Source organism: Tessaracoccus aquimaris, from assembly GCF_001997345.1.
GTDB classification, from domain to species: Bacteria; Actinomycetota; Actinomycetes; order Propionibacteriales; family Propionibacteriaceae; genus Arachnia; species Arachnia aquimaris.
The window spans coordinates 2,443,354-2,558,696 of sequence record NZ_CP019606.1 but is presented as its reverse complement, the minus strand read 5'-3'; the positions used below and the strand labels follow the sequence as shown (position 1 = coordinate 2,558,696).

The following is a 115,343-nucleotide window of genomic DNA, read 5'->3' as shown; positions in this document are numbered from 1 at the left end:
ACACCGTCCTGGTCGACAACCGTGGCCTCGGCCGCAGGATGGCCAACCTGGCCGTCTCCCGGGGACACCGCAGGGTGGGCATCCTGCTCGGCAGCGAGTCGATCTACACCCACCGGGAGCGGTACCTCGGCATCACGGAGGCACTCAGCGACGCGGGAGTGGCCATCGACCCCGATCTGGTGGTTCGCGACGTCTCCGAGCCGCACGGCGCGGAGGGCGGCTCCCGCCGGGTCCTCTCGCTGCCCGACCCTCCAACGGCGCTGCTGTGCACCAACAACCGCCTGATGCTCGGCGCCGTCACAGCGCTGTGCCACACCCGTCAGACGGCGGACATCATCGCCTTCGACGACCCGGAGTACTCCGAGGTGCTCCCGATGCCGGTGACGCTGATCGCTCAGAACCCGGTTGAACTCGGACGCGTCGCTGCGGAGCGGCTGTTCGCGCGACTGGAGGGCGATGAGTCCGTTGCCCGTACCTTCGTGCTGCCCACCCAGTTGGTCGTCCGGGGCGGGCTCTGGCGGCCCGGAGCATGAAGCAGTAGCCCCGTCGGGCCGAGACCCCTTTTTTCCGAGAAACCTGGAATCCTCCTGAAACCGGGCATAGCATGGGCTGCAACCTGACCCCAACCCTTGGAGGCAACCTATGGGCATCGATGACAAGTTCCAGGAATCTGTCGGCAAGGCCAAGGAAGGCGTCGGCGACGCTCTTGATAACGAAGAGCTCCGTCGCGATGGACAGAAGGACCGCCTCGAAGCCAACGCAAAGGAGTTTGGCGACAAACTCCAGGAGAAGGTCGGTGACATCACCGGCAAGATCGCGGACAAGGCTGAGGAAATCAAGGATAAGTTCACCGGCGAAGACAAGTGAGTCGAAGCCGAACTTGGCATGAGTTAGAACGTCGAGGCCGCCCCCATTGATGGGGGCGGCCTCTTCGCGTGTCTGGACCCATCGCCTTCGGGCGTGATGCCGCACCGGTTCGCCGTGCCGAGATGGACACCGAACCGACACAGGCCGACTCGTGGCGGCTCGAGCGACGCGGAGGGATGGAAAGGGTGCCGTTCGGCCGCCCGGGCGCGAGGTGCCCGTGCGGCCGAACGCGGCCTCAGCCGAGGCGCCGTGCCCTGGCGACCTGTTGGCTGATCTCGCCGTCCCAGTTGCGCGGGGTCCAACTCTGTTCCGCCGTCCACTCCGAGCGGCAGGCGCCACACTCGAAGACCTGACGGCCATCGATCTCTTCGTCGGTCGGCTGCCAGGCGCACTTGCCCTGGCATTCATTGGCGGCGAGCGCACGTCCCATCATCAAGCTCCTTTGCTCGGTCAGGGTCCAAGACTACCGATACCGACGATTGGCCCCGATGCGGGGTCCGCTTGGTGTCGTCCCTAGTGGCGCCCCCAAAAGGAGCCCGAAAGGGCCCGGATAGATGGCGCATGACGCGGCCCGATCTGCCGCCCTTTCAGCAGAGGACTCCACCCGAAAGGGTCCATAGGGAAGGTTGGGTTTTGGTTCGCCGCGGAACGGCGCCTGCGACACGCCGATGAGCAACGCGAGCAGACTCTGGCCGTTGACCACTGTGGACGCGTGCCGCGAACCGAGCCAGGCTTCCGCGCTCCGATCACCTCCGGCGTCGACGCTGGTCGCGCTCCCCTTCGTCGTCTCAAGCCCTTGTCGGGGCGGGATTCGCTGCCCGGGTGGCCCTCGACGGCGTCAATGCCCGCATCTCTAGCGAGAATTGCTATCCAATATCCGCCGTGCTTAATGGGGGGTCAATGCAGGGGCAATTTTGGGCAGAGTAATGTGGCTCATCCGATTTGAGGGTGTAGGCGGGGTCTGAATCCGCCGGCTTCGAGGAGGCAGCGGGCGATGTAGTGGGTCAGGTTGCGGAACCCGAGAGCGGAGCCGCGGAGGTGTTCGAGGCGGCCGTTGAGGGCTTCTGTGGGACCATTGCTGGTGCCGGGCCGGTCGAAGAAGTTCAACACATCGATCGCGCGGCGTTTCAGGGTGTGACCCAGGCGGACCAGTTCAGTCAGCTCAGCGGGGACGCCGGTGGCGATCGCATCGATCACGCTGGCCATGAGGTGGCGGCCGAGTGTGCGGTCTTTGCAGCGGTAGGCCTGGACGAGGCGCTGGTAGATGCCCCACGTGGCTTCGACCTCGACGTGGTTCTGGTCGCCGAACAGGTCTTCGAGCCGTGTGACTTGTTTGTCGGTGAGTAGATCGGCGCCGGTGAGTAGGGTGCGGCGGGCTTGATAGAGCGGGTCCCCGCGGCGGCCTCGATGCCCCATGGTGGCTTGTTGGACGCGTTGGCGGCATTTGTCGACAGCCTCCCCGGCCAGGCGCACGACGTGGAACGGGTCCATCACCGCAGCTGCGTCGGGGAGTTCCTCGGCGGCGGCGGTTTTGAAGCCGGTGAACCCGTCCATCGCCACGACTTCCACGCCGGCCCGCCAGGCGGCTGGACGGGCAGCGAGCCAGCGTTTGAACACCTGTTTCGAGCGGCCCTCGACCATGTCGAGCAGCCGTGCCGGGCCAGTCCCAGCCGCTACCGGGGTCAGGTCGATGATCACGGTGACGAACTTGTCCCCGGCACGGGTGTGACGCCAGCAATGCTCATCGACCCCGAGCACGGTGACCTGGTCGAACCGGGACGGATCATCGATCAACACCCGACGACCCTCGGCGATGATCGCATCGTTGGCGGTGTCCCACGCCACCGCCAGCCCTTCGGCGACCCTCGCCACGGTGAGGTGCTGACACACGATAGCTTCGAGCGCCCACCGCACCCCACGCCGCGACAGCCGAGCCCTCGGTTCAGCGGCCCGGTCCATGCTCTGGCGCCACACATGACCGCATTCGACACACCGGTACCTGCGCAGCCGCACCCGCAGCACAGTGGGTCTCCAACCGAAGGGCTCGTGAGCCAGGCCTCGGATTACCGTGTCACGCACCAAACCGCGCCCGCCACAGTTGTGGCACCAGTCATCAGCATCCGTGACGCGGCACTCCAGCACCGCCCGGCGCGCGGTCACGTGTTGGCCAGTCACCTCCAACCCGAGCTCGTCGAGGCGGCAGAAGGTCGTCAGATCAGGCGCGGTGAAGGTAGCGTTGAACACGTCGAGGTCTTCCAGATGGACAGCTTAGGAACTTCCATCTTCGGGAGGCCTCGACCCCTCTATCCAGCCGCCACGCCGGAACCCCTACCTACACCCTCAATTGGGAAGAGCCAGTAATGTCTGCGGTCGTGACAGAAAGCGTCCCTGACATTATGGTTGGAACGACTCGCTAACGTCATAAACACCGGATCGGGTGGTGCGGGGTGAGAGCCCTTGCGACTCGAGAAGGCGACCCAGAATTTCCCGGTCGCGAGCGGCATAGTCCGCCGAGGCCGGGGTTAGAGCCTCAGTCCCCCCCTGAGGAGCGAGCGGGCGGATCTCGGCACAGCTTCGAGATCCGCCCGCTGCGTGTCCTGCGCCGTCCGGGCGATTTGGCCGATCGCGTCCCACCCTACCCGAATAGGTCAGACCAGTTGATCGGGGGGTGCCTCGGATACGCCCCAAGGGACGTGATTGGATGTACTCATGACTGCGCGAAAGATCGGCGTGACGGAGCTTGTCCTCCGGGACGCACATCAGAGTTTGATGGCGACCCGCATGGCCATGGAAGACATGGTTGATGCGTGTGAAGATATCGACAAGGCTGGCTTCTGGTCTGTCGAATGCTGGGGCGGCGCGACGTTCGACGCGTGCATCCGCTTCCTCAATGAAGACCCCTGGAAACGCCTGCGGACGTTCCGTGAGTTGATGCCCAACTCGCGCCTGCAGATGCTGCTGCGCGGCCAGAACCTCCTCGGCTACCGGCACTACGAGGACATGGTCGTCGAGAAGTTCGTGGAGAAGTCCGCCGAGAACGGCATGGATGTCTTCCGCGTGTTCGACGCCCTCAACGACCCCCGCAACATGGCGAAGGCCATGGCCGCGGTGAAGTCCGTCGGGAAGCACGCCCAGGGCACCATCTGCTACACCGTCTCTCCGGTGCACACCGTCGACGGCTACATCAAGCTGGCGGGGCAACTCCTGGACATGGGCGCTGAGTCCATCGCCCTGAAGGACATGGCGGCGCTCCTGCAGCCGCAGCCCGCCTACGACATCGTCAAGGGCATCAAGGACACCTACGGTGACGTGCAGATCAACGTGCATTGCCACTCGACAACCGGCGTCACGCTCGTTGCGCTGATGAAGGCCATCGAGGCAGGCGCAGACGTCGTCGACACCGCGATCTCGTCGATGTCGCTCGGCCCCGGTCACAACCCGACCGAGTCGCTTGTCGCGATGCTCGAGGGCACCGGGTACTACACCGACCTCGACATGGAGCGTCTGCTCCGCATCCGCGACCACTTCGCCAACATCCGGCCGAAGTACAAGGAGTTCGAGTCGGCGACGCTGGTCGACACCGACATCTTCTCCTCGCAGATCCCCGGCGGCATGCTCTCCAACATGGAGTCGCAGCTCAAGGCCCAGGGTGCGGGCGACCGCATCCGCGAGGTCATGGAGGAGGTGCCTCGGGTGAAGGCCGACGCCGGTTACCCGCCGCTGGTCACCCCGTCGTCGCAGATCGTCGGCACCCAGGCCGTGTTCAACGTGCTGATGGGCCGCTACAAGGTGATGACAGGCGAGTTCGCCGACCTGATGCTCGGCTACTACGGTGAGGCGCTCGGGGAGCGAAACCCCGAGGTCGTCGACCTGGCCAAGGCTCAGGCGAAGAAGGAGACGATCGACGTCCGTCCGGCCGACCTGCTCAAGCCCGAGTGGGCCGAGTTGGGCGCCGGTGCCGCGAAGCTCGAGGGCTTCGACGGCTCCGAGGAGGATGTGCTCACCAACGCCATGTTCCCGGGCGTCGCGCCGAAGTTCTTCCAGAGCCGCCACGAGGGCCCGAAGTCCGTCGCCAAGACCCCGGCGCAGCTCGCGGCCGAGAAGTCGGGCGTTGGCGCGGCTCCGCAGCAGGGCATCAACGGCCCTATCAAGTACAACGTCACCATCGCCGGTCGCCAGCACAGCGTCGCGGTCGAACCGGCCTAAGGAGATACAGATGGCTACCCAGCACACGATGGCAGACCGCCTCGCGCAGCTCGACGAGCGTCGCGCGACGGTTGAGGCCGGCGGCGGTGAGTTGCGCATCGAGAAGCAGCACGCCCAGGGCAAGCTGAGCGCCCGCGAGCGGATCTCAGCGCTGCTCGACGACGGCTCGTTCCAGGAGGACGGCGCCTTCCGTCGCAACCGCACCACCACCTTCGGGATGGACAAGGCCGACATGCCCGCCGACGGCGTGGTGACCGGTTCCGGTTCCGTCCTTGGGCGCCCCGTCCACGTCGCCTCCCAGGACTTCACCGTCATGGGTGGCTCGGCGGGCGAGGCCCACTCGATCAAGGTCACCGAGGCGCTCAAGGCCTCGCTGATGACGGGCACCCCGTTCGTCTTCATCAACGACTCGGGCGGCGCCCGGGTTCAGGAGGGCATCGACTCGCTCTCCGGCTACGGCAAGGTGTTCTACGCCAACGTGCTCCTCTCGGGTGCGGTGCCACAGATCTCGATCATCGCCGGCCCGTGCGCCGGCGGCGCGGCCTACTCGCCTGCACTGACCGACTTCATCATCCAGACCCGCAAGGCCCACATGTTCATCACGGGTCCGAGCGTGATCAAGCAGGTCACGGGCGAAGAGGTCTCGCAGGACGACCTGGGTGGCGCCGACGCGCACATGGGCCGCTCCGGCGTCGTCCACTTCGTCGCCGACGATGACGAGCAGGCGATCCTGATCGCGAAGAAGCTGCTCAGCTTCCTGCCGCAGAACAACACCGAGGACGCCCCCATCGTCGATCCCGACTATGTGGTGGAGCCCAACGAGAAGCTGCGCGACATCCTGCCCGTCGAGGGCAACAAGGGCTACGACGTCCGCGACATCATCCGCGAGATCGTCGACCACGCCGACTTCCTCGAGGTGCAGGCCGGTTGGGCGGCGAACATCGTCGTCGGCTTCGGTCGCATCGTGGGCCGCACCGTCGGCATCATCGCGAACCAGCCGAGCGTCATGTCGGGAGTGCTCGACATCGACTCCTCCGACAAGGCGAGCAAGTTCGTCCGGTTCTGCAACGCATTCAACATCCCCGTGGTGAACCTGGTCGACGTGCCCGGCTTCCTGCCGGGCGTCGCGCAGGAGCACAACGGCATCATCCGCCACGGCGCGAAGATGCTCTACGCCTACTCCGCGGCGACCGTCCCGAAGATCACCGTCGTGCTGCGCAAGGCATACGGCGGCGCGTACCTGGCCATGTGTTCCAAGGACCTCGGCGCGGACAAGGTGTTCGCCTGGCCGACCGCCGAGATCGCCGTGATGGGCGCCGAGGGCGCGGCCAACGTCGTGTTCCGCAAGGAGATCGAAGCGGCCGAGGACAAGGACGCCAAGCGCTCCGAGCTCGTCGAGGAGTACCGCGAGACCTTCTCCACGCCGTACATGGCCGCCAGCCGGGGCCTGGTCGACGACATCATCGATCCGGCGGACACCCGCCGCCAGATCGCGATGGCGCTCGAACTGCTCGTCGGCAAGCGTGAGCTGCGTCCGGCCAAAAAGCACGGCCTCGGCCCGGCCTGATCGGATCAGCGATGGAAGACAACACGTTGCAGGAGCTCCGCGACGCCGTCGTGGCGCTCACGGAACAGGTATCTCGTCTCGAGTCAAAGGTCGCCAAGCTGGAGGAACAGCAGGCGATCCCCGAAGCGGACCTCATCGCCATCGGCGCGGCGGTCGCAGCGTACTTCGGCCACAAGGCCAAGGTCCGCGCGATCCGTTACGGTTCGCAGAACCGCTGGGCCGCGGCCTCGCGCAACCGCATCCATGACCGCTCCGTCCCGCACGTTCGCTAAGGAGAAATGATGAAGCTGAAGGTGACCGTCAACCAGACGGAGTACGAGATCGACGTCGATGTCGAGGAGGAGCAGCCCCAGGGGCTCGGCCCGATCGTGATCGGCGTCAACGGTGGCTCCAACCCCATCCCGACGAAGGCCTCCATGACGGCGGCCAGCTCGAACGCGGTGCTCGCGCCGCTGGCTGGCTCTGTCGCACGGATCCTCGTCCAGGAGGGCGAGGAGATCGAGGCCGACCAGGTCCTTCTCATCCTCGAGGCGATGAAGATGGAGACCGAGATCAAGGCCCCCGCGGCAGGCAAGGTGTCGGCCGTGCTGGTCGCGCCCGGCGATGCCGTGCAGGGCGGTCAGGCTCTCATCGAGCTCTGAGCAGTACACCGCGAGCGGCCCCAGGGATGTCCCTGGGGCCGTTTCGCATCCGGCAACACCGTGGTCGCACGCGCCGCGGCGTCTGTCGCGAGTAGGGTGGTCGGACGACGATCGTGGGAGGGTCTCTTGAGCGACGAGCGCGAACCGCTTGCGGAGGAGCCGAAGGCCGAGGAACGGCCGGAGGGGCTGACCGACAGCGAGTTGGAGGCCCTTCCCACCTACGACCCGGACAACCCGGTCGACAGGGCCGACGTCATCGGCGAGGCGGGCAAGTGGGCCGCCTCCTGGTCGGGGCGGTTCCTGCTGATCGTGGCGGCGCTTGTGGTGATCGGCATCGGCCTGAAGTACATCTCCGGCGCCATCATGCCGGTGTTGCTCGGCCTGCTGCTCGCCTCGGTGCTGTACCCGGTGACGGCCCAGTTGCGGCGGTGGGGTGCCCCGTACGCGCTGGGTGCGATCGCTGCGCTGCTGTTGGGCGTCGGGGTCATCGCGGGGCTGATCGGGCTGATCGCGCCGTCCGTGGTGAACCAGTGGGACGCGCTGCGGACCCAGAGCCTCGACGGCATCCGCCGCATCCAGGCCTGGCTCGCCGGGCCGCCACTGAACATCAACGACGACCAGATCAACGACTACATCTCGCAGGCGGTCGCTTGGCTACAGGATCGAAGCGGCGACATCGCGACCTCGCTCGTCAACATCGGTGGCAGCGTCGGCAGCGCCGTCGTCACCTTGCTCACGACGTTGATCGTCACGTTCTTCATGCTCAAGGACGGCCACCAGTTCGTCGGCTGGATCCGCCGGATCGTCGGCCGCAGGGCGGGCTTCCACGCGTCGGAGTTGCTCACCCGGATGTGGAACACCCTGTCGGGCTACATCCGAACCCAGGCGATCGTCAGCTTCGTCGATGCCTTCTTCATCGGCATCGGGGCCTTCTTCCTTGGCGTTCCGCTTGCGTTCCCCATCGCCGTCCTCACCTTCATGGCCGGGTTCATCCCCATCGTGGGTGCGGTGACCGCCGGGACCGTCGCCGTCCTGGTTGCCCTGGTGTCGAACGGGTTGACGACCGCGCTGTTGGTGCTTGCGGTCGTGCTGGGCGTCCAGCAGTTGGAGGGGCACATCCTGCAGCCGCTGCTGCAGTCGCGCGTGATGCAGCTGCACCCGGTGATCGTGCTGCTCGCGGTGCTGCTCGGCGGAACCTGGGCCGGCATCGTCGGCGCCTTCCTCGCGGTGCCCGTCGCGGCCGTTGGCGCCGTCCTGCTGCGCTACCTCGGCGATCTGACCGACCTGCGCACCGGAGACAGAACCGCGGCCGAGATCAACTGGGCAACCGACGACGGCGAGGCCGTCGGCACCGAATCAGAGAGGTCGGCTGCGTTCTTCCGCACGCTGGTGCGCGGCCGTGGAACCCGCAGGACAGAACAGCAGGTCCCCGGCGACGAGGTTCTGGACCAGCAATCGGCATGGCGCCGCCTGTTCCGCGTCCGTGGCAATGACGCGCCCGAAGACGACCCGGACCGCAAGGACGGCTGAGGCGCGCCGTCAGCCCCGATGGACCTTGTACTGCGCGGCCTGGGCCCGCGGCCGGATCGTCATCCGGTCGATGTTGACGTGTGAGGGGCGGGTCGCCATCCACACGATGGCCTCGCCCACGTCGCCAGCGGTGAGGGGTTCCGCGACGCCCTGGTAGACGGCGTCGGCCCGCGCCTTGTCGCCGCCGAAACGGGTCAGGGCGAACTCGTCGGTGCGGACCATGCCGGGGCAGATCTCGGTGACGCGAACCGGCTTGTCGACCAGTTCCAGGCGCAGGGCCTCGACGACGGAGCGCTCGCCCGCCTTCGCGGCGCAGTACCCGGCGCCGCCCTCGTAGCCCCAGTCGGCGGCGGTGGAGGTGACGAACACCAGCACCCCTTCGGCGGCGATCAGCGCGGGAAGCAGCGCCTTCGTGACGCGTGTGGTTCCGAACACGTTCGTCTGGAGCATGGTCTCCCAAGCGTCCAGGTCGGCGCTGGCGACAGGCTCGAGCCCGAGGGCGCCTCCCGCGTTGTTGACGAGGACATCGAGGTTGTCCCCGACGGCGGCGGCCAGCGACTCGACGTCCTGCTGTGAGGTGACGTCGCACCGGATCGCGACGCCGTCGATCTCGCGGGCGAGCTCCTCGATCCGTTCGACCCGCCGGGCCGCGCAGATCACGCGGAACCCCTCGGCCGCCAGCAACCGCGCGGTCGCCTCCCCGATGCCGGAACTTGCCCCTGTCACCACCGCTGTCTTCATGTCAGCCAGCCTATCCGTCCGTGTGGGGTGCCAAGGGGCACCCTCAGCCGGCCTGTAGGACAAGTTCGGTTGACCGGTCTGCCAGGTGTGACGAAATATTGGCAAGTGTCACCGAAACACTGAAGTTTCGACCGATTGTGAGAAGAACATGTCAGACAAGTTGGCTCCGGATGGGCTGGTCATGCGATTGGCGGCGCACCTTCGGGTACGTGCTGCTCGTGACGGTGATCTGCTGCCTAGCGAAGCGAAACTGATGGCCGACCTTGGCGTTGGGCGTCAGCAGTTGCGCGAAGCGCTACGCGTGTTGGAGGCGTTCGGCGCGGTTGACTCGCGCCAGGGCGCCCGTCGCCGGTGGCGGGGCGTCAACCTGGGCGGGCTTGTGGCATCGTTCGCTCAACTGACGGGGTCGCCCCAGGAGACGACGGCCGAGCTACTGGGCGTCCGGCAGGCGCTTGAGACATCGATGCTCGCGAAGGTCATGCCGATGCACACCCCCGCGAGCCTGGTGGCGCTGCGAGACCTGGCTCTTGGGATGGAGGAGCGGGCGGCCCGGGGCGTGAGCTTCATCGACCTGGACGAAGAGTTCCATCTCACACTGTTCGCGCCTCTGCGTAACTCGACCCTGGAGGGCATCCTCGGCGCGTTCTGGACACTGCTATCCGTCGTCGAGGGGCCAACCCAGCAGGGCGTCGCGGATCCGGATGTGGCCGCCATGCACACGGCAATCATCGACGCCATGCAGGCCGGGGACTTCAACCTGGCCAGATATGAACTCGACACTCACTTCTACGGGGTCCGGCTGCGAGTGCTTCCCAGCCGGCTCGACCTCAAGTCCCGTCGCACGACGAAGCAGTCGTTGCGACATCTCACCCACTCATAAGGAGAACCACCATGAAGCGACGCAGTTTTCTCATTGGGAGCCTCGGTGCAGGCGCGGTAGTCGGCCTGAGCGCTTGTGGAGGCGGCGAACCCGGTCAAGGCGGCACCGGGGGAGGCGGCACCACCGACATCACCTACTGGCTTTGGCAGGACGATGCGACGGACCAGACCTGGACCCAGCTCGCGGAGAAGTTCAACGGGGAGCAGACGGACGTCAAGGTGACGTTGGAGACGATTCCACTCGACCAGTACCAGAACAAGCTCACGACAGCTGCGATGAACAAGACCGGACCAGACGCGGCCCGCTGCAAGGACTGGTGGCTGGGGCAGTTCGCACCCGAAGGAGCGACCGCCGACCTGACCACTTTCGTCGATGCCTGGGGCGGTAAGGGCGACGTTGTCGAGGGGCTCTGGAAGACGGGGCAACTGCCCGGCAGCAAGGAAGTCTTCATGCTTCCGCACCAGTACGTCACCTTGTACATGTACTACCGCAAGGACTACTTCAGCGAGGTTGGTCTCGAGGCCCCGAGGACGCAGGACGAGTTCTTGGCGGCCGCAGGGAAGCTCGCCACCGGAGATCGGTACGCCATGGACGTTCGAGGCGGAGCTGGAGGGCAGGACCAGTGGCTCGGCTGGATGTACGCCGGCGGCGCCCGCGTCGTCAATGACGGCGGGGAGATCGTCCTCAACGACGCTACCGCTTCCCAGGTCAACCAGCGCTACCTCGACATCGTGACCGAGCTCAACGCCGCCCCACCTGGTTCCATCACCGCAGCGTTTGCTGACGTGAAGAAGAACTTCGCAAGCGGGCTGACGAGCATGATGATCCACCATCCCGGGTCGCTGAAGGAGATGACCGAGGTGTTCGGAGACAAACTCGGTGTCATTCCCATCCCGGGCAACGGATCCGCCCCCTCTCACACGCTCGGCAGCATGTCAGGCAACGTCATCATGGCCGGGTCCAAGAAGCAGGAAGCCGCTTGGAAGTGGATCTCCTGGCTCACGGAAGAGGCCCAAATGGCCACCATGTCCACCTCACCCCAGGGCCAGTTGCCTGTCCTCACGTCGGTCATGGAGTCTGAAGCGTTCACCAGCGATGCGAACCTCAAGGTCGCTGTCGATGCGATTCCGGATGCGCTCACCTGGCCCGCGTTGAAGGGCGTTGCGACCTTGGCGGGGAAGGAATGGAACCCGACTATCCAGCGCGCATTCCAGAAGGAACTGACCAGCCAGGCAGCCCTTGATGCCATGGCCGATGTGTTGAAGGCTAACTGATCGTGACAGTGCGCGGTGTGACGCCTGAACGTCGGCGACGTCGACACCAGATCGAGCCGTACATCCTGATGGCCCCGGCCGTCATCCTGATCGGCGTCTTCGCCGGATACCCCCTCATCCGCTCGATCTACATGGCATTCACGAAGGTCTCCCCATTCACCGGGACGATGGACTTCGTCGGGTTTACCAACTTCCAGAAGGTCTTCACCGATCCGGACTTCTCCGGCTATCTCGGGCGAACCGCCTTCTGGGTGCTCGGTTGCGTGGCCCTGCAGCTGGTAGGAGGTTTGATCTTGGCGCTCTTGGTCAACACCCGGTTCCCGCTGCGGGGTGTCTACCGCGGGCTCATGATGGTGCCCTGGGCAACGCCCAGCGTCCTGGTCGCGTTGATGTGGAAGTGGCTGCTCGATCCCAACGACGGCATCGTGAACAAACTGCTGCTCGCTGGTGGCCTTGTCGACCGTCCAGTCGAGTTCCTGTCGAACCCGTCTACGGCGCTGCCGACGCTCATCGTGGTAGACGTCTGGCAAGGTATCCCGCTGTTCGCGGTCATGATCCTCGCCGCGCTCCAGTCAGTGTCAGGCGATCTCAAAGAGGCTGCTGCCACGGATGGTTGCGGACCAGTCGGCGTCTTCAGGCACGTGGTGCTGCCAGCGATCCTTCCGACGATCCTCATCACCGCGCTCTTGCGCATCATCTGGACGGCCAACTATGTCGACCTCATCTTCATCCTGACCGGCGGCGGCCCGGGAGTGTCCTCCACGACGCTGGCGTTGCAGTCCTATCTCACGGCATACAAGTCGACGGACTTCGGCCAGGGCGCGGCCTACTCGGTCCTGCAGGCGGCCCTGCTGGTCGTCTTCGTGGTCATGTATCTAGTGCTGACGTCCAAGAACGAGGAGAAGAAATGAGCCGCCCTGTCAACGCCAAGAGGGTAGCAGGGGGCGTGGCGCGATATGTGGGCCTGCTATTGATCCTCACGGGCGTGCTCGCCCCATACGTTGTGATGCTGATCACGTCGCTCACGCCAAAGGCAGAACTGGCTGCGGCCGGAGCGAGTCTCCTGCCCAAGACGGTGACGCTTGAGGCATACGTCGAGTTGGTGACCACCACGCACTTCCTGGAGTACCTGCGCAACAGCCTCCTCGTGGCGCTCATGTCAGTCCCCATCACCCTCGTTTGCGCCACCGGCGCGGCGATAGCACTCTCACGCTTTGAGTTCGTCGGCAGGCGTCAGACGATGACCATCCTGATTCTGGCGCAGATGTTGCCGGCGGTGCTGCTTGTGTTGTCGCTCCAGCAGCAGCTCAACGTGTTCGGGTTGCTGGACTCCAAGATCGGACTCGCCCTCGTGCATTCTGCTTTCGCAACCCCCTTCGCGACGTGGCTGTTGAAGGGATTCCTCGACGGGATTCCTCGAGAGTTGGAGGAGTCAGGTCAGATCGACGGCGCATCGGCTTGGCAGATCATTCGCCTGCTGATCCTGCCCCTTCTGCTCCCTGGACTCGTCGCAGCAGGAACCTACGCCTTCATCCTCACCTGGAACGAGTTCCTGTACGCGCTGACGTTCACCTCATCTCCCGCCACGAGGACGCTCCCGGTTGGTCTGCAACTGTTCATCGGCGAATACCAGATCCGCTGGGATCTTCTCACCGCCGGAGGGGTCCTTTCGGTTCTGCCTGTGGTCGTCGGCTTCCTGCTCGTGCAGAAGCGACTGGTCGCTGGCCTCGCCGCAGGCGCCGTCAAGGGCTGACCAAGACAACCAAACACACACATCGGAGAACAATGAGAATCGCTGACATCCAGTTCCAACTTTCCCGCATCCCGCTGCCTGGTGGCACATGGGGAGACCAGATCCACACGGTCACCCATATCGAGATCATCACGGCCGACGTGACGGCCGACGACGGCAGCACCGGCACGGGATTCACCCACACATCCGGGGTGGGGGGTCGCACCATCCTCGCCATGCTGGAGGAACTGAGGCCAACGCTCATCGGCGGAAACGCCCATCCCCGATCGGTGTGGCATGGAGCGTGGCACTACCTCCGTGACAACGGGCCCGGAGGTGTCACGACGCTGGCTCTTGCAGCGGTGGACATTGCTCTGTGGGATCTACTGGGCCGGTCGCTGAACCTTCCACTGGCCGACCTGCTGGGGAGGGTCCGGGACAGGGTTCCGCTGTACGGCAGCGGGATTAACCTTCACCTCTCCGCGGAGGAAGTCGCCGATCAGGTCGAAGGCTGGAAGCGCGACGGGTACGGCGCCGCGAAGGTCAAGGTTGGCAAGCCTGATGTCGAGGAGGATGTCGAGCGGCTCACAAAGATCCGTGAACGCGTGGGCGCCTTTCCTCTGGCCGTAGATGCGAACCAAGGGTGGAGCTTTCCACAGGCCGCCATCGCGGCGGAACGCTATGCGCCCCTGGACCTACTGTGGGTCGAGGAACCCTTGCGTGTGGATGACGTCGAGGGGCATCGGCGCCTGCGGGAGCGGTCGCGCATCCCGCTTGGTCTCGGAGAGAACCTCTACACGCTCCAACAGTTCAACCAGTACTTCATCAACGACGCCTGCGACTTCGTCCAGACCGACGTTGGCCGCATCGGTGGCATCACGCCGTACATGGCCGTGGCGGACACGGCCCGAGCGTTCGGGCTCCCGATGACACCACACTTCATCATGGAACTCAGCGCACATGTGCTGTGCGCCGTGCCGAACATCTCCTGGGCCGAGATGACGGAGGGTGGGACGCTGACCGAGTTGGGCGTTATCGAGGCGCAGCCGATCCAGAACGGCTGGTTTGCGCCCCGCGATGTGCCAGGCAACGGACTGGAGTTCGACCGGGGGCTTCTCAAGCGGTACGCCGTGAGCGGCGGTGACGTCTCATGAGCGCCGACCCACTCTTCGACGTCGCTGGCCGCAGGGTGCTCGTCACCGGCGGGTTGGGCCAGATCGGCACCGAGTTCGTCAGAGCCTTTCAAGAGCGAGGAGCCACCGTCTTTGTCGCCTCACGCTCCGTAACCCAGCAGGCCTTGGAGGAACGATTCGGTGACACCACGAACCTCGTGCCCATGCAACTGGATATCACGGCTCCGGAGGATGTCAGGGCGAGACTCAGCGAGGTTGCTCGCGACGGCGGACCGATCACCATCGTCGTCAACAATGCAGGTCTCGACACCCAACCCAGCGCCCCGCCCGAGGTATCAGGACCGTTCGAGGACTTCCCCGTGGAGATATTCAGGGAGGTGATCGAGGTGAACCTGACCGGAACCTTCATCGTCACGCAGGCGGCGGGAGCAGTGATGCGGGATCACGGCGTCGGCGGATCCATCATCAACGTTGGGTCCATCTACGGCATGCTCTCGCCCATCCAGGACATCTATGCCTATCGCGCCGAGCAGGGGCAGCCATTCACCAAGCCGGTCGCATACTCCGCGGCGAAGTCCGGCATCTACAACCTCACGCGCTATGCGGCCACCTACTGGGGTAGACACGGCATTCGCGTGAACACCCTCACCCCTTCCGGCGTTCGGCGCGACACGCAGGACGCCACATTTCAGGCGAACTACACCGCACGAATGCCGATCGGGCGGATGGCCGAGGCAGACGAGTTCAACGGGGCCGTGATCTTCCTTGCATCCGATGCTTCGAGATACGTCACGGGATCCAACCTGGTGGTCGACGGAGGGTGGACGGCGTGGTGACCCCAGACCTTGGCCGCCTGTTCAGTGCGATCGCCTCACCTGTCGACACCGAAGGGAGTCTGCCCGCAGGCGTGACCGCGCAGCTCGTGCAGGCTCACGTCGATCGAGGCGTTGAGGGGATCTACTGCTGCGGGTCGTCTGGTGAAGGGCTTCTTCTTCGCCCGGACGAGCGGATGCGCCTGGTCGAGGAGGTGAGCATGGCCGTCGGAGATTCCGTACCAGTGATCGCCCACGTCGGCACCGCCAGCACTCGCGACTCCATCCAGCTGGCCCAGCATGCCGAGCGGGTGGGAGCCGTCGCCGTCTCGATGATCCCGCCGATCTACTACCACTACTCGACTGACGAGATCATGGCCCACTACCGCAGGGTGATGGACGCTGTCAGCATCCCGATGATCGTCTACAACATCCCGCAGTTCACGGGTCAGGAGTTCGGCGCCGAACATCCACTTCTCGCGGAAGATCGGGTTGTCGGGGTGAAGCACACCGCGCACAGCATGTATCAGTTGGAACGAATGTCGGCCAAGAGGCCCGATCTGCAGTTGATCAACGGGTTCGACGAGACCTATCTGTCCGCGACGGTCGCGGGTGCAAGCGGTGCCATCGGCACGACCATCAGCCTCCAAACCGATTGCTTCAAGGCAATCCGTAGCCTGCTTGGTCGAGGGGATGTTGCGAGGGCCCAGCAATTCCAAGCGAGGGTGAACCACGTGATCGAAGATTTGGTCGCTGTCGGTGTGTTCCCGGCGGCGAAGTATGTCGAGTCGAGGCTCACCGGCATCGATCTGGGGCCCTGCCGTGAACCGTTCGCGCCAGTCTCGCCAGAGGGCGTCAAGCGACTGGATGCGCTTGTGGAACAGATGACCGACGATGCCATGGCAGCGCGCGCGGTGCTGGCGGAGTCCTGATCAGCTGCGTGAGGGCCGACCGGTTGCCCGGTCGGCCCTCACGTCACTGGCTGGAAGGGGTTACTTCTTGCCCTGGTTCTTCACGGCCTCGATCGATGCCTTGGCGGCCTCGGGGTCGAGGTAGCGGCCGCCGGGGGTGACCGGCTTCAGGTCCTCGTCGAGTTCGTAGTAGAGCGGGATGCCCGTGGGGATGTTCAGGCCCGCGATGTCGTCGTCGGAGATGCCGTCGAGGTGCTTGACCAAGGCGCGCAGCGAGTTGCCGTGCGCCGTCACGAGGACGGTCTTGCCCGCCTCCAGGTCCGGGACGATGTGCGCCTCCCAGTAGGGGAGCATCCGGTTGACGACGTCCTTGAGGCACTCGGTCAGCGGGCGCTCGTCGGCGGGGAGGTCGGCGTAGCGGGCGTCGTTGTACTGGGAGAACTCGTTGTCGGGGTCGATCGGCGGCGGCGGCACGTCGTAGCTACGACGCCACTGCATGAACTGCTCCTCGCCGAACTGGTCGCGGATCTCGGTCTTGTTCAGCCCCTGCAGTTTGCCGTAGTGGCGCTCGTTGAGGCGCCAGTTGCGCTTGACGGGGATCCAGTGCCTGTCGCAGCCGTCGAGAGCCAGGTTCGCGGTGTGAATGGCGCGGCGCAGCAGCGAGGTGTGCAGCACGTCGGGAAGCAGGTCCTCCGACTGCAGCAGCTTGGCCGCGTTCTTCGCCTCCTCGACACCCTTCTCGTTGATGTCGACGTCCACCCAGCCGGTGAAAAGGTTCTTTGCGTTCCATTCGCTCTCGCCATGGCGGAGCAGGATCAACTTCGAGGTCATGGGATCACCCTACAGTCCGGCGCGCCTTGGCTGAGGATCGGGTGGGCCGCAAATCACGCGGGGCCGTCAGGGGATGCGATGAGCATGTTTGGCGGCTCGTTGCCCCGATCGACGCGTTTGAACGATCAGATCGGAAACGAGCAACCAGACATGCTCAAGGGGCGGGCAGCCCAGCGTCAGGAGAGGACGCCGAACTTGTAGCCGGCCTCCTTGTAGGCGGCGATGATGTCGGGGACCGACTCGGCCGTCAGGTGCTTGTCCGGGGTGTCGTGGCCGAGGATGACGGCGACGTGGTAGCCGCTGCTGATCGGCATGGTGGCGTTGGCGACCAGTTGCGAAACAGTCGTGGGGCGCGAACTCTTCGGGGCGCTGTCGGCCGTGTCCGCGTTCCAGTCGACCCACGACACGCCCTGCTTCAGCAGGAAGGCGTCGGAGGCGGCCATGTTCTTCCACGACATGTGGCCGCCCGGGTAGCGCCACGACTCGGTGTTGAAGTCAGGGCCGAGGATCTCGCGGATCTTTGCGAGTGTCTGCTTGTACTCGTCGGCGACCCGGTCGGCGTTGGCCTTGCGGCCGGGATACAGCTTCTTGTAGTTGTGCGACCAACTGTGCAGCGCCACCGAGTTGCCCTCCGCGATCTCCCGCTTCAGCAGGTCGGGGGCGTCGTCGAGCATGGAGCCGACCACGAAGAACGTCGCGTGGACGTCCGCCTCCTCCAAGGCCTTCAGGATGATGGGGGTGGTGGTGTGGTTGGGCCCGTCGTCGAAGGTCAGGAAGACGATCTTCTCCGTCGGCTTGACCTCACCCTCCAGCCACTGCTGCACGAGCTTGGCCGGGTAGACGTACTCCTGAGCCGCACCGATGTGGTTCTTGCCCGGGATGAGAGCCGTCGGGTCACCCGTATACGTCGCCTTCGGGGTCGGCGTGGGCGTCGGGGTTGGGGTCGGTGTCGGAGTCGGGGTGGGCGTCGGGGTCGGCGTCGGATCGGCCGTCTCGGTGCTCACCACGATCGGGGTCGAGGAGTCCTCAGGTGAAGGCGCCGACGAGGGCGCGCCGGGCGACGGACTCGAGGCCTGGATCCCTGTCGGGGCGCATGCGCTGGCGGCAAGCGCAAACGCCGCCAAAGAGCCGATGACGAGGTGTCGAAGGGAAAGTGAGCGCATCAACGGTGGCCTTCCTGAGGGATCGACTCGACTCTACGCGCCCGATGGTGCAGATCCGAAACCACTCCTGACTAGTGGTCGACGGCCTCAGGCGTTCGGCCAGTCCTCACCCTCCGGCACCTCGCCGGTGATGATGTAGATGACGCGGCGGCCGACGGCGACGGCGTGGTCGGCGAAACGCTCGAAGTAGCGGCCCAGCAGCGCGACATCGACGGCTCCCTCGATGCTGATGGTCGAGTCGTCCGCGAGCATCCGCGTGAACTGATCGCGGCGCAGGTCGTCCATCCGCGAGTCGATCTCGGCGAGCCGCTCGGCGCCCTTGGCGTCGCGCTCCTGCAAGGAGACCCGGGCCTGGTCGATGATCTGGATCGCGATGTCGGCCATCTCGCGGAAGCTGGGCTCAAACTCGGAGGGGACCGCGTGCGCCGGGTACCTCAACCGGGCGATCTTGGCGACGTGCGCCGCGAGGTCGCCCATCCGGGCCAGTTCGAAGACGACGCGGATCGCGGAGACGATGGTGCGGAGCTCGCCCGCCACGGGCGCCTGCAGCGCCAGGATGGAGAGGCACTTGTACTCCATCTCCTCATGCATCTGGTCGAGCTCTGCATCGTTGGTGATGACGGCCTCGGCCCGGCCAAGATCGGCGGTCAGCAGCGACTCGGAACCTTCACGGATCGCCACCTCGACGAGTTCGGCCATGTGGACGAGGCTGTCGAGGATCGAGGCCAGTTCCTCGTGGTAGCTGGTGCGCATCGCTGCTCCTTCATCGGATTCGGGTTGAGTCTAGCTGCGCTCAACATCCCCCAAGAGGCTAGGGCACCGAGGTACACCCACGTTGACTCCGTGTTAACCGCCGGTGAACGAGCGGTGAAGCCTTGGGGCACCCGTTCGGGGGAGGCCTGAGGGGAGGCGTGGGCCCGCTGCGGCAACCTATGATGGCGGCATGCACCCAGCCCTTGCCGGATTGATCGGCGCCGGAGTGGCGCTCCTGGGATGCCTGTTCTTCTACCTCATGCACCGCGGGCGCGAAGGCTGGCGCCAACTCGAGGCGCGCCGCAACTCGGAGGCGATGTCGCGCGAGCTGCGCGACGTGCTCGCACTGATCCCCTCCGGCGCAGTGATGGTGGGCCCCGACGACGAGATCCTCAGCTCGAACGAGCAGGCCGCCGTGCTGAACCTGGCGCGCGGCAATCGGCTCGGGTTCCCGGAGCTGCTGGAACGCGTGCGTGAGGTCAGGGCAACCGGTGACGGCTACCGCGGGCCCATCCTGCGGGAGCAACTGCCCGGCAACAAGGCCATCGAACTCCAGGTCCGGCTTGCTCCGTTCGACGGTGAGCGCGTGCTCGTCCTTGCCGAGGACGAGTCCTCCCAGCGACGCGTCGACGCCGTGCGCCGCGACTTCGTCGCCAACATCTCCCACGAACTGAAGACGCCCATCGGGGCGGTCAGCGTGCTCGCCGAGGCCGTCGAGGCCGCCCACGACGACCCGGAGGCAGTTCGGCGGTTCGCGACAAAGCTTCAGATCGAGACGGCGCGCCTTGCCGAGCTGATCAACCAGATCATCGACCTGTCCCGGCTGCAGTCCGAAGACCCGATGCTCGCGAGCGAGATCGCCGACGTCAACGACATCGTCACCGAGGCCGTCTCCCGGTCCAGGGAGCGCGCGACACAGCGGGAGGTCAGCCTGATCCTCGCACGCACATCGGAGGCGTTCGTGCTCGGCGACCGGTGGCAGCTCACCGACGCCGTGACCAACCTGGTGCAGAACGCCATCAACTACTCGGACGAGCGCGCCCGCGTCACCATCTCGGTCGCGTCGGTCGACAGGGACGCCGACAAGCACGTCGAGATCCGCGTCTCCGACAACGGGATCGGGATCAAGCCGGAGGAGCAGGAACGCATCTTCGAGCGCTTCTACCGCGTCGACTACGGCCGCTCCCGCGCAAGCGGAGGCACCGGACTCGGCCTGTCGATCGTCCGGCACATCGCGGTCGCGCATGGGGGACGATCCGAGTGTGGTCGCGTCCCGGCCAAGGATCGACGTTCACCCTCAGCCTGCCGACCTACCTCGGGCCAGCCCCGCAAGAAGAAGACGAAGGAGACATCGCATGACCCGCATCCTGATCATCGAGGACGAGGAGTCGTACCGCGATGCCACCAGCTTCATGCTGGCGAAGGAGGGCTTCGAGGTGCTGACCGCAGCCGACGGCACCGAAGGCCTCGCGATCTACGACAAACAGGGCGCGGATCTGGTGCTGCTCGACCTCATGATGCCCGGAATCCCTGGCGTCGAGGTCTGCAAGCAGTTGCGGGCGCGCGGCAACGTGGCGATCGTGATGGTCACCGCGCGCGACTCCGAGGTGGACAAGGTCGTCGGGCTCGAGCTCGGCGCGGACGACTACGTCACCAAGCCGTTCAGTCACCGCGAACTGGTGGCCAGGATCCGGGCGGTGCTGCGGCGCGGCCAGGACCAGGTGCTGCTTCCCGACGTCATCGAGGTCTCCGGCGTGCGGCTCGACGTCGAGCGCCACCAGCTCTACGTGGACGGCGCTGAGGTTCGGCTGGCCCTGCGCGAGTTCGAGCTCCTCGAACTCCTGCTGCGCAACTCCGGCCGTGTGATGACCCGCGGGCAGTTGATCGACCGGATCTGGGGCAGCAACTACGTCGGCGACACCAAGACGCTCGACGTGCACGTCAAGCGGCTCCGCTCGAAGATCGAGCGTGATCCGTCAAACCCCGAACGGTTGATCACCGTCCGGGGCCTTGGGTACAAGTTCGAGGGTTAGCTCAGGACGTCGCCTCGGCGAAGGCCTTAGCGAAGTCGGGGTGCTCCGACGACATCACGGGGACCTCGAGCGAGACGGTCTGGCCGGTCGAGAAGTTGACGGTGACGTCGGCCAGGTGCCCCAGTTCGAGGCCCGGGTCGTTGAACTTCGTGGTGTCGCCCAGCAGGTAGATGGTGGCGCCCTTGTGGATGTCGTCGCTCAGCGCGATCTGCTGCGGCTGCCCGAACGAGCCGTCCTTGGCCTCGGCAGCGACGGTGACCCCGGTCACCTTGGTGGCCTCGTCGCGCGAGGCGATGCCGCCGAGCAGGATGCCTTCGCCCTCGGCGTCGGCAACCACCAGGAAGTTGCGCAGCTTGATGCCGCCATCGTCGACCTGGACGCCTGCGGCCGGCGGCGAGTCGTAGACCCAGTGTCCCTGGGTGCAGGCGCTCATCGTGACGGTCAGCGCAAGGGTCGCGACGACGGCCGCGACGCGACGCATGGGCTTGCTCATTTATCCTCCGGGGACGCGTAGGTCATCACATCCTAACCAGTTACCGACCCCCGATGCGGCGATTGACGCGCGAGGTGGACCGACCCCGTGGAATCGACTCTGGGCCGTCCGCGGCGCGCCTGCTAGAATTGGGCGAGGAAAGGGGTCTGAAAGTATGACATTTTCGATCGGTGAGACGGTGGTTTACCCCAATCATGGGACTGCTGTCATCGAGGACATCGAAAACCGGACCATCAAGGGGGAAGACAAGCTCTTCCTCGTTTTGCGGGTCATTGGGCAAAACGATCTGGTGATCAAGGTACCGGCCTGCAACCTGGATCTCGTCGGAGTGCGTGACGTTGTCGACGCCGACGGTCTGGAGAAGGTCTTCTCGGTTCTCCGTGCGGAGCACACGGAGGAGCCGGCGAACTGGTCGCGCCGGTTCAAGGCAAACATGGAGAAGCTGCACTCCGGAAATGTGATCAAGGTCTCCGAGGTCGTCCGCGACCTGTGGCGCCGCGATCGCGACAAGGGCCTGTCCGCGGGCGAGAAGCGCATGCTTGCCAAGGCGCGCTCCATCCTGGTCGCCGAGCTTGCGCTCGCCGAGCAGGTCGAAGAGGACAAGGCAGAGATCATGCTCGACGAGGTGCTGGCCTCCTGAGCAACGCATGACACTCAGCAACAAGGAACCGGTCGTCGCCGTAGTGGTGGCGGCCGGTTCTGGTTCCCGGCTCGGGGCTGACCTCCCCAAGGCGCTCGTGCCCCTCGAGGGCGTGGCGCTGGTCAGGCGCGCCGTCGACGCGCTTCTCGCGGCGGGAGTCGGCCAGGTCGTCGTGACCATCCCGCCCGACCACGAGTCGGGCTTCGCGGCCGCACTGAACGGGACGGGCGCGAGGCTGGTGCCCGGCGGCGCGGACCGTCAGGACTCCGTCCGCCTCGGCCTCCTTGGCCTCGACGCCCCAGACGACGCGGTGGCGCTCGTGCATGACGCCGCCAGGGCACTTGTACCTACTGACGTCGTGCGAAGGGTCGCCGACGCGGTCCTCGGCGGCGCGGAGGTCGTCATCCCGGTGGTGCCCGTCGTCGACTCGATCCGCCGCGTGGACCCCGACGGCTCCGCGATCGTCGATCGCTCGCTGCTGCGCGCCGTCCAGACGCCCCAGGCCGCCCGGCTCGGCGCGCTGCGCTCCGCACACGAAAGGGTGCTCGCCGACGGCGTGGAGGTCACCGACGATGCGGCCGTGTGCGAACACGTCGGCATGCGCGTGAGCCTCGTCGACGGTCACCGGGACGCCATGAAGGTGACCGAACCGGTCGACCTGATCCTCGCGAAGGCCCTGCTGGCCGAAAGGAGCCCCGCTGATGCGCGTCGGCATCGGGACTGACGTCCACACCCTCAGCCCCGGCGTGCCCATGTGGGTCGCCGGTGTGCACTTCCCCGACGAGGCCGCTGGCCTCGCCGGCCACTCCGACGGCGACGTCGCGGCCCACGCGCTGTGCGACGCGCTGTTCTCCGCAGCGGGCCTCGGCGACCTCGGCTCCAACTACGGCACCGCGGAACCCGAATGGGCGGGCGCGAGCGGCGTCGCCTTCGTGCGAGAGACGGCGCGCCGCGTCCGCGCAGCAGGGCTCGAGATCGACAACGTCTCGGTCCAGGTGATCGGCAACCGGCCCAAGCTCGCGCCGCGCCGCGATGAGGCGCAGAGGCTCCTGAGCGAGACCCTCGGCGCGCCCGTCACCCTGAGCGCAACCACCACCGACGGCCTCGGCCTCACGGGGCGCGGCGAGGGCGTGGCTGCCATCGCCGTCGCGCTGGTGCACTAGCCCGTTAGGCTGACGTCCGAGGAGGACCCATGTCGCTACGAGTCCGCTGTCTGCTGATCCTGTCGGTGCTGCTGCTGGTCGTCGGCGCGCCCACCGCGCGGGCCGACGTAGTTGCCGACCAGGTCGACGTCACCATCTCCGTGCGACCCGACGGCTCCCTCGACGTCAAGGAACGGCTCAGCTTCGGCGCGGCCCCCGGCGAGCTGCGTCGCACCATCCCGCTGCGCTGGGCCGTCGACTCCGGCTCGTACTGGCGCTTCCAGGTCGACGGCCTGGCCACCTCGGCGGCGGGAACCGACCGGATCGAGGAGAGCGGCGACGAGGTCACGCTGATCACCGATCTCGACGCCCCCGGGGAGGTCGAGATCGGCTACCGGGTGGTCGGCGCCACGTCGACGGGAACGGGACAAGACGGCGCGCTCTCGGTCGTCACCTGGCCCGCGCTGTACGGGCTGAACGTCGGAGCCACCAAGGTGGTCGTCACCGTGACAGGCGCCGCCGCCCAGACCATGGACTGCGTCGCGGGACCCGTCGACAGCATCGGCCAGTGTGCCGCCGTCACCGGAGGCACCTACGACACACCTGATCCCGTCTTCCAGGACGGCCCGCGCGACGCAGGCGACGAGGTCGTCGTCACCGTCGGCTACGACCCCGCGGACGTGCGGCCCGACGCGGACCTCCACCACGAGTGGAGCCTCGACCGGGCCTTCGAGGTGTCGCTGCCCGCGGTCGGCTGGGCGCTGCTCGGCGCCCTGCTCGGGGCCGCGTTGCTCTACGCGCTGTTCCGCCGCACCGGCCGCGACCTGAGCGGCGCGGCGGGCCCGACCCCGATCGCGACGTTCGCCCCGGTAGGCGACGGCGAGAGCGCGTTCGTGGTGCGCGACGCCATCCGCCCAGGCCACGTCGGCACCGTCGCCGACGAGCGCGTCGACCCCCTCGACATCACCGCAACGCTGCTCGATCTCGCCGTCCGCGGCCACCTGTTGATCACCGAACTGCCGCGCACCCAGCACGGGCTGCTCGACTGGCGCCTCACGCGCCGCGAGGGTGCCGACGACCTGGCCACCTTCGAGCGGGAACTGCTCGACGTCGTCGCGCCGAGCGGCGAACCGCGACTCGTCTCCGAGTTGCCAGTGGCGCTCGCGGCAGGAGTCGACCGGGTCCAGGATGCCCTCTACGACGACGTCGTCACCCGGGGCTGGTTCGAGTCGCGGCCTGATTCGACGCGCTCGTCGTGGCGCGTCAAGGGCTGGCTGGCGCTCGGAGCGGCGCTCGTGGCGGCGGTGCTGCTGGTGGCGTTCACGAACCTCGGCCTCCTCGCCCTGGTGCTGCTCGCCGTGGGGGCGGGCATGGTGTGGATCTCCGACCGGATGCCGAGGCGCACCGTCGCGGGCTCCGAACTGCTCGGCGGGCTCCAGGCGCTTGCGTCGATCCTCGCGGTCCAGCCGACCGACCAGTTGCCGAAGGGGCGCGAACTGGTGGAGGCGTCGAAGGTGCTCGGCTACACCGTGGTGCTCGGCAGCAAGGAGCGCTGGATCGAGGCGCTTGTCGCGGCCGACCAGGACGAGCGGCCCGACCCTGACGCCTTGCACTGGTACCACGCGCCCGACACCTGGCACCTCCAGGACCTGCCCGCTTCGCTGACGCAGTTCGTGCATACCGTGCAGGGAGAACTGTTCGGCCGCTAGGCGTTGAGCAGTAATCGCAGCTCAGGCGCCAAGCGCAGGCGTGTCGCCGGTTGGGTTGGCAACGAACCCGCAATGCTGCTCAACGCTCAACCCGACCACACGCAGGTCAAACCGACCACAAACGAAAGAGGGGCGGCCAACCGGCCGCCCCCTCATTTCACCTCAGAATCAGAGCTCGAGGCCCGGGTACAGCGGGTGCAGGTCGAGCAGGCGCTTGGCCTCGGCCTGCGACGCGTCGCGGGCATCGTCGGTGAGGTCGTACTTGGCCTTGCCTGGCTTGCCAGCGGCCGTCGTCGCCGGCGTGGTCGACTTGAGCACCGAAACGATCATGTCGGCGACCGCGTCCATGTCCGAGGCGGTGAAGCCGCGGCTTGTCAGCGCGGGGTGCCGAGCCGAACGCCGGTGGTGTACCAGGCGCCGTTGGGATCGTTGGGCACCGCGTTGCGGTTGGTGACGATGCCCGCGTCGAGCAGGGCCGACTCGGCCTGCCGTCCGGTGAGGCCGAAGTTGCGGACGTCGAGCAGCACCAGGTGGTTGTCGGTGCCGCCGGTGACGAGCGTCGCGTCGCGGTTCAGGAGGCCCTCTGCGAGCGCCTTGGCGTTTTCGGCGACGTTCTGCGCGTAGGTCTGGAAGGCCGCGGTGCGGGCCTCGGCCAGGGCGACCGCCTTGGCGGCCATCACGTTGGCGAGCGGGCCCCCGAGCACGAGCGGGCAGCCACGGTCGACGGAGGGCGCGTACTCGCCGGTCGCCAGGATCATGCCGCCGCGCGGGCCGCGCAGCGACTTGTGCGTCGTGGTGGTGACGACGTCGGCGTGCGGCACCGGGTCCTCGTCGCCGGTGAACACCTTGCCTGCGACGAGGCCAGCGAAGTGCGCCATGTCGACCATCAGCACCGCGCCCACCTCGTCGGCGATCTCGCGCATCTTGGCGAAGTTCACGCGACGTGGGTAGGCGGAGTAGCCGGCGACGATGACAAGCGGCTTGAACTCGCGCGCCTGCTCGGCGAGCGCGTCGTAGTCGAGGAGTTGCGTCTCCGGGTTGGTGCCGTAGGAGCGCTGGTGGAACATCTTGCCCGACACGTTCGGGCGGAAGCCGTGCGTCAGGTGGCCGCCCGCATCCAGCGACATGCCGAGGAGGCGCTGCTCACCGAAGCGGCGACGCAGATTCTCCCAGTCGGCCTCGCTCAGTTCCGCGACGCCCTTGACGCCGAACTCGGCGAGCGCGGGCGACTCGATCTTGTGCGCGAGGATCGCCCAGTAGGCGGTCAGGTTCGCGTCGATGCCGGAGTGGGGCTGAACGTAGGCGTACTCGGCGCCGAACAGTTCGCGGGCGTGCTCGGCGGCGACCGACTCGACGGTGTCGACGTTCTGGCACCCGGCGTAGAAGCGGTGCCCGACGGTGCCCTCGGCGTACTTGTCGCTCATCCAGGTGCCCATGGTGGCCAGCACAGGAAGGCTCGCGTAGTTCTCCGACGCGATCAGCTTCAGCGAGTTGCGCTGGTCGGTGAGTTCCTGCCGGGTGGCCGCGGCGACCCGCGGTTCGACGGCCTCAATCATGCTGAACAAGGTCTGATACGCAGACGAGATCGACTCGAGATCGCTCACAGTTCTCCTCAGATAGGACGGGATGTAGACACCTTATCCCGGAGCGCCCTTGGCGCCCGCCTCTGTCGTGGGCCGTGGGCAGCCGATGAACTACCCTGACTGCGTGCCACTGACCAGACGTTCCGCCCTCGCGCTGCTTGCCGTGTCCGGACTGACCGGTTGCTCGTTCAGCCCGATCGTCTGGGAGTCGACGGAGGCGAACCCGGACGGCGAGGAGTCGGGCGCCGCGGGCAAGGAGGTCAGGCCGGACTACTTTGCGCAGTCGCCCGACTCCGACGCCAGGACCCTCGACGAGGGCGCCATGTCGTCGCAGTGGGTCTCGACCCCCCACTTCGACGCCAGGCTCGACCGGACGTTCGTCGGCGCAGAACTCGGGGCAAAGACCAGCCGCCAGGTGCGTGAACCCACCCCCATCCGGGCGCCGGAGGGTCACGAACTGGTGGCCTTCACCATGGAGGCGGGCAGCCCCGTCTTCGGGGATGGAGGCAAGGACGGCGGGGAGCACGTCGCGCAGGTCGCCATCGAGGTCAACGAGGCGATCAAGCTGCCGCTCACCGCCCCCTTCGGCGTGTTCAGCCCCGCGGAGGGCTACGCGCGGCCGTGGGCGCTGGTGATCCTGTGTGTCCGTCAGGGCGAGAGCGTCAAGCTCGCCGTCAGGGACGAGGGGAAGACGGTGCGCGTCGACCTGCGGACCGGCGCTCCCGAGGTCGACGCGGACTGGGCAGCGACCCGTGGCTTCCGCGAGCGGGTCACGATCGGCGTCAGCGAAACCTCGGCGGTGCTTCGCCGAGACATCCAGACTGACAAGGTCAACGACCAGGTGCAGCGCTCGAACTTCCGGCTCGGCCTCAAGCCCGACGCCGGGGGAGGGCTGGTGCCGTGGCTGACCACCGAGGGCTGGGCCCCGGACGGATCGCAGTGGCTCTACGTGAAGATGAACGCCCTCGTGACGTTCACCCCTGCCACGCCCGCCATCATCCTGACGCTCGACGTGCCGCGGTCCTTCGTCTACCAGGCGGGCACCTCAACGCCCATCGAGGCGCAGCCCCTCGAGGGCGGCATCACCACGGAACAGATCCAGCGGGAGTCGAAGACGCTCGACGTCACGTGGAGCATCCCGGACGGCGACACGGAGGCGAGGCTCACCTGCAATCCCGTCGGCCGGATGGTGGCGCGCTACACCGACCATCCCGACGTCGCCGCGCAGTTTATCGGCGCCCCTCAGCAGGTGATGTTCCGGCTGAAGTTCACTCCGATGGAACGTTAGCGCGCTGCTGCGCGACCTCGTACAGCGTGATCGCCGCGGCCACCGAGGCGTTGAGCGACTCCACACCGCTGGCGATGGGGATCGAGATCAGGGCGTCGCAGTGCTCCCGAACCAGGCGCGCAAGGCCCTCGTCCTCCGAGCCGACCACGATCACCAGTGGGCCGTCGATGCCTGGGGCGCCCGCGACGGGGACCTCTCCCTCGCCCGCGAGCCCCACGATGGTGAAGCCCATCTTCGACGCCTGCTCGAGCGCCCGGTTCAGGTTGGTGGCCATCGCGATCGGCAGCCGGGCGGCCGCCCCCGCGGAGGTCTTCCACGCGGCGGCGGTCATCGACGCGGAACGGCGCGACGGGATGACGATGCCGGTCGCACCGAACGCGGCGGCCGAGCGGATGATCGCGCCGAGGTTGCGCGGGTCGGTGATCCCGTCCAGCGCGACGACGATGCCGTCGCCATCCAGCGCGTCGGCGAGCACGTCCTCGACATCGGCGTACTCATAGGCGGGCAGTTGCAGCGCGACGCCCTGGTGCACCAGGCCCCCGGTGACGCGGTCCAGTTCGGCGCGGGTCACCTGGAGCAGCGGGACGGAGTTCTCCGCGGCGAACTTCAGGATGTCGCGGAGCCGGTCGTCACGCTCGGCGCCCTCTGCCACGTACGCCTGCTTGACGGGAAGCCCCGCCATCATGGCCTCGAAGACGGGGTTGCGCCCGACGACCCAGTCGGCGCCCACCGGCCCGCGGGCGGGCTTGCGCGGCGTCGACTGGTGCTTCTGCGCGGCCTTCTTGGCTTTGTAGGCCTTGTGGTAGACGCGGTCCTCCGCCCTCGGTGTGGGGCCGCGGCCCTCGAGGGACTTGCGGATCCGGCCGCCGGAACCGGCCGCCTTTCCCTTGCCCTTGCTTGTTGCGCCTCGGCGCGATGAATTGCCGGCCATTACTTCTCCAGGCTCCATGTGGCACCGTCAGGGGTGTCGGTGATCTTCAGGCCGGTTGCGGCCAGGGTGTCGCGGATGGCGTCGGCGGCGGCCCAGTCCTTCGCGGCCCGGGCGGCGGCCCGCTGCTCGAGGAGGGCGCCGACGAGGCCGTCGACGACGGGGGTGAGGTCGCTGCCTGCGTCACGGTCGGCCCACTCGCGCGCGCCGGGGTTGAGGCCGAGGACGTCGAGCATCGAGGCGACGGCCAGTACCTCGTCGAGGACCGCCTTCTTGTCGGCGTTCGCGATCGCCTGATTGCCGGTCCGGATGGCCTCGAACAGCGCCGCGACGGCGGCGGGTGTGCCGAGGTCGTCGTCCATCGCCTTGGCGAAGGCGGCGAACCGCGGGTTGTCCATCGGGGCATAGGCGACGAAGTCGTTGGGGCGGCGAGTTCGAGCCCTCGCTTCAGGAACGAGTCGATGCGCTCGATCGCCTTCTCTGCCTCGGAGAGGGAACCCCGGGTGCCCTCGTCGGCGGGGGAGAACTCGATGGTCGAGCGGTAGTGGGGGCTGAGCAGGAAGAAGCGGACGGCGCGCGGGTTGTAGGCCTTCGTGACCTCGGAGACGAGCGCGGTGTTGCCGAGCGACTTGCTCATCTTCTCGCCTGCCATGGTCACCCAGGCGTTGTGCATCCAGTAGCGCGCGAAGCCGCGCCCGGCCGCCGCGGACTGGGCCAGTTCGTTCTCGTGGTGGGGGAACCGCAGGTCGATGCCGCCGCCGTGGATGTCGAAGGTGTCGCCCAGATACTTGCCCGCCATCGCCGAGCACTCGAGGTGCCAGCCGGGGCGACCGCGTCCCCAGGGGGACGGCCAGGACGCCGTCTCCGGTTCGCCCTGCTTGTGGCCCTTCCACAGGGCGAAGTCGCGGGGGTCGCGCTTGCCGCGCGGGTCGGCGTCGGCGGCGGGCTCCATCTCGTCGACCTTCATGCCGCTCAGCTCGCCGTAGCGCGGCCAGCTCATCACGTCGAAGTACACGTCGCCGGAGCCGTCGGGTGCGACGTAGGCGTGGCCCGCGTCGATCAGTTCCTGGGTGAGTTCGAGCATCTCGGGTACGTGGCCGGTCGCGCGGGGCTCGTAGGTCGGCGGGATGCAGCCGAGCGATGCGTAGGCGTCGTGGAGTTCACGCTCGAACCGGTAGGCCAGCGCGAACCAGTCCTCGCCGTTCTCCGCCGACTTGGTGAGGATCTTGTCGTCGATGTCGGTGACGTTGGCCACCACCTTGACCCGGAGGCCCTTGTACTGGAGCCAGCGGCGCAGGACGTCGAAGACGACCTCCTTGCGGATGTGACCGAGGTGCGGGGACGCCTGGACGGTGAGGCCGCAGTGGTAGATCGACACCTCGTCCTCGCGCAGGGGGACGAACTCGCGCACTGAGCGAGTCGCGGTGTCATAGAGCTTGAGCGTCACGGTCGGCAAGTTTACCGTGACCTGCTGGTCCAGCCAGCCGCGACGACACGGCGGGCTGCTGGTTGGGCCAGCCGCGGCGACACAGTCGCCCGCCGGTGCGTGATAACCTCTCGCGCCCGGTGTGTTCGCTGGTTGAGCCAGCCGCGGCGACGCAGTCGCCCGCTGCTGTGTCGAAACCCCTGGCGCCCGGTGGTTTCGCTGGTTGAGCCAGCCCGCGGCGATGTAGTCGCCTGCTGCTGTGTCGAAACCTCTGGCGCCCGGTGCAGGCTCTGGAATCGGTTGGGCGGTGTCGTCGCGTTGATTTCGACCGATGAAGTCCGCTGCGCGTCCTTCATGGCTCAATCGGCGGTGACCGTTCAAGTCCGCTGCGCGTCCTTCAAGGCTCAGTCGGCGGGTGTCGGGCGCGCCATATCGTCACGACCGTGATGGTCGAAGCTGCACCGTGCCTCAGTCGGTCCGGAACCGTGAAGACAGTCAGTCGGCGGGCTTCTCGGCCACCAGAAGGACGTTGGTCCACGACCAGTCATCGGGGATGAGCGCCCCGTCGGCGTCCTGCACGAAGACGCTCACGGCGGGCGCGAAGCGGTTCTCGATCAGCCAGGGGTTCTGGATTCCGCGGGTGTCGCGCGTCATCACGAAGCCGTTGGCCTCAAGCAGCGCGACCCACTCAGAGGGGGAGAAGAAGCAGAACGCCTCGTGGGCCTCCGAGAACCAGGAGTCCACGTAGTCCTTCTTGGCGAGGAACTCGTACAGCGCGCCCCTGGTCAGCCGGACAAGGCTCCTGCCGTCCACCTCTACCGGCTCGTAGCTGATGCCATCGCCCTCCTCCCGGCGGAAGTCGTGGACGAACCGCTCGAACCGTGCCCGCGTCGACAGGTCCTTCAGGTCGCCCTCGGCGGCGCCGTCGTCGTCGGTGAGTTCGGCGAGCACCAGGTCCTCGCGACCGTCCGGCCCGACGACGTCGTAGTTGATCCAGACGCCCCCGGGGCGGAGCATCGAATACACCCGCGAGCAGAACTCGAGCAGCTCGTCGCGGCCGAGGTAGGACTCGATCTCATGCGTCAACGCCATCGAGATCACGGTGTCGAGCGAGTCGTCATCGAACAGTTGCGTCTGCATGATGTTGCGTTGGTGGAAGAAGACGTTGGCGTCTCCGAACTCGCCGTTGGAGCGGCGCTGCTCGCAGATCTCGTACAGCGGCCGGGCGACCTCGACGCCGTAGAAGTCGGACTCGAACAGCTCGGGAAGTTCGCTCAGCAGCTTGATCGTCTGGCCTGTCGCGCAGCCGACGTCGACGATCCGACCGGGGCGGACGGCGTCGGAGAATTCGGTGACCTTCCGCCACGCGTTGTTCTCGAAGGCGGCCCGGTACGTGGCGTAGTCGCGGGTGACGGTGATGTCGCCGTCGTCGGAGTCGATCAGCGGGTCGGCGTAGATCGACTGGATGGCGGCGGCCAGCCCGTAGCGGCGGTAGTAGTCGACGGCTCCCGGCGCCATGGTCGACGCGACCCGGTCCGCCCAGCCGTCGCCCGCGTCGATGAGGGCCTCGACCACCTGCCAGGGCCGTGTCTCGTCGGTGCCAAGCTCGACGGGGTCGATGGCGTAGCCGAGCGCCCGGTAGCCGTCGGCCACCTCGGGCGTCGAGCAGGCGACGAGGGTGTTCTCGGGCGACATCGCGACCCGGCCGCCGGTCTGGGTGCGGATCTCCTCGATGACGTAGTGCGCGAAGTCGGGCTTCGGGCGCCGGTTGCCGATCAGGAAGGTGAGCGACGGGAGGTCCGCGCCCGCGGTGACCGCCTCGACGAGCCCTAGCCTGCGCTCGCCCTGGATCGGGTTGCGCTGGGTGCCGCCGTGATCGGCGCTGGTGATCGCCCAGACCACCTCAGCGCCGTCGTTGGTGGCCACCAGGGCGGCGAGGTGGCGGAGTTGGAAGGCCGTGATCAGGTGGTGCCGGCCGGGAAACAGGATGTAGCGCACGGGCTGATTCTTCCACCAGCCCGGTCCTTGGTAGTTCATGGTTCAATCAAGGTGTGAGCATCGACATTCAGATCTGGTCCGACATCGCCTGCCCCTGGTGCTTCATCGGCAAGCGCCGCTTTGAGAGGGCGCTGGAGGAGTTTCCCCAGCGCGACCAGGTCAAGGTGACCTGGCGCAGCTTCCAACTCGACCCGACGCTGCCCGAGCACTCGGATCGCGACGAGATCGCCTACCTCGTCGAGACGAAGGGGATGCCGCGCGAAGCGGTCGAGCAGATGGTGGAGCAGGTGCGGCTGAACGCTGAGGGCGAAGGGCTGCACTACGACTTCCCGAGCCTCGTGGTCGCGAACTCGCGCCGTGCGCACCGCGTCCTGCAGGCGGCCAAGCGGGCCGACGCGCTCGACTCGGGCTCTCGGACCGACGCCCTGAAGGAGTCGCTGCTCTCCGCGCACTTCGAGAAGGGCCTCGATACCGGCGACCGTGACGTCCTCGTCCGGCTCGCGACCGAGGCAGGCCTGGACGAGGTCGCCGCGCGCGATGCCCTCGACTCCGAGGAACTTGACCGCGCAGTCGAGGACGACATCCGCACCGCGGCCCAACTCGGCGTGCGCGGCGTGCCGTTCTTCGTCGTCGACGAGAAGTACGGCGTCTCCGGCGCCCAGCCGACCGAACTGTTCCTGCAGGTGCTCAACACCGCGCTTGCCGAGCAGAAGCCAGGGCTGATCACCGTCGACGGCGAATCCGGCGACGCCTGCGGCCCCGAGGGCTGCGCTTAGCCTCACCCCTCGATCGCCCCCGCGACCCGTGGTGCGCGGGGCGATCGGCGTGCCCGGAGCGTGGGCGTGCGCGGCAGTGGTCAGGGGGTGGCTCCTTGTCGCGGACGTCGCATTGGGCGCCCATCTGCCAGGGAACCCTCCTTGCCAACTGTGGAAGCCTGTGCAACGATACGGGAAAGCGTTTACCCATCGTTGTGAAACCAAAGGAACAGGCGTGGCATCTACGACAGCGAGCCCCCGCGAGATCGGCATCATCATGAACGGCGTCTCCGGCCGGATGGGCTACCGGCAGCACCTGCTGCGTTCGATCCTGGCGATCCGCGACGAGGGAGGCATCGAGCTGTCCGACGGCTCCCGCATCACGGTGAGGCCGTTGCTGGTGGGGCGCAGCGAGGCCAAGCTGGCCGAGATCGCGCAGCGCCACGGGATCGCCGACTACACCACCGACCTGGACGCCGCCCTCGCCGACCCCCAGTGGGAGATCTACGCCGACTTCCTCGTCACCAAGGCCCGCGCCACAGCGTTGCGCAAGGCCATTGCGGCGGGCAAGACCATCTACACCGAGAAGCCGACCGCCGAGTCCGTCGACGAGGCGCTCGAGTTGGCGCGGCTCGCGTCCGAGGCGGGAGTCAAGACCGGCGTGGTGCACGACAAGCTGTACCTGCCCGGCCTGCAGAAGCTGCGCCGCCTGATCGAGTCCGGCTTCTTCGGCCGGATCCTCTCGGTTCGGGGCGAGTTCGGCTACTGGGTGTTCGAGGGCGATTGGCAGCCGGCGCAGCGCCCGAGCTGGAACTACCGCACCGAGGACGGCGGCGGCATCATCGTCGACATGTTCCCGCACTGGAACTACATCCTCGAGAACCTCTTCGGCCCCGTCCGGTCGGTCTACGCGCAGGCCTCCACCCACATCCCGGACCGCTGGGACGAGAACGGCACGCCCTACAGGGCCACCGCAGAGGACGCCGCTTACGGCATCTTCGAGCTCGACGGCGACATCGTGGCCCAGATCAACTCGAGCTGGACCGTCCGCGTCAACCGCGACGAGCTCGTCGAGTTCCACGTCGACGGCACGCACGGCTCCGCGGTCGTCGGCCTGTTCGGCGCCAAGCTGCAGGGCCGCAACCTCACACCCAAGCCAGTCTGGAACCTCGACCTGGCCGACGAGCACGACTACGCGGCCGACTGGGCCGAGGTGCCGACCAACGACGTGTTCCGCAACGGCTTCCGCCAGCAGTGGCACGAGTTCCTGGAGTCCTACGTGCTGGGCACCGACTACCCCTTCGACCTGCTCGCGGGCGCCCGGGGCGTCCAACTCGCCGAGGCCGGGCTCGAGTCGGCTCGCGAGGGCCGCAAGGTCGAGCTGGCCGAGTTGGGGCTGTGATGGGCTCTTTCACCCTGCTCGACGGCGACGGCGCGACCCGCAGCGTCGCCATTGCGCCGGCGCCCCAGATCCGGCGACCCGACGGGCCCTTGGTCACCCGAACCGCCTACGCCGCCGCGCATGTGGTGCCGCTCTCATGGGCGGACAACACGCCCGGTCGACCGGCCGAGATCGACTGGGATGCGACGCTCGCGTTCCGCAGGCACGTCTACTCCTGGGGGCTCGGGGTCGCCGACGCGATGGACACCGCGCAGCGCAACATGGGGCTCGACGCCGCGGCGACCCGCGAGTTGATCGCCCGGTCGGCGCAGACGGCGCGCGAGGAGGGCGCGGACGTCGTCGTCGGCGTCAACACCGACCACATTGAGGACGCCTCGCTCACGCTCGCCCAGATCGTTGATGCCTACAAGTCCCAACTCCACTTCGCGGAGGAGCAGGGCGCGGGGCCCGTCATGATGGCCAGCCGCCACCTCGCCAGGGCGGCCGCCACCGCGGAGGACTACCGCAGCGTCTACCGCGAGGTGCTCACCTCCGCGACCCGACCCGTCGTGCTCCACTGGCTTGGCACGGCCTTCGACCCCCAACTCGCCGGCTACTTCACGGGTGACGCGAACGACGGGTGGCGGGCCGCAGCGGACGTGCTGCTGGAGGTCATCGAGGAGAACGCGGCGCATGTCGCGGGCGTCAAGATGAGCCTCCTGAACGCCGAGTCGGAGGTCGCCGTCCGGGAGCGGCTGCCGGAGGGTGTGCGGATGTTCACCGGAGACGACTTCAACTACGTCGGGCTGATCGGCGGGGCCGACGTGCCCTCCGCGACCCAACCCGGGCGCTCCGAGACCGCGCGACTCCAGCACTCCGACGCCCTGCTTGGCGCGTTCGCCGCGGTCGCACCGGTCGCGTCTGCAGCCATCCAGGCCCTTGACGCGGGGGACTCAGACAAGTACCTCGCACTCCTCGGCCCCACCGAGGAACTGAGCCGCCAGATCTTCGCCGCGCCCACGTTCTACTACAAGACCGGCGTCGCGTTCCTGGCCTGGCTCAACGGCCACCAACCGGCGTTCCAGATGGTCGGCGGCCTGCACAGCGCCCGCAGCCTGCCGAGCCTCTCCCGCATCGTCGAACTGGCCAACGCGGCCAACGCGCTCGAGCGTCCCGACCTGGCGACCAAGCGCTGGCACGGTCTGCTTGCCCTCAATGGGATCGGCCGATGAGCGGCACGCCGCGCCTGTCGATCAACCAGGCGACCATCAAGTACGCCGACCTTCCAACTGCGCTTGAGGTGACGGCGTCGGCGGGCATCGAGTCGATCGGGCTGTGGCGTGAGCCGGTCGCCGAGGTCGGCCTGGAGACGGCGGCGCGGCAACTGCGCGACTCGGGGCTGAGGATGTCGACCTACTGCCGCGGTGGCTTCTTCACGCTGCCGGAGGGGCCGGCCCGGCGAGCCTCACTGGACGACAACAGGCGGGCCATCGACGAGACTGCGACCCTCGCAGCGGCGGGGGCCGCCGGCTCCGCGGCCGTGCTCGTACTGGTGGCGGGTGGTCTGCCTGATGGCTCCCGCGACCTGGACGGGGCCCGCGACCGGGTCCGTGCGGCGCTTGAGGAGTTGGCCCCCGCAGCCGAGGCGGCGGGCGTGACTCTCGCTGTCGAACCGCTGCACCCGATGTTCGCCTCCGACCGTTGCGTCGTTCCGACGCTCAGACTCGCGCTCGACCTGTGCCGCGACTTCGCCCCCGAGGTCGTCGGCGTGACGGTCGACACCTTCCACCTGTGGTGGGATCCTGACGCGCTCGCGCAGGTTGCCCGCGCGGGGGCAGAGGGGCGCCTCGCGACCTACCAGGTCTGCGATTGGGCCACGCCGCTGCCGCAGGACGTGCTGCTGTCTCGTCACTATCCCGGCGACGGCGTGATCGACTTCGCCGCCTTCACACGGACAGTCGAGGCCACGGGATACGCGCGCGACGTGGAGGTCGAGATCTTCAACGCCGCCGTGTGGGACGCGCCGTTCCCTGACGTGGTCGCCCGGACCACGCAGAGCTTCGCAACGAGCGTGCAGCCGTACCTGGCCCCCTAGAATCTGTGCCGTGAGTCAACCGCCCAGAAACGCCACCCTGCACGACGTCGCCCGGCTCGCGCAGGTCTCCCTCGCGACCGCGTCCCGCGTCCTGAACGGGTCGACGCGCGCCGTCGCAGACTCGTACCGCGAGAAGGTGCAGGCGGCAGCGGCGGAACTCGGCTATACCGCCAACCGTTCCGCCCAGGCCACCGCAAAGGGCACCTCGGCCACCGTCGCGCTCCTGGTGGCCGATATCGCGGACCCCTACTTCGGCGAGATCGCCGCCGGGGTGGCCAGCGCGGCCGAGGAGCTGGGCCTGATGGTCAACATTGCCATGACCGACCGCGACCCCTGCCGGGAGATCCGGGCTGTCCGCGAACTCCGGGGCCAGCGGCCGCGCGGCCTGATCCTCGCGGCGTCGCGCACGACCGACGGCGATCCGTCGGAGCTGAAGGCGGAGTTGGCCCTGCTGGAGGCCGCCGGAGGTCGGGCCGTCGCGATCGGAGGAGGGGCCCCCGATCTGAGGTCGGTGCGCGTCGACAACCACGGCGGTGCCGAGGCACTGGGTGACGCGATGGCGGCGCTGGGCTACCGGCGCAGCATCGTGCTCGCCGCCGACGGTGGCATCGTGACGAGCGATGATCGCGTCGCGGGCTTCCGCACGGGCTTCGAACGGGCGGGCGGTTCCGTTTCTCGGATCTACCGGGACGGGCTGACCCGCGAGGCGGGACACCGCGCAATGGCGGCGGCCCTCGCCGACGGCGTGGAGAAGGGCACCGTGGTGTTCGGGGTCACCGATGTGGTGGCGCTCGGGGCGCTGGTGGCATTGCGCGAGGCCGGGCGCTCGGTGGGGGCCGATATCGCGATTGCAGGCTTCGACGACGTGCCCGCCAGTAGGGACGTCACGCCTAACCTGACCTCGGTCCACGTACCTCTGCAGGCGGTCGGGTCGGAGGCATTGCGCGCCGCGGTCGACCCCGACTGGAGCCCGGACGCGGCGCCGTTGTCGGTGAGCGTCCGGGTACGCGAATCGACCCCAGGCCTCCAATGAGCAGCCGGGTCGTGGTCGCGGTCGACAGCTTCAAGGGCTCCATCGGGGCCGCGGAGGCAGCCGCCAGGATCGCGGCAGGATGGGGCGCTTACCGCCCCGACGACGACCTCTGGCTTCGTCCGATGGCTGACGGCGGCGAGGGGACGGTGGCCGCCTTCGCTGCGGCGGTCGACGGCTCCCACCTGATGCCGCTCACCGTCCGGGGCCCAGAGGGCTCTGTCATTGACGCGGCGTGGTTGCTGCTTCCCGACGGGACCGGCGTCGTCGAACTCGCCTCCACCTCCGGCATCGAGCTGCTGGGGGAGCGTCGCACCCCGTTCGACGCCGACACCTTCGGGTTCGGGCAGGCCATCGCCGCGGCGATCGCGCACGGTGTTCGTCGGCTGGTGCTGGGAATCGGGTCCTCGTCGTCCACCGACGGGGGCGTCGGCCTGCTCACGGCGCTGGGCGTGCGATTCCTGGGCGGCGACGGACTTCAGGTCCGCCCCGGCCTGCGCGGCCTTCCAGACATCGTCGAGGTGGACTTCACCGGTCTGCTTACGCTGCCACCCGAGGGTGTTGTGGTGCTGAGCGACGTGCGGAACCCGCTGCTCGGCGCGATGGGCGCGGCCGCCGTCTTCGGGCCGCAGAAGGGGCTCCGGGAGGGCGAGATCGACGCGGCGGACGATGCTCTTGCGCACCTAGCTCTTCTGCTGCCGGCCGACGCTGAAGCGGAAGGCGCTGGCGCCGCGGGGGGAAGCGGGTTCGCGCTGCTCGCGTGGGGGGCGGAGTTGGTGCCTGGCGCTCCCGAGGTCGCCCGGTTGATCGGCTTGGCCGAGGCGGTCGCCGGGGCTGACCAGGTGATCACCGGGGAGGGAAGCTTCGACGCGCAGTCGGCCCAGGGCAAGGTGCCGGGCTTCGTCGCCGACCAGGCGGCCGCGGCCGGGGTGCCTGTGTCGCTGATCGCGGGCAGGATCGCCGACGACGCCGACGTGTCGGCCTTCTCCGGGACCAGGTCACTGACGGTGCTTGCGGGCGGGGCGGAGCCGGCGATGGCCAACCCGGCGCGCTGGCTCGAGGTCGCGGCCTCCGAACTCGCCGCTCGCGCCGCAGATTGAGCTAGCCCCGGTCGACGGGGTCGCCTGCCGCCATGTCGAGACCCCAGGCGTCTTGGCGGGTTCGCTGGTTGAGCCAGCCGCGGCGACGGAGTCGCCTGCTGCGTCGAAACCCTCCGGGGCCCGGTGTTCTCGCTGGTTGAGCCAGCCGCGGCGACGTAGTCGCCTGCTGCTGCGTCGAAACCCCTGGCGCCCGGTTCGGAGACCTTCGCCCGTCCTGCCGCGGGTGACAGCATCCGCGGCAATGCAGGCATGCCTGCTGTGTCGAAACCCCTGGCGCCCGGTGCAGGGTCTGGGGTCGAGCGGGTGGGCGTGGCCGGTTGATTTCGACCGATGAAGTCCGCTGCGCGTCTCTCATGGCTCAATCGGCGGATGCCAGCCGCGGCGACGCAGTCGCCTGCTGCGTCGAAACCCTCTGGCGCCCGATGCGGGTTCTTGGGTTGAGCGAGCGTGGCCGGTTGATTTCGACCGATGAAGTCCGCTGCGCGTCCTTCATGGCTCAATCGACGGTGACCGATGAAGTCCGCTGCGCGTCCCTCATGGCTCAATCGACAGTCACCCGCGGGGCGCGGGGCGCCGGAGCGCCCCGCACCGGTCGCCGTCAGGCCAACGGCATGATCACCTCGGTGACCGGATCCCCCGCTGTGCCCGGCTCGGTCAGATAGCGGTTGCGGTTCCGGTCACCGATGGGGGCCTCTGGACCGCCGTCGGCAAGTGTCAGGCCTTGAGCCTGCGCGTACTCGGCGATCCGCGAGTGCGCCTCGGTGATCAACGAGTAGGGGCCGACGATCGTCGCCACGACCGCGGTCTGTTCAGGCAGGTCGATGATCTCCAGCGGCTCCTCGACCGTCACGTCGGCGCCGACGGGCACCCACACTGACACGTCCGGGTCCGACTCGCGGTACTCGCCGTCGTGCTCGATCACGCCGCCGGGGCCGATCGGCCGGAGGGACTGCCTGCCCAGTTCGGGCATGAAGCGCTGCCAGAGCAGCCCTTCGTCGGTGTAGGTGGGGATGACGCCCCGCAGTGCGACGACGCGGGCGGCGGGGATGGTGGTGTGGGACACGGTGATGGCGTCCATGGCGTTCTCCTTAGAACGGATGAGTTGGTCGATGAGGACGAGCCGTTCCTCGACGCCGTCGCGCTCACGCAGCAGGCTGGCACGCTGCAGGGTGAGGGCGCGTCGATAGGCTTCCTCGTCCGCCGTTGCGATCACGGCGGCAATGGCGGAGACCGAGAACCCCACGTCACGGAGGCGCCGGATCTGCGCCGCGTCGGCCAGTTGCTCAGGCAGGTAGCGGCGGTAGCCGGTCGCCTGATCCACCGAGTCGGGGCGCAGCAGGCCGTGCTCGTCGTAGTGCCTCAGCATCCGGATGCTGATCCGGCTGAGGGACGAGAACTCACCGATCGTGAGGTGCTGGGTCGTCGTCATGGACACCACCTTGGTGCCTCACACGGTGTGAGGGTCAAGAGCCGGACAGATATCGGCAACGCGTCGACCCGAGTGCTCGGCCCTGGTCTGGCGTTGAGCATGTTTGGTAACTCGTTGGCCCGTGAGCCGCGAAACCTCGGCGTGTCGCGAAACGAGCGACCAAACATGCTCAAATCATGACCCGCCCGACGCCACGGCAACCCACAACGGGACCGGGGCGCAGTCAGCCCTTCTTGGCCTTGGCCTCCGCCTTCGCGGCTGCCTTGGCGCGCAGCGCGGCGATGTCGAGGCCCTGCATCACGGGGACGTCGGGGGCATTCGCCTCGTCCTCCCACGGGTCGTACGGCTTGTCCTCGTCGTCATGGTCGACATAGCCCTTCGACGGGTCGTACTTGTCGACCAGTTCCCCGGTGACGGGCTCAAGGTCGCCCATCTGCTCATCGGGCAGCGTCGTGAGGATCTCGCTGATGTAGCCGCTTGCCGCCTCCGGGGTCGGCACCTCGCGGTTCTCGCGCTGCGACTGGTACCAGCGGTAGTCGAGCACCTCGTGGAAGAACTGCGCCGCGTCGCGTTTGCTCCGAAGGTGCGCGGGGATCCGGTTGACGGCGGGCTCGAACACCTCGACGAGCCACTTGTGTGCCGCGACCGACTCGGGCACGTGCGGGGCGTACTTGGCGCGGAACGTGTCCATGTCGTTGAGCAGCCGACGAGCCTGGTGCTCCTCGGCGTCGAGGCCGGTGAGGCGCATCAACCGCCGGGTGTGGTGGCCAGCGTCGACGACCTTCGGGCGCATCTTGATGGTGCGACCGTCGGGTGAGGCGTCCACGTCGATCTCGGCGACGTCGAAGCCAAGGGCGTTGAGCCGCCGGACGCGACCCTCCAACCGGTACATCTCGGACTCGTCGAACTCCTCGACGCCGGTCAGTTCGGCCCACAACTGGTGGTAGCGCTCCTCGATGGTGTTGACGAGCCACTCCGGGTTCAGCGACGGGTCGAGGATGCCGCCGGCCTCGAGGTCGAGGAACTCGCCGTACAGGTTGGTGCGGGCGATCTGGAGGTCGTGGCGGCGTTGTCCGTCGGTCAGTTGGTCGTGCAGTTCGCCCGTCTCGGCGTCGACGAGGTAGGCGGCGAACTCGCCCGCGTCGCGTCGGAACAAGATGTTCGACAGCGACACGTCGCCCCAGTAGAAGCCGGTCAGGTGGAGCCGCACGAACAGCACGACCATCGCGTCGAGCAGTCGGTTGACCGTCTCGTGCTTGACGCCGGGGTAGAACAGCGAGCGGTAGGGGAGCGAGAACGGCAGGTGCCTGGTGAGAAGCACCGGGTCGAGCGGATCCCCCTCGGCGTCGACGCGCCCCATCACCACGCCGATCGGCTCGACGGACGGGACCCCGAGCCGCTTCAGCTCGGTCAGCAGGCGGTACTCCTGGACGGCGACCTCTTCGAGGATCTCCTTGGCGGCCAGGATGTCGTCGCCGACCTGCAGGAAGCGCACGACGTGGCGCGAAATACCCCGCGGGAGGGCGACGAGATGGTTCGTCGGCCATTCCGCCAGCGGCAGCTGCCACGGAAGCCGGATCAGGTCGGCATCGGGCTTGGCGGCGAGGAATCTGGGCACGGCCCCAGCCTACTGTGCCGAATCATGAGGCGGTGTCAGCGTCGCCAGGAGCGCCCGCCCGTAAGCGTTCTCTGGCTCGGCGTCGCGGTGCATCGACCCGTCGTCGAGCGTGACGACGAACCCGGCCGCGTCGCGCCGCAGCGACGCGAACCGGTCGCCTAGCGCCTCGCGCAACTGTCGCTCGTACGGGAGCCAGACGGTGTCGTCCTGCGCGACCGAGTCCAGGGCCCATTCGGTGGTGCCGTTGAACGCGAAGATCGTGCCCGCCTCCAACCGACGCGCCTCGACGACCATGTCGGCCAGGTGGAAGACGTCGTCGAGCATCTCGGTGCGGGTGACCGCGAACCGGTCGCCTGCCGTCGGCCGCCAAGCGAGGCCGGCCGACCTGAGTTCGAGCGCGAGCGACAGATCGAGCATCGCTATCCCTGGCTCCGTGCGGCACGTTCGAGGGCCTCGCCGACGACGGCGACCAGGTCGTCGGCCGACTCGACCCCGACGCTCAGGCGAAGCAGTCCGTCGCCGATGCCCGCCGTGGCGCGCGCCTCGGGCGTCATGCCCGCGTGCGTCATCGACGCAGGGTGGCAGATCAGCGACTCGACGCCCCCGAGGGACTCGGCAAGATGGAAGATCTGCAGCCCGTCGAGGAAGGCCTCCGCGGCGGGGCGTCCGCCGTGCAGTTCGAGGGCGAGCAGAGAGCCCATGCCCGTCTGCTGCCGCCGTGCGACGTCGTTTCCGGGATGCCCGGGCAGCCCGGGGTAGTACAGCGCGGCGACCGCGGGGTGGTCGCGCAGCAGGTCGACGAGCGCCTCGGTGTTGGACGTGTGGACCCGCATCCGGGCGTCGAGGGTGCGCAGCCCGCGCAGCGTCAGGTACGCGTCGAACGCGCTCCCGGTGAGGCCGAGCGCGTTGGCCCAGAGCCGGAGTCGGTCGTGGACGTCCTGTTCGGCCGCGACGGCGACGCCCCCGACGACGTCGGAGTGGCCGTTGATGAACTTGGTGGTGGAGTGCACCACGATGTCGGCGCCGTGCTCCAGGGGGCGCTGGTACAGCGGCGAGAGGAACGTGTTGTCTGCCGCGACCATCGCGCCGACGGCGTGCGCGGCGTCGGCGACCTTGCGGATGTCGGTGATCCGCAGCAGCGGGTTGGACGGCGTCTCGATCCAGACCAGGGCGGGGGAGAGGGCGAGCGCGGCACCGAGCGCCTCGTCGTCGTTGAAGTCGACGAAGTCGACCTCGAGCCTGCCCTGCTCGGCCAGGAACGTGAAGAGTCGCCAGGTGCCGCCGTAGGCGTCGTGCTGGACGACGACGCGTCTGCCGCTGGGCACGAACGCCTCGGCGACCAGGGTGATGGCCGCCAGGCCGGTCGACACCGCCGTCGCGCCGGCGCCGCCCTCCAGGACGGCGATCGCGTCGTTGAGGTGGTCGCGGGTGGGGTTCGCCGAACGGGAGTAGTCGTAGGCGCGGGGTTCGCCGATGCCCTCGAAGGTGTAGTTGGTGCTCAGATAGATGGGAGGCACGACCGCTCCGTGCGTCGGGTCCTCACCGAGCCCGGTGCGCATGCCCTGCGTCCACCGTCCGAGTTCCGCCATCGAGGCTCCCTTCTCCTCCGAGGATCTTACGGCCACTGGCGAACCAGCCCTTCGCCCGTTTCGCGATGAGCATGTTCCGTCGCTCGTTTGCGATGCGAACGCTCACATCTGCCATTCGCCGCGACGAGCAGCGGAACATGCTCACGGAACCATCCGAACACAGCACGAGGGGCCCGGGAGAACCCGGGCCCCTCGTGTGTGACGTTCAGATGATCAGGAGATGCGATCTTCGGTCTTGGTGCTGAACACGTGCACCTGGTCGGGCGAAGCGGTCAGACGAACGACGCTGCCCTTCTCGGGTGCGGTGCGGGCGCCGACGCGTGCGACGAACTGCTGGGCGGTGACAACCTCGTCGTCCGACAGGCCCGCGAGGGTGCCGTAGAGGAAGGAGTCTGCGCCGAGCTCTTCGACGACCGCGACGTCAAGCCCGATGCCGTTTTCGCTGATCTGGAAGGCCTCGGGGCGGATGCCGACGGTGAGGGTGTCGTCGCCGGCCGCCTTGGCCAGGGTCTCGCGGGGAACCGGAACGGTGTAGTCACCGATCTGGACGCCGCCTTCGACGATCTTGCCCGTCATCAGGTTCATCGCGGGCGAGCCGATGAAGCCGGCGACGAAGAGGTTGCGGGGGGCGTCATACAGGGCGAGCGGGGTGTCGACCTGCTGCAGGATGCCGTCCTTCATGACCGCGACGCGGTCACCCATCGTCATGGCCTCGGTCTGGTCGTGCGTGACGTAGACCGTGGTGACGCCGAGACGCTGCTGCAGGGCGGCGATCTGGGTGCGGGTCGAGACGCGGAGCTTGGCGTCGAGGTTCGACAGCGGCTCGTCCATCAGGAAGACCTGCGGCTGGCGAACGATCGCGCGGCCCATGGCGACGCGCTGACGCTGACCACCCGAGAGGGCCTTCGGCTTGCGGTTGAGGAAGTCCTCGAGGCCGAGCAGCTTGGCGGCCTCCTGGACGCGCTGCTGGCGATCGGCCTTCGGCACGTTCTGCATCTTGAGCGCGAAGCCCATGTTGTCGCCCACGGTCATGTGGGGGTACAGGGCGTAGTTCTGGAAGACCATCGCGATGTCGCGGTCCTTGGGCGGGAGGTCGGTCACGTCGCGCTCGCCGATGAAGATCGAGCCGGAGTTGACCTCTTCCAAGCCCGCGAGCATGCGGAGCGAGGTGGACTTGCCACAGCCCGAAGGGCCGACAAGGACCATGAACTCGCCGTCCTCGATCTCGAGGTTCAGTTTGTTGACCGCAGCGCGGTCGGTACCGGGGTAGACGCGTGAGGCGTCGCGGTAGCTAACGGTGGCCATGCCACATTTCCTTTCCACGGGCAGGTACGTGCCCGACGATCCGTAGTGGATTGGAACCTAGTTGTTTAGGTGTTCCTGGAAGGGACTTTACACCCCCTGAGTTCGGCGTCTACTGCAGGTTCAGGTTTGGAAACGGGCCCGATGTCCGACACGCCGGAATGCCGCACTGACTTTGATCGTTCATATGCCGTTCGTATTCCGGCCATCCAGATCCAGGCCCGCGCGGACGCCGCCTTCGCTTGGCGGCAGCGGGGACGCGCATCGCTCAACTGGCGGATTTCCGGGCTGCTGCCGGACCCGAGACCCGGGCCTCAGGCCCTCGCCTTGCCAGGGGGTTCGGCGCTGGCAAGGTCTGTACCAAAGGGTGAGGTCGCCGCGCGGCCCTCGGGGTGGCGTGACGTAGCATTCAGCCGTGACCGAGACCCCAGACGACGCGCGCGAGCCGCGGACCCCGGCGCCCAGCGCCGACGACACGAGGCTCGACCCATCCGCGGGCGTCCCGGTACCTGCCGAGCGGGTCGACGACCCGTACCTGATGGACCAGGACGTGGCTCTGCCCTCCCACTCGGGCGTCGAGGCGGCGGACCCGTTCGCGGTGGGCGAGGTGGCCGATCCGGCAGACGCCGGCTCCGAGGATGAGTCGGAGGAGGATGCCTGGTGGGAGGCCGACGGCATGCCGTGGAAGAAGAAGCCCGGCCGATCCGACTATGCCTGCCTCACCTGGTTCGGTGTGGTGGCCGTGTTCAGCCTCATCCTCATCCCGGTTCGCGCCTGGCTGCTGCCGATCGCCCCCGACTTGCTGGCGATGCTGACCGGAGGTCGCACCGCGGTCGCCGCGAGCGGCGCCGTCGCCTCCACCGGCGCGATGCCGCACTGGCCGATCGTGTTGATCGTCTCCTCGATCCTCAGCCTGAAGTTCGACTGGATCTACTGGTGGGCGGGCAAGCTGTGGGGACGGGGAATGATCGAGGTGTGGGCGGGCCAGTCGAAGCGCGCCGCCCGCAACTACGAACGCGCAGAGCGGTGGGCCGACAAGCTCGGCCCCATTGGCTTCCTGATTGCCTACATCCCGATGCCGCTGCCGCTGATGCAGGTCGTCTTCGTGCTGGCAGGCGCCTCGAACATGAGCCTCAAGCGGTTCCTGATCTACGACTACATCGCATCGACGCTCTGGTTGATCGGCTACTTCGTGCTCGGCTGGCAGTTGGGTGAGGGCGCCGTCGCCGTCCTCGACTGGTACGCCAAGATCGCAGGCTACGTCGCGATCGGTCTCGTCGTTGTCATCATCGTGACGACCTACTGGCGCGCATCCAAGAAGGCCAAGGAAGAGGCTGCACAGAAGGGTCGGTGAGGCGACGACGCCCACGTGCCCGACTCCTGCGCCGTCGGATGGTCTCCTGACGCTCGGCGCCAGCGCCTGCATCCTCGAGCGAGGCGTACCGCTCAACTGTTGTGCAAACGGGTGATTTGGTGGGTGAAAAGCGCCAACGGGGCGACAAATGCGGTTTTGTCCCACTCTTTCTGTGGAATCCTTCCGGTTGTCCGACTCGGAGGAACCGTCGAGAGAGGCCGAAGTGTCCAGCAGGAAACTTCAGCGCCTCACGCTTGACGGGTTCAACGGTCGGACACCTGTGACGCCCGGGGCAATCGCGCCGCGTCACATCCCGGTCCGCCACCACGGTCAGCGCACGTCCCCCCCTGTACGCAAACCGGGCCTGCATTGCTGAGATGCAGGCGGTGGCGCCGCCCTCCACGAACACCACGCGTGGAGCCCGTCCGGATCCCGGCCGGGTGTGGGTCGCAGCTGCGACCCGCGGCGGCGAACTGAGCGTTCTAGAGAAACACTCAGGGTGTTGCAGAGGTTCTGCCCTCGGCGATGAGCCGAGGGCAGAACCTTTCGCGATTATGTCCGAGGTCGTAAGTCGTGTAAATAGCACCAGTACGAGGGGCAGTGCATGAACGCAGGCCCGCGGTCGCAGAGAGAGGAAGTGACGGTGAGTCTGGTCGACACCTCCATGCCCGGCAGGCGCTGGCGTCGACTTTTTCGAGGCGGCGCCCCGAAGGTGATGCTGGATCGCCCGCGACTGATCGGCCGCATCCTCGACGCCCCAGAGCAGTGGGTCGCGGTGCACGGCACGACAGGCATGGGGAAGTCGACGCTGCTGCGGCAATGCCTCGAGGCCGCGCGGCTCGGAGGGCTCCCGACGGTGCTGGTGGCGCTGGATGAACGGCTCGCCGATCCGACCGTCCTCGCAGACTACATTCGCGACAAGGTCCGAGACCTGGACCGCGCGCTGATCATCATCGACGACATCGACTGGTGCGACCTGGCCCAGGACCTCGACCCGCTGTGCGGCCTCTTCGGGGAGCACCCGGGCTTCCGCTTCCTCACCGCCTCTGCCGACGCGCCGACGCCGCGGGTGCCGGCGGGAATGATGGTCCACCTGTCCGCGGGCGACCTGGCATTCACCCGACCCGAGGTCGTCGAGCTGGGGACCAGATGGTTCGGTGAGAGCATGCCAGGGCGCACCCTGGACGCCTGCTGGAACCTGCTGAGGGGCGGCGTCGCGGCCACCGTTTACTCGTTCGAGCGGATGGGAGAGGACCCGCGTCGGGCCGACCTGATCCCTCAGGCGCTCCTCGACGCGGTCGCCGTCACCCTCGACATCAGCACGAACCTGCTGCCGCCCTACCCGGAGACAGGGCAGAACGTCGCCTGGCGAACCCTCTCGCTGATGCCTGAACTCAGCCCGTCACTCGCGGGTCGGCTGCTCGGGGCCAAGGCGACGCAGGTCGTCGACGAGTACGTCCAGATCCCCGGCGTGACGGTGCCGTCGGCGACCGACCGGGAACTCATCGAATGGAGCCCGAGCTTCTGGCATCTCTCCCGCGAGTTCCACGGCGTGGCGGCCGAGACCCGGCTCGACCTGGCGGACCGTCTGCTGCTCCTCGGCGAGCGGCGCGCGGAACTGTGGCAGCGCCTGCTCGCGGGGGACTGGGGCGGCGCCGAACGCATTCTCGTTGAGCGGTTCGCGGAGGCGGCGATGGCGATCCCGGACGGCGTGGTCGACTCGATTCTCGCGACGAGTCCTCCCTCGCCCGACCGGTTTCCTCTGGTCGCGGCGCTGTGGGTGTTCAGCAGGCTCGAGCGTCGAGGCTGGAGTTCTGAGTGCGAGGGACTCCTGGCCGGACTGGCCGGACGTCGTCGTGGTGAGGCTTCGCTCCAGGTGGACCTCGTCTGTGCCCAGGCCGCGGCGATCCTCGGTGACCGCGGCGGACTCATGGACGCCATGACGGGCATCCTCGCGTACCTCGATGCCATGGAGCCGCAGGAATGGGTTCACCTTCTCCCGCAGGTGCTCCGACTACTCATCCACGAGGGGGAGTACGTCGCGGCGCGCGAGTTGATCTTCAAGACCCCCGGTGAGCCCGACCCTCGACACCTGGTCACCCTGCGGGCGATCGAGGGCTACCTGCTGTCCGAGAAGCATGCGGAGTTCATTCCGACGGGCGGCGACGCGACGGAGGCGGCCCGACTCGCGGCCGAGATCGGGCCCGCCGCGGCCGCCTGGCTCCTGCTCGATCACGAACGTCAGGCCGACGTCGTCGACCTCCTCGAGCCCTACCTCTCGGGGCCGCTGCCCCGTTCCGGGTATGCCGAGCCGCCCGAGCGGGCGCTCATCGTGACCGCCTACCTGGCGGCCCTACTGCTGAACGACGAGAGCGCAAAGGCCGCGCGGAGGTTCGGGCGCGTGTCGCAGCGCGAGCCCCTGCTCGGCGCCGACGTCGCGGTGACGGTGATGGGCACCCAGGTGTTGATCGCCTGCGGGGACCTCGACGGTGCCTACCGCCAGGCCAACTCCCTCCCGGAGGGGCACGCGCTTCGTCCCGTCGCCGTTGCCCTCTGCGATCTGGCGGCGGGCAACGAGGTGGTGATGACCTTCCCGCGGGCGCGGATCGGCGTCCGGGCCCAGGGGCTGAGGCTGGTCATGGAGGCGGTGCAGCGGGCGCGCCACGGTGACCACGACGGCGCCTTTACGAGCCTCGTAGCGGCCCTGGCGGGCACCGGTTCATGGGCAAGCGGGTTCGCGGTGCGGCTGATGTCGGCCTCCGACCGGGCACTGCTGCGCGGCGTCGCCACGGCGGCCAGGGCGGCGAACCATCCCAACTCGGCGGCGGTCGTGCGACTTGTCGGCGCGCCGGATCCGGGTGTGGAGGTTGAGGGCCCGGCCCAGACCTCGGCCCCGCTGACTAGGCGCGAGAAGATGATCCTTCAGGGCATCGCCCTTGGCCTGACGTTGCCCCAGATCGCGGAGCGCGACTATGTCAGCGTCAACACCGTCAAGACCCAACTCAAGTCCCTGATGCGCAAACTTGGGGTCTCGGGAAGCCGCGAGGGAGCTGTGCAGGAGGCCAGAAGGCGCGGCATCATCGGCTGACAGTGCGAGCTGGGGCTTGTCCCCAGTCTGCAGTCGCCGTCGCCGTCGCCGAGCCTTCCAGGGGCCCAAGCCTGTCGCGTCCCTGGGCCTGTCGCCGTTCCCCGGCAGTCGTTCCCTGAGCCTGTCGAGGGGTCCGAGCCTGTCGCCGTTCCGTGAGCCTGTTGCCGTTCCCTGAGCCTGTCGAGGGGTCCGAGCCTGTCGCCGTTCCGTGAGCCTGTTGCCGTTCCCTGAGCCTGTCGAGGGGTCCGAGCCTGTCGCCGTTCCGTGAGCCTGTTGCCGTTCCCTGAGCCTGTCGAGGGGTCCGTGCGCCCACCGCCCGTCAACCACCAGCGCAGGCGAGGACGACCGGGCCATGGGGACCGCTCCAGTGCTCGGGCCCTTCGACCGGCTCAGCGAGCGGCGGCAGGTGGCCGACTGCCTGCGAGAGGCGTTGCCGAAGCGGTGCGGGCCCCTCCGAGCCGTCAGTCGGTCACCGCAGAATGGCGACGATGAAGTCCGAGTCAGCCTTGAACGGGCGAAGGTCCCAGGTCGACAGCGCGAGGTCCAGTTCGAGGCCCGACTCCTCGACGTCTGCGAAGAACTGCGCGAACTCGTAGCCGCGGCCCGCACCGAAGCCAAGGACGACGCGACCGTCGAGGCGCAGGTGCGCCCTGAACCGGCGCAGCACCTCGACGCGGGTCGACGGCGCGAGGAAGCCCATCACGTTGCCCGCCGAGACGATCACGTCGAAGCCCTCGTCGATGCCCCGCTCCGGCAGGTCCATCTCCGCCAAGTCGCCCACCAGCCACGTCGGACCCGGGTAGTCGCGCTCCGCGGCCGCAATGAGGGCAGGGTCGACGTCGATGCCGACGACGGTGTGCCCGAGCGCGTGCAGCCTGCCGCCGACCCGGCCGGGCCCGCTGCCCGCGTCGAGGATCCGGGACCCACGCGGCACCATCGCGTCGACGGTGCGGACCTCGCCCGCGAGGTCGTGACCTGCTGCCTCCATCACCTTGAACCGTTCGATGTAGCGGCGGGAGTGGTCGGGGTCGGCCTCGATGATGCGGGTCCACTTGCTTGGTTCGGTCATGGGCCCATTGTGTCGCCCCTCGACGGCGCCTCCAACCGGGCTCCGGGTAGCGGTTGGCGCGAGGTCGGACCAGGGCGCGGAGTGCGGGCGTATCGGGTCCCGAACGCTGCTGCGCCATGGTGGAGAGGGCCCTGCGGCGCGGGTCGGCCGATGAGCATGTTCGGTGTCTCGTTGCGCGACACGCCGTGAAATCACGGCGTGTCGGCAAACGAGCAACCAAACATGCTCAAGGAAACAAGCCCAGCCCCAGGTCGATGACACCGGATGGGGCTCGCGCCGGAGGCGGCGGCGTCCCCGAGCGGGGCCGGTTGGTGGAGCCTCCTGAGGGAGTCGAACCCTCGACCACTCGCTTACAAGGCGAGCGCTCTGGCCGCTGAGCTAAGGAGGCGTGCTGGCCCATTGTGCCAACGCGCGGGCGCGGTTGCCAATGCCGAGCGAGAGCGACCGCCCATCTCGGGGGTCGCGACGAGCCTTCAGGCCCCGGACACCGCGACGAAGAGTTGCCCGTGCCCCTTCACCGCGACGTGCTCGTCTGCGGCGACAAAGACGGCCTGCCCCTGAGTAAGCGCCAGCGACTCCTCGGCCTCGAGAACGAACTCGCCCTCGGTCGCCAGCACGACGCGACCGCTGTCGGTGCGCGGCAGTTCCAGGGTCTTGCAGTCGACCGGGGCGATCAGCCACAGTTCGAACTCCGCGAACGACGTCGGGTACACGTAGACGCCGTCGACTCCCTCGGGGAGGAGCACCTGTGGCTCGCCCGGCTCGAAGTTGACGACCTGGAGCAGCCCGTCCACGTCGATGTGCTTCTTGGTGAGGCCACCGCGCATCACGTTGTCCGAGTTCGCCATCACCTCGACGCCGGTGCCCCGAAGGTAGGCGTGCATGATGCCCGCGCCAAGCGCAACGGCCTCTCCCGGTTCCAGCGCGAACCGGTTGAGCAGCAGGGCCGCGAGGATTCCGGGGTCGCCCGGGAAGTGTTCGTCCAACTCGACGGCGGTGCGGGCGAACTCGCCCAACGCCCCCTGCGCCTCCAAATTGTTGACGGCTGCCGAGACGACCACGTCGACGAGGTGACGGCGCTCGGCGAGAGACAGCACGTCGAGGAAGACCTCCTGCAACGCGGGTGCGGCGCGCCGGTCCCGCAACGGGCCGATCACCGACGACAGTTCGTCCGCGATGCCGAGGCCCTCGAAGAGCCCCGCCGTGATCAGCGGGTCGCGGAAGCCGAGCAGCCCTTCGAACGGCGTCAGGGCGACGATCGCCTCGGGCTTGGGCCAGTCGTCCTTGAAGGAGCGCGTCGGGTCGGTGGGGTCGAGGCCGAGCAGCGACTCGCGGGCGTACCCGGCCTCGGCCTGGTCGCGCGAGGGGTGCGCCTGCAGGCTCAGCGGGCTGCCCGCTGACAGTAGTTTGAGCAGGAACGGAAGCCGGTTGCCGAACTCGGAGCGCGATGCCTCTCCGAGGGTCTCGGGGTGGGCCTGAACGTACTCGTCGAGCGTGGTGCCCTCGTCGGTGAGGGTGGGGCCGTTGGGGTGGGTGCCGAGCCAGTATTCGGCCCACGGCTGCCCATCGACGTTCCGGGCGAGGATCGCTGGGATGGCCTCGGCGCTGCCCCAAGGGAAGTGCTGGACGTGGCCGTTGAGTCGACGCATGCTTGAGTTTCAGTCCTCGTTGATTGTGAACAGCGGTCAGCCGAACTCTACCCGTGGCGGTCGGCGGCGCGCTGAGTCACCCCCCATGCCTGCGCGAATCGGTCAGTCGAACGCGTGTCCGCGGGCGCGGAACCGCCGACTCTGATAATGACAGCGGTGTGATTTGGACGTAGCATGGGCGCTATGTCTGAGGCACTCTCGTTCACCGGCGCGGTCGATCTGTCGGAGCGTGACGCGGCCATCCTCGACTTCGAGGACAGGTGGTTCACCAACGCGGTGCCAAAGGAGCAGGCGATCATGGAGCACTTCTCGCTCTCATCTGCCCGGTACTACCAGCACCTGAACGAACTGATCGACACCCCAGAGGCCCTCGGCTACAAGCCCTTGCTGGTCAAGCGTCTCAGGCGGATGCGCTCCCAGCGGCAGGCGGCCCGCTCGGCGCGCCGGCTGCATTCCTGAATCTTCACCGCCCGAACAGCCGCGCGAGGCCCTGCCTCAGCGGCTGTTTCGCATTCTCCGGGTAGCCGCCGATCCTCAGCCCGGCCTGCCGCTCGAAGGGGTTGGCTGAGGCCCGGTCGCCGCAGCGCACCATCGACCAGGCGACCGCCGCGAAGTACAGCGGGATGAACGGCAGCCCGAGGCAGGCTGCCCACTGCCAGGCATGCTCATCCTCGTGCGCGATCAGCGTGGGGTTGCGTGCCTCCGCCTCGTCAAGGCTGCGGCCGAGGATCAGGACGACGCTCCCGACGGTCATGGCGCTGGCGTTGATCCCGGGCAGCCTGACGTCCTCGGCGATCCAGAGCCCGTCGCGCCTGCGCAGCCGGCCACCCCGGGCGACGGCGACGCCGAGGCCGAGCGGGGTCGACAGGTTCACCACGTTGGCTAGGTCGCGGATCGTCCGTAGTCGGTTCATGGTGGCCCCACCTATTTGAGCGCTAGTACCTACAAACGCTGACCCTATCCGCTGGAAGAGTTGCCCAGAGACATCGAACCGGAGGACGAATGGACGACATCACCCTCAGCCCGCAGTTGATGGAGGCCCAACTCGACGAGTTGGTGCGCGACATGCTGGCACTTCAGCCAAGGCGTGAAGAGGTCACCGTGCGTGACACGGAGGGCCAGGTCGCCGCGACCATCGACCCGGAGGGCCGGCTCGCCCGGGTGCTCGTCGAGCCGCGTTGGGTCGACAAGATCGAGACCGACCATCTCGCGAATGCCATCCTCGCGACGATCGCCGAGGCGCAACTGGAGGCCTCCGGTCTCTCCGGTGACGCGCCCGTGATCACCGACGAGCAGGTCGCGGCGAAGCGGCAGGAGATCCTCCGTCAGGCCGAGAACGAACTCCAGGCGCCGACGCCGGAGGGCGAACTGCAGGCGAAGATCGACAACCTGCCGAACCTGTTCGACCGGCTGGACGATGCGTTGCAGCGTCTCGAGGACCGCGCGACCGAACTCGAGACGCCCATCCCGCTCGAAGAGGCCGCCGCGCTCGGGCTCACCGAGGCGCCGATGGGGGAACAGATCCGATCCGAGAACTCGATGGTGAGCCTCACCGTCAACCCCGAAGGCGGGGTTGTCGACGTCTCCATCCATCGCAACTGGCTTGAGGGCAAGTCGGGCATCGCCGTCACGGAGTGCCTCGACCAGATCATCAGCCAGATGACCGATCAGCCGATCAGCTAAGGGGAACCATGTCTGAGACAACGACGGCCACCTTCGAGTGGCCGGCCCAGAACGACAACGTCGGCGCGATGCGCGGCGGAAGGTCGGCCGCCTCCGGCGGCACGGGCGACGAGGCGCAGGACGCGCCCACCGAGGACTACGTGACGGGTGAGGCCGTCACCGCGGTCCCCGACGACGCCATCGAGATCACCTCGGACGTCACTGTCGCCGATGAGGCCGTCGCGGTCGCGCCGGACGGCACGGTCGTCGACACCACGGGCGAGGGCACCGTGGTGTCCACCGCGGACGGCGTCGAGATCACCGTCGGGGCAGACGGAAGCGTCAAGATCGACGCCGACTTCATGGACAACGACGATGCCGACATCTCGACGCTCGCCGCGGGCGGTTCGTTCGAGACCGAGTCGGGCACCGTCGTCACCCGCAACGATGACGGGTCGCTGACCATCGAACAGGCAAACGGCCAGACGATGACCGTGCACGAGGACGGAACGGTCGACGTCGATCTGCCCTCGGAGTACGAGCAGATGGCTAGCGGTGCCGGCGCAGGCTCGGGCTCGGGGCCGAACCTGCGGCGGAGGAGACGCCAGAGGAGGCGGCGGGCGAGGATCCGGCCGGCGCCGGCTCGGGCGGTGGCGACACCGGTGGCGGTTCGGGCTCGGGCGGCGGCGGCGATCTCGGCGGCGGCTCGGGCGGAGGCCTTGGGGGTGGCTCGGGCGGCGGCAGCGATGCCGGTGGCATCGGCGGACTGGGCGACGTCGGCAGCATCGGCGGCGGCTCGGGAGGGCTCCCCTCCGGTGGCGGCCTCGGTTCGGGCGGCGCGCCAAGCGGGGGCGTCCCCTCGTCGATCGGCGACGACCGCGTCCCCAACGTCTCGACGATGCCCGACTACGGGCCGCGCCCGGCCTCCGTGCCGGATGTCCAGCCGGGCCAGCCCCTGCCGAGCACCCCGTCGACACCAGGTGCCGGCGCGGGCGTCGGATCCGGCGTCCCCGGCGATGACGGACTGGTCTGGGATCCGGTCGACACCGACGGCGACGGCACGCCCGACTACCGCGACACCGACTCCGACAACGACGGCATCCCCGACGCGGTGGAGGCGCGTCCCGACGGCGCGAGCCCCGGGATCCCCACCGCACCGAACCCGGAGCCCGACGCACCGACCGGAGGCACCCCCACGGGAGGCACGCCGACCGGTGGCACGCCAACGGGTGGGACGCCGACCAGTGGGACGCCGAGCACTGGGACGCCGAGCACTGGGACGCCGAGCACTGGGACGCCCACTGGAGGCCCCCCGACGCAGGAGCCCGGCGACAAGCCCAAGGATCCCAAGCCCAACGAGCCGACGGTCTGCACCGAGCCGCCGCCCCAGCCGGGAGGGCACGACTTCACCGTCGACCTGTCCGACCTGCGCGACGACGCACGCTACGTGTCCAACCTGATCCCGTCGGCCAGCGAACTGTCGCAGTGCTGGGAGTCGGTCGCCGACCTCGTGCAGCACTGGGGACTCTGGATGCCCGTCGCGGGCACGTACAAGAAGGGCTGCCGCCAGTTCGGCACGCTCTACGAGGGTGCTGCCAAGGAACTCCAGGCCGTCAGCGACGCCCTCACCAAGACCGCCAAGCGCTACGAAGAGATGGAAGCCAAGGGCGTCCAGATCTCCGGCCAGATCAATAAGTAAGGGATATCGACATGGCAGCAATCGCGAGGCAAATGGGACGGGCCCCCGGATTCAGCCCGCCCGTCGGTCGCACCGGTGGGTGCGCCTTCACGCTGGACGTGCAGTGGATCCTGGACGTGATCGACCGCGTCAAGCAGGTGGTCGACCGGATCGGGCGCACCGTGCAGCAGGTGGTCCGCATCGCGCAGAAGATCCTCGGGGCGCTCGGCGGCATCGCCGACCTGTTCTGCTGGATGCCGGGCGTCGGCAAGGTGCTCAAGTCCGCCGTCGAGCGCGCGTGCAAGATCATCGACCGCACTGTCGGGTTCATCACCAAGGGCATCAACACCTCCCTTGAGGTCTTCAAGCATGTGCTGGCGCCCTGGGAGGTCCGCTCGGCGGGCAAGTCCATCGCGGACGAACTGGCGCCCAAGTGCCAGACGTTCGCCCTGCAGTATCAGCGCGGCCACTTCAAGTCGGCCGAGACCTGGACCGGCGACGCGTCCGACGCCTTCTTCTCGTCCATCAAGGTCCAGGAGGAGGCCGCCGACAGCACCGCCAAGGGAGCGAAGGCGTTCGGCGACGCAGTGCACCAGATGGGCGCAAAGGGCGTCGAGATCACCGTCACGTTCGTGACGCAGTACATCACCACCGCCATCGGCGTGATCGTCGCGGCGCTGGAGATGGCCGCAGTTCCGGTGGGCACCGCCATCGGCGCCGCCCAGGTGATCGGCCTGATCACGAAAATCATCGCCTACGTGATGACGTGGATCAACGCCATGATCGGCCTCATCAGCTCGATGGTCACCATGGAGAACGCCGCCCACCAGGCTGTTCCCGGCGGCACCTGGCCGCCGGCCGTGGTCGGCTGAGGCTCGCAGAAGAGGACAAGACGCACGGGCGGGACCCTCCCGGGTCCCGCCCGTTTCCATGCACTCTTCGGCCCGGAAGGGCCCGAATCTTTGCACTCTCTTGGGTCGAGTGCTAATAATGGAGTTAGCACTCTCGCCTAGCGAGTGCTACCGGATCGAGGATGAGGCTCAGGCCGTCCGTCGCGGGCATCAGCGGTCCACACCTGACAGACAAACAGCGGGGTGTGACACCCCATCGACGGGAGGACTCCCGAACCACCATGGCAAAGCTTATTGAGTTCAACGAGGACGCTCGCCGCGGCCTGGAGCGCGGCATGAACACCCTGGCCGACGCGGTCAAGGTGACGCTCGGCCCCAAGGGCCGCAACGTCGTCCTGGAGAAGAAGTGGGGCGCACCCACCATCACCAACGATGGCGTGTCCATCGCCAAGGAGATCGAGCTCGAGGATCCCTACGAGCGCATCGGCGCCGAGCTCGTCAAGGAGGTCGCCAAGAAGACCGACGACGTCGCGGGCGACGGCACCACCACCGCCACCGTGCTGGCACAGGCAATGGTCCGCGAGGGCCTGCGCAACGTGTCGGCCGGCGCGAACCCGATGGGCCTGAAGAAGGGCATCGAGACCGCGGTCACGACCATCATCGACAAGCTGGCCGAGATGGCCATCGACATCGAGTCGAAGGAGCAGATCGCCGCCACCGCATCGATCTCCGCCGCTGACCCGACCGTCGGCGAGATCATCGCCGAGGCGATGGACAAGGTCGGCAAGGAGGGCGTGATCACCGTCGAGGAGTCGAACACCTTCGGCCTCGACCTCGAGCTCACCGAGGGCATGCGCTTCGACAAGGGCTACATCGCCCCGTACTTCGTCACCGACACGGAGCGCATGGAGGCCACCCTCGATGACCCGTACATCCTGATCGCCAACTCGAAGATCTCCTCGCTGAAGGACCTCCTTCCCGTGCTGGAGAAGGTCATGCAGTCGGGCAAGCCGCTGCTGGTCATCGCCGAGGACGTCGACGGTGAGGCCCTCGCAGGCCTGATCGTCAACAAGATCCGTGGCACCTTCAAGTCGATCGCCGTCAAGGCCCCCGGCTTCGGCGACCGCCGCAAGGCCATGCTCACCGACATCGCCATCCTCACCGGTGGCCAGGTCATCTCGGAGGAGGTCGGCCTGTCGCTCGACGCCGTCTCCCTCGACCTGCTCGGCCGCGCCCGTTCCGTGCTCGTCACCAAGGACGAGACCACGATCATCGACGGCGCGGGCGACCAGGCCCAGATCGAGGGCCGCGTCTCGCAGATCCGCAAGGAGATCGAGAACTCGGACTCCGACTACGACCGCGAGAAGCTCCAGGAGCGCCTCGCCAAGCTGGCAGGCGGCGTCGCCGTCATCAAGGTCGGCGCGGCGACCGAGGTCGAACTGAAGGAGCGCAAGCACCGCATCGAGGACGCCGTCCGCAACGCGAAGGCTGCCGTCGAGGAGGGCATCGTCCCCGGTGGTGGCGTCGCGCTGCTGCAGGCGGCCAAGGCCGTCAACTTCGACAACCTCAGCGGTGATGAGGCCGTCGGCGCGCAGATCGTGCTCGCGGCCTCCTCTGCCCCGCTGAAGCAGATCGCCAGCAACGCCGGCCTCGAGGGCGGCGTCGTGGCGGAGAAGGTCGGCAACCTGCCCGCGGGTGAGGGCCTCAACGCTGCCACCGGCGAGTACGTCAAGATGGTCGAGGCCGGCATCATCGACCCGGCCAAGGTCACCCGCTCCGCGCTGCAGAACGCGGCGTCGATCGCGGCCCTGTTCCTCACCACCGAGGCCGTCATCGCGGACAAGCCCGAGAAGGCTGCAGCGATGCCCGGTGGCGACGACATGGGCGGCATGGGAGGCATGGGCGGCTTCTGATCCGCTCCTGTCCCTGAGGTCGCCCGGTACGCCGAGTCGACCGAAGGGTCCCGATCAGCCAAACGCAAGGGCGGTCCCGAAAGGGGCCGCCCTTGTTGCGTCCCGTGCCCGGGCACGGCGCAAACCCGGCCCAGTCGATGAACGACTGCCCGCGCGGTGCGCCACCTCGTGCCCGGCGGACGGCGCGAGAACGGGTCGCAAGTGGGGGGAGGGCCGACTGGCCTGATACGGCCATCCCGAACAGTGGGGGCCGTCAGGCGCGGGTTCCAAGGCGCATGGGGTTGGTTGAAGGGCCACCCAAAGGGTCACGATTTGGCCACAACCCTTGCGAGTTGATCGTTCAAATGTCATTCTTGGAAAAGTTGAACGTTCATATCCTGCCGACGAGGGCCGATGCTGGGCGAACCGGACAAAATTGTCTGAGTCATCGTTTAGCGTGAAACTCCTGGGCACACCCTGACGAAGGAGTCACGCATGCGCTCGACCCGGTTCACCGCGTCTCTCGCGGCCACCGCCTTGATCGCGGCCAGCGGTGTCGTCACCGCGGCAGTTCCTCTCCAGACGGCGGCCGCCGCGACCACGGCCGTCACGCTGGTGGGCGACCTGCAGACCGAACTGGGCTGCGCGGAGGACTGGGCACCCGCCTGCGCCGCGTCCGGGCTCGCCGACGCTGACGGCGACGGCGTCTGGAGCGCCGACTTCACCGTTCCCGCGGGGGACTGGGAGTTCAAGGTCGCCATCAACTCGTCCTGGGACGAGGCCTACGGCCCGGCCGAGGGCAACTGGCCGCTGAAGCTCGCTACGCAGCAGAAGCTGACCTTCACCTTCGACGACGCGAGCAACAAGGTCTCCGTCGCCGCTGCCGACCTGCCGGGCGACTACGTCCCCTCCGACGACGCGCTCGCGAAGGCGCCGTTCGCCGATCCCGGCGCCGGCAACTCCTTCTACTTTGTGATGACCGACCGCTTCGACAACGGTTCCAGCGCCAACGACTCCTGTATCGCCACGGGCCATGCTGGGGCCGACGGCAAGCTTCCCGTCGACTGCTCTGGCACCGACCGGCTCACCACCGGCTTCGACCCGACGGACAAGGGCTTCTTCAATGGGGGTGACATCCAGGGCCTGCGCGACCGGCTCGACTACATCGAGGGCCTCGGGGCGACGGCGATCTGGCTGACCCCGTCGTTCGTGAACCGCCCCGTGCAGGGCAGCGGGGCCGACGCGTCCGCCGGCTATCACGGCTACTGGGTGACCGACTTCACCCAGATCGACCCGCACCTTGGCACCAACGCCGAACTGAAGGCGCTGATCGACGAGGCGCACGCCAAGGGCATCAAGGTCTACTTCGACATCATCGCCAACCACACCGCCGACGTCATCTACTACGCGGGACATGAGGGCTCCGACCCCGCCTACGTGACCAAGTCGCAGAACCCGTACAAGGACGTCGACGGCGCCTCGTTCGACCCGGCCAGCTACGCCCCTGGCGACAAGGCCATGCCGAAGCTCAACCCCGACACCACGTCGTTCCCGTACGACCCTGAGGTCCCGGCAGGCATGGAGGACGTCAAGTTCCCCACCTGGCTCAACGACGTGACGCTCTACCACAATCGCGGCTTCGACCCGTCGTGGCCGTCGGGTGAGGCCGCCACCTACATGGACTTCGGGAACCTCGACGACCTGATGACCGAGAACCAGATCGTGGTCGACGGCATGAGCGACATCTACGCGGCCTGGACCGACCTGGGCATCGACGGCTTCCGGATCGACACCGCCAAGCACGTCGACTTCGTCTTCTGGCAGGAGTTCACCAAGCAGATCAAGGACCACACCGCCACCGGCAATCCCGACTTCTTCATGTTCGGTGAGGTCTACGACGCCGACGCCAAGCTGCTGTCGCCCTACGTCCGCAACTCCTCGATGAACTCGGTCCTCGACTTCGCCTACCAATCCTCCGCCCTCAACTTCGCGAAGGGCTTCACCGCAAAGGGGCTCTCCGGGCTGTTCTCCGCCGACGACTACTACACGACCGCGCACAGCTCGGCCGCATCGCTGCCCACCTTCCTCGGCAACCACGACATGGGCCGCATCGGCTACCTGCTCGGCACGTCGAGCGACAAGCTGAAGCGAAGCACCTTCGCGCACGAACTGATGTTCCTGACCCGCGGCCAGCCGGTCGTCTACTACGGCGACGAGCAGGGCTTCGTCGGTGACGGCAACGACAAGGACTCCCGCGAGTCGATGTTCGCCTCCAAGGTGCCCAGCTACCTCGACAACACCCTGATCGACGGCTCCGCCTACGGCGCCGGCGACCACTTCGACACCGGTGTGCCGCTCTACGGGTCGATCGCCAAGCTCGGCGACCTCCGTGGCGCAAACGAGGCGCTGTCGACAGGCGCTCAGATCGAGCTGTACGCCGACAACGGGGCGGGCGTCTACGCCTTCTCGCGCGTCGAGCGCACGGAGAAGGTCGAGCATCTGGTCGCGCTCAACAACTCCACCTCCGCCAAGACGGTCGAGCTCACCACCCTGACCCCCGGCGCCAGCTATGCGCCGCTGTACGGTGCGACCGATCCGGTCACCGCCGACGCAAACGGCAAGGTTTCCCTCACCGTCCCGGCGCTCGGCGCGATCGCGTTCAAGGCGGGCACCAAGGTCGCCGACGCGGGCGCGAGCCAGGCGATCAAGGTCGCCTCCGGTGCACCGGCCGACGGACTGACCCCGATCACCGCGACCGTCGCCGCCGACCGCTGGGCCGAGACCTCCTTCAGCTATCGCGTGGCAGGCGACACCGACTACACGGCGCTCGGCACCGCCACCACCGACCAGCCCCGCGTCTTCGCCGACTTCGGCGCGCTTCCCGCTGGCACCGTCGTCGAGGTGCGCGGCGTCTCCACCGATGCCGACGGCAGCCGGGTCGCCAACTCGACGACCGTGATCGTCGGCACCGACCTGGGCTCCGCGGCGCCCGAGCAACCAGACGTCGACCTGTCGAAGGTCGTCACCGTGCCCGGCAGTCACAACGCGGCCATGGGCTGCGCGGGCGACTGGCAGCCGGGCTGCCTCGACGCGTCTCTCACGCTCGACCAGGCCTCCGGCCTCTACATCGGTGCCTGGGACCTGCCCGCAGGCAGCTACGAGTACAAGGTCGCCGTCGGCGGAAGCTGGGACGTCAACTACGGCGTCGGGGGAGTCCCCAACGGTGACAACGCCACCTACACGCTGGCCCAGCCGGCCAGGGTCACGTTCTACTACAACCCGACGACCCACGCGTTCTTCAACACCGCGCAGGGCCCGGTCGTCACGCTGCCCGGCTCGTTCCAGGCCGCCGCCGGGTGCCCGGGCGACTGGCAGCCCGACTGCCTCAACACGCTGATGTTCGACGCGGACGGCGACGGGGTCTACACCTGGTCGAGCGCCACCATCCCGTCCGGTTCCTACGAGGTGAAGGTCGCGCACGGCCTGTCCTGGGCCGAGAACTACGGCCAGGGCGGCGTCCTCGACGGACCCAACTACAGCTTCCAGTCGGCGGCTGGGAAGCTGGTCACCTTCAACTACACCCTCTCAACCCACCTTCTGGAGATCGTTGTGGAAGATCCTCCGCTGGCCGGAACAGGCGAGTACCTCGGCCACTGGATCGACGCGGACACCGTGGCCTGGCCGACGAACCTGATCACGGCCGACGCCGCCAAGACGACGTGGGAGCTCTGGACCGACGCCGACGGCGGTCTGGCGCTGGAGGAGGGCGCGGTCGTCGGCGGGGCGGGCGACGGCGCGGTCAAGCTGGCCGACCTGCTACCCGACGCGGCGGGCCTGACCGCCGATCAGCTCAGGAACCGCGGTCATCTCAAGGGGTTCACCGCACTGAAGTTGCAGCCGAAGGCGCGGGCGGCCATCGACCGGGCCGTGCTCGAGGAGGCGCTCAAGGGTGACCTGGCGATCATCCAGCGGGGACCGGACGGCCTCGCACAGGTCTTCACGGGCCTGCAGATCCCCGGGGTCCTGGACGACTTGTACGCCGCGGAGGCGCGCACCGATGCGATCGGCGTCACCTTCGAAGGCGGCGCTCCGACGCTCAGGCTGTGGGCACCCACCGCAACCTCGGTCGACCTGCTGCTGTTCGACGACCTGATGGGAACCGGTACCCCCACCCGCACCGCGATGACCCGCGCCGCCGACGGCACGTGGAGCATCACCGGCGCGGCCGACTGGAAGAACCGGGCCTACCAGTTCGACGTCAACGTGTTCGTGCCATCGCTCGACGCCGTCACGCACAACATCGTCACCGACCCATACTCGGAGGCGCTGACGCTGAACTCGACACACACGGTGCTCATCGATCTGGACGACCCCGCGTTCGCGCCGTCGATCTGGACCGACACCCCTGCCCCCAGGATCGCCCAGTTCGTCGACCGCGCGATCTACGAACTGCACATCCGCGACTTCTCGATCTCGGACGAGACCGTCCCCGAGGCGCTGCGCGGCACCTACGAGGCCTTCGCGCTGACGGGTACCGACGGCGTCAAGCGCCTGACGGAGTTGGCGAAGGCTGGCATGAACACCGTCCACCTGCTGCCCAGCTTCGACATCGCCACGATCGAGGAGAACAGGGCCAATCAGAAGGTGCCTGCCATCCCGACCGACGCCGGCCCCGCCTCTGAGGCACAGCAGGCCGCGGTCACCTCGGTCGCTGACGAGGACGCCTTCAACTGGGGCTACGACCCGTACCACTACTCGACCCCGGAGGGCTCCTACGCCACCGACGCCAACCAGAACGGCGGCGCGCGCACCAAGGCGTTCCGCGAGATGGTCGGCGGGCTGCACCAGATGGGCTACCAGGTGGTCCTCGACCAGGTGTTCAACCACACCTCCGCCGCGGGTCAGGCGAAGACCTCTGTCCTCGACAAGGTCGTGCCCGGCTACTACCACCGCCTCAACCTCAAGGGCGCCGTCGAGACCTCGACCTGCTGCCAGAACATCGCAACCGAGCACGCGATGGCCGAGCGGTTGATGGTCGACTCGGTCGTCACCTGGGCCGCCGACTACCACGTCGACGGGTTCCGCTTCGACCTGATGGGGCATCACTCGGTCGACAACATGGTCGCCGTCCGCGATGCACTCGACGGCCTCACCGCGGCCAAGGACGGCGTCGACGGCAAGGGCGTCTACCTGTACGGCGAGGGCTGGAACTTCGGTGAGGTCGCGGACAACGCGCGCTTCACGCAGGCAACCCAGGGCCAGTTGAGCGGCACGCACATCGGCGCCTTCAACGACCGACTCCGCGACGCCGTCCACGGCGGCGGCCCGTTCGACGAGAACAAGTCCGAGTTCCAGGGCTACGGGACCGGCCTCTACACCGATCCAAACGGCGTCTCGACGGCTAGCCAGGACGACCAGTTGGCCGACCTGAGGCACCGTCAGGACCTGATCCGCATCGGCATGGCGGGCAACCTCGCCGACTACTCCTTCGAGACGTCGGCCGGGAAGATCCAGAAGGGCAGCGAGATCGACTACAACGGCCAGCCGGCCGGGTACGCCTCGCAGCCCGACGAGTCCGTGAACTACGTCGACGCGCACGACAACGAGACGCTGTTCGACATCGGCATGTGGAAACTGCCCGCCGACACCACAATGGCGGACCGGATCAGGATGAACACGCTGTCGCTCGCGACCGTGTCGCTCGGCCAGTCGCCGTCGTTCTGGCACGCGGGGACCGACCTGCTGCGATCCAAGTCGATGGACCGCAACTCGTACAACTCGGGCGACCACTTCAACACGCTCGACTGGACGATGCGGGACAACAACTTCGGCGTCGGCCTGCCCCCCGCCGCCGACAACTCGTCGAAGTGGCCCGCGATGAAGCCCTACCTGGAGGACGCGGCCAACAAGCCGACCGCGGCCGACATCGCCGCCTCGCGGGACCAGGCGCTGGAGTTGCTGAACCTGCGCTCGGCCCACCCGTTGCTCACGCTCGGCTCGGCGGAACTGATCGAGCAGAAGGTTAGCTTCCCGAACGCGGGTGCCGACCAGACGGCAGGCCTGATCCTGATGCGGGTCGACGACACCGTCGGCGACTCGGTCGATCCGGACCTGGACGGCGTGCTCGTCGCGTTCAACTCGTCGACGCAGCCGATTACCGAGGCGGTCGACGACATGGCGGGCCTCGACCTTGCCCTGTCGCCGGTGTTGACCGACGGCGTGCACGACGACCCGGTCCTCGCGGGCGCGGCGTGGGACAAGGCCTCCGGCTCGATCACGGTGCCCGCCCGCTCGGCGGTGGTCTTCGTCCAGAAGAAGAAGGACACACCCTCTCCGACGCCGACGCCGACCCCCACCGCGACGGCCACCCCGACCCCGACGGTCACTCCGACGCCGACGGCCTCGCCATCGGCGACCAAGACGCCGAAGCCGACCAAGTCGCCCAAGCCGTCGAAGACGCCTAAGCCGTCGAAGACGCCCAAGCCGACCAAATCGCCGAAGCCTCCGACGGGCAAGCCGACGGACCGGCCCCGACCAGGCCTCCCGTCGACCGGATCGCTCGACGCGGCCCGCCTGGACCGGTAACCAACGCCGCGACCGATTACCTCCACCACGGCAGGTAACTGCCACCGCGACCGACAACCACCGCGACGCCCTCCCAGCCTGTGCTGGGAGGGCGTCGTGCTGTGCTCACCTAGCGGTTGGGCGCGGTGAGAGTCGGGTTTGAGCATGTTCGGTTGCTCGTTGCGTCGTGGGCGCTGTTTGAACGATCAGATCGCGAACGAGTTGCCAAACATGCTCAACGCGCACCCAGCAAGCGGTCCCGCCGACTCCAGGAAGGCGGCGGTGGGTCAGGAGAGGCGCGCCATCCGGTGCATGCCGACCCCGCCCCAGTCGTTGCCCGCGGCGTGCTGCTCGTCCACGTCGGCGAAGCCGAGTCGCTTGTAGAAGCGGTGGGCGCGCTCGTTGCCGTCGATGAGCCACAGGTACAGGTCCTCGCCCTCGTCGACGACGTTGAACATGGCCCTTGCCAGCCCAGTGCCGTGCTGGCTCGGGTCCAAGTAGAGGCGCTCCAACTCACGGCCAGCAGGCGACGGGACGAGGCCGGCCGCGATCTCCCAATCCTGGGGTCCATCGAGGATCGAGGCGATCCCGACGATGCCGCCATTGAGTTCGGCGACCACCCGTCGCGCGGTGCCGGGCGACGCGAAGGCCGCCGCCAGTTCAGGCACCCAAGCGTCCCGGTACTTGCGATCCTGGCCCGTGGCGAAGTCCTCCGGGACGATCCCCGCGTACGCCTTGGCCTGCTGGGCGACGAGGAAATCGAACCACGCGTCGGCGTCGGAGGGCTGGGGGGCGCGCAGCAGGGGTGAAGACACCCGGGCACTCTACGACGCGCCCGCGCCCGGTGCCATTCGACGCGTGCGGGTGGTCTGGTCGACCAGATCGCGCGTTCAGAGCGGGTCGCGCCCCGGGCCGCAGCGCGGCCGGGCACAATATCGGCATGGGTCTGTTGGAGGTCATCGCGCTGCACGCCGCCGACGCCGAGCGTGCCGAGGCCGGGGGAGCCGATCGCGTCGAACTGGTGGGCACCATGGACGACGACGGGCTCTCGCCCGAGCCCCGGCTCGTCGACAAGGTGCGTCGCGCGACGTCGATCCAGATTCGCCCGATGGTGCGACTCAGGGGTGGCTTCACCACCGACGGCGGCGAGGCCACCCGGCTCAAGGGGCTGATCAGTTCGTACTTCGACGCAGGGGCGGACGGCGTCGTCCTCGGTTTCCTGAACGGTATCAACCGGATCGACCTCGAGGTCGTCGGCGAACTGGTGGGCGACGGTTCGTTCCCCTGGACCTTTCACCGTGCCATCGACCACTGCCTCGACGTCGACAGGGCGTGGGTCGACCTGCGCACACTTCCCGGCCTCAATCAGGTGCTCACGGCCGGCTCCGCGAGGGGAGTTGAGCAGGGCCTCGACGATCTCGTCAGGCGCGCCAAGTCCGACCCCGAGGTCGCCCGGCTGATCATGGCAGGCGGTGGCCTGGCGGCCGAGCACGTCCCCTGGCTGGTGAGGGCCGGCGTCCGCGCATTCCACATCGGCTCCCCGGCACGGCCCGGTGGCTCATTCAAGGCCTACGTGGACGCCGATCTGGTCGCCAGCTGGCGCGACCTGATCGACGACGAGGTCGCCCATGCGCGGCGTCCCGACTGAGCGCCCCGTCAAGCGCCGCCGCGGCGCGCGGGTGGTGGTCGTGGCCGCCGACGCGGTTCTACTGCAGGGCGACACCGATCCCGGCCTGCCCGGCTCCCGCTTCTGGCAGGTCCCGGGAGGCGGGGTCGACGAGGGGGAGAGCACGAGGGAGGCCGCGGCACGCGAACTCCACGAGGAGACGGGCCTGCGCGTCGAGCCGGCCGAACTGGTCGGTCCCGTCGCGACCCGGGTCGTCAGCCACGGGTACTCGGATCGGATCCTGATCCAGGCCGAGACGTTCTACCTGCTTCGGACCGAGAGGTTCGAACCGGTGAACGCGGCCCTCAGCGAGGCGGAGGCGCGGCGCCGCGTCGCCAGCGCCTGGTTCCTTGTCGAAGACCTCCCCGACGACGTGTGGCCGTCCGAGCTCCCCACTCTGGTCGCCTGGGATGGGGGAGCACCGCTCGACCTCGGAGAGGTCGAGGAGTCGACCGTGCCGGTGTCGGACGCCGGCTGAGGGGCCGCGCCGGCTGAGCTTGTCGGTGCGTCTGCTCATCGTTTGCTGAGCTTGTCGAAGCGTCGATCATCGTTCGCTGAGCTTGTCGAAGCGTCCGGGGCTGGTTGGCCTGCTCTTAGTTCCGTGTCGCTGTCCGGAGGCAACACTCGAGGTTGCGGACCCCTCGACAGGCTCGGGGAACGGAGGCTGGCCCTTGTTGCTGGCGGCATCGTCCGCTGAGCTTGTCGCTGGGTGGGGTCGGTCGAGATGTCGGAGCGTCTGCTCATCGTTCGCTGAGCTTGTCGAAGCGTCGATCATCGTTCGCTGAGCTTGTCGAAGCGTCCGGGGCTCGTTGGCCTGCTCTTGGTTCCGTGTCGCTGTCCGGAGGCAACACTCGGGGTTGCGGACCCCTCGACAAGCTCGGGGAACGGAGGCTGGCCCTTGTTGCTGGCGGCATCGTCCGCTGAGCTTGTCGCTGGGTGGGGTCGGTCGAGATGTCGGAGCGTCTGCTCATCGTTCGCTGAGCTTGTCGAAGCGTCCGATCTTTCGGAGGACTGTCACGCGGGGGAAGCGCTCGCGCGCGTGACGGCAATGCGCGCCTTCGGCGCGCCCGGCCCGGGACCGAACAGTCAGCGGACAGTCGACCTACTTGGCGCGGGCGCCGCCAAGGAAGAAGCCGAGGCTCGCCGCCAGCGACAGCGCGATCAGCAGCAGATTGGTCCTCCCCAAGGAACCGTCGAGCAACTGGAACAGCATCGCGGCCCCTCCCACGATCAGCGTGATCGGGCCAAGGTAGCCGGTGAGCTTCCGGGTCCGGATCCCGAGGCCGCCTGCCACGACCAGCAGGAACGGTGCCGCGGGCGACAGGAGCACGCCGCAGCCTGCGACGGTCGCGGCGATCCAGCACAACGACTTCTGCCGCCTGGTCTCCTCGCTGACCTGCTGGGGACGCCAGGACGGATCGCCGTAGGGAACCGGAGGCGGCCACTGGCCTGGCTGGCCCGGCCGTTGAGGTGCGTTCGGCTGACCGTACTGGCCGACGTAGCTCGGCAGCGGCGGGTTCGGCCCGGTGGGAGGCAGCGTCGAGAGGGGCGACCCAGCGGGTGGCAGCATCGACAGCGGCGCTCCCGTCGGGGGAGGAGGACCACCGGTCACCGGCGAGGAGGTGCTGACGGAGAACGCTTCCTTCGGGTCCCGGCCCGACTCCTTACCTGGGGCGGAGGTGATCGCAAGCGATGCGACGGCGAACTCCTCGCGCGGGTTCCTGGTGTCCTTCGTGGTGACGCCGAGTTGGGCCAACGAGGGCTGCTCCAACGGCTCAAAACCACGCGGGTGCGTCATCGGCCCCGGGGTGTCGGCGCGGTACGGCTCGGCCGCCGGCAACGGATCGGCAACGGGCGTCGCGAAACCATCGGGTCGCTCCACCGGGGCGTACGCGGCCCCGTCCTTCCAACTCGCCATGGCGTCATTCTAGTGCGACGAGGCACTATGCGCGTTTGTGCAGAGATTCTGCGCAGTTGGGGCGGCAAGTGGGCACTTTGTGTGCACTTCCGGCGGGTGCGTTCTAGGCTGGTGGGGCATCGCCAAGCGATCCCAGATACCCGGTTCTCAGTGAGGTTCACACCATGGAAGTTGTCATCTGCAAGGACGCGCAGGAAGTTGGCAAGGTGGCGGCCGACAAGGTCATCTCCAGCTTGGACGGCGTCGTGACGCCCGTCGTCGGGTTCGCGACGGGTAGCTCCCCGCTCTCGCTGTATCAGGAGTTGTCGCGCCGCGTCGAGGCAGGCGACTGCGACTTCTCGCACGCCCTCGGCTTCGCCCTGGACGAGTACGTCGGCATCGAGCGCAACCACCCGGAGAGCTACGCAAGCGTCATCAACCGCACGGTGGTCGAGCCGCTGCGCATGGACCCGTCGCGGGTCCGCGTCCCGGACGGGCTCGCAGAGGACCTGCAGGGTGCGGCGGACGAGTACGACGAGGCCATCGAACTGGCTGGCGGCGTCGACGTGCAGATCCTCGGGATCGGCTCCAACGGCCACATCGGCTTCAACGAACCCTTCTCCTCGTTCTCCTCGCGCACCCGCATCAAGACGCTCACGCCCGAGACCCGCGAGGACAACGCTCGCTTCTTCCCGTCGATCGACGACGTGCCGCGGCACTGCGTCACCCAGGGGCTCGGGACCATCATGGACTCGCACGTCGCGCTGATGGTCGCCTCCGGCGAGCAGAAGGCCGACGCCATCGCCGCCATGATCGAGGGGCCTGTGTCCGCGAGCGTGCCCGCGTCGATCCTCCAGTTCCACCCGCGCGCGTTCATCGTCATCGACGAGGCGGCCGCGTCCAAGCTCAAGAACCTCGACTACTTCCGCCACGTGCAGGAGACCGAGTCGTTCACGGGGCGCGTCGGCGACTGAACCTCCCGTCTTGGGGCGCCCGCGCCTGAACCGATAGACTGATCGTTCACCTGATACTCAACTAAGTGAGGGCGGACGTGCCTACCGGAAAAGTGCGCTTCTTCGACGCCGAGAAGGGCTTTGGTTTCATCACCAAGGACGACGGCGGTGACGTTTACGTGCGTTCCAACGCGCTACCAGACGGCGTTGCGTCGCTGAAGCCCGGCCAGAAGGTGGAGTTCGGCGTCATCGAGGGGCGCAAGGGAGAGCAGGCCCTCAGCCTGCGACTCCTCGAGGCGCCCCCGTCGCTCTCCAAGGCACAGCGTCGCAATCCCGAAGACATGGCCGTGCTGATGGAGGATCTGATCAAGATGCTCGACGGCCTCGGTAACGGGTACCGGCACCGCCGCTACCCCGACAGCAAGCAGGCGTCCAAGGTCGCCCAGGTGCTGCGCCGCGTCGCCGACGAACTGGAGCTGTAAATGGCCACTCCCAAGCTGGACGCCGCCACGGGCGCTGCGATCGACCTGGCCCGCGAGGCCGCCGTCGAGACTGGCGGCGAGGAGGCCGTCGGCGAGCATCTGAGCGCAACGGCCGAGCCGGGCGACCGGGTCGTCACCCACACGTTCGACTGCCTGCTGCCCGGCTACGCCGACTGGCACTGGGCCGTCACCCTGGTGCGCGCCTCGCGCGCCAAGGAGCCGACGGTCAACGAGGTCGTGCTGCTGCCCGGTTCCGCCGCGCTGCTCGCCCCGGCGTGGGTGCCTTGGGAGGACCGCATCGGCCCCGGCGACATCGGCCCGGGCATGCTGATGGCCACCCCCGACAACGATCCGCGCCTCGAGCCGGGCTTCGCGGCGACCGACCTCCCCGTCGACGCCGACAACGCCGACTGGGTGCAGTTGCGCACCACCGTCGCCGAACTGGGTCTCGGCCGAGCCCGGGTGCTGAGTCACCAGGGCCGCGACGAGACGGTCGAGCGCTGGCTCTCCGGCCCACCCGGCCCGAAGGACGAGGGCTCGCAGGAGGCCCCCGGTCCTTGCTCGACGTGCGGCTACTTCATCGCGCTGCGCGGCTCGCTCGGCACGATGTTCGGGGCCTGCAGCAACCAGTACTCGGCATCCGACGGCAAGGTCGTCTCGCTCAACCATGGCTGCGGCGGCCATTCCGACGTCGTGGCAGAGCAGCGTCCCAAGGAACTGCCGGCCCCTGCGTTCGACACCATCGGTGTCGACGAGGCCCTCTTCGACTGATCCGTCGAGCGCTCCCTGACTCGTAGTGGGTCCGGCGCTTCGCCGTGCCCCGAGCACGTCCTCGTGCCTCGTGCCTCGTGAGCATCCGCGCCCCCGCGCGCACCTCTCGTTCATCAAGCTCGTCCTTGTTCACCGAGCGCGTCCTTGTTCCCCGAGCCTGTCGAGGGGTCCGCGTGCCGCGCGGGGGGTTCGGGCGCTTCGACAGGTTCAACGGGTTCAAGTCCCGTTACTCACCCGAGGCGTCGCCGGGTCGAGGCTCAGCTACCACAGGTTCAGCCATGCTTCGCCGTTCCCCGAGCTCGTCGAGGGGTCCGTGCGCCGCGCTCGGGGTTCGGACGCTTCGACAAGCTCAGCGATCGGGTCCGCGCGCCGTGCTGGGTTTCGGACACTACGACAGGTTCAGCCATGGCTTCGCCGTTCCCCGAGCCTGTCGAGGGGTCCGAGCGCGGCGCCGTGTTTCGGACGCTTCGACGAGCTCAGCGATCGGGTCCGCGCGCCGCGCTGGGGGTTCGGACGCTTGACCGGCTGGGCGAGCAGTGGCCTCGGGCGCTGTGACGAGCTCAGCGATCGCCTTGCCGTTCCCCGAGCTCGTCGAGGGGTCCGCGCGCGGCGTTGGGTTTCGGACGCTTCGACAAGCTCAGCGAACGGGTGCGTGCGCCGCGCTGGGGGTTCGGACGCTTGGACGAGCTCATCGAACGGGTCCGTGCGCCGCGCTGTGTCTCGGACGCTTCGACAGGCTCAGCGATCGGGTCCGTGCGCTGCGTCGGGGGTTTCGGACGCTTCGACAAGCTCAGCGAACGGGTCCGCGCTCCGCGTTGAGCAAGTTCGGCAACTCGTTCACGATCTGATCGTTCAAATGCCCCGACTGACGCAACGAACAAGGAATGCTGCTCAACCCCGGGCCCTCACCGCGGCGTCCTGTTACTCACCCACTCGCGACTCACGCGGCTCGCGCCAGATCGCGGCTCAGCGACCCCGTCAGCAGGGAACGCTTCGACCGACTCCGCGACCCATCCGCGGACGACCTCCACCACCCTCGGCGACCGGGCCGTGGCCCTCGCCGGGCGCCCAGAGCAGGTCGAGCCGATGACCTGCGCCTTTGGCCATTAGGCGGAACCGGTCACACGCGAAGGGGCGAAGCGCTCTACGATGACCTCCCGTGGTTACGAATCCTCCCTCGGCTGTTCAGCCCAACGAGACCGCGCCCCCGGCGTCGGGACTCGACCGCTTCTTTGAGATCACCAAGCGCCGCTCGACCGTAGGTCGCGAGGTCCGCGGTGGACTCGTCACGTTCTTCGCGATGGCCTACATCATCGCGCTGAACCCCCTCATCATCGGCACCGCCGCTGACAAGAACTTCAACCTCATCTCCGGCGCCCCGAAGTTCCTCGACGCCGCCCACACGCAGGTCGACGGCGCCGCCGTCGGCGCCTCGATCGCGATGGTCGCCGCCGCGACCGCGCTGATCGCGGGCATCATGACCATCCTGATGGGCGTCGTCGGACGATTCCCGCTCGGTATCGCATCTGGCCTCGGCCTGAACGCGCTGGTCGCCTTCACGCTCGCGCCGATGATGACCTGGCCGCAGGCCATGGGCCTCGTCGTCTGGGAGGGCGTCATCATCGCCGTCCTGGTCCTCACCGGCTTCCGGACCGCCGTCTTCAAGGCCGTCCCGAAGCCGCTGCGCACCGCCATCTCGGTCGGCATCGGCCTGTTCATCGCCTTCGTCGGCCTCGTCAACGCTGGCATCGTGCGCCCCGGCAGCGGCACCCCCGTGCAACTCGGCATCAACGGCTCACTGCTCGGCTGGCCGATCCTGGTGTTCTTCATCGGCATCCTGATCCTGATCACGCTGCACGTGCTCAAGGTCAAGGGCGCCATGCTGATCTCGATCCTCAGCGCCACCGTCATCGCCGTGATCGTCGAGGCCGTGACACATATCGGCCCGCAGATCCCCGGCGGCGAGAACGCCGCAGGCTGGTCCCTGAACACCCCGGCGCTCGGGGCGTTCTCGCTGCCCGACCTCGGCCTGCTCGGCCGCGTCGACATGTTCGGCGCATTCCTCGTCGACGGCAAGTTCGCCATCGGGCACTTCCTCGCGCTCGTCGTGCTGGTCTTCTCGCTCCTGCTCGCCGACTTCTTCGACACCATGGGCACCATCGTGGCCGTCGGCTCCGAGGGCGACCTTCTCGACGAGGACGGCCTGCCCCCGCACACCACCGAGATCCTGCTCGTCGACTCGCTCGGCGCAGCGGCCGGTGGCCTCGGCTCCGTCTCGTCGACCACCGCCTACGTGGAGTCGACGGCGGGCGTCGGCGAGGGCGCCCGCACCGGCCTCGCGTCGGTCATCACCGGCGCGGCGTTCCTGCTCGCCGTGTTCCTGGCCCCGCTCGTCAACATGGTGCCGTTCGAGGCCGCCAGCCCCGTGCTGGTGTTCGTCGGCTTCCTGATGATCTCCCAGGTCGTCGACGTCGACTGGAACAAGCCCGAGATCGGCATCCCCGCCTTCCTCACCATCATCCTGATGCCGTTCACCTACTCGATCACCGTCGGTATCGGCGCGGGCTTCTTGGCCTACGTGTTCATCCGGCTCATCAAGGGTGAGGCGCGCAGCATCCACCCGCTGATGTATGTGGTGGCAGGCCTGTTCGTCGTCTACTTCCTCCAGGGCGCGCTGCTGCAGCTCGTCGGCGCCTGAGCGACCCGTCGACGCCCCCGTTCCGCGCTCAGCGGACGGGGGCGTCACGCGTTCCCCCTCACGTCAAGGGGGTGCCCGCCGGATCGGGACGATGCCCTGCCCCTCTGGCGTGGCCGCTAGCATGACGCCCATGTTCCATAAGGTTTTGGTAGCCAATCGAGGTGAAATCGCGGTTCGCGCGTTCCGTGCTGCGTACGAGTTGGGCTTGGGCACCGTCGCGGTGTTCGCCTACGAGGACCGCAACGCCGATCACCGCGTCAAGGCGACCGAGTCGTACCTGATCGGCGAAGAGGGCCACCCGGTCCGCGCCTACCTGGACATCGACGAGATCATCCGTGCCGCCAAGGAGGCGGGCGCCGACGCCGTCTACCCCGGCTACGGATTCCTGTCGGAGAACCCCGACCTGGCCGCCGCCTGCGCCGCGAACGGCATCACCTTCATCGGCCCTGACGCCTCCGTCCTCGAGATGGCAGGCAACAAGGTGGCCGCGATCGAACAGGCCCGCAAGGCGGGCGTGCCGACGCTCGACTCGTGCGCGCCCTCGACCGATCCCGAAGTGTTGAAGAAGGCCGCCGACCAGATCGGCTTCCCGGTGTTCATCAAGGCCGTCGCCGGCGGCGGTGGCCGAGGCATGCGCCGCGTCGACGATCCCGCGCGCTTCGAGTCCGAACTCGGCGCCGCGATGCGCGAGGCCGAGGGCGCCTTCGGCGATCCGACGGTGTTCATCGAGCAGGCCGTCGCGGCCCCCCGGCACATCGAGGTGCAGATCCTCGCCGACCAGGAGGGCAACACCGTCCACCTGTTCGAGCGCGACTGCTCGATCCAGCGACGCCACCAGAAGGTCATCGAGATCGCGCCCGCTCCGCACATCTCCGACGAACTGCGTGCCGCGCTGACCTCCGACGCCGTCAAGTTCGCCAAGGCCATCGACTACACCTGCGCAGGAACCGTCGAGTTCCTCGTCGAGACCGAGGGCCCCCGGGCCGGCGAGCACGTGTTCATCGAGATGAACCCCCGCATCCAGGTCGAGCACACCGTCACCGAGGAGATCACCGACGTCGACCTCGTCCAGGCGCAGATGCGGATCGCCAACGGCGAGACCCTCGCCGACATCGGCATCAGCCAGGACACCCTCCAGATCCGCGGCGCCGCCCTGCAGTGCCGCATCACCACCGAGGACCCGCTGAACTCCTTCCGCCCCGACACCGGCCTGATCACCGCGTACCGCTCCGCCTCCGGCGCGGGCATCCGCCTCGACGGCGGCACCACCGGCACCGGCGTCGAGATCAGCCCCCACTTCGACTCGCTGCTGGTCAAGCTGACGGCCCGCGGTCGCGACCTGAACATGGCGATCATGCGTGCCCGCCGCGCGCTTGCCGAGTTCCGCGTGCGTGGCGTCGCAACCAACATCCCGTTCCTGCGCGCGGTGCTGGACGACCCCGACTTCGAGCGGGGCGGCGTCACCACCTCCTTCATCGACGAGCGGCCCTACCTCGTATCGGCCCGCACCCCCGCCGACCGCGCCACCAAGCTGCTGCGCCACCTCGCTGAGGTCACCGTCAACAAGCCGCACGGTGACGCCCCGACCCAGCTCGACCCCCGCGCCAAGCTCCCGAAGGTCGACCTGAGCCAGCCGTGCCCCGACGGCCCCAAGCAGCGCCTCGACGCGCTCGGCCCCGAGGGGTTCGCGAGGGCGCTGCGCGAGCAGACCGCGGTCGCCGTCACCGACACCACCTACCGCGACGCGCACCAGTCGCTGCTCGCCACCCGCGTCCGCACCCGCGACCTGCTCGCGGTCGCGCCCGTGCAAGCCAGGCTGCTGCCGCAGATGTTCTCGGTCGAATGCTGGGGCGGGGCCACCTACGACGTGGCGCTGCGCTTCCTCGGCGAGGACCCGTGGGAGCGGCTCGCCAAGCTCCGCGACGCGATGCCCAACCAGAACCTCCAGATGCTGCTGCGCGGCCGCAACACCGTCGGCTACACCCCGTACCCGACGGAGGTGACCGAGGCCTTCGTGGCCGAGGCCGCCGCCACCGGCGTCGACATCTTCCGCATCTTCGACGCCCTCAACGACGTCGACCAGATGCGCCCGGCCATCGACGCGGTGCGCACCACCTCGTCGGTCGCCGAGGTGGCGTTGTGCTACACGTCGAACCTGCTCGACCCCGCCGAGAAGATCTACACGCTCGACTACTACCTGCGCCTCGCGGAGAAGATCGTCGAGTCCGGCGCCCACATCCTGGCCATCAAGGACATGGCGGGCCTGCTGCGCCCCGAGGCCGCCCGACGGCTCGTCAGCGGCCTGCGTGAGCGCTTCGACCTCCCGGTGCACCTGCACACCCACGACACCACCGGCGGCCAACTCGCCACGCTGATGGCCGCGATCGACGCGGGCGTCGACGCCGTCGACGTGGCGAACTCGGCCATGAGTTCGACGACGTCGCAGCCGCCGATGTCGGCGCTGCTGATGGCGCTCGACCAGACGCCCCGCCAGCCCGACCTCGACCCGAACGCCGTGCTCGACCTGGAGCCCTATTGGGAGGCCGTGCGCAAGCTGTACGCCCCGTTCGAGTCGGGCCTGCCCGCGCCGACCGGCCGCGTCTACTCGCACGAGATCCCCGGCGGCCAGTTGTCGAACCTGCGCCAGCAGGCCATCGCGCTCGGCCTGGGCGAGAAGTTCGAGGCCATCGAGGACATGTACGAGGCCGCGGACAAGATCCTCGGGCGTCCCACCAAGGTGACGCCCTCGTCGAAGGTCGTGGGCGACCTGGCGCTGCACCTCGTCGCCGTCGGCGCCGACCCCGCCGAGTTCGAGGCCGACCCGCAGCGCTTCGACATCCCCGATTCGGTGATCGGCTTCCTCAACGGCGAACTCGGCCAGCCGGCAGGCGGCTGGCCAGAGCCGTTCCGCAGCAAGGCCATCGAGGGTCGCCGCACGCCGGTGCGCGTCACCGAGGTCGCCGCGGAGGACCTGACCGCGTTGCAGGAGCCGGGACGGGGGCGTCAGGAGACGCTGAACCGACTGCTGTTCCCCGGCCCGACGCGCGACTTCCAGCAGCAGCGCGACGACTTCGGCGACATCTCGGTGCTCCCGACGCTGCCCTACCTGTACGGCATGCGCCCAGGCAACGAGTACGCCATCACCATCGACAAGGGCGTCACGCTGCTTGCGGGCGTCGAGGCGATCTCCGAGCCGGACAAGCGCGGCAAGCGCACCGTGATGTGCCTGCTGAACGGCCAGATCCGCCCCGTCAGGGTGCGTGACCTGTCGATCAAGTCGGAGGTCGCGGCAGCCGAGAAGGCCGATGCCTCCAACAAGGGCCACGTCGCGGCGCCGTTCTCCGGCGCGGTGACCACGACTCTGCATGAGGGTGACGTCGTTGCCGCGGGCGATCCGGTCGCCACGATCGAGGCCATGAAGATGGAGGCCGCGATCAACGCGCCGATCGGCGGCACGGTCAAGCGGGTCGTGCTGACGGGGACCACCCAACTCGAGGGCGGCGACCTCGTGCTGGTGATCGAGTAGGTCAGTCGGCGCCGACCACCACGACGTCGAGGCCCCGCTCCGCAGCCACCTCGAGGACCTGCAGGATCGGGGCCACGAACTCGGCCGTCTCCGAGGTCATCTCGGGGTCGGCGAGCGCGGCCTTGACTGCCTCGGCCGTCTCCGCGACGTGTACCGCCTTCGCGTAGCCGACGACCTGGCCCTGCAGCGGGCGCAGCGGCGCGCCGATCTGCCTGTCCGCCAGTCGCCGCAGCGAGTAGTCGCTGTTCAGCCCGGCGCGCGCCAGGTCCCATTCGACGGCGTCGAAGCGCTCCGGCTCCCAGGCGACCTCGGCGCGGGCGGCGGCGAGGTCGTCGAGCCAGGCGAGCAGGATGCGCCAGCAGAACACGGTGCGGTCGGGCTCGATGTAGCCGCCGCTGAGCAGCGCGTCGACGTCGGTGCGCAGCGGCCGGTCGGTGCGGACCTCGGTGTCGGGATCGCGGCGCTGCATGGGCTTGAACCAGTGCCTCTTCTGCGGTGCGGCCTCCCCGAAGCGGGTGGCCGCGACCTGACGGAGGCGCTCGGCGAGGGCGGCATCCGCGCCGAAGATGTCGCGCACGTCGTTGATCGCGATGGCGAAGACCACGAGCCTCAGCATGCTTCCACCGTAGCTCTGGCGTACCATCGAGCACGATGAATCCGAGAACTCGCCGCGTCATTGTGACCGGGGTCCTGGTGGCCCTGGTGCTCCTCGCGGTCATCGGCGCCGTCTGGAGCGCCGTGACCGCTAACGGGTGAGCGTGGCTATGCTGGGTTCCCGATGAAGACCTTGCCTCGCGGCGCAGCCGCAGCCGCCGCCGTCGCGATGGGCCTCAGCCTTGCGGCGCTGCCTGCCATGGCCGAAGAGATCACGCCCCCGGAGGGCTCGACCCCGGTCGTGGGGATGGCCGTCGAACCGGGCTCAAAGGACCTGTGGCTCGCGGGCCCCGACGCCGACCGCGGCACGTTCGTCAACGCCAAGAACGGCGACGAGTGGACCTTCAGCGGCAAACCCGAGTCGGTGCAGGCGCTCGCGTGGAGCGACGGCCGGCTGTGGGTCGGCGACATCGGCGACACGAGTCTCGCCCGCGACCACGTCGTCATCTTCCGGCTCGGCGCGCCCGAGAACGGCAAGTCGACGTACTTCGCCTATGACTTCGAGTACCCCGACGGCCCGCACGACGCGAAGGCGATGCTGCTGTCCGGGCGCGGCAACATCTACATCGTCACCAGCGGCGAGGACCCCGGCATCTACCGGGCCCCCGCCGACCCGTCGCGCCAGAACATGAACGACCTGCGCCGGGTCGCCGACGCGCCGAAGGGCGTCACCGACGGCGTCTTCCTCACCGACGGCACCACCATGGCGCTACGCACCGAGACGGGCATCGAGTACATCGACGCGCTCGAGTGGGCCCCGCTGGTCACCGACACCCTCGTCGGCGCCCCGCAGGATGAGTCGATCACCGTCGGCCAGAGGGACGAACTATTCGTCGGCGGCAACCCGGGCATCCGCTCCGCAGAGGTGCCCTCGTCCGACACGACCACGACCGTCACACCCGAGCCAACCGCCTCGCCGACGCCGACCGCCACCGGGGAGGCAACGCCCGTGGCGTCCGCCAGCCCCGACACGGGGTCCGAGCAGGGCGGCACGCCCAGCCAACCGGCGCGCACCGGCACCATCGTCGCGATCGCACTGGCGGGCCTGCTGGCCGTCGCGGCGGGTGCCGTGACCTTCTTCGTGCGCCGCTGAGTTACGGGCGTTGAGTTACCGCGCGTCGATCACATAGTCGAGGCACGCGGTGAGCGCCTCGACGTCGGACGGGTCGACCGACGCGTAGCAGCCCACCCGCAACTGGTTGCGCTTCAGCGCCCGGTACGGGTCGACGTCGACGATCCCGTTCTCGCGCAGGATCGAGATGACACGTGCCGCGTCGACGTCGTCGGCGAGGTCAATGGTGGCGACCACCGGGGAGCGGTCGCCCGGCTCCGCCACGAACGGTGACGCGAAGTCGCGGGCCTCGGCCCACCGGTACAGGATCGATGTCGACTCGCGGCAGCGCTCGGCGACCGCCTCGATGCCGCCGAGTTCGAGCATCCAGCCGAGTTGGTCCTCGAGCAGCAACAGGGTCGCGAGCGCCGGCGTGTTCAGCGTCTGGTGCTGGCGGGAGTTCTTCACAGCCACCGTGAAGTCCAGGGACTCGGGGAGCCAGCGACCCGAGGCCTTGATGCGCTCGGCCCGCTCGATCGCCGCGGGGGAGGCGAACGCCAGCCACAGGCCGCCGTCGGAGGAGAAGTTCTTCTGCGGCGCGAAGTAGTAGACGTCCGTGTCGCCGATCGGCGCGTCCATGCCGCCCGCCGCCGACGTCGCGTCGATCAGGACCAGCCCGTCGCCGACGCGTGAGACCGGCGCCGCGGCGCCCGTCGAGGTCTCGTTCTGCGCCCAGGCGTAGACGTCGACGCCGTCGACCGCGCTCGGCACCGCGACCTTGCCCGCCTCGGCCTCGGCGACCACAGGGGCCTCGAGGTGGGGTGCGCGCTCCGCGGCCTTGGCGAACTTGCGGGAGAACTCGCCGAACACGCCGTGCGCGGAGCGCTTCTCGATGAGCGAGGAGACCGCCATGTCCCAGAACAGCGTCGAGCCGCCGTTGCCGAGCACCACCTCGTAGCCGTCCGGGATCCGGTACAGCTCGGCGAGCGACTCCTGCACGACCCGCACCAGGTCGCGCACTGGCGCCTGTCGGTGGGAGGTGCCCATCACGTCGCCGCGTATCGCGAGGTAGTCGAGCGCATCGGGGCGCACCTTCGCGGGGCCTGAGCCGAAGCGGCCGTCGACGGGCAGGAGGTCAACCGGGATCTGTGTCTGCACGCGCCAAGCTTAGGCCCGCGGCGTCGATCCGGTCCCCGGCCCTGTCGCGGGTGAAACGCGCATCCGAAGTTCGCGGGAGCGGCGGCGCGGGCGCCCGAGGGCTACGTTGGGGGCATGTCGCTGACCCAGTTGCAGGTCGCCCACGCGGTGACCCCCGAGGGTGTCGTAGAGGACGCCGTCATCACCGTCGAGGATGGGCGGATCGTCTCCGTCGAGCCGGGCGGCTCCGGCGGTCGGTTGTGGGCCGTGCCGGGCTTCGTCGACTCGCACTGCCACGGCGCGGTGGGCGTCGCGTTCGGCGATCCCGACGTCGACGCGAACCGGCGCGCCATCGACTACCACCGCACGCAGGGCTCAACCACAGTCTTCGCGTCCACAGTCACCGAGCCGGTCGACAAGTTGGAGCGGCAACTCACGGTGCTGCGCGGCCTCGTCGAGGCCGGCGACCTGGGCGGCATCCACCTCGAGGGCCCGTACCTTGCGGAGGCGAAGAAGGGCGCCCACGACGCGGCGCTGCTGCGCGACCCGGACGCCGAGTCCGTCGAGCGGCTGATCGCCGCCGGTGGCCACGCCCTGAAGATGATCACCATGGCGCCCGAGCGCGACCACGCCGAGGCGGCCATCAAGCGCTTCGTGGAGTCCGGCGTCGCCGTCGCGTTCGGCCACTCCGACGCGGACGAGGTCGTCACCGCAGAGTCGATCGAATGGGGAGCCACGATCGCGACGCACCTGTTCAGCGCAATGCGGCCGATCCACCACCGCGACGCCGGGCCCGTGCCGGTGCTGCTTGTCGACGAGCGGGTGATGGTCGAACTGATCTGCGACGGCATCCACCACCAGCCGGTGATCGCAGCGATGGCCATCGAGGCCGCCGGCCCTGGCCGTGTCGCGCTGGTCACCGACGCGATGAGCGCGACGGGCAAGGGAGACGGGCGCTACGTGCTCGGCGAACTGGAGGTCGACGTCGAGGACGGCACGGCCCGCCTCGTCACCGTCGACGGGTCGCAGGGGGCGATCGCCGGCTCGACGCTCACGATGGCATCCGCGTTCCGTTTCGTGGTGGGGGAGGTCGGCGTCAGCATCCCCCACGCGGCCCTGATGGCCGCGACCACCCCCGCGGCGTTCCACGGGCTCACCGAGGTCGGACAGCTCAGCCCCGGCAGGTACGCAGACATCTGCCTCGTCGACAACGACGGCGCGCTCGTCGGCGTGATGCGACGCGGCGAGTGGATCGTCGAGCCTGCCTAAGCCTCCAGCAGGTCCTTGAGCCTGTTCAGGTCGGCGGCCACGGCCGCGACATCGCGCTCGAAGTCCGCGTCGGTCGCACCCAACTGGCGCACCGTGAACACCACCTCGGCGCCGTCGGGGTGATTCAACACCCGCAACGGGTTGTGCACGGTGGTCCCGTCGGGCAGCGCGACGTCGTGGTCGAGGACCCCGAACGGGTTGCGCGGCGCGAACAGCACGGTCACCGCGCCCATCGGCGAGTCGACCAGGAGGAGATCGCCGTCGCGCGTCACCTCACCCTGCGCCAACCCGGCTGCCCACCCCGACAGGTGGTCTGGATCGGCCGCGTACTCGTAGACCTCACCCGCCGGGCGGGCGATCACGACATGGACGTGTCTGCTCTGCATTGACCCAGCCTAGGATGGACGTGAAGGGGGTCGGCATGAGCGATCTGATTGACACGACCGAGATGTACCTGCGAACGGTCTACGAGCTGCTGGAGGAGGGCGTCCAGCCGCTGCGCGCCCGCATCGCGGAGCGGCTTCACCAGTCCGGCCCGACCGTCTCGCAGACCGTCGCACGGATGGAACGCGACGGGCTGCTTGTCGTCGAGCCGGATCGCACCATCAAGCTCACCCCGACGGGCGCCAAGCTCGCCCGTGACGTGATGCGCAAGCACCGGCTCGCCGAGTGCCTGCTCACCGAGGTGATCGGCCTCGACTGGGACAAGGTGCACGACGAGGCCTGCCGATGGGAGCACGTGATCTCGGTCGACGTCGAGAAGAGGCTGGTGGCGATCCTCGACAGCCCCACCTTCTCGCCATACGGCAACCCGATCCCCGGCCTGCGCGAGTTGGGCGTCGAGACCCAGCACGAGCCGTTCCGGCAGGGCGCGGAGCCGCTCGCCGATGTCGTCGCCACCGATGTGCGGGCCTTCCGGCTGCGCAGGATGAGCGAGAACATCCAGGCCGACGCCGAGACGCTCGCCGCGCTCGCCGCCGCCGGGCTGCGGCCGGGCGCCCGGTTCGAGGCGTCACGGATGGAGGACCACATCGCGCTGATCCTGGGCGACCGGGTCGTCGAGTTGAGCCCGTTCGCCGCGGAACTGCTGTTCGTGGAAGTGGCCGACTGACGTGGACAAGACGCTGAGGTGGTTCGGTAGCAGGCACCCGGGCGCCATGGAGGCCGTCCTGTCGCGCTCCTACGGCGGCGGGCGCACCCCCTACGAATGGCTCGCCCGCTCGGTGTCGTCGTCGGCCGACCTGGTGCTCGACCTCGCCTGCGGTGCGGGGGCCATGATCGAGAGGCTGGAGCGCCCAGGTCGCACCGTGATCGGCCTCGACCGGTCCGAATCGGAACTGGCCGCCGCGCAGTCGCTCGGACGGGGCCCGCTCGTGCTGGGCCACGCGTCCTACCTGCCGTTCGCCGACAACTCCTTCGACGCGGTGGTGACCTCGCTCGGCGTCGCGGTGGTCGCCGACCGGCCGCGCTTCCTGGCCGAGGCGGCCCGCGTGCTGCGCCCCGGGGGCGTGTTCGCCGCGCTGACCCCGTCGATGCGCCCCGCCAACCTCGACGACATCCGCCTCATCAGCAGACTCGCCAGCTACCTTCGGGTGCCGCCGCACCTGCCCGGCACCACCGAGTTCAAGGCGAAGGAGGCCCTGGCCGCCGTCGGGCTGACCAAGGCCGAGGACGCGCGCGCCAAGTACTACTACGAGGTCGGCAACGAGACGGACGCCAGCGTGCTGCTCGCGGGCCTTCGGGCCCCCGTCGAGGCCGACCGTGCGGGCGCGGCCATCGAGTTCCTGCGCAGCAGGCTCGCGGGCGGTCCGGTCAAGATCCCGCTCCCGATGCGGCGCATCATCGCGATCAAGTAGCCGTCCACCTCGTCGCGGAATAGATTTCGTGGCAAGGTGGTTGAACGTAGAACAAACCTGAGACCACATGTGAGAAAGGGGTCACGCATGGCGACCACCGCCCTGACCGCCGAAAACTTCGAGAGCACCGTTCAGGACAACGAGATCGTCCTTGTCGACTTCTGGGCCGATTGGTGCCAGCCCTGCAAGCGCTTCTCGCCGATCTACGAGGACGCGTCCGGCCGTTTCGAGGACGTCGTCTTCGCCAAGGTCGACACCGAGGACGCCCGCGACCTCAGCACCGCGCTGCAGATCCAGTCGATCCCGACGATCATGGCCTTCAAGAAGGGCCAGCTCGTGTTCCGCGAGGCCGGAATGCTGAGCGGCAAGCAGCTCGACTCCCTGATCGGCCAGGTCAAGGAACTCGACCTCGACGCCGCGATCGCGGAGGCCAAGAAGCAGGCCTGAGCCGCTCCACCGAGAAGGGTCCACCTGAGGGTGGGCCCTTTTTGCTGCCCCGACCCAGACCCGGCAGCCGCGCGGGGAGGGTTGGGCGTTGAGCATGTTTGGTGAGTCGTTTGCGATGTGAACGTTCAACTGCGGCGCAACGGGCAACGAGCAACCAAACATGCTCAAGCGAGGGACCCGACCCAGTGCCCGGGAGGTCGCCAGCGGGGTGGGCGCGCCGCGCGGCTTGTGGCGCGGGGAAGGTCGGGCGTTGAGCATGTTCGGTCAGTCGATTGCGATTCGAACGTTCAACCACGCCGCAACCGGCAACGAGCGACCAAACATGCTCAAACGAGGGACCCCGACCCCCGCGCCCCGAGGGCGGCGCGGGGGCGGCACCGGGCGACCGATGGCCGCCCGAACAACCCCGCGGGCTTGTCCCCACCCAAATGTTTGTGACTAACCTCCTCCATCTACGATGCTTTGTAGTAGAACCCATGAGGAGGATCAGGCAATGAGGCCGGAACGACGGGATATGACGGTCCATCCGGACCTCACCAACACAGAGGGCCGAGTGGCGCCGGTGCGCTCCCGCAAGCCCGTCTACCTCGACATGCTGCCGCCGTGCAACGCCGGATGCCCCGCGGGGGAGAACATCCAGGAGTGGCTGCGCCTCATCAAGGCGGGCGAGGCCGAGGCCGCGTGGCGCCAACTGGTGCGCGACAACCCGTTCCCCGCGATCCACGGCCGCGTCTGCTACCACCCGTGCGAGACCGCGTGTAACCGCAAGGACCTCGACTCGGCCGTCTCCATCCACTCGGTCGAGCGCTACCTGGGCGACCTCGCCATCACCAACGGGTGGCAGTTCCCGACCCCGCGCCGCGTCTCCAACCGCCGGGTGATGGTCGTCGGCGCCGGCCCGTCCGGGCTCTCGGCCGCCTACCACTTGGCGAAGCTCGGCCACCACGTCGAGGTCTTCGACGCTGGCGACAAGCCGGGCGGCATGATGCGCTACGGCATCCCCGAGTACCGGTTGCCGCGCGACGTCCTGGACGCCGAGATCGACCGGCTCCGCACCCTCGGGGTCGTGTTCAGGCAGAACGCGCCCATCAAGGACCTGCTCGCCACCCAGCGCGAGGGCAACTTCAACGCCGTGTTCGTCGCGGTCGGAGCCCACATCTCCAAGCGCGTCGACATCCCCTCCTCCGACGCCTCGCGTGTCGTCGACGCCGTCAGCTTCCTGCGCGACGTCGCCTCGGGCGAGCGCCCCGTGATCGGACGCAAGGTCGCCGTCTACGGCGGCGGCAACACCGCGATGGACGCCGCCCGCGTCGCCAAGCGCCTCGGCGCGGAGGAGTCGGTGGTCGTCTACCGGCGCACCGAGCAGCAGATGCCAGCGCACGAGGAGGAGCGCGAGGGCGCCGAGACCGAGGGCGTCAAGATGAACTGGCTGCGGACCATCACCTCGATGGACGAGGCCGACCTCACCGTCGAGATCATGGAACTCGACGAGCACGGCAAGGCCGTCGGGACGGGCCGCTTCGAGAAGTTGGCGGCCGACACCGTGATCCTGGCGCTCGGCCAGCGCGCCGACACCGACTTCCTGCACGCCATCCCCGGCATGAGCTTCCACGACGACGTCGTCGACGTCGACCCCACGTCGCTGATGACGGCGGTGCCAGGCATCTTCGCCGGCGGCGACGCCGTCCCCTCCGACCGGACCGTCACCATCGGCGTCGGCCACGGCAAGAAGGCCGCAAAGCGGATCGACGCGTGGCTCAACACCGAGGAGTGGGTCCAGCCCGCCAAGAACCCGATCGTCAGCCTCGACCAGATGAACGTCTGGTACTTCGGCGACCACGAGCGCCGCCAGCAGGTCGAGGCCGATCCCGAGGAGCGCACCGAGGGCTTCGGGGAGGTGCTTGCCGGGCTCACCGACGCCGAGGCCGAGTTCGAGGCCCGCCGCTGCTTGAGCTGCGGCAACTGCTTCGAGTGCGACGGCTGCTTCGGCGCCTGCCCGGAGGACGCCGTCATCAAGCTCGGCAAGGGCAACAGGTACCGGTTCGACTACGAGCTGTGCACCGGCTGCGGCACCTGCTACGAGCAGTGCCCGGTGCACGCCATCGAGATGATTCAGGAGGGGCAGCGGTGAAGGCCATCATCGACGGCAACGAGGCGGCGGCCGATGTGGCCTACCGGGTGAGCGAGCTGTGCTCGATCTACCCGATCACGCCGAGCTCCACCATGGCCGAACTGGCCGACGAGTGGGCCGCCCATGGCAGGGCCAACGTCTGGGGGCAGGTCCCCACCGTCATCGAGATGCAGTCCGAGGGCGGTGCCGCGGGCGCGATGCACGGCGCGCTGCAGGGCGGCGCCCTGTCGACGACGTTCACCGCGTCCCAGGGCCTGCTGCTGATGATCCCCAACATGTACCGCATCGCGGGGGAGCTGACCTCGACGGTGTTCCACGTCGCCGCCCGCTCGCTCGCCACGCAGGGTCTGTCGATCTTCGGCGACCACCAGGACGTGATGGCGGTGCGCCAGACCGGCGTCTGCCTGCTGAGCTCTGCGTCCGTGCAGGAGGCCCACGACATGGCCGCGATCGCACACCGGGCGACGCTGCTCAGCCGGCTCCCGTTCGTGCACTTCTTCGACGGGTTCCGCACCTCGCACGAGCTCAACACCATGACAAAGCTCGCAGACGAGCAGTTGAGCGAGTTCATCCCGCGCTCGCTCGTCCTCGAGCACCGCGCGCGGGCGCTCAGCCCCGCCAACCCGTTCATCCGCGGCACGGCGCAGAACCCCGACACCTACTTCCAGTCCCGCGAGACGGCCAACCCCTTCTACTCGGAGGTGCCCGGCATCGTCGCCGAGACGATGGACCGCTTCGCCGAGCTGACCGGACGCCGCTACGACCTGATGGAGTACCACGGCGACCCCGAGGCCGAGCGCGTCGTCGTGGTGATGGGCTCCGGCATCGAGGCCATCACCCCCGTCGTCGACCGGCTCAACGCCGAGGGCGGCAAGGTCGGCGTGATCCAGGTCCGCCTGTACCGGCCGTTCCCCGTAGACGCGTTCCTCGCGGCGCTGCCCGCCAGCGCACGGCGGGTCGCGGTGCTCGACCGGACGAAGGAGCCGGGCGCGGGCGGCGAGCCGATGTTCCTCGACGTGTCCAGCGCTCTGGCCGAGGCGGTCGCGTCCGGGCGACGCGCGAGCCTGCCGACCGTGATCGGCGGCCGCTACGGGCTGAGCTCGAAGGAGTTCACCCCCGCGATGGTCAAGGCCGTCTTCGACGAACTGGGCGCCGAGTCGCCGCGGCCGCGGTTCACCGTCGGCATCCACGACGACGTGACGCACCTGTCGCTCGACTACGACCCGACACTCGACCTCGAGGATCCGGAGACGCTGCGCGCGGTGTTCTACGGCCTCGGTTCCGACGGCACAGTCGGCGCCAACAAGAACACCATCAAGATCCTCGGCTCCGACGAGGACACCTTCGCGCAGGGCTACTTCGTCTACGACTCCAAGAAGTCGGGGTCGCGGACCGTGTCGCACCTGCGGTTCGGTCCCAACCCCGTCAAGGCGCCCTATCTGGTCTCGCAGGCCGGGTTCATCGGCTGCCACCACTGGTCGATCCTGGAGCGCGTCGACGTGCTCGAGTTCGCCCGGCCCGGCACCACGCTGCTGGTCAACTCGCCGCACGGCGACGACACGTGGCACCGCCTGCCGGCAGAGATGCAGGCCAAGATCATCGCGCTCGGCATCAACGTGTACGCGATCGACGCGGGCAAGGTCGCACGGGCCGCGGGCCTGGGAAGTCGCACGAACACGATCCTGCAGACCTGCTTCTTCGCGATCTCCGGCGTGATGGAGCGCGGGGCCGCCATCGACAAGATCAAGTCGGCCATCACCAAGACCTATGCGCGCAAGTCGGCGGAGATCGTCCGCAAGAACCACCTCGCCGTCGACTCGGCGCTCGCGGAACTGAACAGGCTGGAGGTGCCCACCGACGCGACGTCGGAGCACGGCTTCATCCCGCCGGTGCCCGGTCACGCGCCGGAGTTCGTGCGCACCGTCACCGCGACGATGCTGCAGGGCCGCGGCGACGACCTGCCCGTCTCCGCGCTCCCGGTCGACGGCACCTACCCGTCCGGAACTACCAAGTTCGAGAAGCGCAACATCTCCGACATCGTCGCCGAATGGGACGCCGAGAACTGCATCCAGTGCGGCAACTGTGCCTTCGTGTGCCCGCACGCGGTGCTGCGCGCCAAGTCCTACCCGGACCAGCAGTTGGAGGGCGCGCCCGATGGCTTCCTGAGCGCGCCGCTGAACGCCGCTGGTCTCCCGTCGACCCGCTACACGCTGCAGGTCTACGTCGAGGACTGCACCGGCTGCGGCCTGTGCGTCGAGGCGTGCCCCGTCAAGCCGATCGACCAGCCGTCGCGTCGGGCCATCAACCTGGAACCGAAGCTGGACCGCGAGGCCGACAGGAAGGCCATCGAGTTCTTCGAGCAGATCCCCCACAACGACCGCGCGTGGATCGACTACGGCACCGTCCGCGGCATCCAGTTGCTCGAGCCGCTGTTCGAGTTCTCCGGAGCCTGCTCCGGTTGCGGCGAGACGCCGTACCTGAAGCTGCTCAGCCAGTTGTTCGGCGACCGGGCGACCATCGCGAATGCGACCGGCTGCTCGTCGATCTACGGCGGCAACCTGCCGACGACGCCCTGGGCGAAGAACGCCGCGGGACGCGGACCGGCCTGGTCGAACTCGCTGTTCGAGGACAACGCCGAGTTCGGCCTGGGCATGCGATTGGCCGCGGACCTGCACACGGACCTGGCGCGCGCCAGGCTGGAGGAACTGCGCGGCGAGATCGCCGACGATGCCCTCGTCGACGCGATCCTCGGCTCCGAGCAGAAGCAGGGCTCCGAACTGGCCGAGCAGTTAGTCCTCGTCGACCGGCTGAAGGAGCGGTTGGCGCAGCTTGAGGGTCCGTTGATCGACGACCTGAGCTCGGTCGTGGACCACCTTGTACGCCGGTCTGTGTGGATCGTCGGCGGCGACGGGTGGGCCTACGACATCGGCAGCGCAGGCGTCGACCACGTGCTCGCCTCTGGCCGCGACGTCAACATCCTGGTGCTCGACACCGAGGTGTACTCCAACACCGGCGGCCAGGCGTCCAAGTCGACCCCGCTCGGTGCGGTCGCCAAGTTCGCCTCCGGCGGCAAGTTGAGCAACAAGAAGGACATGGCCATGCAGGCGATGGCCTACGGCTCGGTCTACGTCGCGCGGATCGCGATGGGCGCCGACCCGCAGCAGACGCTGAAGGCGTTCCGCGAGGCGGAGGCCTACGACGGCCCCAGCCTGATCATCGCCTACAGCCACTGCATCGCGCACGGCTACGACATCCGCAAGGGGCTCGAGCAGCAGTACCGGGCCGTCAACTCCGGCCACTGGCCGCTGATGCGCTACAACCCGATCATCCGCGACGCGGGCGGCAACCCGTTCCTGCTCGACTCGCCGCGGCCGCGCATGTCGCTTGAGAAGTACCGCTCAGCCGAGTTGCGCTACAAGGTGCTCAAGGCGGCCGACCCGGAGGAGGCCCAGCGACTCCTCGACCTCGCCCAGGCGCAGGTCGACCGCCGCTGGGAGGAATACGAAGAGCTTGCGCTGCGCGGGGCCGAGCGCTTCGCCGTGGACGCCAGGAGGGACTGACATGGACCTGACCACCACCTACATGGGACTCACGCTGCGCAACCCGGTCGTCGCGTCGGCCGGCCCTCTGTCGCAGACCGTCGAGGGCATCAAGTCGCTCGCCGACGGCGGCGTCGGCGCCGTCGTGATGTACTCGCTCTTCGAGGAGCAGTTGCGCCGCGAGGCGGAGCAGACCGCGATCCTCGAGGACATGTACGACGACGCCAACGCCGAGGCGATGAGCTACTTCCCGAGCGTGCCGCAGTCGTCGCAGGACGCCAGTTCGGCCTACCTGCGCCTCGTGGAGGCGGGCGCGAAGGCGATCGACGTGCCTCTGATCGCCTCGCTCAACGGCGCGTCGGTCGGCAACTGGACGCAGACGGCGCACCGCCTGCAGGAGGCGGGCGCGGCGGGCATCGAGTTGAACATCTACTTCGTGCCGGGCGACATCACCGTTTCCGGCGGCGAGGTGGAGGAGCGGCACCTGGAGATCGTCAGCGCAGTCAAGGGCAGCGTCGACATCCCGGTTGCCGTGAAGCTCAGCCCCTACTTCTCGTCGGTCGGCAACATGGCAGTACGACTAGACGCCTCAGGCGCCGACGCGCTGGTGCTGTTCAACAGGTTCCTGCAGCCAGACATCGACGTGGAACGGGTCACGGTCGAGTCCGGGGTGTCGCTGTCGTCGGCCATCGAGGGAAGGCTGCCGCGCACCTGGATCGCCGTGCTGCACGACCGGATCGAGGCCTCGCTCGCCGCGACCACGGGAGTCGACACCGCCGACGACGTGATCAAGTACATCCTGGCCGGCGCGGACGTGGTGATGACGACGTCCTCGCTGGTGCGCCGTGGCCCCGCCTACGCGCAGGTCCTCGTCGAGGGACTGAGCAGTTGGCTCACCTCCCATGAGATCCCGCTGGTCAAGGCCCGCGGCCTGCTCGCCGTCCCCAAGGACGCCGCCGCGGACGCCTACGAGCGCGCCGGTTATGTGTCGGCCCTGGAGAAGGCCAAGTCGACCTACGGGTCGCTGCGCTGAGGCTCGGTGCGGTTCTAGCGTTGAGCAGTAGTCGTTGTTCGTTGCGCGGCGCGACGGCCTTCGTCGGCGTGTCGCGCAACGAGACCCGAATGCTGCTCAACCCCATGTGCGGGTGGCGGTCCGCGCCCGCCCTGGTCAGCGCGATTTCGACCTGGTTATCTGCACCGCAGGACTGCTAGCCTCGCCGCGAGCGGGGCCCACGCCTCGTCCGCCGATGCGAGGAGTTCAGGGTGATCAGCTACGAGGACATTGGCGACCTGGAGGGTGAGGTCGAAGAACAGGTCCAGGAGATCATCGACCGCAGGCAGGAACTCGGCGACATGCCGCTGTCGCTGGCGCGCGTCGAGGCCTTCGAGCAGTTCTACCAGGACGCGGAGAACATCGAGTTGCCGCACTTCATGGCGACGGCCCGCTACGAGCAGTTCATCACCCTCAGCGACGGCGGCATGCCGCGGGAGGCGGCCGAGTACTACCTGATGCTGCTCGACGTGCTGGAGCGCCACGGCCAGTACGTGCACCCGAGCAACCGCGCCGCCTTCTACCGCTCGGCCCCGTCGTTCATCGACTCCCTGATGCGGACGCCGGAGGTGCCCCTCGAGACGATCCGTGGCTTGCTCGACCGGGTGGAGGGGCAGGCCCTCGCCGACGTCGGATCGCCCGCCGACATCCTGCTCGCCCGCGCGATGGTCGCCTCACGGCTCGGCCACCAGGCGGAGACCCTCGACCTGCTCGACCGCTGGGCCGCCGTCGAGGATCCCGAATGGTCGCCCTACGACGACGGAACCGTGCGGGTGGAGATCGGCGTCCTGGAGGGAGTCAGCCTCGCTGCCGCCATCGAGACGCAGCGCGAGCGCACCGCGGACCTGTACCTGCGCGACGCCGATGCCCGGGCCTACCACGCCTTCGTGCTGGCCTCGCTCCTGTCGCAGGCGGGAGAGGTCGACGAGGCGCGCCGCGTGATCGCCGACATCGGCCCCGAGGCAGGGGCCGATGCGGAGGTGACCATGGACGACCACCTCCGCGCGCTCGAGTCGTTCCCGGTCGAGGCCGCCGCCGAGGCGCGCCGGATGCTGGCCGCCTTCGACCTGACCTCCCCGGGCGAGTACACGGCGATCGCCGCCATCGCGCGCACCCTGCTGCTCGCCGACCCGGACGACGCCAACGGCCTCGACCTGATGCGGATCGCCGAGACGAACGCCGCCAGGCTCGACGCGCGCAACGGCACCGACGCGCAGCGCCGGATCCTCGCCGAACGGTGGTGGACCGGTCTGCCACCCGCGCCGTCGCCCGCGCCCGAGGACGAGCTTGCGGGCATCGCGGAGCGGGTCATCCTGAACACGATCGACACCGTCGTCGACTTCGCAGACGCGCCGTACTTCCTGCGCGACGACTACACCGCGCTGACGTCGTTCACCGACATCTACAGCGCCCCCGATGCCGAGACCGCCGCCCGGCTCGCGGCGGAGATCGAGGCGGAGTCCCAGCGACTGCGCTTCCCGACTGGCGTCGGCTTCGCCAGGTGGTCCCTGTGCATCTACCACTTCTCCGACGGCGAGCGCCGGGTCGCGTTCCGGATGTTCCCTGAGGTGCAGAACTTCATTGTCGAGAACGCCGCGGTGCTCTCGCCGCTGCTTCTTGACTCGTTCGCCACCTCGTTCGCGCTGCTGTTCGACGAGGTGTTGACCTCGCCGGAGGTGTCGCTCGCCGACCTGCGCTCGATGATCGAGAACCAGCAGCGGTTCGCAGACGAGAACAGGCAGCCGAGCTACCCGGTCGCCGTGGCGCGGGCCATCCTCGCCGCGCACCTTGGCGACGTCGAGGACCTCGAGGAATGGCAGTTCCAGGCCATGCAACTCGGCCACGCGCAGGAGTCGCCGGTGGGAGCGGTCGAGCTCTCGATGGTGCTGACCACCGCGCGGATCAGCCCCGAAGCCGCGGCCCAGCTACTTCCCGCCCTCCCGGACGACGTCACCTCGGCCGACGAGGAGAAGACACGCAACTTCTCCGTCCTCGGGGCGTACCTCGACTGGCGCACCGCGGGTCGGGCGGCGTCGGACGGTTGGGTCGACGCCATCCTGGACTCGGTCGACGGCGACTTGGAAGAGATCAACTCCACCACCCCGCTCGCGTACTTCATCGCGGCCCTGGAAGGGTCGGCGCGCTTCGACGACCTGCTCGAACCGCTGGAGCAGACGGCGCGGCGCGCGCTGCCGCACTCATGGGAGTCGTTGGCGGCTCTCGGTGGGGTGCTGCTGCGCCGAGACCCGGCGGACGCCCGTGGTCGGGCGCTTCTCGACGAGGCCAGGGCACACGCCGCTGCCCTCGACCGCCGCAACGCGACGACGTCGGCGAGCGAGCAGATGGAGCGTCTCTGGCTGTAGTCGGAGGCTCGGGTCGTTCGTCGAGAGTGTCGAGACGTCCGGGCTCTGGCTCGGTGTACGGACCCCTCGCCCGGCTCGGGGTGGTCGTTCGTCGAGCTTGTCGAGACGTCCGGTTCTGGCGCGGTGTTCGGACCCCTCGACGGGCTCGGGGATCGGTGGCCGGTCTGTGCGGCGGCTCGGGGTGGTCGTTCGTCGAGCTTGTCGAGACGTCCGGTTGTGGCGCGGTGTTCGGACCCCTCGTCGGGCTCGGGGGTCGGTGGCTGGTCTGTGCGGCGGCTCGGGGTGGTCGTTCGTCGAGCTTGTCGAGACGTCCGATTGTGGCTGGGTGTTCGGACCCCTCGACGGGCTCGGGGATCGGAGCGGTGCGGGGTTTGGACCCCTCGACGGGCTCGGGGATCGGAGCGGTGCGGGGTTTGGACCCCTCGACGGGCTCGGGGAACGGTTTGGGCGCGGTGTTCGGACCCCTCGACAGGCTCGGGGAACGGTTCGGCTCGGGAACTGCCCGCCGTCAGCCCAGCCCAGCGAGGTGGCCGTGCACCAGCGACACGACCGTCGCGCCCTCACCCGTCGCCGAGGCCACCCGCTTCATCGACCCAGAGCGGATGTCCCCGATCGCGAACACGCCTGGCACCGACGTCTCAAGGTCCGTCGGCGGGCGACCGTCGAGCCAGGCCTCGGGCGGCAGGTCGCGGCCTGTCAGGACAAAGCCCTGCTCGTCGCGGAGAACCGCCTCCGGCAGCCAGGCCGACTGCGGCTCGGCGCCGATCAACAGACACAACGCACGCACCTCGCGGCGCTCCGTTTCACCCGTGACGACGTCGCGCAGATCGACCCAGGCCAAGTGGCCATCCTCGCCTGGGCCGCCGTCGACCACCTCGCAGTTGCCCCGCACTGTGATCCGTGGGTTGTAGCTCACCTCGTTGATCAGATACGTCGACATCGTGGATGTGAGGTCCTCGCGCCGCACCACCAGGGTCACGGACCGCGCGTACCTTGCCAGGTGCACCGCAGCCTGGCCCGCTGAGTTGCCCCCGCCGACCACGACCACGTCCTGGCCGACCAGTTCCGGTGCGACCGCCATGGCCGCGCCGTAGTGCACACCGTCCCCGACGAGGGCCTCCAACGATCCGACGCCGAGCCTGCGGTACGTGACCCCAGCGCCCACCACCACGGTGCGGGCGAGCACGTCGCCGCCGTCGGTGTGGACCCGGTGCGGTGCGCCGTCCGAGCCGGGTGTGACGCCCGTGACCGGCCAGCCCGTGTAGAACCTGGTGCCGAACCTCAACGCCTGGCTGCGCGCCCGCTGGGTCAGCCGCATCCCCGAGATGCCGCGCGGGAAGCCAAGGTAGTTGCGGATCATCGAACTGGTGCCGGCCTGGCCGCCGATCGCCTCCGCCTCGATGGCGATGGTGCTGAGCCCCTCGCTCGACGCGTACACGGCGGCCGCGAGTCCGGCAGGGCCTGCCCCGACGATCGCCAGGTCGATGACCTCGTCGACGTCGATGTCGTCCGGGCGACCGTACAGTCGCACCGCGAGTTGGCGCACCGACGTGCAGTGCTCGACGATGCCGGGCGCCGCGACGAGCGGCCAGGAGCCTGCGGGCCCCTCCCAGCGTTCCAGCACCGCGCGACCAGCGGGCGAGTCTGGGTGGTGCATGCCGTGCGGCGTGCCCGCCCTCAACAGGAAGTCGGAGATGGCCCGGGTCAGCGCGGTGGCCTCGGGGGCGATGATCTGGATCGACTCGACCTGCGGCGCCGCCGTCGCGCCCCAGTCGTTGAGCAGTTCCCCGATCGCGACGTGGAACTCCTCGTCGCGCACCCCACGCGGCAACAGCAGGTGGGCGTCGAACTTGCCCGCCGCCAGCGCGTGCCTGAGGTCGGTGCTCTCCGCGATGAACGTCTCCCACGGCGACACCACCACGCGTCGGGCGGTCGGGACGGCGGTGCGCATCATGTGCATCGCCTCGTACCAGGTCGCGTCGGGCAGGTTCGTCTCCATCACGAACAGTGCGACCGTCGCGCCCGCGGCCAGCAGGTCCTTGGTGCGGTGCTTTGCCTCGAGGGCGGAACCGGTGATGACGAGGTCGTACTCGTGCTCGTAGCGGCGGAACTGAGCGGCGAGGACGTCGGGGTGTCCTGCGGAGATGCAGACGATGGCGGGGGCGTCGGGTGTTGTCATTCGTTCCTCACGAGGTCTTCAGGTGGACATAGCACCAGCGCCAGTTTTCGCCCGGCTCTGCCGACTCCATCACGGCGTGACCGGTGTCGTGGAAGTGCGCGGTGGCGTGCTGGCCGGGGGATGAGTCGCAGCAGGCGACGTTGCCGCAGACGAGGCACTGGCGAAGTGCGACGGTGTGGGTTCCCTCGTCGCGGCAACGCTGGCAGAAAGCGTCCTTGGCGGTCTCGACCGCCGGGTAGTCGAGGAGGTCGGGGCAGTCGCCCCCGTCCTCGCCGAGCGGGGCAGCCCGCACGAACTCGCGGGTCTCGGCGCTGACGTCGATCATCGACTCCTCCAGGTCGAGCATGCCGAGCACCTCGCGGACGACATCGGAAGGCACCCGACCCTCGCTGCGGATCTCCAGCACCCGGGCACGCTCGGCGTCGATCATCTCGATCCGGATGCGGGCGTACAGGTCGGACGGCGATTCGGCGCCGGTCGTGGTGGAGAGCCGCTCCCAGGCGGCGAAGGTGCGCTGATCCAGGCGCGTGCGGATCTGGTCGACGACCCCGGTCTGGTCGTCGAAGTCGAGTTCGTTCAAGCGGCGCAGGCCCGCGTCGGCCGCCTGCTGCAGCACGGTGGCCCTGGCTAGCGCATCGCTTGCCGGGTCGGGCGCGTCGACCTTGAGTGCCCTGGTGATCAGCGGCAGCGTCAAACCCTGCCCGAACAAGGTCCCGACGACGACCGTCAGCGCGATCAGGAGCAGCACCTCATGGTGTGGCACCGTCTCGGGGATCAGCAGCGCCGCGGCGAGCGTCACCACCCCGCGCATCCCCGCCCAGCCGATCACGAACGAACTGCTGCGCGGCATCCGCTCCGACGGTGGACGGAAGGCGTCGCGGATGCCCTGCTGAGCGAAGACGAACCCCACGCGCACCACGATGACGCAGGCGAGTACCGCGAGACACACCAGTATCACGCGTCCGATGCTGAGGTCGCTCTCGGCGATCGCGGCGAGGATCGAGCGGGTCTGCAGGCCGATCAGCAGGAAGACGGCGTTCTCCAGCAGGAACGCGATGGTGCGCCACGTGATGGTCTCCGTGATGCGGGAACGGGCGTTCTGGATGATCGGCGCCTTGTGCCCGAGCAGGATTCCGGCCACCACCACGGCGATGACGCCGGAGGAGTGGATCCGCTCGGCGATCAGGTAGGCGGCGAAGGGGGTCACGAAGGACACGGCCGTGTCGAGCAGGGGGTTCTCGAGCCGCCTGCGGACCCAGGCGACCACGATGAAGACCAGCAGACCGATGATCAGGCCACCACCTGCGGCGCGCAGGAAGTCGAACTCGATCGCGCCCACCGACACGGTCGCGGCGATGGCGGCGATCGCGGTACGCAGCGCCACCAGGGCGGTCGCGTCGTTGAGCAGCGACTCCGCTTCAAGGATGGTGACCACCCTGCGAGGCAGCCCGATCCGGCGCGCCACGGCGGTCGCGGCGACCGCGTCCGGCGGCGCGACGACCGCGCCGATCGCCACCGCGACGGGCCAACCGACCGAGGGCAGCAGCCACATGACGACGCAGGCGACGGCCGCGGTGGTCACCACCACAAGCACGACCGAGAGTTGCAGCACATTGCCGACGTTTGCGCGCACGTCCAGGAGCGAGGTCTGGATCGCCGTCGAATACAGCAGCGGGGGAAGCAGTCCCAGCAGTACCACCTCCGGTTCCAGATGGATCTCCGGGATGAACGGCAGATAGGACGCGACGATGCCGACCGCGATCAGCAGCATGGGCGCGGCGATCCGCAGACGCTCGGACAGCGCGGTGCCAGCAATGACGGTGATCGCGATCGCCACAAGCAGGAAGACAGTTTCCACTCAGCAATTGTGCTGCCTCCGTCAAGTGTTCGGCGCCCGTGTTAGCGTCGCGAGATGATCACGTATCGGGACCTGACAATGCTCGAGACGCCGGTCGCCGAGCAGGTGGCGGATCTGACGTCCTGGTTCGAGGCCCTCACCCGCCTGCCACCCGGGCAGGCGAGGAACGATTCCCTTGAAGCGCTGTACGCGGAGGCCGAGCGCATCGAGTTCCCGCAGTTGATGGCTGTGGTCAAGTACGAGGAGACGGTCGCCCTGCTCGGTGACGTGCGGCCTCAGGCGGCCGTCGACGCGTACATCGAACTGATCGCGCTGCTCGGCCGGTACGCCGACGCGATCCACCCGGACCTGCTCGCGGCGATGCGCGCCGAGGCCCCGGACCACGTTGCGCTCATGATGGGGCTGCCCGAGATCCCGCTCGAGGTGATCCGGGTTGTCATCGACCAGGTCGGGCGGCAGTCCGCCGCGGTGCACGGCTCGCAGGCGCCGCGACTGCTTGCCACCGCCATGGTCGCTGCCTGCCTCGGAGACCGGGCCGCAACGATCGAGGGCCTCGAAGCGTGGCGGGCGAGCCTGGCCGCACCTGTTGATGCGGGCGTGGACCTGACGCTACTCGACCGGGTCGACCTGGACGCCGCGATCGCCCTCCAGCGCGAACTGCTGCAGGCGCTTCCGGACGGTGACCCCGCCGAGGCGTTCCAGCGGATCACGCTGGCGTCGAGGCTCGCGCAGGCGGGCCGCGCCGAGGAGGGCGCGGCCGTGACGTCCGGCCTTTGGGATCGTCTCGATCTCGAGGCGGCGACGGGGATTCCCGACGCGGACCTGCTGCGCGCGCTCGAGGCACGCCCCGACCTGGCCGGTCCCGTGGTCGGCCGGGTGATGTACACCGCCGACCTGCACTACCCGGGCAACTACCCGGTCGTCGCGGCCCTCGCCCGGCAGTTTCACCTGCGCGGCGAAGCGGGCGACGCGGGGGCCTTCATGCGCGCCGCCCAACGTCACGCCGAGGACCTCGATGCGCGAAACGGCACCACCGCGCAGGCCGACTGCCTGCGGCGCCGGTGGTGGCCCGGCGTCGCCGACGGCGTTTCTCCTGCGACGGTGACGGGCGCCGAGATGGACATCGACGAGGTCGCGGTGCGCTACCTCGACCGCGTTGCCGTCACCCCCGCCGACCTGCCCGTCTCGCTGCAGGAGCGGTGCGGCCGGTCCGCCAGGGTTGCCGCCGATCTGTTGTCGCCGCCGGATGCTGCCGCCGCGGAGCGTCTCGCTGAACTGGCGATCGGCGAGTCGCGCATCCTGCGGTACCCGACCACCGAGGCCGTCGCGCTGATCAACCTGGCGCTCTACCACAACATCTTCGGCGACCCGGTCGCCTCGCACGAGACCTTCCGGCGTCTGCAGGAGTTCCTCGGCGCAGCGGGGGAGCAGGTCGAGGAGTACACCAGGGACGGCACCATGGAGGTGTTCCAGACGGTGGTTGAGGGGGACCTGGCCGTCCCGGAGATCAGCCTGGAACAGATCAGGGCGTTCATCGACGCGCAGCAGCAGTTGGCCGACCGCCTTGGCCTGGCCAGTTATCAGGTGGACGTGTGCCGATCGCTGCTTGCGGCGCACCTCGGCGAGGCCGACGAACTGTCCGAGGAGCAGGTGCGGATGCTTGCGGCGGCTGAGCGCGACGAGGCTCCCGTCGGCGAGGTCGAGTTCGACGTGCTCCGCGGCACGGTCCGCGTCGACGCGGAACTCGCGGGCCAGTTGCTGCTGTCCTTCCCGCCCGAACTCGGTCTCGCCAGCGAGGTCAACGCCCGCCGATACGGAGCGTTCCGGGCCTACCTGGCGCGCCGCTTCGCGTCGGCGGAGGCGGCTGCGGAGGCGGCCGAGGCGATCCTCGGCTCTGTCGAGCGCCTCGCCCAGGTCGCGTCGAACCGGGTGCTCCCGTACCTGCTGTCCTCGCTGGACCGGGCCCCGTCGCTCGAGGAACTCGCCCCGTCGCTCGAGGAACTGGTACGGGCCAACCTGCCGATCTCGTGGGAGGGGTTCCCTGCGCTGGCCGGCGCCCTGCTGCGGCGCGACCCGACCGACGAGCGCGGCGTCCGACTGTTGGATGAGGGACGCGAGATCGCCCGTCGGCTCGACGCCCGCAACGGCAGCGGCGTCGCCTCGGCCCAGCTAGCCAGCCTCTGGCTCTGATCCGCCGTCCGAGGCGCTGGTTGAGCCAAGTCGGCCGCGAGTTCAGCGACCGCCGTTCCCCGACCTTGACCGCCGTTCCCCGAGCTTGTCGAGGGGTCCGAGACCACAGCGGCGTTCGGACGCTTCGACAGGCTCAGCGATCGGTCCCCGAGCTTGTCGAGGGGTCCGGAACCACATCGGCGTTTGGACGCGTCGCTCTCGCGCGCCAGCGTCCGGGAGGTGTCTTGTCGAAGCGGCGCGGTGTTTGCTGGTTGAGCCATGTCGGCCGCGGAGCGGGCGACATCGGTCGAAACCTCGTGACGTCCGCGGGGTCTTGCGCGGCGTCTGCGCGCCCGCCGACGTTTGGACGTCTCGGCGCGGTTCGGTGTTCGGACGCTTGGAAAGGCTCAGCGATCGGTGTTCCCCGAGCTTGTCGAGGGGTCCGAAACTTCAGCGGAGCGTTCGGACGCTTCGACAGGCTCAGCGACCGGTGTTCCCGAGCTTGTCGAGGCGACGCAGACACGTTCCCCCGAGCTTGTCGAGGGGTCCGCGACCACCGTGAACACTGGGGACACTTCGGCATGCTCAGCCAACGACGACCGCCCTCGAAGCCTTGTCGAGTCGGACGAAGTTCGGTTACCCCGCCGATCGCGACCTCACGGTGCGGTACAACAGGTCCGTGACCTTCGTGCAGCCAGTAACCCTGACCGACCGCGGCGTGCGCGTCGAGCCCCTGACACTCGCCCACGTCGACGGGCTCGAGGCGGCCGCGGCCGACGGGCAACTCTGGCGCGTCCGGCTCACCTCGGTGCCCGAGCCGGGGCAGACGCGTGGCTACGTCGAGGCCGCGCTCGCCGCCCGAGAGGACGGCACCAGGTTCCCGTTCGCGATCATCGACGAGGCATCCGGCCGGGTGCTCGGCACCACCAGCTTCCACGACATCCTGCCCGGTCCGCGCCGCCTGGAGATCGGCTACACGTGGCTTGGCAGGTCGTCCCAGCGCACGAGCGTCAACACTGTGGTGAAGCGACTGCTGCTGATCCACGCGTTCGAGGACCTCTGCTGCAATACGGTCGGCTGGCGGACGGACAACTTCAACCACGCGAGCCAACGGGCCATCGAGCGGTTGGGGGCCAAGCGCGACGGCGTGATCCGCGGCCAAGCGCAGCGCAGGGACGGCACCATCCGCGACACGGTGATGTACTCGGTGACCGCGGGGGAGTGGCCCGAGATCAGGGCTCACCTCGACCACCTGCTTCTGCGCCACGAACGCTGACCCGGCCCGTCCGCTGAGCCTGCCGAAGCGCTTAGTGGGGCGGTGGTTTCGGACCCCTCGACAAGCTCGGGGAACGAGCGACCCTCGACCAGCTCGGGAATCGGTCGCCCCTCGACAGCCGCGTGGGGAGGCCCGGCCGGTTGACTGGGTCGCGGTCATCGATCGCTGAGCTTGTCGAAGCGTCCGAGCGCCGAGCGTGGCTGGTGGTTTCGGACCCCTCGACAGGCTCGGGGAACGGCCTGGCCGTTGACTGGGTCGCGGTCATCGATCGCTGAGCTTGTCGAAGCGTCCGAGCGTCGAGCGTGGCTGGTGGTTTCGGACCCCTCGAGATACCGGGGAACGGCCTGACCGGCTCGTGGTTTCGGACCCCTCGACAAGCTCGGGGAACGAGCGACCCCTCGACCACCTCGGGGTACGGCATGTGGCCCCCCCGACAGGCTCGGGGAACGAGCGACCCTTCGACAAGCTCGGGGAACGGTTTTCGGACCCCGACTGCTCGGGGAACGGCTCCGACTCGGCCGACCTCAGTTCACGTCGTTGGGGTGCGACCCCACGCGCCCGCGGCCGTCGCCCGGGTCCAGCGAGTCGATCGCGTCCAACTGCCTGTCCGTCAGGTCGAAGTCGAACACGTCGAAGTTCTCCCGCAGGCGCTCCACATGTACCGACTTGGGGAACACGATCCTGCCCCGCTGCAGGTGCCAACGCAGCACGACCTGCGCGGGGCTGCGACCGTGGGCGGTGGCCGCGGCGGCGACCGGGCCGCATGCGGCGATGTCGTACTTGCCCTGCCCGAGCGGACCCCACGCCTCGACGGCGACGCCATGCTCGGCGCACCACCGGACGATGTCGGCCTGCAGGTGCCGCGGGTGCAACTCGATCTGGTTCACCGACGGGACGACGCCCGTTTCGTCGACCAGTCGGTCGAGGTGACGCACGAGGTGGTTGGACACGCCTGCGCTGCGGGTCAGGCCGCGCTCGCGGATCCCGACCACCTTCTCCCACGCGTGCACGTAGTTGTCGTTCTCCGGCGTCGGCCAGTGCACCAGATACAGGTCGACGTGGTCGAGGCCGAGCTTGCCGAGGCTCTCCTCGATCGCGCGATCGGGTGCATCGCCGTCGTGGTCATCGTTCCAGAGCTTGGTGGTGACGAACAGTTCGTCGCGTGGCAGTCCGCTTGCGGCGATCGCCCTGCCGACGCCCTCCTCGTTGCCGTAGATCGCGGCGGTGTCGATGTGGCGGTAGCCGATCTCGAGCGCCTCGCTCACCGCGCGCTCCGTGTCGCCTGCGGGCACCTTGAACACGCCGTAGCCGAGTTGGGGGATTTCCGGGCCGTCATTGAGTCTGATCACGGGAACAGTCATGGCTCCATGCAAGCACACCCCATCGGCGCATGCGCGGGATCGATCCCCAATTCGGACGGGCGAGGGGTCCTCAGGTGACTCGACCGGCAGCACCCAGCACCGGCGACGGGTTCCGACCGAAGGAGGCGGGGCACCCGCTGCTTCACGGCTCAGCCAGCGACAGGCCGAGGCGACGTCCTCCAAGGACGGGGGAGCGAGGGCCACGCCGAACCACATCAGGGGCGAGAGCCGTTCCGACGGGGTTGGAGGACATCGCAGGCGTGGCGACCCCGGGAAGATTCGAACTTCCGACACAAGGTTTAGGAAACCTCTGCTCTATCCCCTGAGCTACGGGGCCAACTCGACAAGGATAGCCGTCACGCCCCATGCGACGCATCACGGCTGGCGCTGGCGGGCCTGCTCCAAAGCCCCTGATGATTAATCCAAGAAGATGGTAGTAATATTCGAAGCGTGACCGAACTCAACCTGACCGCCAAGTCCGCCTGCGGCTGCGGAGCAGCCCACGAACAGCTTCCCGAACTCGACGCCCGCACCATCCCGCACGCCGTCCGGCACGCCGCGATCTTCGGCGTCGTCGACGGGCTCCAGCCCGGTGCTGCCTTCATCCTGATCGCCCCGCACGACCCCCTCCCCCTGCTGGGCCAGATCGCCGAGCGGCACGGCGGTGACATCGCGGTGGAGTATGTTCAACGCGGCCCCGAGGCGTGGAAGCTCAAGCTCACCCACGCCTGACCCGGCCCCCGCCGCGGTGCGTTTGTCCCTCCCCTCTGACAGCACCGTGGCGGGGCCCTCAGGGCAACGCCATGACCTCCGCACTCGCCGCCTCTGAGCGGACGCGCGGCCTGCGGATGACGCTCATCGCGCTCGCAGGCCTCTCCCTCCTCACCGGCCTCAACGCCGGGCTGCTCCGGCTCGGCCTGTGGGCGCCGGTCATCTCGGACCGGATCGCCGACCTGCACGGCCCCGTGATGGTGCTCGGCTTCATGGGCACCCTCATCTCACTTGAGCGCGCCCAAGCCCTGCGCAACCCGCTCGCCTACCTGGCACCGGGGCTGTTCGCCCTGGGGTCGCTCGTCCTGCTCACCGGCCTGCCCGTCGCACTCGGAAAACTGCTGCTGCTCGACGGCGCAATCGCGTTCCTGGTGGTGACGCTCGCGCTGTGGCGGCGCGCCCCGCTCGGGCTCGTGGCCGCGCAGGTGCTTGCCGCATTGTTCACCGTCCTTGCCTCCGTCTCCTGGCTGTTCGCCGAGATGCCGAGCGTCGTCATCCTGCTGGCGGCCTTCCTCGTCATCGCCATCGGCTCGGAGCGCGCGGAACTGGCGCAACTGACCATGGGACGTCGGGCCGTCCCTATGCTGCTCGCCGTGAGCGGGTTCCTTGCGGTGGCCGCCGCGCTGAGCCTCGCCCTCCCCGACTGGGGCGCGCGGGCGTTCGGCCTCGGCTGCCTGATCACCGCCGCGTGGCTGATCCGCGACGACGTGGGCCGCCGGATGATCCGCTCCAAGGGGCTGCGCCGGTTCAACGCTGCCGCGCTCCTGGCGGGCAACGTGTGGCTCGGGCTCGCCGGGGTCGTGTGGTTCGTCGTCGGGCAACCGACGTCGGCAGGCGCGTACGACACCGTCGTCCACGGGGTGTTCCTCGGCTTCGGGATGTCGATGATCATGGCCCACGCCCCGATCATCTTCCCGGCGGTGATCGGTCGACCCCTTCCGTATCGCGCCCCCATGTGGGTGCCCCTCGTCCTGCTCAACGCCGGCCTCGCCGTCCGCTTCGCAGGCGCCCTCTCACAGACCACCCTCGCCTATCAGGTAGGAGGCACGCTCACCGTGGCAGCCGTCCTGTTGTTCGCACTCACCGTCGTCGTCTCGGTGGTCAGGGGATGAGGGGCAAGCGCGGGTTCCGCGACTACACCCTCGTCCTGTGGTTCGTCGCCGCCGTCGCCGTCTCGGGCGCGCACCGGTGGATCCCGGAGTCGACCTGGCTGATGGTCCACCTGATCGCCCTCGGCGCGATCACGCACGCCATCATGGTCTGGAGCGCCCACTTCACGGCCGCGCTGCTGAAGACCCGCGACGATGACCACACCAGAAGGCTCGCCGACGCCCGACTCGTGATGCTCGCCGTCGGGGCGCTGCTCGTCTTCATCGGCGTACCCGTGGCCATCTGGTGGCTCGTGGTCGTCGGTGCGACCCTGGTGTCAACGGCGGTGCTGTGGCACGGCGTCGTGCTGGTGTGCGACCTCAGGCGCGCGCTTCCCGGCCGCTTCCGGATCTGCATCCGCTACTACGTCGCCGCTGCGCTCTGCCTGCCGGTCGGGGCTGGGTTCGGCGCGACCCTCGCGCTCGGCCTCGACGACCGCTGGCACGCCAACCTGCTGGTCGCCCACTCCTTGACGATGCTGCTCGGCTGGGTCGGCCTGACGGTCGTCGGGACGCTCGTCACCTTCTGGCCGACGGTGCTGCGCACCAGGATGGACGACCGCGCCGAGCGCCTCGCCAAGCAGGCCCTTCCGATCCTGCTCGGCTCCCTGGCGGTCGTGATCGCCGGGTCGCTGACCGGCCTGCGTCTGGTCTCGGCCGTCGGCATCCTCGGCTACGCGGCGGGCCTCGTCTGGTTCGGGCGCTGCCTCGTGGCCCCCGCCCGAAAGCAGCCTCCCCGGGAGTTCGCGTCGGCCTCCATCCTCGCGGGTGCCGTCTGGGCGACCATCGCGCTGATCATGACGGCGGTCCACGTCGCCTTCTCCGACGACCTCCGCCTGGCGACCGACTACCCGACGCTCGCCGCGGTGTGGGTCGTCGGGTTCCTGCTGCAACTGCTCACCGGGGCACTTTCCTACCTGCTGCCGTCGGTGTTCGGCGGTGGCCCGCGGGTCGTCAGGGCGGGAGGGCGCTACTTCGACCGGTTCGCCACCGCCCGCCTCGTCATCATCAACGGGGGCCTGCTGCTGTGGCTCCTGCCGATCCCGAGTTGGGCGAAGGTGAGCGTCTCCTCGCTGGTGCTGCTCGCCCTCGTGGCGTTCATCCCGCTGCTCATCCTCGGCCTGCGCGCCGCCGCGACCGAGAAGCGGCGGGCCCAGGCGGGCGAGCCTGCCGCCGAGCCGCAGCGGACCTCCGCGATCACCGGCAACGGGTTCGTGGCCGGGATCGCCGCCCTGGCGATCGCGCTGACGCTCGGCATCGGGGCCGACCCGTCGGCCGCTGGCCTCAACGCCGGGGCGCCGCCCGCCACCCAGGTCGCACCGACCGGGCAGACCGTCACCGTCGAGGTGATGGCCCACGACATGCGCTTCGAACCAAACCGGGTGGAGGTCAACCCGGGCGACCGTGTCGTGATCAAACTGACCAACCATGACGCCACCAACGTGCACGACCTGTTGATCGGCTCGGCGCGGACCCCGCGCCTCGCGATGGGTGAGACCGCGGAACTCGACCTCGGCGTCGTCGGGGCAAGCATCGAGGGCTGGTGCACCGTCGTCGGCCACCGTCAGATGGGCATGGTCTTCGACGTCGTGGTTGCGGGTTCTGCTCAGCCGGAACCGACCTCAACGCCCGCCGATCACAGCGGGCACGGCGCCACCGCCGACGCTTCCGCGAAGCTGAGCCGGATCGTCGACCCGGTCGCGCCGCCGCTGACCGCGGAGACGGTGCACAAGTACGAGTTCAGGGTGACGGAGGTGCCGCTCGAGGTCGCGCCCGGCGTCTGGCAGCGTCGCTGGACGTTCAACGGCGGGCCGGTCGGGCCGACCCTGCGGGGCAGGGTCGGCGACGCGTTCGAGATCACGCTGATCAACGACGGCACCATGGGGCATTCCATCGACTTCCACGCGGGCGCGGTCGCACCCGACCAGCCGATGCGCACCATCGCGCCGGGGGAGAGGCTCGTCTACCGGTTCACCGCCGAGCGGGCGGGCGTGTGGATGTACCACTGCTCCACCATGCCGATGAGCGCCCACATCTCCGCAGGCATGCACGGGGTGGTCATCATCGAACCGGAGGGCGGCCTGCCGAAGGTCGACAGGGAGTACGTCCTCGTGCAGTCCGAGGTCTTCACAACCAACGCCTCGACGGCGGAGGCTGCGGTGGACATCGACCCGGCCCGGATCGCGGCAGGCAACCCCGACTTCGTCGTGTTCAACGGCGTCGCGAACCAGTACGACCAGCAGATGTTCGAAGCGAAGGTCGGGGAGAAGGTCAGGTTCTTCGTCCTCGACGCAGGCCCCGACAGGGCGTCCAGTTTCCACATCGTCGGCGGCCAGTTCGACACGCTCTACCGCGAGGGCGGCTACCACCTCAAGGACGGCGCCGACGCCTTCGGCTCATCGGGAGGGGGCGCACAGGCGCTCGCCCTGCAGCCAGCGGAGGGCGGTTTCGTGGAACTCACCTTCACCGAGCCGGGCCACTACCCGGTCGTGAGCCACCTGATGAGCGACGCCGAGCGGGGCGCGCACGGCATTGTCCACGTCTCCTAAGCGGCGACCAGGCGAGGGTGCGGCCAGCCCTTCGTGAAGCGGGTCGTGCCGGTGCGACGTTCGAGCCGGGCCGAGACGCCGAAGTGCGTCAGCCAGTCGGGCGCCCGCTCGCCGAGCACCACCGATGCCGTCGCCCAGGCGTTGGCCTCGAGAGCGGTGCATGCCGCGACCGTCACCTGCGTCCACACTCGGTCGGCGGCGTCGCCGGTGCGCGGATCGACCACCGCGGGCGCTCCGTCCGTCGATGCGGACGCGGAACGGGCAAGCGCCGCCCTCGTCGTCGAGACAAGTTGCAGCATCTTTCCGGTGGGGCTGGTGACGGGGATCCTCCAGCCCTCGTCCGGATGGTCGCCAGCGACGGCCATGTCGCCGCCGATGCTGACCAGGAACCCGCCGCGATGCTCCTCGGCGAGACGTCGCACCAGCAGGTCCGCCGCGCGGGCCGGGGCGGTGGCGCCGAGGTCCAGGACGCAGCCGCGTGGCAGCGTCACGACGCCATCTCCGAGCACGATCCGTTCCCAGCCGCGGGATGTGTCGTCTGAGGCGAGCGACCCGACGGTGGGGTCGACCAGGCCGCCGGTCAGGTCGGCCGCCCACAGCGCAGCGCGCAGGTAGTCGATCAGCGTGTCGCTGGCGGGCACGGTGATCTCCGCGAAGCGCGCGAGCCTACCGAGCCGCGACACCTCGGAACCGTGCAGGTCGAGAGAGGCGGTGGCGGCGAGGGTGTTGACGGTTTCGATGACCTCGTCAATGGCGGGGAAGAGTTCCTCTGGCTCGGTCGTGATGACGAGGCAATCGAGGTCCATGACGGTGAACGTGGCTTCGTGCGGGTAACGACCCATCGTTGGGTCCTTCCGATCGGGATCAGGCATGTTCCGACCCAACCAACCGAGTCTGTGTGCAGGCTGTGAGTCACATGGGTGGCGCGTGTGAGCGGAACTCCGCCCGAAGGGGTGAGCGGATTCACCTCTGGCCTGGTGGCCGTTAGGATCGAACGCGTTCGCTCGTGAAGGGAAAGTACCTGTGTCTGCAGCCGGTCTGGAAGCCGCCCGTCAGAAGATGCTCGACGCCGGAGTGTCCGCGCCCGCGATCGAGGTGTTTTCGCGTTTCTATGAGCTCCTCGAGTCCGGCGCCACCGGGGTCATCCGCGAGGACACCATCGAGCCGCTCCTCGATCCGCCGATGCTGGCGGACGTCGACATCACCGACGCGCAGGCCCGCGAGGCCATCGGGAAGACCGTCATCATCAAGCTCAACGGCGGCCTCGGTACGTCGATGGGTCTCGACAAGGCCAAGACCCTGCTCAAGGTCCGCGACGGGATGAACTTCCTGGACCTGATCGCCCGGCAGGTCCTCGCGGCGCGGGAACGCTACGACGCACGCCTGCCGCTTCTGCTGATGAACTCCTTCCGTACCGAGGGTGACACCCTCGAGTACCTCGCGAAGTATCCGGAGTTGTACGTCGAGGATCTTCCGCTCAGCTTCGTGCAGAGCAAGGAACCCAAGCTGCGCGCCGACGACCTGACTCCGGTCGAATGGGCCGACGATCCGACTCTCGAGTGGTGCCCGCCCGGCCACGGGGACCTGTACCCCGCACTTGAGGGCTCCGGCGTGCTCGACAAACTCATCGAGCACGGCTTCCGCTACGCCTGCGTGTCCAACGGCGACAACCTGGGCGCCGCACCCAACGCCACCATCGCGGGCTGGTTCGCGCAGTCGGGGGCGCCCTATGCAGCAGAGCTGTGCCGCCGCACGATCAACGACAAGAAGGGCGGCCATCTTGCGATCCGCAAGGAGGACGGGCAACTGATCCTGCGCGACACCGCCCAGACGGCCGCGGAGGAGATGGACTACTTCACCGACGAGCACCGTCACCCGTTCTTCCACACCAACAACCTGTGGTTCGACCTCGTGGCGCTTCGGGCGGCGCTCGTCGAGCGCAACTCGGTGCTTGGACTTCCGCTGATCCGCAACGAGAAGACGGTCGATCCCGGCGACTCGTCCTCGACGCCGGTAATCCAGATCGAGTCCGCCATGGGTGCCGCCATCGAGGTGTTCGAGGGCGCGACCGCGATCTGCGTCGGCCGGGACCGCTTCCTTCCCGTCAAGACCACCAACGAACTGCTGCTGCTGCGCTCCGACGTGTACTCGCTGACCGCGGAAGGCAAGCTGGTCGCCACCACCGAGTCGGCCCCCGAGATCGCGCTCGACTCGCGCTACTACAAGTTGGTCGACGAGTTCAGCCGCCGGATCCCGTCCGCACCGTCCCTGCGTAAGGCGTCCTCGCTCAAGGTCACGGGCGACTGGACGTTCGAGCCCAGCGTCGTGGTGACCGGAGACGTGGAACTGCTCGACGAGGGCGGCCCCGCGACCATCCCGGTCGGCACCCATCTCGGTGACTGACGTAGAACTGGCCGAGGCGCTGACACTTGCCCTGACCGGCCGACAACTCTCCGTCGGCGACGGCGGGCTGGAGGCGGCGCTGGCCGAGGCGGGGTTCGACCGTTCGAGCCTCGCCGACCTCAGGCACCGCTGCCAGCAGGAGCAGCTTCCCTGGCCCTTCGCCGTGCCGATCGAGGCGCGCCGCGCCATCGGCTTCGCCCGCTTCGACGCCGCCCTCGCCGAGGCGCGTCGGGAACTCGGCCTCGACGGTCTGACGCACGCCAACCAGGCGATCCGCCCGCTCACCAGGGACGAGCAGCGGCTCGCGGACGACCGGCCACCTCACTGGGGTTGAGGCCCTGAGCGAGCCCGGGCCGGGCATGCAAAAGGGGCGCCCCCGAAGGGACGCCCCGATTGTGTGAGGTGGTTCAGTTGCGCTGGGTCTTCAGCACGTCGCGGATCTCGACGAGCAGGTCCTCGGTCGTGGGAGCCGCGGCCGCTTCCTCGGCGGGCTTCTCGAAGCGCGCCTTGGCCTTGTTGTAGGGGAGCACGACGCCGAAGTAGACGACGGCGGCCATGATGACGAACGCGACGAGCGCGGTCAGGAACACGCCGACGCTGACGCCGCCCGGCTTCCAGGCGGAGAAGTCCGGCGTGCCGCCGGCCTTGCCGAGGATGTCCATGAACATCGTGGTGAAGGCCTCGACGACGGTGGCGAACGCGCCGCCGATGACGAAGGCGACGGCCAACTCAACGAGGTTGCCGCGCAGCAGGAATTCCTTGAAACCCTTCATAGGAAGTGTGTCTTTCTGTGTGCCTCGCCGTGGCGGGGGAGTTGCCCGGCGCTGCAGAGGGCAGCACGGGTGGGCCAGCAGTTGACCGCGAAAGAATATATAACGATCAAAGGGGCCGTGGCAACACCCTTCGGCCCCCCAACCCTACACCGTGCCCAAAATCACGCTGACCCCGACCCCCTGTCCGAACGTCGCGACGTTGGCCGCATCTTCCTGAGGGACCTCGACGAGGATCATCGTTGAGGGCCGCTGGGTCGCGTCCGCCAGGCGCCCGGCGGGGTCCGGCCCGGAGGGAAGCGCCACGATGATCGCGTCTGAGCAGAGCACCACCATGGAATCGGGGCCTTGGGTCACCAGGGAGACCCTGTCACCGGGGGAGAGCAGCGCTCGCAGCCCGTCGTCGGAGACGGCGATCGGCACGATCGCGCGCCCGTCTGCTGCCCGGTGATCGTTGGCGAGCGAGCCAGGCTGCAGCACTGTGCTGCCGCTGACCGCCGCCGCGAGGGTGCGCCCGATCGCGTCATCTGGCGAGGCCAGGGAGTCGTCGGGCAAGGCTCCGGGCGGTAGAGCCCTGACCTCCACATCGGCGGGGGTGATGGTGTGCCCGGCGGGCAGCGCGACGGTGGCGACCAGGGCGTCGACCGTCTCGACGGGCGTCCTCAGCGCCTCAGCGAGCAGCAGGACGGACGCGGCGGCCAGCAGCGCGCCGATCGCGCGTCTGTGCCAGGAGACGAAGGTGACGATGGAGGTGGCAATGCGTCGCATGCCCCGTTATCCGCCGCGGTGGGAGGTCGTTCTCACCTGTCCACAGGGCAAGGTCAGTCAACATTTCCACTTCAACTGGCCTGGCCTTGAGCATGTTTGGTAAGTCGATTGCGATTCGAACGTTCAACTACGGCTCAACACGCAATGAGCAACCAAACATGCTCAACGAAGGCCCTAACCCGGCCGTTCGTCGAGCTTGTCGAGACGTCCGTGCTCCGTGTCTGGTTGCGGACCCTTCGACAGGCTCAGGGGACGATCAGGCTCAGGGAACGGGGGAAGGCCCGGAGAACCACCGGCCCTTCGGCCGGTCCAGCGATGGACGGGCTCAGCGACCCGCGGCGGACGGCGTCAGGCCGACTTTGCCTGGGGAGCGGCCGCGGCCGGGGCCGACTCGGTCTTGGCGGGCTTGGCCGCCGGAGCGTCGGACTTCTTCTCCGAGGCGGGCAGCGACGACGACTTGCGCGAGTCGGTGCGGTAGAAGCCGGAACCCTTGAAGACCACGCCGACGGCGCTGAAGACCTTGCGGAGCTCACCCTCGCACTCCGGGCACACGGTCAGCGCGGGGTCCGAGAACTTCTGCACAGCCTCGAGCTCGTTGCCGCAGTTGGTGCAGCGGTACTGGTACGTGGGCATGGATCGGCTCTCTTCAGCGGCGGTGGACCATCCCATGATAGTTCAGCGCTCCAGTTCGACCCATTCCGTCTCGGTGACAACGCCCTGGACTGCCACGTCGTGCTCCTCCATCGGCACCGAGGCGACGACCTCCGCTCCTCGGGCAAGCGCCACGACCGGGGTGCCGGGGGTGCGCGACGGGAGCGCCCGGTCGTACCAGCCGCCGCCGGTGCCGAGCCGGGAGCCGTCCAGCCCGACGCTCAAGGCGGAGACGAAGACGAGATTCGCCCGCGCGAGAGCCTCCGGCCCCAGACGCGGGCCGTTCGGCTCGGGGATGTCGCGCCAGCCGGGCACCATCTGGCCCCACGAGGCGAACTCGGCCCAGTCGACGCGCCGCCTCAGCACCGGAAGAAGGACTCTCCAGCCGGCGTCGGCCAAGGCGTCGATGAGTGCGGTGGTGCCCGGCTCCCCAGGCAGGGAGGCGTACAACGCGACGGTGCCGGAGCGACCGGTGAGCCGCGCGAGGACATGCTCGGTGCGGGCGCGGTCCTCTGCGTCCCAGACGGCGGGGGAGAGGGCGGATCGCTCGGCCAACACGGCGGCTCGCAGCGAGTCCTTCCTGTGTCGGCTGAGCATTGCCATATCGTAGGACCCATGGCTTGGTTTGCACGCAATAAGCAAGAGCCCGTCGTCGAAGAGCCGGTGGAGGAGCCTCGTCTTCCCGAGCCGCCCGCCGTCGACGCCTCCGGATTGCGCAGTGTCGCCGACCACACCTCCTACCTGTTGAGCCTCGTCGAACCGCTGAAGCCGTTCGGGATGACGCTGCTCGACGCATGGGATCAGGTCGTGTGCGAGGACATCGACTCCATGATCAACGTCCCGCCGAACAGCACCGCGAAGGTCGAGGGCTACGCGGTGCGCGCCTCGGACCTGCTGGATGACGAGGGGCACCTCGCCGAGCCACTCGAACTGATCGACCTGGGCGACACGGACCGGCTCCCGGCTGGCGCGGTGGTGGCGGTTGCCCCGGCGACGTGCTGCCGCGCGGCGCGAACGCCGTGCTTCCGACGACGTTTGGGACCCTCGCCGAGGGGCGCGTGCGGCTCGTGGAGAAGGTCGCCGCAGGCGAATACTCACGCGCCGCCGGCGAGCACCTGGAGGCGGGCACGCGCCTGCTGAGCGAGGGCGACACCCTCGACGACCGCGCCATCGGGCTCCTGGCAGGCGCGGGCATCGACAAGGTGATGGTCCGCCCCCGCCCACGCGTCGTCGTGGTCAGTTCGGGCGAGCACCTCGTCGATCCGGGCGAGGAGATCGGGCACGGTCAGAGCGCCGACGCCAACTCGTTCATGATCGCCGCCGCGGCCCGCGCCGTCGGAGCGACCGTGTTCCGCGTCGCCGTCCACTCCAACGACCCCGCGACCATCAAGCAGGTCGTCACCGACCAACTGATCCGCGCCGACCTCGTCATCTCGACGACGGGCGGGAAGCGCGAGGACTACGAGGCCGTCGCCGCCGTCATGCAGGAGATCGGCCTGGTCGACTCGGTCAACGTCGCGATGTCTCCCGGCCGGATGCAGACCTTCGGCCTGATCGGCGAGGACCAGGTGCCGATGCTGATGCTGCCCGGCAACCCTGTCAGCGCCTATGTGACCTTCCAGGCGTTCGCCCGCCCGATGATCCGCCAGTTGATGGGTGCGGGCACCTCGCACCGTGCGGTGCGGGCCATCGCGACGCAGCCGCTGCGCTCGATGCTCGGCCAGCTTCACCTGCTCCGCGGGAGGGTCACGTCGGAGGGAAGCGTCCGCCAGGTCGCGGCGGTCTCGATGCCGCACGCGCTCGGTGAACTCGCCGCGTCCAACGCCCTCATCGTGGTGGACGAGGCGGTCGAGTCGGTCCGCGCGGGGAGGCCGTCAAGGTCTGGCTCCTCGACGAGGAGTAGTCTCCCGACTTTTCGTCAACACCCGACGCGCCCGGCCTGTCGGGGCGCAAATTACACCGTTGTTGTTTACGGTGGTCGCATGCTCGCCGGAATCCTCATCTCCCTTGTTGTCGTCGCCGGCCTCGCCCTCGCCCTGCCCTGGGTGATGTCGCAGCGGACGGCCGATGTGGAGCTCGACGGGGACCCGACCGAACGCTTCTCCAACTCGGTGCGGATCCTGCGCCGCGACGTCGAGGACTACCAGGACGAGGACACCTCCGCCGTGTCGACGCCGTTGACGCGCCGCGCTGAGGTGCATGAACTGCGGATGATCGCGCGCCAGGCGGCGAAGCGTCGCCTCGTGGTCGTGTGCGCGCTGCTCGTCGCCGTGGTGACGCTCGCGGTGCTCGCCTTCCTGGCGATCGTGCCGTGGTGGAGCCTCGCCGTTCCCGGCGGACTGCTCGTCGGCTTCCTCGCGGTCGCCCGGTTCTCCGTGGTCTCGATGCACCGCAGCCTCGACACCCGCGCCGCGGCCGTGGAGCGGGGCTTCGACGAGAACGAGGACACCGAGACGATCGACCTCACCGACTTCGAGGGCACCGAGGGGATCGAGATCTCCGTCGACCTGTCGGTGCCGACCACGACCGGCGCGCTGTGGGACCCGATCCCCGTCACGCCCGCCACGTACGTGTCGCAGCCGCTGCTGCCGCGCACGGTCCGCACCATCGACCTGTCGGCCCCCGTGACAGCCACCGCGCCGATCGTCCCGACCGCCGACCACCCGGCGGCGGAGGTCGTCGAATCGGAGGAGACGATGACCACTGACAACGTCGCCCAGTTCCGCCCGCGCGCGATCGGCGAGTGAACGGGCCTGGTTTGTGGCGCGCCCAGCCGCGCTGCTAGACTCAACGACGCTTGAAAAGCATGGGGCTATGGCGCAGTTGGTAGCGCGTCTCGTTCGCAATGAGAAGGCCGGGGGTTCGAATCCCCCTAGCTCCACTAGTTTCACAGGCTCCCGACTCGATCCGGTCGGGAGCCTTCGCGTTTCCGGTGTGATTCGTATCCGGAGAGTGACACCCCGATCGGGCATCGTGGGCCGCGTGGCGTCGGCATGACCGTGGCACACCGCTGACCGCACGGCAGCGGTAGGGCTCGGCGCGACGCCTGAGGTCAGTGGGCGGCAGACGAGGGGCGGGTATGGATGACGTCAACCAGACCGACGCCGGGGGGTCGAACCTGGTGCCGCTGAACCGGGCGGCCGCCGTGGGCGACGTGGGCGCAGTGCGAACGTTGCTCGCGCGCGGTGCCCGCCCGGACGTGCTGACGAGACGGCGCTGACGCCGCAGATGGACGCGGTCCGCCATGGGCAGGCTGAGGTAGCGAAGGTGCTGCTTGAGGCTGGCGCGGAGGTCAACCGCCTTGGGTATCTGCAACGGTGCTACCCCGTGGACTTCGCGGGTTGGAAGAAGGCGGACCCCGAAACGGTCTCGGTGTTGGAGCGGTTCGGCGGGTTGAGCGTCGCCGCATCGAGGGACTGGCCCGCAGAGGAGGGGTATCCGGTGATTGCGCACGTCAGCCGCAACTACGCGGGGGTCTTCCCCGTGCCATTCACCCGCGTCGTTGCCCTTTCGGTTCTGGCTCGGCGAGATCCGACCGGGTGGCTCGTACGTGTACCTGTTCACGGCAGGACTGAGCGACCTCGGGCCCGGGACGGAGGTCGCCCTTGTGCTTCCTGGGCCGTGGGCGCTGCTGAACACCTACGACGCCGACCGGTCGATCTACTCGTTCCCCATCGACCTGCTGGAGCGGGTCGCCGAGCGGGTTGCGGGCGGCGCCAGGATCGAGGCGGGCGACCTCCTCGCGCCCGCTGACGCCGATCTCGCGGACCTTGCGTGGCCAGAGGGCGTTCGCTACCTGATCGCGGTCGACCAGCAGTGGCCCGAAGACACTCAAGCCCCCGGACCTCGCGGCGGCGACGACGACATCACGCTGCTCACCCTCGCCCCGGTCACCGCGAAGACCTTCACCCCGAAGCGGGCCGCCGACACCCACGAACGGCTTCGGACCGCGAGCCCCAAACGGCTCGCGCTGCCCTACTACTGGCCCGAGAGGGTCCCGGGCCTGCGTTGACGTTTCGGCGCCGCGATGGCGCCGCGTCGCCCCGGCGGATCACATCGCCCCGGCGGATCACCCAGGACGCCGCACGGCTCAGAGCAGCGAGTCGGCCGGGGCGGCCAACTCGGCGAGCGGGCGGGTCAGCAACAGGTTCGTGAACGACTCCAACCGGTCCGCGATGTTGACCTCGCCCACCCCTAGCAGCCACTGGATCTGGAGGCCGTCCCACAGGGCGATCAGTTGGCTGGCCGCCTCCGCAGGCTCGATGCCGCCGACCAGGTGGCCCTCGTCATGCAGCACCGTGAAGGATTCCTCCATCATCCCGGCCACCCAGCGGTAGCGGCGGCGCATGTAGTCGTTGGCCGGATGGTCGGGTCGGGTCGCCTCTGCGGACAGCACGGCGAACAGGTCGATCTCGAAGGGGGTCTCTGCATTGGAGCGGGCGAAGTCGAAGGCCGCCAGCAGGTGGCGCGCGCCGCGACCGAGGTCCTGGGTGTCCTCCATGGCGCGCTCGTCGCGCTTGTCCAAGAGGGCCGACAGGAGTGCCACCTTGTTGGGGTAGTGGTGCAGTAGGCCCGCCTGGCTGATCCCCGCAAGCTCTGCGACCTGACGCAGCGTGCCCGCCTCGAATCCGAACTCGCTGAAGACGGCCAGAGCGGCCTCCAGGATCTTTGCCCTGGTCTTCGCCGTCTTTCGGTACTTGCCCCGCGGACCCTGATCGTCGTCCTCGGCTCGCAGGGGAGCAAACGGAAGCATCGACGTCCCTCCAATCGACCTCGATAGCGCTGGCTGAAAGTCTGACATATGAAAACCTAGTGCGCGCTCGGTTTTCATGTTAGCGTTCTGGCACTTGGCCGCGCTAAGGCAGCGCGAATCGGGGAAAGGGACCAAAGATGATCCGCAGGGACTTTATGAAGCTGGCCGTTGCTGCGGTCGGCGTCGGGACCGTCGGCCTCACGGGCTGCGGCGGAGGAAAGGGCAGCTCAGGAGGCCCGACGGGCGGTGGTGGATCGGGCGGAACGCTCGTCATGGGCCTCATCTCGGCCCCCACGTCGTTCGACCCGTCGGTGGCCGAGTGGGGCAACCGGCTGCCGTACTACCAGGCCGTCTACGACACGCTGCTGTTGGCGACCCCGACGGCAAAATCGATCCGTACCTCGCCACGGAGTGGAAGTACGACGACACCGAGACGACCCTCACCCTCACGATCCGTGACGGCGTGACGTTCTCCGACGGCGAAAAGCTCGACGCCGAGGCGGTCGCCGTCAGCATGAACCGCTTCAAGTCGGGCACCGGTCCCGACGCCGGCTACATGCGCAACGTCGACACGATCAAGGCAGACGGAGCCACCAGCGTTGTGGTGACCTTCACCGCGCCGGACCCGGCCTTCCTCAACTACCTCACCAGGACCGCAGGGCTCGTGATGAGCCCCAAGGCCGTCAGCAACGCCGACCTGCCGACCAATCCCGTCGGCTCCGGCCCCTACACGCTCGACGTCGGCGCCACCGTCACCGAGACCAGCTACACCTTCGTGCAGCGGGAGGGGTACTGGAACAAGGACGTGC

General features: G+C 68.5%; 94 protein-coding genes, 3 tRNA genes and 3 pseudogenes (2 of these 100 only partly in view). 64 read left to right on the top strand and 36 right to left on the bottom strand.

Annotated features, from left to right (window positions below):
* Both BW730_RS11915 and BW730_RS11910 read left to right on the top strand, forming a co-directional pair.
* Positions 1-533 carry the 3' portion of a LacI family DNA-binding transcriptional regulator gene (locus BW730_RS11915; RefSeq protein ID WP_077686427.1) on the top strand. 478 nt of this gene lie to the left of the window's left edge, so the window shows 533 of its 1,011 coding nt (coding positions 479-1,011); its start codon lies beyond the left edge, outside the window; it ends in the stop codon at positions 531-533.
* 109 nt (positions 534-642) lie between these two features.
* Complete coding sequence (locus BW730_RS11910) at positions 643-867, top strand: hypothetical protein (RefSeq protein WP_077686426.1); 225 nt, start codon at positions 643-645, stop codon at positions 865-867.
* A gap of 235 nt (positions 868-1,102) precedes the next feature.
* Here BW730_RS11910 and BW730_RS11905 read toward each other — a convergent pair whose 3' ends face one another.
* Positions 1,103-1,297: a hypothetical protein gene (locus BW730_RS11905; protein WP_145952835.1), complete on the bottom strand. Its 195-nt coding sequence runs from the start codon at positions 1,295-1,297 to the stop codon at positions 1,103-1,105.
* A 503-nt stretch (positions 1,298-1,800) separates the two neighbouring features.
* Positions 1,801-3,111, bottom strand: coding sequence for an ISL3 family transposase (locus BW730_RS11900; protein ID WP_145952651.1), 1,311 nt, complete (start codon positions 3,109-3,111; stop codon positions 1,801-1,803).
* Between the two features lie 465 nt (positions 3,112-3,576).
* On the opposite strand from BW730_RS11900, the gene BW730_RS11895 reads away from it, so the two are divergent.
* From BW730_RS11895 to BW730_RS11875, 5 genes are all read left to right on the top strand, one after another.
* Positions 3,577-5,073, top strand: coding sequence for a methylmalonyl-CoA carboxytransferase subunit 5S (locus BW730_RS11895; protein ID WP_077686424.1), 1,497 nt, complete (start codon positions 3,577-3,579; stop codon positions 5,071-5,073).
* Positions 5,074-5,083: 10 nt separating this feature from the next.
* Entirely contained in the window at positions 5,084-6,640 is a 1,557-nt protein-coding gene (locus BW730_RS11890; RefSeq protein ID WP_077686423.1) for an acyl-CoA carboxylase subunit beta, read from the top strand.
* Between the two features lie 11 nt (positions 6,641-6,651).
* On the top strand, positions 6,652-6,912 hold the full coding sequence (locus BW730_RS11885; RefSeq protein WP_077686422.1) for a hypothetical protein: 261 nt from the start codon (positions 6,652-6,654) through the stop codon (positions 6,910-6,912).
* A gap of 9 nt (positions 6,913-6,921) precedes the next feature.
* Positions 6,922-7,281 (top strand): biotin/lipoyl-containing protein, encoded by a 360-nt coding sequence (locus BW730_RS11880; protein ID WP_077686421.1) that lies wholly within the window; start codon positions 6,922-6,924, stop codon positions 7,279-7,281.
* A 126-nt stretch (positions 7,282-7,407) separates the two neighbouring features.
* Positions 7,408-8,811 (top strand): AI-2E family transporter, encoded by a 1,404-nt coding sequence (locus tag BW730_RS11875; protein WP_158522640.1) that lies wholly within the window; start codon positions 7,408-7,410, stop codon positions 8,809-8,811.
* Positions 8,812-8,820: 9 nt separating this feature from the next.
* Here BW730_RS11875 and BW730_RS11870 read toward each other — a convergent pair whose 3' ends face one another.
* A complete protein-coding gene (locus tag BW730_RS11870) occupies positions 8,821-9,552 on the bottom strand; it encodes an SDR family NAD(P)-dependent oxidoreductase (protein WP_077686419.1) in 732 nt (243 codons plus the stop codon).
* A 148-nt stretch (positions 9,553-9,700) separates the two neighbouring features.
* Here BW730_RS11870 and BW730_RS11865 point away from each other — a divergent pair, with 148 nt between their 5' ends.
* From BW730_RS11865 to BW730_RS11835, 7 genes are read left to right on the top strand one after another with little or no spacing between them, the layout of a single operon-like run.
* The gene (locus BW730_RS11865) at positions 9,701-10,432 is read left to right on the top strand and encodes a FadR/GntR family transcriptional regulator (RefSeq protein ID WP_077686418.1); all 732 of its coding nucleotides are present in this window, start codon (positions 9,701-9,703) and stop codon (positions 10,430-10,432) included.
* An 11-nt stretch (positions 10,433-10,443) separates the two neighbouring features.
* On the top strand, positions 10,444-11,706 hold the full coding sequence (locus BW730_RS11860) for an ABC transporter substrate-binding protein (protein ID WP_077686417.1): 1,263 nt from the start codon (positions 10,444-10,446) through the stop codon (positions 11,704-11,706).
* Positions 11,707-11,708: 2 nt separating this feature from the next.
* Entirely contained in the window at positions 11,709-12,617 is a 909-nt protein-coding gene (locus tag BW730_RS11855) for a carbohydrate ABC transporter permease (RefSeq protein ID WP_145952834.1), read from the top strand.
* Positions 12,618-12,652: 35 nt separating this feature from the next.
* The gene (locus tag BW730_RS11850) at positions 12,653-13,459 is read left to right on the top strand and encodes a carbohydrate ABC transporter permease (protein WP_158522638.1); all 807 of its coding nucleotides are present in this window, start codon (positions 12,653-12,655) and stop codon (positions 13,457-13,459) included.
* Between the two features lie 32 nt (positions 13,460-13,491).
* Positions 13,492-14,592 (top strand): mandelate racemase/muconate lactonizing enzyme family protein, encoded by a 1,101-nt coding sequence (locus tag BW730_RS11845; RefSeq protein WP_077686414.1) that lies wholly within the window; start codon positions 13,492-13,494, stop codon positions 14,590-14,592.
* On the top strand, positions 14,589-15,407 hold the full coding sequence (locus tag BW730_RS11840; RefSeq protein WP_077686413.1) for an SDR family oxidoreductase: 819 nt from the start codon (positions 14,589-14,591) through the stop codon (positions 15,405-15,407). The genes BW730_RS11845 and BW730_RS11840 overlap by 4 nt, the downstream gene beginning before the upstream one ends.
* Positions 15,401-16,315: a dihydrodipicolinate synthase family protein gene (locus BW730_RS11835; RefSeq protein WP_158522636.1), complete on the top strand. Its 915-nt coding sequence runs from the start codon at positions 15,401-15,403 to the stop codon at positions 16,313-16,315. The genes BW730_RS11840 and BW730_RS11835 overlap by 7 nt, the downstream gene beginning before the upstream one ends.
* Positions 16,316-16,375: 60 nt before the next feature.
* Here the strand turns inward: BW730_RS11835 and BW730_RS11830 are convergent, their stop codons facing one another.
* From BW730_RS11830 to phoU, 3 genes are all read right to left on the bottom strand, one after another.
* On the bottom strand, positions 16,376-17,125 hold the full coding sequence (locus BW730_RS11830) for a phosphoglyceromutase (RefSeq protein WP_077686411.1): 750 nt from the start codon (positions 17,123-17,125) through the stop codon (positions 16,376-16,378).
* 176 nt (positions 17,126-17,301) lie between these two features.
* Positions 17,302-18,129 carry a polysaccharide deacetylase family protein gene (locus tag BW730_RS11825; RefSeq protein ID WP_145952833.1) on the bottom strand — a complete coding sequence of 276 codons (828 nt, stop codon included), beginning with the start codon at positions 18,127-18,129 and terminating at the stop codon, positions 17,302-17,304.
* Between the two features lie 246 nt (positions 18,130-18,375).
* Positions 18,376-19,041: a phosphate signaling complex protein PhoU gene (gene phoU, locus BW730_RS11820; protein WP_077686409.1), complete on the bottom strand. Its 666-nt coding sequence runs from the start codon at positions 19,039-19,041 to the stop codon at positions 18,376-18,378.
* 190 nt (positions 19,042-19,231) lie between these two features.
* On the opposite strand from phoU, the pseudogene BW730_RS20380 reads away from it, so the two are divergent.
* Positions 19,232-20,245, top strand: a pseudogene (locus BW730_RS20380) (sensor histidine kinase); the annotation flags it as partial.
* Between the two features lie 151 nt (positions 20,246-20,396).
* Positions 20,397-21,074, top strand: a complete 678-nt coding sequence (locus BW730_RS11810; RefSeq protein WP_077686408.1) for a response regulator transcription factor — start codon at positions 20,397-20,399, stop codon at positions 21,072-21,074.
* Between the two features lies 1 nt (position 21,075).
* Here the strand turns inward: BW730_RS11810 and BW730_RS11805 are convergent, their stop codons facing one another.
* Positions 21,076-21,567 (bottom strand): hypothetical protein, encoded by a 492-nt coding sequence (locus tag BW730_RS11805; RefSeq protein ID WP_077686407.1) that lies wholly within the window; start codon positions 21,565-21,567, stop codon positions 21,076-21,078.
* A 154-nt stretch (positions 21,568-21,721) separates the two neighbouring features.
* On the opposite strand from BW730_RS11805, the gene BW730_RS11800 reads away from it, so the two are divergent.
* From BW730_RS11800 to BW730_RS11785, 4 genes are read left to right on the top strand one after another with little or no spacing between them, the layout of a single operon-like run.
* Positions 21,722-22,207: a CarD family transcriptional regulator gene (locus BW730_RS11800; RefSeq protein WP_077686406.1), complete on the top strand. Its 486-nt coding sequence runs from the start codon at positions 21,722-21,724 to the stop codon at positions 22,205-22,207.
* A 7-nt stretch (positions 22,208-22,214) separates the two neighbouring features.
* Positions 22,215-22,931 (top strand): 2-C-methyl-D-erythritol 4-phosphate cytidylyltransferase, encoded by a 717-nt coding sequence (ispD, locus tag BW730_RS11795; protein ID WP_077686405.1) that lies wholly within the window; start codon positions 22,215-22,217, stop codon positions 22,929-22,931.
* Positions 22,909-23,370: a 2-C-methyl-D-erythritol 2,4-cyclodiphosphate synthase gene (gene ispF / locus BW730_RS11790; protein WP_077686404.1), complete on the top strand. Its 462-nt coding sequence runs from the start codon at positions 22,909-22,911 to the stop codon at positions 23,368-23,370. Before ispD ends, ispF begins: the two co-directional genes overlap by 23 nt.
* 29 nt (positions 23,371-23,399) lie before the next feature.
* Complete coding sequence (locus BW730_RS11785; RefSeq protein WP_077686403.1) at positions 23,400-25,058, top strand: DUF2207 family protein; 1,659 nt, start codon at positions 23,400-23,402, stop codon at positions 25,056-25,058.
* A 168-nt stretch (positions 25,059-25,226) separates the two neighbouring features.
* On the opposite strand, the pseudogene BW730_RS11780 reads toward BW730_RS11785, so the two are convergent.
* Positions 25,227-26,686: pseudogene (locus BW730_RS11780) on the bottom strand (glycine hydroxymethyltransferase).
* A gap of 79 nt (positions 26,687-26,765) precedes the next feature.
* Here BW730_RS11780 and BW730_RS11775 point away from each other — a divergent pair.
* Complete coding sequence (locus BW730_RS11775) at positions 26,766-27,929, top strand: hypothetical protein (RefSeq protein WP_145952831.1); 1,164 nt, start codon at positions 26,766-26,768, stop codon at positions 27,927-27,929.
* Here the strand turns inward: BW730_RS11775 and rlmB are convergent.
* From rlmB to BW730_RS11760, 3 genes and pseudogenes are all read right to left on the bottom strand, one after another.
* Positions 27,910-28,860, bottom strand: a complete 951-nt coding sequence (rlmB, locus tag BW730_RS11770) for a 23S rRNA (guanosine(2251)-2'-O)-methyltransferase RlmB (protein WP_077686401.1) — start codon at positions 28,858-28,860, stop codon at positions 27,910-27,912. The two genes, BW730_RS11775 and rlmB, sit on opposite strands and share 20 nt — an antisense overlap.
* Positions 28,860-30,304, bottom strand: a pseudogene (gene cysS / locus BW730_RS11765) (cysteine--tRNA ligase). The gene rlmB and the pseudogene cysS overlap by 1 nt, the downstream one beginning before the upstream one ends.
* Positions 30,305-30,778: 474 nt before the next feature.
* The gene (locus BW730_RS11760; protein WP_158522634.1) at positions 30,779-32,281 is read right to left on the bottom strand and encodes a class I SAM-dependent methyltransferase; all 1,503 of its coding nucleotides are present in this window, start codon (positions 32,279-32,281) and stop codon (positions 30,779-30,781) included.
* A gap of 53 nt (positions 32,282-32,334) precedes the next feature.
* On the opposite strand from BW730_RS11760, the gene BW730_RS11755 reads away from it, so the two are divergent.
* The 6 genes from BW730_RS11755 to BW730_RS11730 all read left to right on the top strand — a co-directional run bounded on the left by BW730_RS11755 (position 32,335) and on the right by BW730_RS11730 (position 38,642).
* Positions 32,335-33,057 carry a DsbA family oxidoreductase gene (locus tag BW730_RS11755; RefSeq protein ID WP_226996764.1) on the top strand — a complete coding sequence of 241 codons (723 nt, stop codon included), beginning with the start codon at positions 32,335-32,337 and terminating at the stop codon, positions 33,055-33,057.
* Positions 33,058-33,271: 214 nt separating this feature from the next.
* Entirely contained in the window at positions 33,272-34,438 is a 1,167-nt protein-coding gene (locus BW730_RS11750) for a Gfo/Idh/MocA family protein (protein ID WP_226996762.1), read from the top strand.
* Complete coding sequence (locus tag BW730_RS11745; protein ID WP_077686399.1) at positions 34,438-35,649, top strand: DUF993 family protein; 1,212 nt, start codon at positions 34,438-34,440, stop codon at positions 35,647-35,649. The genes BW730_RS11750 and BW730_RS11745 overlap by 1 nt, the downstream gene beginning before the upstream one ends.
* Entirely contained in the window at positions 35,646-36,512 is an 867-nt protein-coding gene (locus BW730_RS11740) for a sugar phosphate isomerase/epimerase family protein (protein ID WP_077686398.1), read from the top strand. The genes BW730_RS11745 and BW730_RS11740 overlap by 4 nt, the downstream gene beginning before the upstream one ends.
* Positions 36,513-36,522: 10 nt before the next feature.
* Positions 36,523-37,545 carry a LacI family DNA-binding transcriptional regulator gene (locus BW730_RS11735; protein WP_226996760.1) on the top strand — a complete coding sequence of 341 codons (1,023 nt, stop codon included), beginning with the start codon at positions 36,523-36,525 and terminating at the stop codon, positions 37,543-37,545.
* On the top strand, positions 37,542-38,642 hold the full coding sequence (locus BW730_RS11730; protein ID WP_077686396.1) for a glycerate kinase: 1,101 nt from the start codon (positions 37,542-37,544) through the stop codon (positions 38,640-38,642). The genes BW730_RS11735 and BW730_RS11730 overlap by 4 nt, the downstream gene beginning before the upstream one ends.
* A 598-nt stretch (positions 38,643-39,240) precedes the next feature.
* On the opposite strand, the gene BW730_RS11725 is transcribed toward BW730_RS11730, so the two are convergent.
* The 5 genes from BW730_RS11725 to BW730_RS11705 all read right to left on the bottom strand — a co-directional run bounded on the left by BW730_RS11725 (position 39,241) and on the right by BW730_RS11705 (position 44,583).
* Positions 39,241-40,071 (bottom strand): MerR family transcriptional regulator, encoded by an 831-nt coding sequence (locus BW730_RS11725; RefSeq protein ID WP_077686395.1) that lies wholly within the window; start codon positions 40,069-40,071, stop codon positions 39,241-39,243.
* Positions 40,072-40,294: 223 nt separating this feature from the next.
* On the bottom strand, positions 40,295-41,689 hold the full coding sequence (locus BW730_RS11720; RefSeq protein WP_077686394.1) for a DUF4032 domain-containing protein: 1,395 nt from the start codon (positions 41,687-41,689) through the stop codon (positions 40,295-40,297).
* 9 nt (positions 41,690-41,698) lie between these two features.
* Positions 41,699-42,106 (bottom strand): hypothetical protein, encoded by a 408-nt coding sequence (locus tag BW730_RS11715; protein ID WP_077686393.1) that lies wholly within the window; start codon positions 42,104-42,106, stop codon positions 41,699-41,701.
* 2 nt (positions 42,107-42,108) lie between these two features.
* Positions 42,109-43,278: a cystathionine gamma-synthase gene (gene metB, locus BW730_RS11710; RefSeq protein ID WP_077686392.1), complete on the bottom strand. Its 1,170-nt coding sequence runs from the start codon at positions 43,276-43,278 to the stop codon at positions 42,109-42,111.
* Positions 43,279-43,491: 213 nt separating this feature from the next.
* Positions 43,492-44,583: an ABC transporter ATP-binding protein gene (locus tag BW730_RS11705; RefSeq protein ID WP_077686391.1), complete on the bottom strand. Its 1,092-nt coding sequence runs from the start codon at positions 44,581-44,583 to the stop codon at positions 43,492-43,494.
* A gap of 412 nt (positions 44,584-44,995) precedes the next feature.
* Between BW730_RS11705 and BW730_RS11700 the strand changes: the two genes are divergently transcribed.
* Positions 44,996-45,934 (top strand): DedA family protein, encoded by a 939-nt coding sequence (locus BW730_RS11700; RefSeq protein ID WP_226996759.1) that lies wholly within the window; start codon positions 44,996-44,998, stop codon positions 45,932-45,934.
* Between the two features lie 643 nt (positions 45,935-46,577).
* The gene (locus BW730_RS11695) at positions 46,578-49,022 is read left to right on the top strand and encodes a LuxR C-terminal-related transcriptional regulator (protein WP_077686390.1); all 2,445 of its coding nucleotides are present in this window, start codon (positions 46,578-46,580) and stop codon (positions 49,020-49,022) included.
* 469 nt (positions 49,023-49,491) lie between these two features.
* Here BW730_RS11695 and BW730_RS11690 read toward each other — a convergent pair whose 3' ends face one another.
* The 3 genes from BW730_RS11690 to manA form a co-directional block, all read right to left on the bottom strand.
* Positions 49,492-50,091, bottom strand: coding sequence for a class I SAM-dependent methyltransferase (locus tag BW730_RS11690; protein ID WP_077686389.1), 600 nt, complete (start codon positions 50,089-50,091; stop codon positions 49,492-49,494).
* A gap of 312 nt (positions 50,092-50,403) precedes the next feature.
* Positions 50,404-50,479: transfer RNA gene (locus BW730_RS11685), tRNA-Thr, on the bottom strand.
* An 85-nt stretch (positions 50,480-50,564) separates the two neighbouring features.
* Positions 50,565-51,740, bottom strand: a complete 1,176-nt coding sequence (gene manA / locus BW730_RS11680; RefSeq protein WP_077686388.1) for a mannose-6-phosphate isomerase, class I — start codon at positions 51,738-51,740, stop codon at positions 50,565-50,567.
* Between the two features lie 183 nt (positions 51,741-51,923).
* Here manA and BW730_RS11675 point away from each other — a divergent pair, with 183 nt between their 5' ends.
* Positions 51,924-52,199, top strand: coding sequence for a DUF3263 domain-containing protein (locus tag BW730_RS11675; RefSeq protein ID WP_077686387.1), 276 nt, complete (start codon positions 51,924-51,926; stop codon positions 52,197-52,199).
* A gap of 4 nt (positions 52,200-52,203) precedes the next feature.
* On the opposite strand, the gene BW730_RS11670 is transcribed toward BW730_RS11675, so the two are convergent.
* The gene (locus BW730_RS11670; protein WP_077686386.1) at positions 52,204-52,653 is read right to left on the bottom strand and encodes a hypothetical protein; all 450 of its coding nucleotides are present in this window, start codon (positions 52,651-52,653) and stop codon (positions 52,204-52,206) included.
* A gap of 89 nt (positions 52,654-52,742) precedes the next feature.
* Between BW730_RS11670 and BW730_RS11665 the strand changes: the two genes are divergently transcribed.
* A complete protein-coding gene (locus BW730_RS11665) occupies positions 52,743-53,423 on the top strand; it encodes a hypothetical protein (RefSeq protein ID WP_077686385.1) in 681 nt (226 codons plus the stop codon).
* Between the two features lie 136 nt (positions 53,424-53,559).
* Here BW730_RS11665 and BW730_RS11660 read toward each other — a convergent pair whose 3' ends face one another.
* Positions 53,560-53,868 carry a hypothetical protein gene (locus BW730_RS11660; protein ID WP_077686384.1) on the bottom strand — a complete coding sequence of 103 codons (309 nt, stop codon included), beginning with the start codon at positions 53,866-53,868 and terminating at the stop codon, positions 53,560-53,562.
* Positions 53,869-54,300: 432 nt separating this feature from the next.
* On the opposite strand from BW730_RS11660, the gene BW730_RS11655 reads away from it, so the two are divergent.
* The 4 genes from BW730_RS11655 to pulA all read left to right on the top strand — a co-directional run bounded on the left by BW730_RS11655 (position 54,301) and on the right by pulA (position 64,408).
* Positions 54,301-55,101 (top strand): hypothetical protein, encoded by an 801-nt coding sequence (locus BW730_RS11655; RefSeq protein ID WP_077686383.1) that lies wholly within the window; start codon positions 54,301-54,303, stop codon positions 55,099-55,101.
* Between the two features lie 11 nt (positions 55,102-55,112).
* The gene (locus tag BW730_RS11650; protein WP_145952829.1) at positions 55,113-55,952 is read left to right on the top strand and encodes a hypothetical protein; all 840 of its coding nucleotides are present in this window, start codon (positions 55,113-55,115) and stop codon (positions 55,950-55,952) included.
* Positions 55,953-56,212: 260 nt separating this feature from the next.
* Positions 56,213-57,844, top strand: coding sequence for a chaperonin GroEL (groL, locus tag BW730_RS11645; protein ID WP_077686381.1), 1,632 nt, complete (start codon positions 56,213-56,215; stop codon positions 57,842-57,844).
* Between the two features lie 474 nt (positions 57,845-58,318).
* Positions 58,319-64,408, top strand: a complete 6,090-nt coding sequence (gene pulA / locus BW730_RS11640; protein ID WP_077686380.1) for a pullulanase-type alpha-1,6-glucosidase — start codon at positions 58,319-58,321, stop codon at positions 64,406-64,408.
* Positions 64,409-64,674: 266 nt separating this feature from the next.
* On the opposite strand, the gene BW730_RS11635 is transcribed toward pulA, so the two are convergent.
* On the bottom strand, positions 64,675-65,202 hold the full coding sequence (locus BW730_RS11635; protein ID WP_077686379.1) for a GNAT family N-acetyltransferase: 528 nt from the start codon (positions 65,200-65,202) through the stop codon (positions 64,675-64,677).
* A 125-nt stretch (positions 65,203-65,327) separates the two neighbouring features.
* Here BW730_RS11635 and BW730_RS11630 point away from each other — a divergent pair, with 125 nt between their 5' ends.
* The gene (locus tag BW730_RS11630; RefSeq protein WP_077686378.1) at positions 65,328-66,035 is read left to right on the top strand and encodes a copper homeostasis protein CutC; all 708 of its coding nucleotides are present in this window, start codon (positions 65,328-65,330) and stop codon (positions 66,033-66,035) included.
* Positions 66,016-66,531, top strand: a complete 516-nt coding sequence (locus BW730_RS11625) for an NUDIX hydrolase (RefSeq protein ID WP_077686377.1) — start codon at positions 66,016-66,018, stop codon at positions 66,529-66,531. The genes BW730_RS11630 and BW730_RS11625 overlap by 20 nt, the downstream gene beginning before the upstream one ends.
* A gap of 624 nt (positions 66,532-67,155) precedes the next feature.
* On the opposite strand, the gene BW730_RS11620 is transcribed toward BW730_RS11625, so the two are convergent.
* Entirely contained in the window at positions 67,156-67,971 is an 816-nt protein-coding gene (locus tag BW730_RS11620) for a hypothetical protein (protein ID WP_077686376.1), read from the bottom strand.
* 164 nt (positions 67,972-68,135) lie between these two features.
* Here BW730_RS11620 and nagB point away from each other — a divergent pair, with 164 nt between their 5' ends.
* The 5 genes from nagB (at position 68,136) to BW730_RS11595 (ending at position 76,380) form a co-directional block, all read left to right on the top strand.
* Positions 68,136-68,924, top strand: a complete 789-nt coding sequence (gene nagB / locus BW730_RS11615; protein ID WP_077686375.1) for a glucosamine-6-phosphate deaminase — start codon at positions 68,136-68,138, stop codon at positions 68,922-68,924.
* 77 nt (positions 68,925-69,001) lie between these two features.
* A complete protein-coding gene (locus BW730_RS11610; RefSeq protein WP_077686374.1) occupies positions 69,002-69,385 on the top strand; it encodes a cold-shock protein in 384 nt (127 codons plus the stop codon).
* Positions 69,386-70,156 (top strand): DUF3027 domain-containing protein, encoded by a 771-nt coding sequence (locus BW730_RS11605; protein ID WP_077686373.1) that lies wholly within the window; start codon positions 69,386-69,388, stop codon positions 70,154-70,156.
* 1,300 nt (positions 70,157-71,456) lie between these two features.
* Positions 71,457-72,854 (top strand): NCS2 family permease, encoded by a 1,398-nt coding sequence (locus BW730_RS11600; RefSeq protein WP_418082050.1) that lies wholly within the window; start codon positions 71,457-71,459, stop codon positions 72,852-72,854.
* Between the two features lie 91 nt (positions 72,855-72,945).
* Positions 72,946-76,380, top strand: coding sequence for a pyruvate carboxylase (locus tag BW730_RS11595; protein WP_471248200.1), 3,435 nt, complete (start codon positions 72,946-72,948; stop codon positions 76,378-76,380).
* Position 76,381: 1 nt separating this feature from the next.
* Here the strand turns inward: BW730_RS11595 and BW730_RS11590 are convergent, their stop codons facing one another.
* Positions 76,382-76,996: a hypothetical protein gene (locus BW730_RS11590; RefSeq protein ID WP_077686372.1), complete on the bottom strand. Its 615-nt coding sequence runs from the start codon at positions 76,994-76,996 to the stop codon at positions 76,382-76,384.
* 162 nt (positions 76,997-77,158) lie between these two features.
* Here BW730_RS11590 and BW730_RS11585 point away from each other — a divergent pair, with 162 nt between their 5' ends.
* A complete protein-coding gene (locus BW730_RS11585) occupies positions 77,159-78,127 on the top strand; it encodes a hypothetical protein (protein ID WP_077686371.1) in 969 nt (322 codons plus the stop codon).
* 15 nt (positions 78,128-78,142) lie between these two features.
* Here BW730_RS11585 and serC read toward each other — a convergent pair whose 3' ends face one another.
* Positions 78,143-79,243, bottom strand: a complete 1,101-nt coding sequence (gene serC, locus BW730_RS11580) for a phosphoserine transaminase (RefSeq protein ID WP_077686370.1) — start codon at positions 79,241-79,243, stop codon at positions 78,143-78,145.
* A gap of 114 nt (positions 79,244-79,357) precedes the next feature.
* Between serC and BW730_RS11575 the strand changes: the two genes are divergently transcribed.
* Positions 79,358-80,491 carry an N-acetylglucosamine-6-phosphate deacetylase gene (locus BW730_RS11575; protein WP_077686369.1) on the top strand — a complete coding sequence of 378 codons (1,134 nt, stop codon included), beginning with the start codon at positions 79,358-79,360 and terminating at the stop codon, positions 80,489-80,491.
* On the opposite strand, the gene BW730_RS11570 is transcribed toward BW730_RS11575, so the two are convergent.
* Entirely contained in the window at positions 80,488-80,877 is a 390-nt protein-coding gene (locus tag BW730_RS11570) for an SRPBCC family protein (protein ID WP_077686368.1), read from the bottom strand. The two genes, BW730_RS11575 and BW730_RS11570, sit on opposite strands and share 4 nt — an antisense overlap.
* Before the next feature lie 35 nt (positions 80,878-80,912).
* On the opposite strand from BW730_RS11570, the gene BW730_RS11565 reads away from it, so the two are divergent.
* The 7 genes from BW730_RS11565 to BW730_RS11535 all read left to right on the top strand — a co-directional run bounded on the left by BW730_RS11565 (position 80,913) and on the right by BW730_RS11535 (position 91,878).
* A complete protein-coding gene (locus BW730_RS11565; protein WP_077687641.1) occupies positions 80,913-81,602 on the top strand; it encodes a metal-dependent transcriptional regulator in 690 nt (229 codons plus the stop codon).
* Position 81,603: 1 nt separating this feature from the next.
* The gene (locus BW730_RS11560; protein WP_077686367.1) at positions 81,604-82,347 is read left to right on the top strand and encodes a class I SAM-dependent methyltransferase; all 744 of its coding nucleotides are present in this window, start codon (positions 81,604-81,606) and stop codon (positions 82,345-82,347) included.
* An 87-nt stretch (positions 82,348-82,434) separates the two neighbouring features.
* The gene (trxA, locus tag BW730_RS11555; RefSeq protein WP_077686366.1) at positions 82,435-82,794 is read left to right on the top strand and encodes a thioredoxin; all 360 of its coding nucleotides are present in this window, start codon (positions 82,435-82,437) and stop codon (positions 82,792-82,794) included.
* Positions 82,795-83,251: 457 nt separating this feature from the next.
* Positions 83,252-84,925: an NAD(P)-binding protein gene (locus tag BW730_RS11550; protein ID WP_226996754.1), complete on the top strand. Its 1,674-nt coding sequence runs from the start codon at positions 83,252-83,254 to the stop codon at positions 84,923-84,925.
* Positions 84,880-88,485: a pyruvate:ferredoxin (flavodoxin) oxidoreductase gene (nifJ, locus tag BW730_RS11545; RefSeq protein WP_077686364.1), complete on the top strand. Its 3,606-nt coding sequence runs from the start codon at positions 84,880-84,882 to the stop codon at positions 88,483-88,485. Before BW730_RS11550 ends, nifJ begins: the two co-directional genes overlap by 46 nt.
* 22 nt (positions 88,486-88,507) lie before the next feature.
* Entirely contained in the window at positions 88,508-89,497 is a 990-nt protein-coding gene (locus tag BW730_RS11540; RefSeq protein WP_237268049.1) for a dihydroorotate dehydrogenase-like protein, read from the top strand.
* A 230-nt stretch (positions 89,498-89,727) separates the two neighbouring features.
* Positions 89,728-91,878, top strand: a complete 2,151-nt coding sequence (locus BW730_RS11535; RefSeq protein ID WP_077686362.1) for a hypothetical protein — start codon at positions 89,728-89,730, stop codon at positions 91,876-91,878.
* Positions 91,879-92,386: 508 nt separating this feature from the next.
* Here BW730_RS11535 and BW730_RS11530 read toward each other — a convergent pair.
* Positions 92,387-94,057 carry an NAD(P)/FAD-dependent oxidoreductase gene (locus BW730_RS11530; RefSeq protein ID WP_077686361.1) on the bottom strand — a complete coding sequence of 557 codons (1,671 nt, stop codon included), beginning with the start codon at positions 94,055-94,057 and terminating at the stop codon, positions 92,387-92,389.
* Between the two features lie 7 nt (positions 94,058-94,064).
* On the bottom strand, positions 94,065-95,915 hold the full coding sequence (locus tag BW730_RS11525; RefSeq protein ID WP_077686360.1) for a Na+/H+ antiporter: 1,851 nt from the start codon (positions 95,913-95,915) through the stop codon (positions 94,065-94,067).
* 54 nt (positions 95,916-95,969) lie between these two features.
* Between BW730_RS11525 and BW730_RS11520 the strand changes: the two genes are divergently transcribed.
* The gene (locus BW730_RS11520) at positions 95,970-98,105 is read left to right on the top strand and encodes a hypothetical protein (protein WP_145952828.1); all 2,136 of its coding nucleotides are present in this window, start codon (positions 95,970-95,972) and stop codon (positions 98,103-98,105) included.
* 658 nt (positions 98,106-98,763) lie between these two features.
* The gene (locus BW730_RS11515) at positions 98,764-99,360 is read left to right on the top strand and encodes a GNAT family N-acetyltransferase (RefSeq protein ID WP_077687640.1); all 597 of its coding nucleotides are present in this window, start codon (positions 98,764-98,766) and stop codon (positions 99,358-99,360) included.
* A 524-nt stretch (positions 99,361-99,884) separates the two neighbouring features.
* Here BW730_RS11515 and BW730_RS11510 read toward each other — a convergent pair.
* Positions 99,885-100,721, bottom strand: coding sequence for an aldo/keto reductase (locus tag BW730_RS11510; RefSeq protein ID WP_077686358.1), 837 nt, complete (start codon positions 100,719-100,721; stop codon positions 99,885-99,887).
* Positions 100,722-100,982: 261 nt separating this feature from the next.
* Positions 100,983-101,058 (bottom strand) — tRNA-Arg (locus BW730_RS11505).
* A gap of 113 nt (positions 101,059-101,171) precedes the next feature.
* Here BW730_RS11505 and BW730_RS11500 point away from each other — a divergent pair.
* The 3 genes from BW730_RS11500 to BW730_RS11490 all read left to right on the top strand — a co-directional run bounded on the left by BW730_RS11500 (position 101,172) and on the right by BW730_RS11490 (position 105,189).
* Positions 101,172-101,453 (top strand): DUF2249 domain-containing protein, encoded by a 282-nt coding sequence (locus tag BW730_RS11500; RefSeq protein WP_226996752.1) that lies wholly within the window; start codon positions 101,172-101,174, stop codon positions 101,451-101,453.
* A 71-nt stretch (positions 101,454-101,524) separates the two neighbouring features.
* Entirely contained in the window at positions 101,525-102,604 is a 1,080-nt protein-coding gene (locus tag BW730_RS11495; RefSeq protein ID WP_226996750.1) for a hypothetical protein, read from the top strand.
* Positions 102,601-105,189: a multicopper oxidase domain-containing protein gene (locus BW730_RS11490; RefSeq protein ID WP_077686356.1), complete on the top strand. Its 2,589-nt coding sequence runs from the start codon at positions 102,601-102,603 to the stop codon at positions 105,187-105,189. The genes BW730_RS11495 and BW730_RS11490 overlap by 4 nt, the downstream gene beginning before the upstream one ends.
* Here the strand turns inward: BW730_RS11490 and BW730_RS11485 are convergent.
* Positions 105,186-106,031: an FAD:protein FMN transferase gene (locus BW730_RS11485; protein ID WP_158522632.1), complete on the bottom strand. Its 846-nt coding sequence runs from the start codon at positions 106,029-106,031 to the stop codon at positions 105,186-105,188. The genes BW730_RS11490 and BW730_RS11485 overlap by 4 nt on opposite strands.
* Before the next feature lie 181 nt (positions 106,032-106,212).
* Here BW730_RS11485 and BW730_RS11480 point away from each other — a divergent pair, with 181 nt between their 5' ends.
* Positions 106,213-107,592, top strand: a complete 1,380-nt coding sequence (locus tag BW730_RS11480) for a UTP--glucose-1-phosphate uridylyltransferase (protein WP_077686354.1) — start codon at positions 106,213-106,215, stop codon at positions 107,590-107,592.
* Positions 107,585-107,926: a hypothetical protein gene (locus BW730_RS11475; protein ID WP_077686353.1), complete on the top strand. Its 342-nt coding sequence runs from the start codon at positions 107,585-107,587 to the stop codon at positions 107,924-107,926. Before BW730_RS11480 ends, BW730_RS11475 begins: the two co-directional genes overlap by 8 nt.
* 73 nt (positions 107,927-107,999) lie before the next feature.
* Here the strand turns inward: BW730_RS11475 and mscL are convergent, their stop codons facing one another.
* From mscL to BW730_RS11455, 4 genes are all read right to left on the bottom strand, one after another.
* Positions 108,000-108,365, bottom strand: a complete 366-nt coding sequence (mscL, locus tag BW730_RS11470; protein ID WP_077686352.1) for a large conductance mechanosensitive channel protein MscL — start codon at positions 108,363-108,365, stop codon at positions 108,000-108,002.
* Positions 108,366-108,509: 144 nt separating this feature from the next.
* Positions 108,510-109,130 carry an SAF domain-containing protein gene (locus BW730_RS11465; RefSeq protein ID WP_077686351.1) on the bottom strand — a complete coding sequence of 207 codons (621 nt, stop codon included), beginning with the start codon at positions 109,128-109,130 and terminating at the stop codon, positions 108,510-108,512.
* A 348-nt stretch (positions 109,131-109,478) separates the two neighbouring features.
* Positions 109,479-109,763, bottom strand: a complete 285-nt coding sequence (locus BW730_RS11460) for an FmdB family zinc ribbon protein (RefSeq protein ID WP_077686350.1) — start codon at positions 109,761-109,763, stop codon at positions 109,479-109,481.
* A 42-nt stretch (positions 109,764-109,805) separates the two neighbouring features.
* Entirely contained in the window at positions 109,806-110,378 is a 573-nt protein-coding gene (locus BW730_RS11455) for a 5-formyltetrahydrofolate cyclo-ligase (protein ID WP_158522630.1), read from the bottom strand.
* A gap of 398 nt (positions 110,379-110,776) precedes the next feature.
* On the opposite strand from BW730_RS11455, the gene BW730_RS11450 reads away from it, so the two are divergent.
* From BW730_RS11450 to BW730_RS11440, 4 genes are all read left to right on the top strand, one after another.
* Positions 110,777-112,528, top strand: a complete 1,752-nt coding sequence (locus BW730_RS11450) for a molybdopterin-binding protein (RefSeq protein WP_077686348.1) — start codon at positions 110,777-110,779, stop codon at positions 112,526-112,528.
* A 61-nt stretch (positions 112,529-112,589) separates the two neighbouring features.
* Positions 112,590-112,662, top strand: a tRNA-Ala gene (locus BW730_RS11445).
* 198 nt (positions 112,663-112,860) lie between these two features.
* Complete coding sequence (locus tag BW730_RS18590; RefSeq protein WP_158522627.1) at positions 112,861-113,001, top strand: hypothetical protein; 141 nt, start codon at positions 112,861-112,863, stop codon at positions 112,999-113,001.
* A gap of 330 nt (positions 113,002-113,331) precedes the next feature.
* Positions 113,332-113,793: a hypothetical protein gene (locus BW730_RS11440; RefSeq protein ID WP_077686347.1), complete on the top strand. Its 462-nt coding sequence runs from the start codon at positions 113,332-113,334 to the stop codon at positions 113,791-113,793.
* Positions 113,794-113,871: 78 nt separating this feature from the next.
* Here BW730_RS11440 and BW730_RS11435 read toward each other — a convergent pair whose 3' ends face one another.
* Positions 113,872-114,534: a TetR/AcrR family transcriptional regulator gene (locus BW730_RS11435; RefSeq protein WP_158522625.1), complete on the bottom strand. Its 663-nt coding sequence runs from the start codon at positions 114,532-114,534 to the stop codon at positions 113,872-113,874.
* A gap of 137 nt (positions 114,535-114,671) precedes the next feature.
* Between BW730_RS11435 and BW730_RS19380 the strand changes: the two genes are divergently transcribed.
* Both BW730_RS19380 and BW730_RS11430 read left to right on the top strand, forming a co-directional pair.
* Positions 114,672-115,001: a hypothetical protein gene (locus BW730_RS19380; protein ID WP_226997253.1), complete on the top strand. Its 330-nt coding sequence runs from the start codon at positions 114,672-114,674 to the stop codon at positions 114,999-115,001.
* Positions 114,923-115,343, top strand: partial view of an ABC transporter substrate-binding protein gene (locus tag BW730_RS11430; protein WP_226997223.1) — the beginning only. Its footprint extends 869 nt past the window's final position; the window shows 421 of its 1,290 coding nt (coding positions 1-421); the start codon lies at positions 114,923-114,925; its stop codon lies beyond the right edge, outside the window. The genes BW730_RS19380 and BW730_RS11430 overlap by 79 nt, the downstream gene beginning before the upstream one ends.

What these genes read in the sequence shown, in the direction of transcription:
- BW730_RS11910 (WP_077686426.1), top strand. Translation starts at nt 643, where the DNA reads ATGGGCATCGATGACAAGTTCCAGGAATCTGTCGGCAAGGCCAAGGAA.
- BW730_RS11905 (WP_145952835.1), bottom strand. Translation starts at nt 1,297, where the DNA reads ATGGGACGTGCGCTCGCCGCCAATGAATGCCAGGGCAAGTGCGCCTGG.
- BW730_RS11895 (WP_077686424.1), top strand. Translation starts at nt 3,577, where the DNA reads ATGACTGCGCGAAAGATCGGCGTGACGGAGCTTGTCCTCCGGGACGCA.
- BW730_RS11890 (WP_077686423.1), top strand. Translation starts at nt 5,084, where the DNA reads ATGGCTACCCAGCACACGATGGCAGACCGCCTCGCGCAGCTCGACGAG.
- BW730_RS11885 (WP_077686422.1), top strand. Translation starts at nt 6,652, where the DNA reads ATGGAAGACAACACGTTGCAGGAGCTCCGCGACGCCGTCGTGGCGCTC.
- BW730_RS11880 (WP_077686421.1), top strand. Translation starts at nt 6,922, where the DNA reads ATGAAGCTGAAGGTGACCGTCAACCAGACGGAGTACGAGATCGACGTC.
- BW730_RS11870 (WP_077686419.1), bottom strand. Translation starts at nt 9,552, where the DNA reads ATGAAGACAGCGGTGGTGACAGGGGCAAGTTCCGGCATCGGGGAGGCG.
- BW730_RS11865 (WP_077686418.1), top strand. Translation starts at nt 9,701, where the DNA reads ATGTCAGACAAGTTGGCTCCGGATGGGCTGGTCATGCGATTGGCGGCG.
- BW730_RS11860 (WP_077686417.1), top strand. Translation starts at nt 10,444, where the DNA reads ATGAAGCGACGCAGTTTTCTCATTGGGAGCCTCGGTGCAGGCGCGGTA.
- BW730_RS11845 (WP_077686414.1), top strand. Translation starts at nt 13,492, where the DNA reads ATGAGAATCGCTGACATCCAGTTCCAACTTTCCCGCATCCCGCTGCCT.
- BW730_RS11840 (WP_077686413.1), top strand. Translation starts at nt 14,589, where the DNA reads ATGAGCGCCGACCCACTCTTCGACGTCGCTGGCCGCAGGGTGCTCGTC.
- BW730_RS11830 (WP_077686411.1), bottom strand. Translation starts at nt 17,125, where the DNA reads ATGACCTCGAAGTTGATCCTGCTCCGCCATGGCGAGAGCGAATGGAAC.
- phoU (WP_077686409.1), bottom strand. Translation starts at nt 19,041, where the DNA reads ATGCGCACCAGCTACCACGAGGAACTGGCCTCGATCCTCGACAGCCTC.
- BW730_RS11810 (WP_077686408.1), top strand. Translation starts at nt 20,397, where the DNA reads ATGACCCGCATCCTGATCATCGAGGACGAGGAGTCGTACCGCGATGCC.
- BW730_RS11805 (WP_077686407.1), bottom strand. Translation starts at nt 21,567, where the DNA reads ATGAGCAAGCCCATGCGTCGCGTCGCGGCCGTCGTCGCGACCCTTGCG.
- BW730_RS11800 (WP_077686406.1), top strand. Translation starts at nt 21,722, where the DNA reads ATGACATTTTCGATCGGTGAGACGGTGGTTTACCCCAATCATGGGACT.
- ispD (WP_077686405.1), top strand. Translation starts at nt 22,215, where the DNA reads ATGACACTCAGCAACAAGGAACCGGTCGTCGCCGTAGTGGTGGCGGCC.
- ispF (WP_077686404.1), top strand. Translation starts at nt 22,909, where the DNA reads ATGCGCGTCGGCATCGGGACTGACGTCCACACCCTCAGCCCCGGCGTG.
- BW730_RS11785 (WP_077686403.1), top strand. Translation starts at nt 23,400, where the DNA reads ATGTCGCTACGAGTCCGCTGTCTGCTGATCCTGTCGGTGCTGCTGCTG.
- rlmB (WP_077686401.1), bottom strand. Translation starts at nt 28,860, where the DNA reads ATGGCCGGCAATTCATCGCGCCGAGGCGCAACAAGCAAGGGCAAGGGA.
- BW730_RS11745 (WP_077686399.1), top strand. Translation starts at nt 34,438, where the DNA reads ATGGGCTCTTTCACCCTGCTCGACGGCGACGGCGCGACCCGCAGCGTC.
- BW730_RS11740 (WP_077686398.1), top strand. Translation starts at nt 35,646, where the DNA reads ATGAGCGGCACGCCGCGCCTGTCGATCAACCAGGCGACCATCAAGTAC.
- BW730_RS11730 (WP_077686396.1), top strand. Translation starts at nt 37,542, where the DNA reads ATGAGCAGCCGGGTCGTGGTCGCGGTCGACAGCTTCAAGGGCTCCATC.
- BW730_RS11725 (WP_077686395.1), bottom strand. Translation starts at nt 40,071, where the DNA reads ATGACGACGACCCAGCACCTCACGATCGGTGAGTTCTCGTCCCTCAGC.
- BW730_RS11715 (WP_077686393.1), bottom strand. Translation starts at nt 42,106, where the DNA reads ATGCTCGATCTGTCGCTCGCGCTCGAACTCAGGTCGGCCGGCCTCGCT.
- metB (WP_077686392.1), bottom strand. Translation starts at nt 43,278, where the DNA reads ATGGCGGAACTCGGACGGTGGACGCAGGGCATGCGCACCGGGCTCGGT.
- BW730_RS11705 (WP_077686391.1), bottom strand. Translation starts at nt 44,583, where the DNA reads ATGGCCACCGTTAGCTACCGCGACGCCTCACGCGTCTACCCCGGTACC.
- BW730_RS11690 (WP_077686389.1), bottom strand. Translation starts at nt 50,091, where the DNA reads ATGACCGAACCAAGCAAGTGGACCCGCATCATCGAGGCCGACCCCGAC.
- manA (WP_077686388.1), bottom strand. Translation starts at nt 51,740, where the DNA reads ATGCGTCGACTCAACGGCCACGTCCAGCACTTCCCTTGGGGCAGCGCC.
- BW730_RS11675 (WP_077686387.1), top strand. Translation starts at nt 51,924, where the DNA reads ATGTCTGAGGCACTCTCGTTCACCGGCGCGGTCGATCTGTCGGAGCGT.
- BW730_RS11670 (WP_077686386.1), bottom strand. Translation starts at nt 52,653, where the DNA reads ATGAACCGACTACGGACGATCCGCGACCTAGCCAACGTGGTGAACCTG.
- BW730_RS11665 (WP_077686385.1), top strand. Translation starts at nt 52,743, where the DNA reads ATGGACGACATCACCCTCAGCCCGCAGTTGATGGAGGCCCAACTCGAC.
- BW730_RS11660 (WP_077686384.1), bottom strand. Translation starts at nt 53,868, where the DNA reads ATGGTCAGCGACCCGTCATCGTTGCGGGTGACGACGGTGCCCGACTCG.
- BW730_RS11655 (WP_077686383.1), top strand. Translation starts at nt 54,301, where the DNA reads ATGCCCGACTACGGGCCGCGCCCGGCCTCCGTGCCGGATGTCCAGCCG.
- BW730_RS11650 (WP_145952829.1), top strand. Translation starts at nt 55,113, where the DNA reads ATGGCAGCAATCGCGAGGCAAATGGGACGGGCCCCCGGATTCAGCCCG.
- groL (WP_077686381.1), top strand. Translation starts at nt 56,213, where the DNA reads ATGGCAAAGCTTATTGAGTTCAACGAGGACGCTCGCCGCGGCCTGGAG.
- pulA (WP_077686380.1), top strand. Translation starts at nt 58,319, where the DNA reads ATGCGCTCGACCCGGTTCACCGCGTCTCTCGCGGCCACCGCCTTGATC.
- BW730_RS11630 (WP_077686378.1), top strand. Translation starts at nt 65,328, where the DNA reads ATGGGTCTGTTGGAGGTCATCGCGCTGCACGCCGCCGACGCCGAGCGT.
- BW730_RS11625 (WP_077686377.1), top strand. Translation starts at nt 66,016, where the DNA reads ATGCGCGGCGTCCCGACTGAGCGCCCCGTCAAGCGCCGCCGCGGCGCG.
- BW730_RS11620 (WP_077686376.1), bottom strand. Translation starts at nt 67,971, where the DNA reads ATGGCGAGTTGGAAGGACGGGGCCGCGTACGCCCCGGTGGAGCGACCC.
- nagB (WP_077686375.1), top strand. Translation starts at nt 68,136, where the DNA reads ATGGAAGTTGTCATCTGCAAGGACGCGCAGGAAGTTGGCAAGGTGGCG.
- BW730_RS11605 (WP_077686373.1), top strand. Translation starts at nt 69,386, where the DNA reads ATGGCCACTCCCAAGCTGGACGCCGCCACGGGCGCTGCGATCGACCTG.
- BW730_RS11600 (WP_418082050.1), top strand. Translation starts at nt 71,457, where the DNA reads ATGGCCTACATCATCGCGCTGAACCCCCTCATCATCGGCACCGCCGCT.
- BW730_RS11595 (WP_471248200.1), top strand. Translation starts at nt 72,946, where the DNA reads ATGCCCTGCCCCTCTGGCGTGGCCGCTAGCATGACGCCCATGTTCCAT.
- BW730_RS11590 (WP_077686372.1), bottom strand. Translation starts at nt 76,996, where the DNA reads ATGCTGAGGCTCGTGGTCTTCGCCATCGCGATCAACGACGTGCGCGAC.
- BW730_RS11585 (WP_077686371.1), top strand. Translation starts at nt 77,159, where the DNA reads ATGAAGACCTTGCCTCGCGGCGCAGCCGCAGCCGCCGCCGTCGCGATG.
- BW730_RS11575 (WP_077686369.1), top strand. Translation starts at nt 79,358, where the DNA reads ATGTCGCTGACCCAGTTGCAGGTCGCCCACGCGGTGACCCCCGAGGGT.
- BW730_RS11570 (WP_077686368.1), bottom strand. Translation starts at nt 80,877, where the DNA reads ATGCAGAGCAGACACGTCCATGTCGTGATCGCCCGCCCGGCGGGTGAG.
- BW730_RS11565 (WP_077687641.1), top strand. Translation starts at nt 80,913, where the DNA reads ATGAGCGATCTGATTGACACGACCGAGATGTACCTGCGAACGGTCTAC.
- trxA (WP_077686366.1), top strand. Translation starts at nt 82,435, where the DNA reads ATGGCGACCACCGCCCTGACCGCCGAAAACTTCGAGAGCACCGTTCAG.
- BW730_RS11550 (WP_226996754.1), top strand. Translation starts at nt 83,252, where the DNA reads ATGCTTTGTAGTAGAACCCATGAGGAGGATCAGGCAATGAGGCCGGAA.
- BW730_RS11540 (WP_237268049.1), top strand. Translation starts at nt 88,508, where the DNA reads ATGGGACTCACGCTGCGCAACCCGGTCGTCGCGTCGGCCGGCCCTCTG.
- BW730_RS11530 (WP_077686361.1), bottom strand. Translation starts at nt 94,057, where the DNA reads ATGACAACACCCGACGCCCCCGCCATCGTCTGCATCTCCGCAGGACAC.
- BW730_RS11520 (WP_145952828.1), top strand. Translation starts at nt 95,970, where the DNA reads ATGATCACGTATCGGGACCTGACAATGCTCGAGACGCCGGTCGCCGAG.
- BW730_RS11510 (WP_077686358.1), bottom strand. Translation starts at nt 100,721, where the DNA reads ATGACTGTTCCCGTGATCAGACTCAATGACGGCCCGGAAATCCCCCAA.
- BW730_RS11495 (WP_226996750.1), top strand. Translation starts at nt 101,525, where the DNA reads ATGACCTCCGCACTCGCCGCCTCTGAGCGGACGCGCGGCCTGCGGATG.
- BW730_RS11490 (WP_077686356.1), top strand. Translation starts at nt 102,601, where the DNA reads ATGAGGGGCAAGCGCGGGTTCCGCGACTACACCCTCGTCCTGTGGTTC.
- BW730_RS11485 (WP_158522632.1), bottom strand. Translation starts at nt 106,031, where the DNA reads ATGGGTCGTTACCCGCACGAAGCCACGTTCACCGTCATGGACCTCGAT.
- mscL (WP_077686352.1), bottom strand. Translation starts at nt 108,365, where the DNA reads ATGAAGGGTTTCAAGGAATTCCTGCTGCGCGGCAACCTCGTTGAGTTG.
- BW730_RS11465 (WP_077686351.1), bottom strand. Translation starts at nt 109,130, where the DNA reads ATGCGACGCATTGCCACCTCCATCGTCACCTTCGTCTCCTGGCACAGA.
- BW730_RS11460 (WP_077686350.1), bottom strand. Translation starts at nt 109,763, where the DNA reads ATGCCCACGTACCAGTACCGCTGCACCAACTGCGGCAACGAGCTCGAG.
- BW730_RS11455 (WP_158522630.1), bottom strand. Translation starts at nt 110,378, where the DNA reads ATGCTCAGCCGACACAGGAAGGACTCGCTGCGAGCCGCCGTGTTGGCC.
- BW730_RS18590 (WP_158522627.1), top strand. Translation starts at nt 112,861, where the DNA reads ATGGATGACGTCAACCAGACCGACGCCGGGGGGTCGAACCTGGTGCCG.
- BW730_RS11435 (WP_158522625.1), bottom strand. Translation starts at nt 114,534, where the DNA reads ATGCTTCCGTTTGCTCCCCTGCGAGCCGAGGACGACGATCAGGGTCCG.
- BW730_RS19380 (WP_226997253.1), top strand. Translation starts at nt 114,672, where the DNA reads ATGATCCGCAGGGACTTTATGAAGCTGGCCGTTGCTGCGGTCGGCGTC.